The sequence below is a fragment of the Alkalihalobacillus sp. R86527 genome, from assembly GCF_042466185.1.
In the GTDB taxonomy this organism is placed as follows: Bacteria; Bacillota; Bacilli; order Bacillales; family Guptibacillaceae; genus Guptibacillus.
Map to the genome: position 1 here is coordinate 2,014,059 of NZ_JAXHBW010000001.1, position 115,343 is coordinate 2,129,401.

Consider the following 115,343-nt stretch of genomic DNA (forward strand, 5'->3'; position numbering starts at 1 on the left):
GTGGATCACTCTCGCAAGTTAATCGGCGACCGAATTATGAATGACTTACAATCCGTTAAAACAGAAGATTTCTTTGATCGAGTAAAAGAAGTTATCTTAATTAAACAAAGAGTACAATTTGAATATTTAACAGAAACGCAACTTGTCACACATGCTCTTTTACACCCACCTTCTGGCATGGAAGATGAAATGAAAGAGATGCTACAGAAAAATGTTGACCATTATAGCGAACAATACCTTGAAAAGCTTATAGACAGAAGCCTTTTGCAAGAAAATGCTTCTCCAGAAAAGGTAATCAATTTAACCATGACTACATTGGAACAAATCGCTCAAAAAAACTTGCAAGCCTATCAGGAGAAATCAATGAGCTTTTCTGAAATCCTTGAAAAAGTAGAGCCTGAGTTAGATGAGTATATAGACATCATCAAATACGGTGCGCTGAAATGAGGGAAAAGTTATAGAGCAGACAAATATTGCACATCTATGACAGTGCGATCTTTGTCTGCTCTATTTTCTATTCGTGCGTGATTTCTTTCTCATTCGAATCTGTATAAGATAAAACAGCTTTTGCCATCACTTTGGCAGCAATCAACATTGCTTTCTCATCAATATTAAAGCGAGGATGATGGTGTGGATAAACACGATCCGCATCTGGATTTCGTGCACCTGTAAAGAAAAAGGTCCCTGGGACATGTTGCAAATAATAGGAAAAATCCTCTCCACCCATCTGGGCTTCATGTACGCTAACTTCTTTAACCTCAGCTACATTACTAGCGTATTCTCTTAATAATTCTGTTTCGATCTTATGGTTTATTAAAGCTGGATAACCATGTATATAAGTAAGATTGTAATCTACATCTGCAGATAAGCAGGTCCCTCTCACTACACGCTCAAGTTCCTTCTCTATTAATGCTCGCACGTCTTCATTAAAGGTTCTCACCGTTCCTATTAAACGTACCTTATTAGCGATCACATTAAATGCATTTCGTGCATCAAACGAACCTACGGATAAAACTGCAGAGTCCAGTGGATTTACTCTTCTAGATACTAACTGTTGTAAATTCATAACGAGTTGAGAAGCGACTACGATACTATCTTTTGTTAAGTGTGGCTGGGCACCGTGCCCCCCTTGCCCTATAATTTCTAATTCAAAACGGTCGGCTGCTGCCATAAATGGTCCTTCTTTATACATGATTTTCCCAGTTTCTTCGGTCGCCCAAAGATGAGTACCAAATATAACATCCACGCCTTCTAGACAACCGTCCTCAATCATAGCAATCGCACCACCAGGTTGATACTCTTCTGCGTGTTGGTGGATAAAGACGATTGAACCTTCCAGATCGGCACGAATTGAGTTGAATGCTTTGGCTAGGCAAAGTAACGTTGCTGTATGCCCGTCATGACCACATGCATGCATAACGCCTTCGACTTTAGATTTATATGGAACCTGGTTTTCTTCTTGGATAGGGAGAGCATCAAAATCTGCACGTAGGGCTACTGTTCTTCCGGGCTTGCCACCTATTAAAGTAGCTACAACTCCTCTACCCCCAACGTTTTCACGAACATCGTTACCTAATTTACGATGATAGTCAGCAATGTATTTTGGGGTATGTATTTCTTCAAAAGATAGCTCAGGATACTGATGAAAGTACCTTCTTAATTCCACCATTTCACTATAAAGTTCATCAAGCGTATTAAAGATGCTACTCATTACAATCCCCCTTCTAACGATTAGAATGCTATTTTTAGTAATGAGAATCGAATTGATGAATTTTAGTTATTATATACTTGATACAATGAAAAACATTGATCTTTTAATAGATAAAACACCCCTTCGAATCGGAGGTCGAGGGGGGATTTTATCTATTAATTTCCACCTATCGCTGATAATAACTGATCTTTTTCATCATCTGTCACATAAGCACGCTGACCAAAAATATTGTAACCTTTTTTACGGATCGACTGAAGAATTGCGCGATATAGAATAGCAGAGCTTTTGACTGGTAACCTAGCATCCAGTGGGTACTCATCAATAGTAGAAAAAGCTTTATCATAATGATACTCTGCATGAGAAGCTAGCTTCTCCCATAATTCTATAAACTCAGGTGTTACTCTTCGTTTATACAAATCATCAATACTAAGACCACTATCCTTCATTTCTTCATGAGGTAAATAGATTCGATCACGATCAAGATCTTCACAAATATCTCGTAAGATATTTGTGATTTGCATACCGATGCCTAAAGAAATCGCGCTATCTCTTAGTAAATCTACCTTCTTCGGTGCTAATATTGGCAGAAGCATCAATCCAACCGTACTTGCAACGTGATAAGAATAATGCTCAAGTTCGTTCAATGTTTTGTATCGTGACTTATACAAATCCATTTCCTGACCTAAGATCATATCTTGAAAAGGTTGATGGTTCATTGAGAATCTCTGAAACACATCGTGAAGAGCAATCCACATAGGATCATCACCTAGTTTTTCTCCGTTGAGAAATCGTTTGAATTGAGATCGAAATTCAGAAAGCTCTCTTTCCGGTTCTGAACCCTCATCTACGATATCGTCAACTCTCCTACAAAAGCTATACACAGCCCAAACTGCTTTCTTTTTGTTTGAAGGTAGTAAGGAAAAAGCTTTGTAAAATGTTTTAGAATGATGTTTTATCGTAGATTCACAATGTTTATACGCCTGTTCCAGCATTCTCACTCACACCCTTTCTATTTCTTTTACTAACAGATCTGCCCCTTGCATCACGATTGGTATCCCTCCACCCGGATGAATAGAGGCTCCAACAGCATAAAGGTTATTGTATTGGAGGGGTTTGACTTGAGGACGAAATGCACCAGACTGTGATAAGGTTGGTGCAATTCCAAAGCTCCCTCCTTCAAATAAGCCGTCTATTTCTGCATCCACTGGGGTTCGAATTTCCATCCATTGTATTGCTTCTTTTAAGTTAGGGAAGCCTCGTTCTTCTAATAGTTGGATAATGTCTGCGGCCAACTCTTTTTTATTGTTCCAATTCAAATCATTACCAGATGGGACAGGTATTAGGGCATATAGAACGCCTTTTCCTTGAGGAGCTAAACTATCATCAATTTTTGATGGATGAAATGTGTAGATGGCTGGGTCTTTTGAAACTGAACCGTGTTTAAATACATTATTCATATGGGTTCTGAAATCATTAGTCATAAAAAATTGGTGTACATCGACTTCATGATAGATTCGGTCGAGGCCTATATAGAGAAGCAAGCAACCAGAAGAAGGTTTGTATTTAGGTGGTTTTTGTGTCTTAAGCAAGTTGTGAATCATTGGAAAATCGCCGTTAAATATTACCTTATCATAGTAAAATTCACCATCTGTAGATCGAATTCCTTTACAGTCCTTTTGCTTTGTTATTAACTCCTCTACTGAAGATCCATATTTGACTTCTATACCCTCTTTTCGTATATGTTGTTCCAGGATGGAGTTAAGACTTGCATATCCACCTTTGATATACCAGATGCCATGTTCATACTCGCTGAAAGGTACTAAAGAATAAAGAGCTGGAGAGCTAGAAGGATTACCACCAATATATAGAGTTTGGAGTGAAAAGGCATCCTGTAATCTCTTATCCTTAAAATAATGTGAAGCTTGTGATCGGACAGTTTGGTGTGCTTTAAGTTCTAATAGGAGTTTCATGTTTTCAAAAGTAAAAAAATCTTTTTTGTTAATAAATGACTTTTCCAAAAAAGCTTTTTTTCCTTTTGCAAACCTCTTTCGCATATCAGATAGATAATTGATAAACCCCTCTTCTTCCCCAGGAAACATAGCTTTTATTTCATCTAATTGTTTTGAAATATCACTTGTTTTCGTGAAAGTTGAGCCATCAGGATAAATCATCCGATAAAGAGGGTCACAGCGAACCATTTCAAATTCATCTTTTCGAATGCCAGCTTTTTCAAGAAATTCATAGATCATTTCAGGGAGTAAAACGATAGTTGGTCCTTTATCAATCTTATAACCATCTTTCTCCACGAAGGCAAGTCTTCCTCCAAGTGCGTTTGTTCTTTCATGAATAGTTACTTCGTGTCCTTTTCTAGCAAGCATTAGAGCAGACACCATGCCACCGATACCACCGCCAACTATACCTATCTTCATGAGCTGCTCCTCTCTCGTTCACTGTTTTCTTGGTGAAGAAGGTTTGTTGTAATTCTCGCCGACTCCATAATGGTAGGGAGTCCACTTCCTGGATGGGTCCCGCCGCCTACTAGCCAACAATGATCGAATTCCTTAAATTTGTTCGGTGGCCTAAAAAACATCATTTGAGGGAGATTATGAGCCAGGTTAAAAGTCGCCCCTTTGTAAACATTCATATCAACTTCCCAATCTGTTGGGGTGTACATTTCCTCTACCTCAATGTGATCTTCTATATCGTTAAATTGAGTTTTTTCTTTGATTTGGTCTAAAACGAGTCTTCTAAACTCGTGTTTGTGTTTTTCCCAGTCAATTAAACTAAAGTTATTCGGCACTGGTGCCAAGATATAAATAGACGATTTCCCCTCAGGAGCAAGCGTATTATCTGTTACGCTAGCATTTTGAATATAGATCGATGGGTCATTTGAGAGAACTTTTTGCTTAGTAATCTCCTCAACATTTTTCTTATAATCAGAAGAAAAGACAACAGTGTGATGTGATAAATCGTAGGATTTATTAACACCGAGATAGAGCATAAACGCAGAACAAGAATATTTCTTTCGCTCCATTTTTTTCGGGGAGTATCGTTTCCCTTTTCCATCTGGAAAAAGATGATTCACTGCGTGTGCAAAGTCTGCGTTAATAACAACCTCATCTCCATACTTAATACTTCCATCCTCCAGCTCTACACCCTGTACCGTTTTTCCGTCTATTAAAATTCTTTTTACAGGTGTTCCAGTGTGAATCGTTCCCCCTTCTTCTCTAATGACTTTTGCCATCGAATCGCAAATCTGATTCACTCCTCCGATCGGATGAAAAATACCATATTCATGTTCCATGTAAGATAAAATTGTAAATGCACCGGGACACTCCCACGGAGACATACCTAAGTATTTAGCTTGAAATGTGAAAGATAAACGAAGGCGCTCATCGTCAAAGTAAGTTGCAAGTCGATTATATACACTTTCTGTTACAGTCAATTTCGGTAAAGCTTTAAGAAAACGCCATCGTCCATAATCTACTAAAGAATCATGCTTGTTCTGCAATATTGGCATGAGAGCTTCAAACTTTTCCTTTTCTTGCTTCATGAACCTTCTATACCCTTCTCCATTCCCCGGGAATAGACGTTCGATTTGTTCAACCATTTCCTCTCTTTTCCTTGTTGGGAAAAAAGAAAGATCATCGAATTTTAATTCATACATTGGATCGACTTCAACTAAATCGAGGTAGTCATGTACATTTCGACCCGCTTGTTCAAACACTTCTTCTAATATATGGGGCATATTTAGGAAGGTAGGACCTCGATCAAATGTGTAACCATTCCGTTCAAAGGAGGATGTTCGGCCACCTATAAATTGTTGCTTTTCATAAACGGTAACTGAATAGCCTTTGCTTGCTAGCAACATGGCTGCAGTTAATCCGCCTGGACCAGCTCCTATTACGATTACGTTCTTACCTTTACTCATTGATTACTTCCCCTTCCGGATATACCATCTCGTACATTACTTATACAAACATTATACAATTATAGTTAGGTTTGTACAATTATTATGTTTCTTGTCCATTGCGATCGTCGAAAAAAACATGTTCAAGCGAAAAAGGTTTCCCCTCTGATAGAGTCAATTTTCCGAATGAAAATTTTGGCTGTCGTCGTTTATCTGTCGGGGAACCTGGGTTAAAAATAATCTTTCCATCATACTCTTTATGAACAGGTATATGTGAATGACCGAAAATGATAACATCAACATCATCTTTTTCAAACAGATCGACCGCGCGTTTTTCTGTTGTTTTGTTACGGCCATGACCGTGGGTAATTCCAATCTTGAAAGATTCGATCCTTAAGATCGCCTTCAATCCAAACCGTTCTCTTATTTCGAGATTATCAACATTTCCATACACGCCAGAAATAGGAGCATACTGTTTTAATTCTTCATAGACGTCAAGCGTTTGCCAATCTCCAGCATGAATGATGTGATCTGTTTGTTCTAGCTCATTTACGAGTGAAAGAGGAAGATTTTTTCCTTTTCTTGGCATGTGTGTATCAGATATAATGATGATCTTCATTGAATTCGCCCCTTTAACAGCTATTTCTACAGGAGGTTAGATTACTTGAAACATATAGTACATTCAGGTGAAACTCTTTCATCAATTTCAGAAGATTATCGCGTTCCGTTATGGGAAATACTGCAATACAATGCTTTATCAAACCCTAATTTAATCTTTCCTGGTCAAGTCATCGAGATACCCGGTTATCCTGATCCCGCTACGCTGTCGTATTCTATTTATGTATCGTTAACTAACCGCACCCTATCCCTGTTTAAGGATGGTAGCCTTGTTAAGGTATACCCTGTTGGTGTAGGCCGTATGCTTCATGAGACACCTTCTGGTTCATTCATTATTATTAACAAAGCTCCGAATCCTGGAGGACCATTTGGCACAATGTGGATGAGTATATCGAAGAAACACTATGGCATACACGGTACAAACGATCCTTCTTCGATTGGGAAGTATGTATCTAGAGGATGCATACGAATGCAAAATCGAGATGTTGAAGAACTTTCTTACACGATTCCTATCGGTACAAGGGTGCAAATAGGTTCATAAAACAAGAAACACCGTCCAATAGACGGTGTTTCTTGTTAGTTATACTTTTTCGTTGAAGTAATCGTATAGTAACCTGCCTGCGTTCGCGATTGCTTCTCTTCCGTATCGATTTTCAATTAATCCTGCAGTAAGGAAAGCATATATCACTGATCCATGTGGAGTATTCAATATTCCAACATCATGTTCAATTCCATTAAGTTCACCTGTTTTATGTGCAAGCTGACCTGGTGTCAGACGATTAATTTTCGAAGGAAACTTATCTTGAAACTGTTGTTTGGCTAACACTGACCTGGCCCAATCTTTAGAGGGTTTGGATAAGGTATTCCCATTATGAAATTCATTCAATAACGTAACCGTATCACACGCACTCATCAAGTTGTCTCTTCCTAATTTAAGAGAATCATGATCCATCATTTTTCTCATTAGTGTCGAATGGAAACATCCTAAGCTCCTCATCGTAGAATTCACAGATGAAATACCTAGTCGATCAATCAACTGATTAGTTGCAGTATTGTCAGAGCTTACAATCATAAGAGTTATTAGATCAGATATGGTCCAATTATGTAGATCAGATAGATGAGATAGTACTCCTGCACCTTCTACAATATTTTCAGGTTCAATCGTTATCTCATCGTTCAGTTGAATTCTACCCATATCCACTTGTTTTAAAGCTTCGAGCATAATTGGAATCTTTATAATACTTGCTGAAGAAACTGGCTGATCTGATAGTAATGTTATTTCTCCGTCAGGTGTGGTAATAAAGATGGAATGATTACCATCAAGACCAATGAAACAGTCTTTTACTTTGTTTGAAATCATACTGAAATCCAACATCAATTTTCCCAATATCTGCGAATACCACAGAGCTCCTCTTCATACAATGTCCCTTTGAGTGGGGTTATTTCAATAAAACGGCCAGTACAAGGAGAATGAATCATCTTTCCATCGCCGTAATAAATTCCAACATGATGAACGCTTCCTTTTCCTTGCTCGTAAGCAAAAAAAAGTAAATCGCCTTTTCTCCATTCCCCTTCATCAATAACTTTTCCAGATTTCATCTGATCAGTAGCATCCCTAGGGATCGTGCACCCAATCGTGCGCGTCATATTATAACTGAAACCAGAACAATCATATCCGTAAGAAGACATGCCCCCCCATAAATAAAGAAGACCAACAAATTGCTCAGCGTTTCTTACAATGTCTTCCCCATTACCAGTGATCATATCATTCTTTGTGATTTCTCCATCAACCTTCTTAAGGTTGCTTTCTCCATGAGGAGTCCAGACAAGAAATTCTTCACTTCCTTCTTCTAGAAGTGGAAGACGTGTCTGATAGCTAAGTTGATGTACGCTTTCATTACTAAGTGAAGTGAGAATCGCACCATGTTTATTGACAGTAACAGTTAGACACCTTTCTTCGTATACTTCCGTTGATAATTGCTTTGTTGGGATCCAACCGGGATACCCTCTGCTATCTTTTGAAGAAGGTTGAGAAGGAACAATTACATGTGACCAATTATCTTTTTCTTCCAATATTATTACTTCTTCTCCATATAGCACCTGAGATTGTACGAGGTTATTATCACAAAGTTCAAGTCTTGGTGAATAAGGAAGCTGATCTAACCAGCCCTCTAGGTTTACAGGATTATGTAAAGCTTTTTCGTCCAGTGGACGAGCGCTATCTGGATTAGACCATAAGGTTGCTACTGTAACTGATATTGTTTTTCTAGTTAATCCCAATTTCCACTCCTCCTTGTTTGACAGAATGTATACCGAGTCCTGCGTGTGAGTTAAATGTTATCATACTTTTTTGATATGTGATGCCACCTTCAACATTCTCTTCTTTAAACATTAAAGGAGCATCAAAATCAAATCGAGTGATATTTCGTTGACTTGCTGCAAAATGTGCCGCAGCAGATATTCCCACCTTTGATTCGATCATGCTTCCGACCATACAATTAATACCTGCACTCTCTGCAATTGCGTTAATTTTCAACGCTTGATGAATTCCCCCAGCTTTCATGAGTTTAATATTAATCAAATCCGCAGCTCTTAGAGTAATCACTTTTAATGCATCCCGAGGCGAAAACACGCTCTCATCTGCCATTACAGGAGTCTTCACTGAATCTGTTACGTTTTTAAGGCCTTCAATATCATGTGCATGAACGGGTTGTTCAACGAGGTCGAGGTTTATTCCCATATCTTCCATTTGTTTGATCGCATCAATCGCTTCTTTGGCTGTCCACCCCTGGTTGGCATCTAATCTAATAATAGCTTTGTTATTTGTTCGATTTTGCACCATTTTAATCCTTTCGATGTCTCGTTCAATCGTATCTTTTCCTACCTTTACTTTTAAAATGGAGAATCCTTCATTAATATATTGAATTGCATCATCCCCCATTTCTTCTGGGGAATTCACGCTAACCGTATAATCGGTCTCAAGTTTGTTACGATACCCTCCAAGGAATTGATAAAGTGGCATGTCACACTTCTTAGCAATAAGATCATAAATAGCCGTATCTACTGCAGCTTTTGCACTTGTATTACCTACTAGGGCAGCAGAAAGAACCTCAAAGATATAACCATAAGATGACACACGTAATCCAATTAATTTAGGAGCAATGGCGTTCATAATAGCGGCTTTCACACTTTCAACACTTTCTCCTGTTATTGCAAGTGTTGGAGGTGCCTCCCCCCATCCGACTTGATCACCGGCAGTAACTTTCACAATGACCGATTCAGCATTCGTAACAGTTCTAAGTGCGGTTTTGAAAGCTTTCTTTAATGGCGTATTAACTGTAAATGTTTCAATTTCTGTGATTTTCACTGTTCATCTCTCCTTCGGGGTGATCTTCTCTCACAAGAAAGAGCCTGGGTGCATGACACCCGGCTCTTATAGACTATTTAATATCTGTTGTTTTAAGCTCCATATAACCTACAGGGTGTCTAACAATTCCTGTTACATCATCACTCTGTAAGTAAACATGGTTATAGAAGTGAATTGGGAAAATTGGCATTTCTTCGAATAAAATCGTTTCTGCTTCGTGCATCAGTGCAAATCGTTTCTCTTCATCTGTTTCATTTTTTGCTTGTTCGATCAAGCTATCAAACTTGTCATTGCTCCATCCGGTTCTATTCATAGAATGTCCAGTTTGGAAACTTTCTAGGAAGTTAATTGGATCAGCATAGTCTGCAAGAAATGAACTACGAGAAAACTGAAGTTTTAAGGCCTTCTGCTCTGTTGAAAATACGTTCCATTCTTGGTTCGCAAGTTCAACTTCTACTCCAAGCGACTCTTTATACATTTGTTGAAGTGCCTCCGCGATCTTCTTGTGAGAATCACTCGTATTGTACGTAAGTGTTATTGCAGGTAACTTGTCATACCCTTCTTCTTCCATTCCTTTTTCTAGTAGCTCTTTTGCTTTTGCTTCATCAGTTGTTAGTAGATCTCCACCAACTTCTCTGAAGTCTCCGCCAGTAGGATCCTCAAAGCCATAAGCAACAAAACCTTTTGCTGGTTTCTCTTTTCCTTTCGTAACAAACTCTACAATTTGCTGTTGATCTACAGCCATTGCAAAAGCTTTACGAATATTTTCATTCTGAAATGGTTCCATTTCTGTATTAAAGCGATAGAAATACGTACCGGATTGATCTTCTACTTGCGCTTTCCCTTCGTCAAACAACTGCTCACTCAAGTCAGCTGGGACGTCAGAAGTATGAAGATCCCCTGTTTTATACATTTGGTATTCTGTGTTCGTATCATCGACCATCGCCCAATGTACTTCATCAAGTTTCACGCTTTTTGCGTCCCAATATTCTTCGTTTTTCGCAAATACAAATTCTGTGTCATGAGCCCATTTTGATAACTTAAACGGACCATTACTTACATAGCTATCTGCTTCTGTGTGCCACTCTGGATTTTCTTCGACCGTTTCTTTATGAACTGGGAAGAATGCTGGATTAGAAATTAGTGTAGGGAAGAAACCTACAGGGCTACTAAGGTTAACTTCGAAAGTCTTTTCGTCTACAGCTTTAACCATCATATCTTCAGCCTTACCTTCACCTGTGTTATACGCTTCTGCGCCCTCAATAAAGTACGCTAGAAAAGCTGCAGGTGATGCTGTATCTGGGTTAGCAAGACGCTTCCAAGCAAATTCGAAATCCTCTGCTGTTACAGGTTCACCGTTAGACCAATTAGCATCTTCTCTAATATGAAAGGTATATGTTTTACCATCTTCCGATACGTCCCATTCCTTCGCTGTAGCAGGCTGTGGTTCATCGTTTTCATCAAGTCTCGTCATACCTTCCATCAAGTTATTCAGCGCATTCCAAGATACGCTATCAAACCCGATCGGTGGATCAAATGATGTTGGCTCGCTTCCATTGTTAAGCTTAAGTACTTTTGTCCCTTGTTCTTGACTATCGCCATCACTACCATTATTTGAATTAGTTGAACTTTTCTCGGTTGTTGTACACCCGACAATCCCGATTAGCAATAGAAGCGAAAATAACATAATAATGATCTTCTTCACTTTGGTTCCCCCTAAAATATATTATAGAAAAGTCGCTCATCCTGAGAACTCTACTATCCTCTTATTTCCGTAACTTCGGATCTAATGCATCTTGTAATCCATCTCCAAGTACGTTAAAAGCAAACATCGTTAATGAAATAAAGAATGCTGGAAAAAATAATCTCCACCAGTGCCCAGATAAAATAACCGACAACCCATCATTGGCCATGACTCCCCAGCTCGCAATTGGAGCTTGGACTCCCAATCCAAGAAAGCTTAGGAAAGCTTCAGCAAATATAGCTGTAGGAACCGTTAGAGTCATTTGTACAATGATAGGTCCCATTGTATTCGGAAGAAGGTTCTTCCGTATGACACGACCGGCACTAGCTCCGAATGTTCTCGATGCAAGAACATGCTCTGAGTTTTTCAACTGCAATACTTGTCCTCGAACAATTCTTGCCATTCCAACCCAACCTGTAACGGTTAAGGCTACTATAATTGTAAATAGCCCAGGTCCCATAACGACCATTAAAAGAATGACCATCAATAGATATGGAAGACCATAAAGGATTTCGATTATCCTCATCATGAAATTATCAACTCGTCCACCTTTGTAGCCTGAAAACCCACCATAAGCAACACCGATTAAAAAGTCGATAATAGCTGCCATAAATCCTACGAAGAGAGAAATACGAGCTCCATTCCACGTTCTTGTAAACATGTCTCTTCCAAGATTGTCCGTCCCAAACCAATGCTCCCCAGATGGAGCCTGGTTACCATTTGTTAAAACCTGCTGATCGTATGAATATGGTGATATCATCGGACCAAAAATAGCCATTAAAACGAGTAATATCAATACAATTAAACCAGCCATTGAGAGTTTATTCTGACTTAAGCGCATCCAAGCATCTTTCCAATAGGATATCGATGGTTTTGCGATATGATCCGCGTCGTAGGATGAAGTTTCTAGAGGGACAAATAAGTCGTCAGGTGTATATGGTGTTTTTGGGTTTGTTTCCTCTGGTAACGACACGACTAATTCCCCCTCTTGTGAAGCTTAATTCTCGGATCGAGAATGCCGTATGCGATATCCACTATAAATAGCATCATAATTAAGAATGCACTATAAAAAACAGTCGTTCCCATTATGACTGGATAGTCTCGATCGTTTATTCCATTAATAAAATATTTCCCCATCCCTGGGATTGCAAAAATTTTCTCAATAACAAAACTTCCGGTTAATACACCTGCAACAAGTGTTCCTAGAATCGTAATGACAGGTAGAACTGCATTTCTCATCGCATGCTTGATTACAATCTGGTAAGTTGACATTCCTTTTGCTTTTGCTGTTAAAATATAATCTTGATTCAAAACCTCTATCATACTTGAGCGTGTTAACCGAGCAATAATAGCCATCGGTCCAGTAGCTAGAGCAACCGCAGGCAGGACCATATGCAATGGTGATGACCACGTCGCCACAGGGAATACCTCCCAAGTGACAGCGAGCTGTTGGATAAGCAACGTAGCCATAATAAAGTTTGGTACCGAAATCCCTACGACGGCAAACGTCATTGCTATGTAATCAATGATGCCATTATGTTTAAGTGCAGCAAATATTCCTAGAATTACCCCAGAAATGACTGCAATTACTAATGACAACATTCCTAACTCGGCTGAAACAGGAAACCCTCTTCCAATCATTTCATTAACAGATGTTGATGATTGTTTAATAGAGGGACCAAAATCTAACGTTGCAAGAGATTTTAAATAAATAAAATATTGCACGAAGACGGGTTCATTCAAATGATAGTGGGCCTCAAGGTTTTGTTGCACAGCTTCGCTTGTATTACGTTCCTGGTTAAATGGTGATCCAGGAATGGCATGCATTAAGAAGAATGTGATTGTTACTATAATCCAGAGCGTAATGAGCATGGCGAATAATCGATTAGCAATGTATTTCGCCACTAAAACCCCTACTTTCTAACTAAATGTCGTTCTTGATGCTAATTCTGTCATGACAAGCATAGCTTGGTAGGCTTCTAGCATATTTTTTGCTTGAAACTTTACGACCGTGCCTTTTTCAATTTCAGCTCCAGGCATGATACTTGCCCACTCTGCTTGTCCATAATTCGTGAATTCGATGCGAAAGACTGGTTTTTTAGGAGGAACTAATGGATCAACACGATGACGATTTTCAATCGCAGAAGAAGTTTGTTCCCTTAGCAGCTGTCCAGTTTTGCGAGGAGATGGCACAAGTCCAGATGAACGAGAGATGGTTTCCTTAACTGTTATCGTTGTGACACTTGGAATAAGTGTTTCTGCCTCTGCAGTCGCTCTGTCATCCCCAGCTACAAATAGCACGGGGACTCCGTAATAGCCAGCAACAAAAGCATTCATTCCTAATTCACCAACAACTGTATCATCAATGTAAAAGTTCTTTACTGCATGAATCATTGAATGAGACATGATTCCCTTTAACGATGCGCGCGCATGATAGCCTATGAATCCTGCCCCGTCATATGTATGGTCCAATCCTTCCATCATCGAAAACGGTTTCACATCTCCTGAAATAAGTTTTGCTTCATCGTGTAATTTCTCAACTAGGAGATTGTTCATCTTGGAGTGACTGTCATTTACGATCACATCCTCAACCCTACTGCTTAGTGCAGCCTCGATCACATGGTTTGTTTCCTGAGTCATCAACTCTTGACCCCGATAATAGTTTCGTTTCGATGAATCAACAAACGTATCATCTACAATTCCAGAAATACCTTCCATATCTACTGATAAATATAATTTCAACCTTCCTCTCCTTTCCTTCAATTCCTAACTTTCTGAATAATTATACCACGAATTCTCACTATTTTCTAAACATGAAAAAATCCACCTGGTTTACAGGTGGATACACAGTATCGAATAAATCTTAAGGATCATCCGCTATGGTTAAGGGAGGTCAATAACCTCCCACTAACTGCAACCACCTAATTTATACATGGTTTCAGTTTTAATCTACTTTCTCAGAAAGGTCTGACCAGCGTTCGATCTTTTCTTCTAGTTCCATTGTTAAAGCCTGCTCTTCTTTATATAGCTTATCAGCTTTCTCAAAATCGCTACCGCATTTGGTGATGTCATCTTTCACTTTTTCAATTTTCAGTTCGATGTCTTCAATCGTTTGTTGAATCGTTTCCCATTCTTTTTTTTCATTATAAGATAGCTTATTTTTCTTAGGTTTCTCTTTACTAAACTCATCTTTTGGATTAGAAACTTTTTTCTCTTCTGCTTCAAGTTCTTTTTCGCGTTTTCTTACGTCTAGATAATCGGTGTAAGAACCATAATAATGGTCGATTACACCACTTCCTTCGAATACAAAAAGCTGTTCTGCAATTTTATCTAAGAAGTATCGATCGTGTGAAACCGTGATGACCGCCCCTGGAAACTCTGCCAAATAATCCTCTAATACTGCTAGCGTTTGAACATCGAGATCATTTGTAGGTTCATCTAAGAAAAGAACATTCGGTTCTTCCATTAATATTCGAAGCAAATAGAGTCTTCTTTTCTCTCCTCCTGACAATCTCGAAACATACGTCCATTGCAATTCAGGCGAAAAGAGAAAGCGCTCCAACATTTGGGAGGCAGTAATACTTCCCCCCTTTTGAAGGCGTATTTGTTCCCCACCTTCACGGATATATTCGATTACCCGTAATGATTCATCTAGCCCTTCATTTTGTTGGGTATAGAAGCCGATTTTGACGGTGGTACCTATCTCTACTGTCCCACTATCTGGTTGTATTCGACCAGCAAGCATCTTTAAAAGTGTTGTTTTCCCTGAACCGTTGGCACCTATTATTCCAATTCGATCTTGCGGAAGAACAAGATAGCTGAAATTGTCTGTAATAGGCTGTCCATTTATGGCTTTTGAGATATCCTCCGCCTCGATAACCTTCTTTCCAAGTCGACTTGAGCCGATCGCCATTTCCACGTTACCCTCTGTCTTATACTCAGGCGCATCCTTCATCGTCTCAATTCGCTGTTTTCTAGCTTTTTGTTTCGTTGTTCTTGCTTTTGCTCCACGCTTCAACCATTCTAATTCACTTTGTAGTAATCTGTTTTGTTTATGAGCTTCTTTTTGTTCTCTAGTCTCACGAAGTGCTTTTTGTTCGAGGAATGTTTCATAATTACCCCCATATTCAAACAAACGACCTTTATCCAGTTCAAATATACGGTTCGTCACCCGGTTAAGAAAATAACGATCGTGCGTTACGAGTAAAAGAGTTCCTGAATATGTAGAAAGATATTGTTCTAACCACTCAACAGTATCGTGATCGATGTGGTTGGTAGGTTCATCTAAAATCAATAGATCTGCTGGCTGAATAAAAGCTTTTGCTAATGCAACACGTTTTTGCTGACCGCCAGAAAGCGTATTAACCATAGAATCAAACTTCGTTAAACCGAGCTTCGTTAGTATTGTCTTCGCCTTTGTACTAAAGTCCCATGCATCAAGACGGTCCATTGTCTCTTGCGCAACAAGAAGGCGTTCCTGTACTTCAGTATCTTCAGCATCGGCTGTAACATTTTGAAGCGCTTCTTCGTAATTCCTTACCGCATTGAATAATGGTACATCACTATCAAACACCGTTTCGAGAATCGTTTTATCCTCATTAAAGGTCGGATCCTGAGGAAGATATTCAACTTGAAATGAATTAGCGTGAAAAAGCTCTCCACTGTCTGCTGATTCGAGCCCAGCTAAGATTTTAAGTAGCGATGATTTCCCCGTCCCGTTTACGCCAATTAAACCAATTCTTTGTCGTTCTTCCAATGAAAAAGTTATCTCATCGAAAAGAGTTTTATCTCCATAAGATTTGGTAATATTCTCAGCTTGAAGCAAGCTCATGACACTCATCCTTTTCTCTCTTTAGTCTGTGTTCTATTTTACCCTTTTTGAGTTTATAAGGGAACTAATTCACTATTATCGCTTAATGTTACTCAGATTCGTTTAATCAAGCTTTCATTTTAAATGGAATGCCCTTTATTTCCCCGTATAATATGTTTCCCCTCCCAGACGAAGAAGGCTGACGAGTAATTCTCGTCAGCCTTCTTCGTTGTTGATGATCCTTCTAGCTACGCGTTCTTTTTTTGTTTTTTATTCTTCTTATGTTTTTTGTTGTTGTTTTGATTCGCAGATAGTTCACTTGCAAATTCCGATTCATGTTTGTGAGCTTGTTTAGGATTTTTCATTCATCTTCACCTCCACTAATGATAAGGTGTTCAGAATTTAATTTTCTATACTAATTACGGTATGTGAAATTTTAGAAGGATAATCAAACTTGATCGTCTTCTTTCGTTAATTCATGCGCTTGGAGCGCCTCTCGGGAAAAAGACACAGCTTCTTGCGTTTCATGCCAGTATAACTCAACCTCTACCCCGTTAACGAAAGATGGAAAGGATACCACACCACTCTCGATATCGACTATTTTCACACCTATACTTAATATATTACGGATAAACGTCTGAGCTTCTAATTCCATGAATTCCATCCTCGATTCTTTCTTGAACAGGAGGTCCTCATCCACTTTGGTTTTATTACGAAACAGCAATGTTTTTTTATGTTGCTCTAATTGTTCATAATGTTCACTGAAAGCCTGAGTTACCCGCTTTAGGCTTCCAAGCTCTCGTTTTATTTCTGGAATTAACTCATTTGCTTCCTGTTCTGTGAAATATCTTTTCTCCATTTGAATTCTCCTCCATCTGATCATTCAATAGTATGTATTTACCCTTACCTGACATCTTTAAGCATATTTCGACGTATTTTTGCATTTATGCGTAAACCCTATAATTAAACGCTCATTTCGGCTATGATAGAAGGGTATGGGGAACATAATTTCAATAAAGGAGGAATTTCTTTTGGCAAAAGTAACAGTACCAGATTATGGAACATTCGAAGTATCAGAGGGAACAAAACTTACATTAGCTCTCGAAGATAATGACGTTCATATTCTTCATCGATGTGGCGGAAAAGCAAAGTGTACCACGTGCCGTGTAGAAGTTCTTGATGGTGAATTTGGAGAACTAACTGACATTGAAAAAGAAGCTTTTAAACGTAAAGGTGTAGAAGAAAATCTGCGCTTATCTTGTCAGGTTCGAGTTAACGGTGATTGTCAGGTTAAGCCCACAATGACTGTAGAAAGCTCTGGGCTAGATGATCCAGGTCCTAGACCAGAAAAATAATATTAAAAAAGAACTCCGGTCACATGGATTTTCCATGATCCGGAGTTCTTTTTATGCTTTTTCATATACGACAAAATCGTAGTCGTAAGGATTTTTCTCGTCTTTCCTATTCTGTACTCTGGACTTCTCTTCCCAGTCTTCACTTCTTAATTCAGGGAAGGAAGCATCACCTTGAAATTCCTCATGTATTTCTGTGATATATAGACGATTTGCGTAAGGCAGAAGCTGGCGATAAACCTCAGCTCCTCCAATCACAAACCACTCTTTTTCCTTATCTTCTTCTACTAACTCTAAAAATTGATCGATCGAATGCAGAACCGTGACGTCATCGATTGTTAAATCTCTTCTAGTAATCACATAACTCTTTCTTCCTGGAAGAGGCTTGCCAATCGATTCAAACGTCTTCCTACCCATTACAATAGATTTATCCAATGACATTTTCTTGAAATACTTAAGGTCTGCTGGCAAATGCCACGGCAAATCATTATCTTTGCCGATCATTCGATTTTCGTCCATTGCAAGAAGAAAGGAAATCATACGGATACCTCCCCTTTGATGTGAGGATGCGGATCGTATTCAGTTAGCTCAAAATCTTCAAAAGTAAAGTCGAATAAAGAGTTCACATCAGGATTAATCTTCATCTTAGGTAACTTTCTTGGTTCTCGAGTTAACTGTAACTCAACCTGCTCAATATGGTTATTGTAAATGTGAGCGTCACCAAGTGTATGAATAAACTCTCCTGGTTCAAGATCACAAACCTGGGCCATCATCATCGTTAGTAACGCATAAGACGCGATATTAAAAGGTACGCCAAGGAAAACATCAGCAGACCGTTGATACAATTGGCAAGATAGCTTTCCATCAGCGACATAAAATTGGAACAAACAGTGACATGGAGGAAGTGCCATATCATCTACTTGTGATGGATTCCAAGCGGTTACGATCATTCTTCTCGAATTTGGATTCGTTTTAATTTGCTCGATTACTTTTTGAATTTGATCTACGGTTTCTCCATCAGCTCCTGTCCAAGATCGCCATTGATGACCGTAAACAGGGCCTAATTCACCGTTCTCATCAGCCCATTCGTTCCAAATGCGGACCCCATTGTCCTGTAGATACTTAACATTTGTCTCTCCTTTAATAAACCAAAGTAGCTCATGGATGATTGAACGTAAATGAAGTTTCTTGGTAGTCAAAGCAGGAAAACCTTCTTGTAAATCAAACCTCATTTGGTGTCCGAAAACACTTATTGTTCCTGTTCCTGTTCGATCGGATTTTTTTGTTCCGTTATGTAATATTTCTTCGCAAAGCTGTAAATATGTTTTCATGCTTTCCCTCCTATACAAGCGCTATAAATTATTGTACCACTGGAACGTTCTCATTCACACATCATATGTTATATGAGAAATTAAGGAAAGGATGATTTGTGAAATGGGAAAAGGAGACAAACTTCCAAAAATTCTTCAAGATCCAAACCTTCAAAATTGGTTAAATACATTTGATGACTTCTTCAAGGATCCGTTTTCTAACCTACTTCCTCAGCAGGCTTTTCGAGTAGATCTTTATGAAACGAATACGGCTTTTATCGTCGAAGCTGAACTTCCCGGCATCTCTAAAGACCAAATAAAAGTTGAGCCATTAGGTGATGGCCTACGTATCTCAATTGAATCGGATCGTTTCCAAGAAGAACGTAACGATAAGCAGAAGTACTATAAACAGGAAAGAGCATATTCGAGTACTAGCAGAATAATTAAACTGCCATATACCTTTTCAATGGAGAATATGAAAGGTAAATATAAAAATGGTATCCTCGAAATAAAGATACCTAAGAAAGATCGTATAAAAGATACCATAAATTATTTAGACATCCAATAGAAAAACGGAGGGTTCACTCCCTCCGTTTCTTTACTACATACTCCAATCAATAAACGCATTTCCTTCAAGGAATCTTTCACAGTCCATAGCAGCCATACAACCTGTGCCTGCTGCTGTGATGGCCTGCCTATAAGTAAAGTCCTGCACATCTCCACATGCGAAAACTCCCGGTAGATTCGTCCGCGTTGTCCCTGGTTCAACTTTGATATAGCCTTTGTCATCCATATCAATCTTACCTTGTAGAAAGTCAGTATTGGGCTTATGGCCAATCGCTACAAAGATACCATCTGTGTCGATTGTCTCTTCTTTCCCGGAATCACTGTCCTTTACTTTAATACCACTAACTTTACGTCCGTCAGAAACGACTTCAACAGGCGAAGAGTTTAATTTCCATGTAATTTTCTCATTATTTCTTGCTCTCTCCTGCATAATCTTTGAAGCCCTAAGTTCATCCCTTCTATGAAGAACTGTAACTTCTGAAGCAAATTTGGTAAGGAAAGTTGCCTCCTCCATCGCGGAATCGCCGCCACCTATTACAACAATCTTCTTATTTCTGAAAAAGAATCCATCACATGTTGCACAAGTACTAACACCTCTACCCATGTTCTCAGATTCTCCTGGAATCCCTAATAGCTTCGCAGACGCACCAGTTGAAATCAACACAGATTCCGCTTCGACATCACCAAGTGTATCCGTCTTTAATGTATAAGGCTTTTTCGAGAAATCGATATCCTTAACCCAGCCTCTTTCAATTCTTGCTCCGAACCGTAGAGCCTGCTTCTTCATATTCTCCATCAACTCTGGGCCTAGTATTCCATCAGCAAACCCAGGGAAATTCTCAACATCCGTTGTTAATGTTAATTGGCCACCTGGTTCTGGTCCCTCAATTACGAGTGGCTCCATATTCGCTCTTGCTAAATAAATTGCAGCTGTTAAACCTGCTGGTCCAGTTCCTACGATAACTGCTTTATACATAATGACCCTCCTCTTAAAACTTCATTATGTTATTTTTCCTTTTTTATGAGAATTAAACCATATTCTTTACTCATTAGTATATCTTATTTATTAAAAAGTGATTATTATATTGCTCACATGCAAAAGGTTGTTCATTTCCATTCCTTATTGATAAAATGGATACCGTGTAGATATTGCAATTTGTATTGAGGTGATAAGATCATGAATCCAATCGTTGAATTTTGCATGAGCAATCTATCGAGTGGTTCACATAAAGCAATGGAGATTCTCGAAAAAGACGACGATCTCGATGTTTTAGAATATTCTTGTTTAGGACACTGCACGTTATGTAGCCAGGAAATGTATTGTCTCGTGAATGGTGAGCGTGTAACCGCCACATCATCGGATGAGCTTGTTCAAAATGTTTATCAGTTTATTGAAGAGAACCCAATGTTTTAATTTAAGAATGATCAGGGCATAGTAATGAGTGACACTCTTAAAGGAGGTTTACTCGATGAAGAATCGTAATGGCTATGACCCTAAAACAGGTGAACAGGGCATGAAGAACGGTGAAGATGCTCTTCAAATGAATAAAAAAAGAGGCCCGCAGAATGCGCGCCCTAAAAAGAAATAATGTTACGCTGCTCGAATGAGCAGCGTTTTCTTATGCGATTCGGAATCGATATAGAAACCAAAAATCCTCTATTGGTGTTTCACCACTTGCGATAATGTGATGTTCCCCTTCATCATCAACAGTTACCCAATTATCTTGATCGTCTTGATAAGCTGGGTAAAAGTTTCCCTTCCTAAAGAGCTTCCTTCCGTTTTCAGTGCCAGTTAATGGATCTTCTTCAAAAACATCTCTAATACATTGAACGAGTTCCATCTTTTATCTATTCTCCTTCCAATTAAACAGAAACACCCCGCAAGCCTCTCATTAAGAGAGCCATCTAGGCGGAGTGTTTTTATCCCAATAAATTTTACCCACTTCATGATGCTCACTAAAATTATCGTTATCGTCATGATAATGGAAGTTAAACCAGTAGCCTTCTTGAGGCGGATGGTCTCGACGAACATGGAACCTCATCAAATCATTTCCTGTTTGTTCATTGTATACATGTACGATACGTTCACCATAACCGCCCGCCGGATTATCCGTCAAGCGAAGTGAACGAACGGCATCCACATCTAATTTTTCTATTTTAGAAGTAATGACCTCATTTACTTTCGGAACAATTACATTTATGTATTCTGAGCCTACACGATTCGCAATCGTATCGCCAAACTTTTGTATTCCTAACTCTTCCGTTCTGAGTGTTGCGTAGGAAACAAATCCCTCTACTACTTCAGAGGAAGGAGAAAATGAAGCAATGTCTGGCCATTCTATAGGACTAGACTCTATTCCTTCAAATAAATCGGGAGGATCAGCCTCGACAACATGTGACGAAACTTCTTTCTGATAATTTGCTTCAGCTGTTTGTTCGGGTTTTATATCCTGTAAATATTCCGTTGGAATGACGGTTCCTAGTGTGATTACTGCTATGAATGCTACAAATAGCTTTCTTGTCCATAATGGAAAGCTCAATGTCTACACCTGACTTTCTCATGAAAAGGTTTCTTATATTGTCCCATGAAGAAGAATAAAATGCCAGTTGTTTTTCGAATATTCTGTGACATAATTTGAGCGCTTTAATTAAAAAGCGCTCAACGTTTTAACAAGTAAACATTTCAATTCTGTTCAGATCAATTCCTGTATAAACCCATCTCCGTCCCGTCCAGCGAAAGCCAGATACCGACTTTCGTCCAACATAAACAGGCCAAAACCAGAATCTATTTCCACCTTTCATCCAAATATATGTGTAGCGGAATAAACAGCCTTTAATCGCAAATGGATCAACAGCTTGAGCCCCTACTTGCTGTGACTGTGGCATTTGTGGCGCGGTCGATGGCGGACTTGAAGGTGGCTGCATCACCCGCTCCTGTTGTTGCCTAGGATTATGATAGGTATGAATGTGATATTCAATGTGTTCATGCTCTTCACTATACATATGTTCCATCCCTTCTCACTTGATATAGACACTGTATGCCCTATCCGCGTGAGAGGTTCATTTTGAACAACAAAAAAAGCACCTCATTGAGTGTGCTGCCGATAATCAATTATTTATTTTCAAATGAAGCTTCAATGAAAATAGTGACACGTACGGGATTCCGACGCGTTAGCTAGTCCTGCTGAACTATCATCTTGGAGTGACTTCTGCAGGGGAACCCTTGGGTGAGAAGCCTGTAAACTTCTTTGAAAATGGTGACCCGTACGGGATTCGAACCCGTGTTACCGCCGTGAAAGGGCGGTGTCTTAACCGCTTGACCAACGGGCCACAATATTGGAGCGGGTGATGGGGATCGAACCCACGACATCAGCTTGGAAGGCTGAGGTTTTACCACTAAACTACACCCGCAAATGGCGGAGGAAGAGGGATTCGAACCCCCGCGGGCCGTTAAGCCCCTGTCGGTTTTCAAGACCGATCCCTTCAGCCAGACTTGGGTATTCCTCCAATATGGTGGAGCCTAGCGGGATCGAACCGCTGACCTCCTGCGTGCAAGGCAGGCGCTCTCCCAGCTGAGCTAAGGCCCCAAATATGTATGGTGCGCCCGAGAGGAGTCGAACCCCTAACCTTCTGATCCGTAGTCAGACGCTCTATCCAATTGAGCTACGGGCGCATAAATAAAATGTTACTATTCAAATGGTGCGGGTGAAGGGACTCGAACCCCCACGTCGTAAGACACTAGATCCTAAGTCTAGCGCGTCTGCCAATTCCGCCACACCCGCGTGTGGTGCCGGCCAGAGGACTTGAACCCCCAACCTACTGATTACAAGTCAGTTGCTCTACCAATTGAGCTAGACCGGCAAAAACTATGTAATTAAATTCTAATTTGTGCCCTCTCGGGAAAAATAAATGGTGGAGGATGACGGGCTCGAACCGCCGACCCTCTGCTTGTAAGGCAGATGCTCTCCCAGCTGAGCTAATCCTCCAAATAAACAGCGACCTCTATATTGTATAACTACATGGTTACTCTCGTCAACACTTAATTTTATTAAATGTTTGTCGAAAGAAGTTGTTTTATGAGGACAAGATTTATCTTATCAATTATTTTGATGTTATGCAATAGTTTTTTTGAAATAAAAAAGCAGAGGGATTCCCCCCTGCTTAGACTGACGTTTGGACGAGAGTTTTATTTTTCTTTGGAGGCGCACTGCGTTCAGGGTATTTCTTTGCAATCACTTCTACATCTAATTTTCGATACTCACGAATATTAGAGGCTTCCCTTAATAGCTGTTCTTCAACATAGTGACGCTTTCGTTTCAATAAAACCCCTCCTCATACTTAGTAACTCTTAAATACCCCTGTAAGACCTATTTGAAACCAGGTCTTTGTTACCATAATCGAATGGTAATTGTTAAGGTAAGATATAATGTATTCTAGCAAAGCACGTATTATGAAGGATCAATGAAAAATTGAAACTTGTTTATATTTTTACCAGCTTTTTCAACGAACGTTACTTCTCCTGTATTAGAAACCATAATGATTGTCTGGGCACGAGTTCCATAAGTGTTTGATTGAATATATATGGATGACAACATTCTTTCCCATTCTAGTGAAATTCCAGTATCGGGGAGATCTCGATCGAGTGCTACTACTTCATGATCAAGTAATTTCAAAAGCTCCTCAGGAACAGGGTCCTCATTTTGAGAAAGATAAGTTGATAAATTTTCTTTTAGAAGATTAACTTTGGGCCAGCTAGTATTCAAAAGATGATTACTTACTGCGTGGATGCCCTCTTGTATTTTTCTGACTTCATTTTCTCGATTTGAATAATAATATAGTTCATCAAAACGACCTGCAATTAAATTAAAGCCATTATAGTTCGCTTTCAAACTTTGAAGGTTGACCAAATAGTCGTAAGCTTCCACGTTTTGAGTGAGGAAACGAACAGGTAGTTCACCTCTTGATTGTTCTTTATCTGGTTCTGAAGGTTCACGAAAATTTGTTAAGGCTGCAATTTTCCCTTCAACTGATACTCCGAGCCATGTACCGTACGCCTTTAAATCCCTTCCCGCCAAAAGGTTAGGCTGATCTTTCCAAAAATGAGCTCCTTCTGTTGGTCTCTCATAAAATTCATCCCGATTTGCAATCAAGATAAATGGATACTCAGGGTTTTGATCGATCGCAATCGCTATTAGACACATACTTCCCCCCCTTTCCTCTACTATGTAAAAGAAGCACAGTGGCCGACACTGTGCTTCTTCAAAACGTTATTGGTGTGACATTGAAATTTCTTTACAAGATGATGAGCAGTAGCGCTGATGAGAATCTAGACAGTCATCACAAACGATGTGAAGTTTATCACACTGAACGTTTGTACAGTTGATGTACATATCTGCCTCAGTCCCACAGTGATAGCATTTGCCAACAACCGTGGCCTCATCCGTTTGATTCACATCAACAGCCAGGCGGTCATCAAATACAAAGCATTTCCCATCAAAATACTTCCCTTGTACGTCTGGATCTTTTCCATATGTCACGATGCCACCATGTAGCTGTGAAACGTCGTTAAAACCTTTCTTCTTTAAATAGCCTGAAAACTTCTCGCAACGAATTCCACCAGTACAATAAGTAAGTACTTTCTTATCCTTTTGATCGGATAAATTTTCTTCAATCCACTCAGGTAATTCACGAAATGCTTTAATATTTGGTCGGATTGCATTCCTAAAGTGACCGATATCGTATTCATAATCATTACGCGCATCGATCACAATCACATCACCACTTTCAAGGGCATTCATAAATTCTTTCGGTTCTAAATAATTTCCCGTTGTCTCATTTGGATCAATATCGTCATCAAGACGTAGTGATACAATTTCGTTTCGGGCACGTACATGCATCTTTTTAAATGTGTGCGACTCTGCGTCGTCAATTTTAAATTCGATATCAGCAAATCGCGGATCATTCGTTAACTCTTTCATATATTGTTCTGTGCATTCTTTAGGCCCAGAGACAGTACCATTTATCCCTTCTTTTCCTATAAGCACTCTACCTTTTAAATCTATAGATTCACAAAATTTGAGATGCTTTCTAGCGAAGTATTCGGGATCTTCAATTTCTACATACTTATAGAATAACAGCACTTGATATGCTGAAGCTTCTGATTGCAAGTCAAAAACCACCTTTTGCGAGTTCTAAAATCAGTATTAAATCTTACCTGATTTCTGTTGTAATGTAAAGGTGAGGATTAAGAAGTAAAATATTCGTCTTTAAGCTTTTCAAGTTCGATCAAGGATGCTTCTGCCCAGCGCCCACCTTCGTGCTTCAACTCATTGGCTTGAGTCTCCACCGCTTCTTTTAATGATTGGTGATAATCTGGAACTTCCTCATCATAATGGTTGGTTGCTGATACTGGAACAAGCGCTTTTTCAAACTGTGAAAGTGCTTTGCGCTGATGAAATAACGGTACATCAAGCTGTTTAGGATTATGCAAATCTCCTTGAGTCGGATGTTTAATAACGGCAAGTATCTTTATAACTACTTTAGGAGTTTTCACGTCCACAATTTCACCTATATATCTCCCTGTTTTGTAACCAGCTGTGACGAGATCTCCTGTTTCAAAAGACTTTTTATCTGACATGATTCCTTCACTCCTTCACCAAAACTATTGCTTTCTCACCCTGATGATATCACAAAATCCTCCAGAGTCTGGAGGATTTCATCTTGTGAAGACATGTTTTCCAATTGTCTTAATAATATGCCTGCTTCGAATCCAAGTGTCAGTTGCTGTTTTAGGATTATAATAAAACAAAGCTCCAGAGCTTGGATCCTCACCTTGCAACGCTTCATATGCAGCTCGATATGCTTTCTTACCAGGCTTTTTACTGTACTGCCCATCAGAAACGGCTGTATATGCTCCGCTCTGAAAAATCACTTCTTTTATCGAGTTCGGAAATTTTGATGAGCGAACTCTGTTTAACGTCACAGCCGCAACTGCTACTTTTCCTTCGAAGGTTTCCCCTCTTGCTTCACCATTTATTAAGCGAGCAAGCATTTCAATCTCCTGTACAGAATATTTCTTAACAGATAATTGCTCGCCCTTTACTTGTTTAACGTCTTTCATATTGTTTATAGGTAGGTTCATACGTAATGCAACCTGATGCTTTGTATCTGGATCCGGTTTTGTTTGTGAAGGTGTTTTCACATTCCTAGTAGGTAATTTGGATTCCGCCTTAACCAACGTAACCGCCTCAACCTGATGAGATTGGTAGGAAAATAAATTTAAGAAAAGACTCATGATCATGAATAATGATAATTGTTTCCTCACTTAACCCCACCCTTTCTATCTAGCTTTAATGCCACAGTTAGAAAGGTTAGAGCATTTTCATTCTCCTTTCAATAGGAAATCGAAGGCCGTATTTCCAGAAAACCGAACTTCATGAAACTTATTCCATCAAAATCCCCTAATATAATTCACTCTTCGCTAATACTTGAAGAGTTAATTCATCACCCGGTGGGTTATGGAGCCCCGCTCTAACATCCCTATAAAGACGCTCAATCCTGTTTTTCTTCATTATGCTTCGACCACCAATAATTCGCATAGAAAGATCAACAATATCTAATGCTGCATTTACAGCTTGATGCTTCGCAGCAAATAATTGAGATTGCATAGCCATTCTTTGCTCTGGATACTTATCCCACTGATCTGCAACAGAATAAAGGAAATGACGTGCGCTTAGGAGTTTTAACGAAATTTGACCTAATTTATCCTGAATGTGCGGAACTTCTTTTAAAGATGTATCCAAACTATTCGGTTGATACGTATTTACAAAATCGATTGCTTCTTGTTTAGCAGCTTCAGCGATGCCGAGGTAGACGGCAGGTATATGTAACAACCAACCTGGAGGTAACGATTTTGTTTTGCGCTCTTTGTCATACACTTCCAACAACCTTTCTGAAGGGACAAAAACATCATTTAGCACAAGATCGTCACTCCTTGTCCCTCGCATCCCGAGAGCATCCCATGTTTCTTCAACTGATACCCCTTCGTCATTCATCGATAGAAGGAAATCTGCCGGTTCATCAGTGTCTCTTACTGTAGCTTTAACAATGACTTGATCAAGATGAGGACTAAGAGTAGTAAATGTCTTCCTTCCGGTTATTCGATAACCAGTTGCTTCTTTTTCTGCAATCGTTACTGGGAGTCCACCTCTTGTCGGATCTCCAGTCTCTTCTTCTGTTTGTGCACGATTAATGATTGACCCTCCGACAACATCTCTCGCTAACCTGCCGAATGTGAATTCATTCCAGGGACGCCGGTCATTCAAGTCTTTAAGAATTCCTAAGTGCCATCCAATCGAAAGCGCTGTTGCCCCTTCTCCTTTGCCAAGTTCCTCTTGAATCAATACAAGTTCATATAATGAAAGACCTTCACCGCCATATTTGGTAGGGACGGGTAAGGCTGAGTAACCCGTTGATCTGAAACGATCTACGATTGATTCTGGAATCGCTGCTTTCTCATCGATTATGTTCGCAAATTCGCGCAATTCTAAACTGATTCCATGCGCTAAATTATACAACTCTTCTTCACGTTTGTTACGAATAAATTTTTCTATCACAAAAGTCACCTTCCTCCAGTTGACTACTTATCCTGGTTCAATTACGATTAATACAAATTACTATGAAATATTTAACAAATCATCGATGAGCTCTTGTTTGAAACCAATGATTACTTCTCCATTGATCACAATCGTAGGAGTAGATAACGAATCGTAAGTATTGATAAGTTCGTTTCGCGCATCGGCATCTTCTTTAATATTTAACAGCTCATATTCGATTCCATGCATATCAAAATATTGCTTCACAAACTCACATGGCGGACAAGCCGGCTGAGTGTATACTTTCACGTTCTTCAAATTCTTCACTTCCCCATCAAGAATTATTTCCGTTTAAAACATATCACCAGCGTTTCTTACTTGCAACACATCTGTTCTTTAAAAAGTTTGTTTCAGCTCGATGAAGGGAATTAAGATTGCTGACTAGTTCTTGAAACTTTTTGTTCTATCCATCGTATAAGGTATTACGAGAAGCATAACAATTCATTCTTTTGAAGGAGTGACATATATGAACAATCAATCTGAACAAAACGATAAACAACGAGAAAAAGCCGAGGAAATTATCCAAAGCTTTTATAATGAAGATGACTCTGATAAAATCATGCAATCTTTGTCTGGACTCGGCGAAGACGCCCAGAGAAATGCAGGACAATCGTTGGAAGCACTTAAGCGCCCAGTTAAAGGGATGATCGATCAACCTGATAATGACCTTCCCGAGAATCTTCATAAATTAAGAGAGCATGTATCAGAACTTGAACCAACCTACTTAAAGAAAAAAAAGGTCAACAAACTCTTAAACAAAGTACTTGGTAGAAATGAAATCGAACAATATGCCAAAAAGTATAAAACGGTTGAATCACAAGTTGAAGTGATTGTTGAATCACTTCTAACTGGTAGAGATAAGCTACAGGAAGATAACTTAATGTTAAGAGAACTGAAGGGTGTTGCTAGAGAACGTATTGTTGGACTAGAAGACCAGATGGAACTGGGCCAGACGTTAATGACGATGCTTGATGAAGAAGCTGCAAAAGATGAATGGAAAGAAAATCCTTTACCAATACAAAAAGCGCAACAAAAAGTAGTGAGCCGAGTCAAAAATATGTCTCAAGCTGTAATGGTATTAAGGCAATCGATGGCTTCAGTTGATTTAATCATTGAAAATAATGAGAAACTTGAAGAAGCCATCTTCAATGCAGTCACAATGACTAAAAATATCATCACGGTCACCGCTTCTATCCAACTTGCACTTGGCAATCAGCAAAAGGTCATTTCAGCTGTTCAAAATGTAAATGAAGCAACTGAATCGATGTTACTTCGAAATGCCGAGATGCTTAAACAAAACACAGAAGAAACGATAAAAACCCTTGAAAAACCGGCCATTGCTATCGAATCATTCCGTAAGGCTTACAACGATGTATTCGAAGCAATCGATATTACAGAAAAATCAAATGCTCGCATTATCGACAGTGGTAAACTATTCATTACAGAGATGGAGCAGCTAAACAACGAAATGAAGCTTAAGCTTGACGGATCAACAGTAAAGCAAAAGGAGCTTTCTGAAGCAGCTGACCGTCTATAAGAGGGGAGGGAATTAAAGTGAGGCTACTCAATTCTCCTGAATACCAATGGGTGGAGAAATTTTTGCCTCCCAGATTTAAGACCGTTGAATCAACGTTATTGCAAGACGTTGGTTCATATGAATTTCTTAACTTTGCAGAGGAACTTTTAGATGAATTCATTCTAAGGATATCTTCTGGAGCAGATAAACAAGAGAAATGGAAACACACTGAGAAAGGCTTTACTATTTTCTTGAAAATCAAACGAAATATCATTCTTTTTTCTGGGTATGACAGTCAAAAAAACCGCTCTTCTGCGCCTAAGAAGTTTTATATCCAATGGGAACGACAACTAACGTCTTCGAGAGACCATGGTAAATGCAAACAAGGGCTGATTTTAATCAATGATCGTGGGCGAATCATCAAAAGAAGCGTTAAACGTTCGCCTTATTTCTCTGGGATATTCAATCGGATTAACCAGTTAGATCAGGCGTTAATAGGCCCGAAGCACGTTGTGCATGCATCAAAAGTCGACGCTACGTTACAAGAGCATATCCAATTAATCGACCACCTATTAACAGATCCAGCTATTAAAGGTGTCATTCACTCTAGAACGTCTCGACTTGTCAATCTCTTTAAAACGATGTTGCCCGAACTTGACCTTCTCGATATTGAAGAACGCCATACAGTAAAGCGTATGATTACAACAGAACTCCCCGGTTTATTAGAAGGCTATATTAGTCTATCAGAAAATAATAAAGAACGAAGACACGGTGAATTGTTCCAAGCACTATGTAAGATGGAACTTACGTTGCATCACCTATTGGAGAAACTTGAAGAATTACGATTATCGAAAGTGGATCACTTACTTAAAGTAAATAAGATGAGGTACGACAAAAACTAAAAGCTAGCTGTCAGATTGACAGCTAGCTTTTTATTATACTTCTTGTTGAATACTTTCTTTCATGATCGCTTGTATACGCTCATTTACTTCTTCTTCAGATAATCCATGCTCTTCTACGTAGCGATTACGTGGAGATACACGGCACTCATGAGAACAGCCACGCAAGTATTTATGCTCATTCTCTTCAGAGGTAATAATTTGTTTATTACAGTCTGGATTGGCACAATTCACATATCGTTCGCATGGCTCACCAGTGAAGTGATCCTTTCCTACAACCACGTGATCTTTTTGGTTGATTGGCACCGAAATTCTCTCATCGAAAACGTAACATTTACCATCCCAGAACTCACCTTTCGTTTCTTCGTCTTTTCCATATGTGACGATTCCACCATCAAGCTGGTTAACATCCTGAAAGCCTTGGTTGATCATCCAACCAGTAAATTTCTCACAACGGATACCACCTGTGCAGTATGTGAGAATCTTTTTATCTTTTTTGTCAGCTAGGTTTTCCTGTACCCATTCTGGCAAATCACGAAAGTTCTTAATATCTGGATTAATTGCACCTTTGAAATGTCCAAGCTCGTACTCATAGTCGTTCCGAGTATCAAGGATAATGACGTCTTCATCTTGCATCGCTTCGCGCCATTCCTGTGGTTTTAAATGCGTACCGCCGACTTGTGTTGGGTTGTGGTTATCTTCAAGACGGAGTGTTACCAATTCAGGACGTTCGCGAACGTGCATCTTTTTAAATGCATGCTCCTCAGCCTCATCGATTTTAAAGAAAAGGTCTGAAAATCGTTCGTCTGCGTGCATCATATCCATGTACGCTTGAGTTTGTTCAACTGTTCCAGAAACCGTACCGTTGATTCCCTCTTCAGCAATCAAAATTCTACCTTTTAATTCATGTTCATTACAAAACTCTTGGTGTTTCTCTACAAATTCACCTGGGTTATCAATTTGCACATATTTATAATACAATAATACGCGATAGTCTTTATTGCTCATAATCGTATCTCCTTTGTTTCACTGTTTCTATAACAGAATCGTTCACCCGCTCCAAAATATTATTATAATAAATTCTCGCTAGAATGCAAATAGCTGGTTTTGAATTTACATTTGATAGAGCGAATGAATTTCAATAAAGCTATCACATTACTTCAATTGACGGTTCAACAGACACGTTAACATTTCCTTTGATTGCACGAGTGATCATACAACCATCTTCTGCTCGGTCTGCTATCTCCAAGATCCGTTTTCTAAGCGATTCATCAGGTGACTCTTCTAAATAGATGACTGGATAATGATGAATAGACTCAACATGTACTCTTCCTTCTTCACTTACAATTAATTTAGAAGATATCTTAATATCATGAAATGAAATATTCTTTGCTTCAAGATAAAGACCAAGAGTCATGAAATAACAAGCAGCAGAAGAACTTAATAAAAGTTCATCAGGATTCGTACCTTCCTCTAATCCTCCCATTGATGTCGGGATCGTTACATCTGTTGAAAGGTTCTCAGAACGGACCTCACCTTTTCCTTTTCTTCCACCTTTATAGCTTCCTTTTAATTCAAATATATGTTCCATCACGAATACCTCCAAACAATTTTATATAAGAAAACCCCACTCTATAGATAGAGTGGAGCATTAGCTATTAGCAATATTGCTCAAATGCACCTGTAAGGTTATCCACTATGTCTTCTACTTCATGATCTTCTATTTCCTCACGAGGAATGAAATGAAGAACCTGACCACCTTTCATCAACACCATAGATGGTGAAGAAGGCTCGTACCCTTCTAAATACTCTCTCATTTTTGAAGTTGCTTCACGATCCTGACCAGCGAAAACAGTTATGAAGTGGTCGGGTTTCTTTTCATTTTCAATTGCTTCACGAGCTGCTGGTCGTGCTAACCCTGCTGCACAGCCACACACTGAATTGATTACTACGAGAGTTGTGCCTTTTGTTCCGGTTACAAATTCAGCTACCTCTTCAGCAGTTGTAAGTTCTTCAAAGCCTGCTGAAGTTAGTTCATCACGCATCGGCTGAGCCATTTGTTTCATGTATTCTTCATATGGGTTCATCTAAAGAACCTCCCTTTATTTTGATTTACGTGCTTGAGTCATTTGATGCCACACTGAGCCTTTAGCTTCTTCTCCGCCTTTAATACGCTCAAGTGCCATTCTTGCTTGCATTTTCACTTCAAACTCTGGGTCATCGATCGCCATTTCTAGAGCAGGTACTGCGGATTCATCGCCAACTTCATATAAGAACATTGCTGCTCTCCAGCGCACGAGTTTGTTTTTATCTGAAAGTGCTTCCACCATCTCTGGAATAGCTTCAACGTACCCAAGATCTGACATGCAATCTCCAGCAGTACGTCGAACAGTTACTGACTTGTCATTTAATGCTTTATAAAGCAATGGCAGCACTTCTTTTGATTCAATCATACCAAGATAAACTGCAGCTAACCTACGAATGGAAGCTTTTTCATCTTGAAGTGCTTTCTCTAGTAAAGGCAAATCAGTGATTTCAGGATCTAAGCGATCTAACGCAGCATATCTTTCTTTCCACTCTGGGTGATCAAGCATCTCAAGCGTTACATGTTTCTTTTCTTGTTTCTGAGAAGAACGATCTCGGTTTGGATCAAACGCTTCTTTCACAAGTAATTCGAGCCTTTTCTCGTCATAGGTGGCAGCTAGTTCTTCAGAAACCTCCACTCCAACTTCTTCTGGAGATCCATAACGAGGGTTTTGCTCTTTCCATTCTCTCTCCATCACCATATTGTCAGATGCTGATGAAGCATTCATCGCTGCTTCCATGAACCGATCAGGAAGACCAAAGCGATGCTCATCATCTCCATCTAATAATTTCACCTGCATAGGAATGCCTCTAAACATTTGGATAAACACTTTGACTTCTCCAAAATCTTCTTCAAGAGCTGTGGAAGATGTCTGATCCTCGTCACTTTCTTGACCAAAAGCTTCTCTTGCTCCTGGTAATATATCTTCCCACGCATATTTTGCATTTCGTTCCAATGCAATGAAATCCATTACATGGTAAATTTCTTTTACTCCAGGAACCGCCATTAGTTTCTGGATATAATCAGGTGCGTCATCAAGGTTGCTTCCTTGTTTGAATTGCCGTGTATCACCTGCGGCTAGTTCTTCACTTAAGTTAATTTTCATCGAATTCGGACTCGGTGTTGGTTCGATTGATACGATCTTCATGGAACCTCCCCCTTCTTCAAGTGATTTTATCATATGTGTTATCGCTGTACCATTAAGAACCATTACTTGTTGATTTTTACAACGGTAGCATTCGTTTTATATTCGTTATAATACGTTAACACTTCATCTACATAGTCCTCGCTTCGGTTATATGCGTATAAAGCTTTCTGTAATTTTCCTTCACTAGCACCGTTCGCTGATAGATAACTAGCTGCAGTGTAAGCAGCGTCAGTCATGTTATAAGGATCCGCCTTGCCATCTCCGTTCCCATCTTTTCCATAGCCGCCGTATTTCTTGATCAAATCAGGATCCGTTATATCGATTTCATCCCCAGCGTTTAACTTCCCTAGCTCACTCCCCTTATATTGCCAACCAAGCCAAGTTAACGGCATGAATTGAAAATGTCCGATCGCTCCTTTTGGACTTTCGAGAGAAGGCATCGTTGAGAACTTTGTTTCAACACGATGCACAGCAGCGAGCAATTCCCACTGTACGTCATATTGCTCAGCCGCCTCTTGATAAGTATCAACATATTCCTCAGGTATTTGTGATTTTTTTAGTGGAACTCTCATTTTTTCTTTATTTTCTTGTAAGAACAGCGCGATTACGACACTACCAATAATCGTGCCCAGTATCAACAATGCGGGACGTCTCAATGTTGTTAGTCTTCCTTCCTATTTTCGCTCGTTAATATCTAAAAACTCTTCGCTTGGAAGATGGATCCACTTTCCAAGGTATCCATGATCAAATAATGCCTTAATAAGGATCAATAAGATCGGTGAGAGGATTACCCCAGCAATTCCAAACAACGATAGAGAAATAATCATAAATGATAAGATCGTAAATGCAGAAACCCCTAAAGAATCACCAGTGATTTTCGGCTCCATAATCTGTCTAACTAGCATCACGACTCCTAATAACCCTATCAGCCAGAAAGCTAAGGTTGACTGACCGACAATGAATAAATAAATTGCCCAAGGTAAGAAAATAGCCGACACGCCCAACAATGGTAGAACATCAAAAAAGGCAGATAGTAATGCGATTGTAAAAGCGTTATCTACTCGTAGGATCCATAATCCACAAAGTACAAGAACAAATGTGATCATAATTAATTTGAGCTGAGCCTTCACGTATGAACCGATTCCGCTAAGTACATTTTCCTTTAAGAAGTAATAAGCTTTCTTAAACGTGTTAGGTGTTCGTTTGTCAGCGATTCGTTTCCACATTTCAATCTCAACACTCAAGAAATAAGCAAGAACAATACCGATTACGAAATTAATAATTAGGGTTGGAATCGAAGTAACAAAGGCGAAAATGCCATTAAGAAATCCAGTTAAAACAAAAGATGCCTTCTCGACCACAGTAACGGAATACTCTTGAGCTTTATGTAAAATATCTGGTGGCAAGGCGTTCATCTGAAGTTGTGCCCACTCCACATAGTTCAACAATTGCTCTTGGAAGATGTCGACGTAGCCAGGAATCAATGAGATTAAATTCTGCAGTTGTAACACAAAAATGGCACCTGCAAGAAAAACTACACTTAGAACAATCAAAACAAATAGGAGTGTCGATATCGTAGTGGCGACTGTTTTCCCCAACCCTTTCTTATTTAAGAAACGTGCAAAAGGTTCTATTATCAAAAAGATAACATAGCCAACAAAAATTGGTGCTGCGATATCAAATAAAAAACTAAAAACAAACATGATTAGAAAGACGGTCAAGACAATTAGTCCGATATCAAATGCAGTTCTAGCGTATCGCTTGTAAAACGTTAACATTTCTTCACCTCTTGTTACTCTTATGACGTAAGCATATCTTTTTTATGCTTTCTTTTCCATAGTAAAAGGATTATTACGCTTAACTTTATGTATGAAGGCGAGAAAAAGGTTTGTCTGAAGGTTTTCCATAATAATACCCTTGCCCGAACCTAACCCCGATCTCAGCACAAAAATCAGCTTCCTCTTTTTGCTCTATACCTTCTGCTAATAACAAAATCCCTTCTTCTCTTGCTAGTTTTCCTAATTCTATCAATGCGTGTTGTTTTGATCGATCCTTGTGACACTGTTCAATATAACTTCTATCGATTTTTGCATAATCTGGTTTTAAATCTAGAAGTAGCTCCCTCGTAGAATACCCTGTGCCAAGGTCATCAAGCGCTACTTTCATTCCTTCTTTTTTATAGGTGTGAAAGATGTTCTTCAAATGATCGATTCTTTGAATCTTCTCAGTTTCTACTACTTCAAAAACAAGATCACTAGGGTCTACTCCATGCTCTTCAACTGCTCGAAATGTTGTCCTCAAACAATGTGCAGGGTCATAAATAGACGATGGTAGGAAATTAATGAAACGTTTAATCCCCCTAGGGATGAGTTGTGAACTAACCTCGATTGCTTTTTTCCTTGCTGCGCTATCGAGGTAAGATTGTAACCCAGAGTTCCTTGCGACTTCAAATAGGTCAAATGGTTTAAATGGATGCTGCTGGTTGGTTGGTCTTAGAAGAAACTCATATGCTTCAATTCCACCGCTTTGGAGTGATATGATCGGCTGCATGTGGGCGGTGAACATACCTTCTTCCATGATCGCTATATATTCCATATTTTGCAACCTTGTATAAAAATGCGGAAATGAAATAGCAATTTTCTTTTCATCGACAGAGGATAAGGTCGCACAGCTAAATATCGTTGAAGCTTTTCGACTAAACGCTTTATCAATCTTCTCGCATATTGTTGATAGTTCTGAAAAGCTACTATATGAAATGAGAAATGTCTCTCCTGAACGATTGAACATGGAGGTGAGGCTGTCCATTAATATTGGCGAGGGCGTCGTAATTTCGAAGATTCCCTCTGATAAGATTCTCGGAATGAATTGGCATTTATCACAAAACAACGTTATCTGCTCCTTTTCAATGAAAAAAAAACAGGGGAGACTCCCCCCCTGTCAGTTCTTGCTTTCAATCTACTTTACGAGACTCTCGTAAAGACTCGAATATTTCTCTGCTGACTTTTCCCATGAATAATTCAGACGCATCGCTCGCTCCACGAGCTTCCTCCACGTTAGACTATCTTGATGATAGTAATTTAGCGCGAGACGAATCGTATTTAACATATCGTGTGCGTTGTAATCGGCAAAACTAAATCCATGCCCCTCCCCTGTATACTTGTTATACGGAAGGACCGTATCTTTGAGTCCCCCGGTTTCACGAACAATCGGGAGACTTCCATATCTTAGAGCAATAAGCTGACTGATTCCGCATGGTTCGAACTGAGAAGGCATGAGGAAGAGGTCAGATGCTGCATAAAGCTTGCGAGCAAAGCCATCGTCAAAGTAAATATTGGCGGAAAATCTACCTGGATAACGTTGCTCAGCTTCTCTTAGCATGTGCTCGTAATGCTCATCGCCTGTTCCAAGCACAACTACTTGTACTTTTTCTTCCATGATTTCAGGAAGTACTCTGAAAAACAAATCCATCCCTTTTTGCTCTACAAGTCGCGTAATCATGGATAAGACAGGAATGCCTTCACCCTTTTGTAGACCAAGCTGCTCTTGAAGATCGATTTTATTTTTCTCTTTCAATAGGAACGATGCATGGTACGTATACTTCAAGGCAGCATCTGACGCTGGGTCATACAACTCACTATCTATCCCATTAATAATGCCTGTGAAATCAGATTCTCTTTTTCTTAGTATCCCATCAAGGTATTCACCAAAATATGGCTGCTTTATTTCGTCAGCGTAAGATGGACTTACAGTTGTAATATAATCCGAGTAAATAAGTCCACCTTTCATAAAGCTTACATTGCCATGAAATTCGACACCTTCATTTGTGAAGTGAAGTTCACTTAAGTCTAATAGGTCATGAAGAATTCCTTTTGGAAAGATTCCTTGGTAACGAAGGTTATGAATCGTATAAACCACTTTTACTCCGTCATAGTAAGGGTTATTTCGGTAATGTGCTTTTTTTAATACAGGTATCATTCCTGTTTGCCAGTCGTGACAGTGAAGAATATCCGGCTGTTCATCTAAGTAAGGGATCGCTTCTAAAACAGCTCTGCAAAAGAATGAAAATCTTTCTCCATCATCAAAGTATCCATAGCTCCCACTTCTTTTGAAATAATGCTCATTGTCGATGAAATAATACGTAATGCCGTTGTGCCTTAATGTTTCTATACCACAGTATTGATGTCTCCACCCTACGGGTACAGTGATGGCTTCTTTAAGCTCAAGCTGCTCTTTGAACGATTCATTCATATCTTTATACTTTGGCAGAATGACCGAAACGTTGAGCCCCTGCTTTTGTAGTTCCTTTGGTAATGCACCTATGACATCACCAAGGCCCCCTGTTTTAATAAATGGGTGACCTTCTGATGCTGCAAATAATACATTCATGATTCGTTCCCCCTGCTATAAGACTGTTGATTTCGCGATGACCCGTGGTTCATCTTCAGACGTCACTTTTTCATGAGGTGAAACGGATACATCCTTATCTAGAATGACGTTTTCTACAACAGCACCTTCACCAATTTCACACTTTTGCATGATGATACTGTTTCGAATAATTGCCCCTTTACCAACTCTAATGCCCCTAAATAAGATACTATTCTCTACAGTTCCTGATATCGTGCACCCATTTGCAATTAACGAATTAGCAACTGTAGATGATTCATCGTACTTTGCAGGCGCCTCGTGTTTTACTTTTGTATAAATCGGGCCTTTGTTATAGAAAAGTTCCTGAGTAACATTCGGATCAAGTAATTCCATACTATATCGATAGTAGCTCTCAACGTTATCGATAAATGATACATATCCTCCAAAATGGCACCCATGAACATGATAGCGGTCTAAACTAGATGCTACAGCTTCATTGATTGATTTGTACTTACCAGTTTCCATGCTTTCTTCAACAATCGAAATGAGTAACGATGACTTCATAACGAATGTATTTAAATACACATCGTCACCCGGCAATGGCTCCACATTAAGATTCAATCTTTCAACACGATTATCTTCATTTGTATAAAGGACGTTATACGTATTGCCACTCACATAAGGATCATCACATGGTTTATAGACTAGCGTGATATCTGCTCCGACTTCTTCATGCTCTTCAATAACTTGATTAAAGTCAACATTCCAAACCAACTTTCCATTCGTAACAACAACATAATTGGAAAGGCTACGTTTAAAGAATGACAAATTCTCATGAAATGAACGGATATCTCCATTCGTTACTCTTTCCTCACTCGCTGGCGGTTGGAAGAACAAACCACCCTGGTGGCGATCAAGATCCCACTCTTTTCCCGAACCTAAATGGTCTAATAAAGAGCGGTATTTTTCTTTTGTGAAAACAGCGACCGTGTTAATCCCCGCATTCGTCATGCTCGACAGTGAAAAATCAATCAATCGATATCGCCCTGCAAATGGAACAGAGGCGAAGCTCCGATGGCTTGTCAATTCGCTAAGTTCGTTCTTCTCATCTACTAAATTAATGACACCTACTACTTTTTTCATCGATTCATCCTCCTGTTCTATTTAGGTACTGAAACAATTTCCCCGTCAGCGATCAAAGAAATAGAACCATCTTTATTTCCAAGCTCCATGCCATCTTCAATAACTGTACCACTCTCAATAATTGCATTCTCTATTTTCACGTTCGAACCAATTTTCACATCAGGCATAATGATTGAATTCTTAATCGTAGTTCCTAATCCAACATGCACCCCGTAAAATAACACCGAACGATACACATCACCATAAACAACACAGCCTTCATTAACGAGTGAACGGCTAACATTAGCTTGTGGCGCAATGTACTGAGGAGGTTGGTTCGGGTTGACTGAATATATTCTCCATGAAGGATCGTTAAGAATTAAATCCGGATCATCGTCTAACAAATCCATATTTGCTTCCCATAGGCTTTGAAGTGTACCGACATCCTTCCAATAACCGCTGAACGAATACGCACAAAGTTTCTTTTGGTCTTCGATCATCGCTGGAATGATATCTTTACCGAAGTCGTTTGAGGAATGAGGATTTGCTTCATCCTCTGTTAAATACTTTTCAAGAGCTTTCCAACTGAAAATATATACGCCCATTGAAGCAAGGTTCGTCTTAGGTTCTTCAGGCTTTTCCTGAAACTCAACGATTCGATTCTCTTCATCCGTATTCATGATTCCAAAGCGACTTGCTTCGTTCCAAGGTACTTCAAGAACTGCGATCGTAGCATCGGCACCTTGCTCTTCATGGTAATCGAGCATCTCTGAATAATCCATACGATAAATGTGGTCGCCGGAAATAACAAGTACATATTCAGGATCATATTGACGAAGGTAATACATGTTTTGATAGATCGCATTCGCTGTACCTTTGTACCATTCTCCACCTTTTTGCCCTAGGAAAGGTGGAAGTACTGATACGCCTCCATTCTTTCTATCAAGATCCCATGCACTGCCTATACCAATATAAGAATTGAGTATGTAAGGCTGATACTGAGTTAATACGCCAACAGTATCAATATTTGAGTTACTGCAATTACTTAACGTGAAATCAATGATTCTATATTTACCACCAAAAGGCACTGCTGGTTTTGCAAGACGAGTCGTTAGCTTTCCAAGTCTAGTCCCCTGCCCTCCAGCTAACAGCATTGCGACACAACGTTTCTTAGACATATCGATTTCTCCTTTCAAGGTTGCTTTTATTTTTTTTGCCGAGAACCACGATACCTAGTGGAGGGATTTTGAGCTGAAGACTGTATGGCTGATTGTGATAAGGGTGTTTTTCACTAAGCAACTTGTCTGCATTTAACTGCCCAGAACCTCCGTATTTCTTCTGATCACTATTGAACATTTCTACATAATGTCCTGATGATGGCACTCCAATTCTGTAATCATAGTACACATTAGCTGAGAAATTGCAGATCACAATATCACAATCACCTTTCGCCTTGCCTTTTCTCATGAAAGAAAGAACAGACTGCGATTGGTCATTCGCATCGATCCACTCAAAGCCTTCTGGCTTATGGTCAATACGCCAGAGAGCTCTAGAATCAAGATAAAACTGGTTTAATTCTTTCACGTAATCATTTATCTTCTTGTGAAGGTCATAATCGAACAACATCCAATCAAGTTCACTTAAATCTTTCCATTCATCGTACTGACCAAATTCTCCCCCCATAAACAAAAGCTTTTTACCTGGATGCGTCATCATGAACCCGTAAAGAGTTCGAAGATTAGCAAACTTTTGCCAATAATCTCCCGGCATTTTATTTAAGAGTGATTTCTTTCCATGAACCACTTCATCATGTGAAAGTGGCAGGAGGTAATTTTCAGAAAAAGCATAGAAGAATGAAAATGTTAACAGATTATGATGATGTTTTCGTTCATCCATGTGGAGTTCCATGTATTTCAACGTATCATTCATCCAGCCCATATTCCATTTGTAGTTAAACCCTAGTCCACCTTCATGAACAGGAGCACTTACTAACGGATAGTCTGTCGATTCCTCAGCCATCATCAACGCATTTGGAAAGTGCTCAAATATTGTTTTGTTTAACTTTTGGAGGAATTCTTTTGCTGCCATATTTTCTCCTTCTCCGCCTGATCCTTCATGGTGATAAAGAATCATCTGAGAAACAGCATCTATTCTTAATCCATCAATATGGTATAAATCAAACCAGAAAAATGCATTAGATATTAAAAAGCTTACGATTTCTGGTTTACTATAATCAAAATTATACGTTCCCCAATTTCTTCTCTCAGCAAGCTCTGGATCTGCTGGCTCAAACACCGGACCACCATCAAACTGACCTAATCCATGAGCATCTTTACAAAAATGAGCTGGCACCCAGTCAAGAATCACACCGACGTCTTCCTGATGGCAGCGATCAATAAACCGTTTCAAGTCATTAGGTTCACCAAAGCGGCTCGTTACAGAATAATAGCCAGTAATTTGATATCCCCACGACCGATCGAATGGGTGCTCCATAACGGGCATGAGTTCAATGTGCGTATACCCATGTTCTTTAACGTAAGGAATTAATTCATTCGTTAAATCTTCGTACGAATAATATGAACCGTCTTGCTTCCTACGCCAGGAACCTGGATGGACCTCATAAATCGAAATTGGAGTTTCATACGGTGTCGATTTCTTTCTCCGATTCATCCACTTACTATCTTGCCAGTCGAACTCATCTACTTTTTTTACAATCGATGCAGTTTTAGGTTTCAGTTCTGAATAAAATGCATAAGGGTCGGATTTCATTAGCACCGAACCATCCTGTGAAGTAACTGCAAATTTGTACAATTCATCTTCACCTAAACCTGCAATATACAATGACCATAATCCTGACGCTTCTATTTTGTTCATGTGATTTCTAGTGGCATCCCACTCGTTAAAATTCCCTGCAACAGCTACTGCTTTTGCGTGGGGAGCCCAGACGGTAAAACGTACCCCGCTTGTACCTTCTTCTTCTGCTAAATGAGCTCCCATCGACCGGTAAGCTTGAAATAAGTTCCCTTGATGAAATAAATACCGATCGTAATCTGTCGGCATCGAAACTGTCATTGCGACACCTCTCTTCCTTGCTAATTGTAGGGATTTACTAATTTAATCCGCTACTGTTTTATCATTCGACAGCGAATTTCCAATTCCTTTTCAATATTTGTAATTTCATGAAAAAAAAGTTGAAATTACAAATGATTAGTCGAAATGTTTTTTCAATGTGAAGAAAAAATAAAGAAGCTGTGGAGTTTTCCACAGCTTCTTTACAATTACGATACGTTTTCGACTGATTGAGCTACTCGTTCTAGAAGTTGGTATGTCATAGAAACTGACCAAGCAAGTGGGGTGTTTTTGTTTGGTATATCCGTTCCGCCAATAAATAGCTCAGGGATTTCACCATTTTCAGGTGTAATGCTCATTGTTTTCTCCCAATACTCATTCATTTTATCTACTTGACCAATTTGACCATAACAGAGACCTAACCACGGTAACCCAAAGCACCACTCTGCTTCACTGCCATCATTATAATATTGATCTCCTTCGTACCGAAGAATTCCGCGTTCTCTTTCAAGTCGATCTGTTACACGGTCCAAAATTTTGATAGCAGTCGATCTTGATACGACTCTAAGAGGATAAATTAAAGATAGAAGGGATAGATCGACTTCCTTCGTAGCACTTTCAGAAGGTAGTAAACGGTCAAGCGTTCTTTCCCCCTTATGAATTAACTGTTGAGGGACATCTACAAGAGTTTTCACTGCTTTTAATCCGGCTACACATGCTCCCACACTAGAAGCATGTATTTCTACATTTTCTTCCCACATACCGTTATCTGGGTTCTTCCAATACTCCAAACATTCTAGATAATCAACCAGCTTTTGGACGATGCGATAATCAACTTTATCACGTAAGATAGGTTTCCCTACCTGAATTCCTTGTCCTATACCGAAAAGCAATATGCCGATTGCGTCGTTTTGAGCATGACCCCATTCGACAGGAATTTCTTCAAGATTTTTTGAATACCTTGAATGAATATACTCATGAAGATAAACGGGTTTTTGCTTTGTATGAATATCCAGTTTCCATTCATACTTTCTTAATAAAGTGAGGAGTGAATGATAGGCCTTCTCATACCTTGAGCATTTCGACGTTAAGTAAGGCATAACTGTATAACAAACGTCTCTAATCCATACATAGTTATAATCATCAGATGTACTTGCCACGTATGCTCCATTAGGTAATCTCATGCTTTCGAGTACATCATGCAATTGATATTGATTCATCCCACTCACCTGCTCTTTAATTTTTACTATAATTGTTACCCTATTCGACATTTTTTTAATCACAAAAAGACTGACCTAATGAATTAGGTCAGTCTAATGTACTAGTTATCGCAGTAATTTCGTCCTTATCAGGCTCCATACGATAAACATAATCAATGTATGTGAGCAAGTTATCACGTGCATCTTTCACTTTCATGAATTCTGTTTCACGTATAAATGCATGAACAAACTTTTCAATTCTTTTTGCAAGGATATCGTCATCTGTTTTCATCATCAATACGCTTAGGTCTATACAAGCGCAATGGTGTGTGTAATAAAGAGCTTTGTCATAGTCCGTAATATCCAATGACTTGCCCCCTTTCTAGGAGCTTACCTATAGTATTTGCAGGCGAAGTCCTCTTACACGAAGAAAAAGATAACAATGATTTATGAGATAATAAAGGTATAACCGTCTTTTTGTTCTACTTTCTTTTCTTTTAGGAGCTTTCCCATCGCACGTTTGAAAGCAGCCTTGCTAATATTAAATTCATTCTTGATTGTTTCAGGGTCACTTTTATCTGTGAAAGGCATTTTTCCACCGTGTTCATTCATATAATTCAACAACTTATCGGCATCTTCAAGCCTTGCCTCTTTCACTAGAGGACGCGTCGAGACGTTAATTCTTCCGTCTTCTCTTACAAACGTAACCCTCACGTTTACCCTTTCACCAAGACGTACGCTTTGTTTCATTTCATCATTATGAAGAAATGCGAGGTAACCTTCTTCTGTTAAGATTGAAGCACCTTCTTCTCCAAAACGATAAACCACGCCTTCTGTTTCTTTATTCTTAAGATCCCCGCTCGCCTCTGTCGAAAGTTCCTTAATTTCTTCAAAATTGCTAAGATCTGCAAACAGTCTATCCTTCTTATCAAGCTTTAAACCGCAGTAAAGTTCATCACCGTTCTCTGGCCACCTCGTACGGTCTTCAGGCAAGTCATCTTTAGAAAGAAGCATATCTTTTTGAATGCCTATATCAACAAATACACCTAGTCGAGGCTGCACCCCTACCACTTTTAGAATTGAAAACGAATCCAGTGTTACTATAGGCATGGTTTCCGTAGCAGAAAGCCTGCCTTCATGATCATGGTATAGAAATACTTCAACGTCTTCATCCTCACCATGCTCCTGTAACGCTTCGTTTTTGTGAAGCAAAACATCCTCATTTCCATTTGTTAAAAAGTATCCGTAATCTTGTTTACGTGCTACTTTTAATTTTGTAATTTCTCCAGCATATAATTGTGTTGCCAAATCTTTTCACAGCCTTTCATAATCCTCTACTTAGTATATCACTACACGATTATGTATTCTTTATTTATCATAAAACTTTTCATCCTGTAAATACTAACATAGACTTCACTCTAAGGAGAGATGCACGATGTCAACTTACCGCAAACTTGAAGAGATCCTTAAGAATGCTGACGAGCTTGTTGAATATGCAGATGAGCAACTACAAAAAGCCACTCAGATAGCACCAGGAATCACAGACAAAGAATACACAGAAACCCAACAATTACTTGAACAGATGGCGATGAATATTGATAAAATGATCCATAGTGCTACACCTGAACAACGGGATGCTCTTACAAGAGCGAGGCAACAAGTCCAAGATCGTCAAAATGACTTCATTCTTGGGTTTGATACGTAAAGGTCTGCATTTCTGCAGACCTTTTATTTATCTTATTATCCAAAGGATCCAAACTCGCTCGCTAATTTCTCCGAATGTTTACGTCTAGCTTTTCTTGCTTTCATTCTCTCTTCTCCACCATCATAAACGAATTTCTCTTCTTTGGTTTCTGGTAAAGCTTCAGGCACCTTAGTTGGTTTTCCCTCTTCGTTTAATGCTACGAATGTTAAAAACGATGTCGCACAAACTTTTTTTACGCCAGTTATGACATTTTCAGCAAAGATTTTGACCAACACCTCCATTGAGGTATTATGCGTCCAGCTTACATACGATTCAAGACTCACCACTTCTCCTTCTCGAATTGGCTGGAGAAAATCAATTGAATCAGCAGAAGCCGTCACAACTGCTGATCGCGCATGTTTCGAAGCTGAAATCGCTGCGATATCATCGATATAAGACATCAACCTTCCTCCAAAAAGAGTACCATGTGTATTTGTGTCTGACGGCAGTACGAAACTTGATTTCGTCGTTCTTGAAACACGTATTAGTTTTTTTGTTAATTGTATATCTGACATAACAACATTCACCTTTTCTAAAACAGACCGACTGCTTGACCGTCTTCTGTTACATCCATACTTAGTGCCGCGGGTTTTTTTGGAAGCCCTGGCATGGTCATTACATTTCCCGTTAACGCTACGATGAAGCAAGCACCGATTGATGGTCTAAACTCTCTCACTGTAATAGAGAATCCTATTGGACGCCCCAACAATGCTGCATTATCAGACAGAGAATACTGGGTTTTCGCCATACAAACAGGTAGATGCGACCATCCGTTAGCCTCAAATTCTTTTAATTGCTTTAGAGCTTTTGGACCGAACTGAACGCTATCAGCACCATAAATTTCTCTAGCGATCGTAGTGACTTTCTCATCTATTGGTGCATCCAAACTATACAATGGTGCGAAGTTATTTTCTGTTTGATCAATTTCATGTAGCACGGCTTTAGCAAGTTCCTCTCCGCCTTTTCCACCTTTAGCCCAAACATCCGTTAGAGCAACTGGAACACCATTTTCCTTACACCAATCAAGCAATGCGTTTACTTCTAAATCCGTGTCAGTAATAAAACGATTAATCGCAACCACAAATGGAACACCGAATTTTCTTATAGAAGAAATGTGTTGATGAAGATTTGCTAGTCCTTCTTGTAATGCAGATATGTTCTCCTTCTTAAGCTGATCTTTCGCAACGCCACCATGCATTTTCAAAGCCCTTATTGTAGCAACGATGACCGTTGCTGCAGGATCGATCCCACCTGCTCTTGTTTTAATATCGAAGAACTTCTCAGCACCAAGATCCGCACCAAACCCTGCTTCAGTCACAACATAGTCAGAAAGCTTTTGAGCCATTTTTGTTGCAGCTACACTGTTACAGCCATGTGCAATATTTGCAAATGGCCCACCGTGAATAAGTGCAGGAGTATTTTCTAATGTTTGCACGAGATTGGGGTTCATTGCGTTCTTCAATAATAGCGTAAGTGCTCCTTGTACACCAAGGTCAGCTACTGTAATAGGTAATTTCAAACGATTGTATCCGATTACGATTCTTCCGATTCGTTGCTTTAAGTCAGTTAAATCTGATGCTAAGCAAAGAATTGCCATCAGTTCAGAAGCTACTGTTATGTCAAAGCCATCTTCTCTTGGAACACCTTGTGTTGGACCACCGAGTCCAACCGTCACCTGTCTTAATGCTCGATCATTCAGGTCAAGTACTCTTTTCCACGTAATACGTCTTGTATCAATATCAAGCTCATTACCTTGATGGATATGATTATCAATTAACGCTGATAATGCATTATGAGCCGAAGTGATCGCATGAAGGTCTCCAGTAAAGTGAAGGTTGATGTCTTCCATCGGCATAACTTGAGAATATCCTCCACCAGCTGCACCGCCTTTAATCCCCATGCTCGGACCTAAAGACGGCTCTCTCATGGCAACGATTGCTTTTTCACCTATACGATTTAGCGCCTGTGCCAAACCAACAGTAACAGTGCTTTTTCCTTCACCAGCAGGTGTAGGATTAATTGAAGTAACTAGAATCACTTTTCCTGATGGTTTTTGGTTCAGCCTTTTCATACTTGTTAGGGAGATTTTCGCCTTAAAGTGACCATGTGGCTCCCATTCATCTTCAGATAAGCCTAGTTCATTTGCTATTTCCTTTATTCGTTTCATTTTAGCTTCCTGTGCTATTTCGATATCACTTTTCACTTTAAGTTCTGACTTCATCAAACCCCTCCATGCCCTTTTCTATTTCCATGTACATCTTAACTAAGTTTATTAATTACGTTAAGAATAATCAACTGAAGTCTTTGAATGCTTGACAGTTCTCTTAAAATACAGTATATTTAAATTAACCGTTTATATTGCTGTTTATTAATTGGATTTAGTAAGACTTTCTCGATTGTGCTTTACGTACATACAGATTGTTTCTTGATTCGAAATACAATATAAATGGGGAAAATTAAGTTGCACGAAGAACGTGCTAAGTTTTTAGGAGGAACAAACATGCAAAACGGAAAAGTAAAATGGTTTAACGCTGAAAAAGGTTTTGGATTTATTGAAGTTGAAGGTGCTGACGATGTATTCGTACACTTCTCCGCTATCGAAGGCGAAGGCTTCAAAACTCTAGAAGAAGGTCAAGAAGTTTCTTTTGAAATTGTTGAAGGAAACCGCGGACCTCAAGCTGCTAACGTAAACAAACTTTAATTTATATACGTTTGGAAGGGACTGATGATTTCATCAGTCCCTTTTTATTATGCGCTGATTATCGGTTATCTTTTTTGGTCATACTATTCTTTAACAATTCATAAAGGTGGGATAGTATGTCAGAACCGTACTCTGATCTTCAACAGATTGAAATGTCGATCAAATCAGCTCAGCACCTTGTCGGGCAAGCGACTAAAAGCATGAATGACAATCAGCTTAAAGCTGCACAAGATGCTTTAAATCAAGCCAAACAACAATTCCAACAGGCAGTTGCTCATAAAACTGGCGTAAACGAGAACTTCTTTGAGTTCTCAAGCGAACTTATTGAGAAATGTGATACACAATTAAAAGAAGCACAAGAATAAAAGCAGCCGCTCGGCTGCTTTTTTCATCCTTTATTCATCGAGTTCAATCACACTTTCAATCTCTGTCCCTTTTAAGGCTTGAACGGCAAGTCTATGTGCTTCTTTGTTGTCATTTCTCGAAATGAACTCGTAAATCGGCTGCAGTCTTAATTCTTTCAACGTATCTTCAATACGATCCATCCACCTCGTAAATAAAGGTTCGTACACCGCCCATTCTCCTGAAAGCTGACTGATTACAACTTTAGAATCACCTTTAATAACAATTTCTGTATCGTCTACCTTGATTTCTTTTAATTCTTGAAGACCTGTCCAAAGTGCTGCATATTCTGCTTCATTATTATTTTCAAGATAACTTAGGGCTTTGTTAACCCGAATTCTTTTCTTTTTTCTACCTTCGGCAAAGTAAATGACAGCTCCACATCCGGCCTCTCCGGTTTCTTTATCATAACTTCCATCAAAAATGATTTCTACTGATGAAGGACTTTCTTCCTTTTTCGAGGTGAATTTTTCGAACTCTTTTAAGGACCATTTCATTCCCCGATCATCTAAAAAATAAAGGTCTAGAGAGCGTCCAGTTTTCTCAATATCTTTTGCCATTAACATCGCCATGTGAGCTGGCAGTTCGTCTGATGTCATCCACGCTTGTATACCTCGAGGCGTTTTGTATTTCCACTTAAGAATTACATTCATATATCATACCCCTTAATCAAGTAAGGTGTTTTCCAAGTTGCTTCAATTCGTCTCCAACAGTACATTCTGTGATACAGAAACGCTGCGCATGGCATTTGCCGTAATCATGTTGATTCACACGTTTTAACAAACATCCATCGCAATATGTATCTAGAATTAATCCAACTTCCATCATAACCTCTTTTTTCTTCATTTCTTTCACTCCTACACTCGTCCCCTTCTATTTCAAGTTTCTCCATTTACCTTAAATGTATGTCTTCCGGGAGCGTTCATGTATATGATAGAATACAACAAGACTAGCTCAGGGAGGAAACACAAGTGATTGAAGTTTATATAGATGGAGCAAGCGCAGGGAATCCTGGACCATCTGGTGCAGGGATTTTCATAAAAGGGGACGGAGAAGTCATTCGTTCTTCCATTCCACTAGGAACACTCTCAAATCACGAAGCGGAGTTCCAGGCATTGATTGAAGCGCTACGCATTTGCATCGATAAGAAGCATCGAATCATCTCTTTGCGTACGGACTCTCAACTAGTGAGTGATGCGATTGATCGAAGATATACAAAAAAACGTACGTATGAAACATACCTCTCCATCGCCCTTGCTTTAGTAGATGAATTTGACCTGTTTTTCATCAAATGGATACCAAGCTCCAAGAACAAAGTAGCAGATGAGCTTGCTAGAAAAGCTATCCAGCTGAATACAGCTGGATAGTCATAATTTATAGCCTTATTCTCAATCCTAATTCATTAAACTCCGATTGTAATTTATCATAATCAAGAGAAAGCTTAAGATCATCAAATGAATGTTCAGCAAGTTCAGGAATTTGCTTCTCGATTGTCACGAGCTGAAGACTTAATTTGGCTGATTCTTCTCCTTCTATAAGCTTTTTTCGATACCTGTTATACTTTGCATCTAAGGTCTCTAAGCTTGTATACACACCATCTACAGAACCATATTGCTGAACAAGCGGTAACGCAGCTTTATCCCCTACTCCAGCTACTCCAGGTATATTATCACTTTTATCTCCAAGCAATGCCTTCACATCGATCCATTGATCAGGCGTAATGCCATATTCCGTTTTGAAATGCTCTTCGGTGTAGACTTTGTCTCCTTCTTTACGAATCGCTATAATTTGAGAAACCTTTTCATTTAATAGCTGCAACAGATCCCGATCATTACTGTAAATAAAACAGTCACCCATTTTGTCGTTAGTCCAGCGGTGTGAAAGAGTCCCCATTACATCGTCTGCTTCAAATCCTTCTACAGTTAATTGCGGAATTCCTGTCGCTTCGAACAATTTTACTGCAGTTTGATATTGCTGAATTAACGGTTGAGGGAGTTCTCCGCGTGTCCCTTTATATTCTTTAAACAGCTCTCGACGTTTCGATTCATCTCGTTTCACATCCCAAGTGACAGCAAAATGAGTAGGGTTATATTCATTGATCAAAGACATGATCTTCTGTATTTTGACTCTTAGCGCATTTGTATAGACCCCTTCTGGTGTTTGCGTAAGTTGATCCTCTGATTTTCCATAAGCGGTTGCAAAATAACCTCTACTGAGTAAATTAAAGCCATCTATTAATATAAGTCGGTTCATGATTGTGGTCATCCTTTCCTTAAATACCTGTCATAATGGTAACATAAACCGCCTTATTCTACTTTTTGAATTCATAAAATAAAACATCTCCAAAACGAAATAGGCTGCCGAGAATTCTCGACAGCCTTAGTTTTGTTATCTTAACCTTGCGGGTTTTTCAGTTTTTGAGCTTCTATTTCTGCAAATGACGGCATTTGTTTATCTTGCATCTTCTTCTCATTATTATTTCTCTGTGTATTTGTATTACCTTTCTTCTGACGACTCATACTGACACTCCCTTATCGATTCGTTACGAGTAGTTTGTGTCATCGTCGCCTTGTTCTATTCAAGAATTAATGAAGCGCCTGCTTGTAGGAACGAAGAAATGTGACATATTCTGCTGATGCTTCCTGAAAGGCTTTCTCGTCTCGACGATCAAGTGCTAAATTGATTGTGTCCTGATAACGGTTTTTTTGGAAGGTAAAGACGGCTTCATCAAGGATTAATTGGGCGTACAATTCCAACTCGAAGGTTTCTTGATCTTTCTTCTTTTTCATCGCTTTTTCTTTCATGTTGTCTCTATACGATTTGTGATGGTTGTTCATGTTGCTCTCCCCCCTTAGAAGCTCTTTTTATTATTATACGAGGGAACCGTCAAAATATCAATATTTTTCAGAATATTCCGATATAATTTTTAGGTAACCTTATCTTCATAGGACAGGAAGAGCTAGAGTATCAGTTCCACCTATTTAAGTGGGTAACGATCGATGTCAAAATAGTTCTTTTTTAAGAGCCTTGGTTGATCCATTAATTCTTTAAATGTAAAGGATGGCGAGAGTTTTGATGTATCGATCAACATCAGCTGTTCTTCAACATCACCTACTAATTCGTCTGTTTGGTAGCACATCCCGCAATCGATGCACTGAATAGAAGGTAATTCTTTAATTTCGATTGCTCGTGATCCATCAGGAAGTTCCCAGTATCCAGTGTCGAGGGTTTCAAAAGCTCCTTCTTTATCACACCACTTACAATTCATGAACTTCCCTCCTCCACATCGTCTTTCTTATCGTATTTTGCTTGTTCTGCATTGTACTTCTTTTCTTTCATAACATCTCGTTTCTCTCTTTGATCTTTAAGTGAAGAATGACTAGGATCTTCTCCGTATTTACTTCTGCGATTCAACCTTTGGAGGTTTTCTGGTACAAGGTTAAAACGCTCATCTGTCATGAGTGAACTTATTCCAATCGCTGGTTTTTTCTCAAGTTGGTAGATGCTGTTGAAATACGTATCAGCAGTTCCAGGAGTATAATTCTCAGGTTCAGGATACGAAGTGATAACGCCTTCGAAATTTCTCAAAATGACTTTATCTGCGCTTTGTGAAATCATGTAGTTCGGTTGGAGCGAAATTTTCCCTCCTCCACCTGGTGCATCCACAACAAACGTTGGTACAGCATATCCAGACGTGTGACCTCTTAATCCCTCCATAATTTCAAGTCCTTTCGCAACAGGGGCGCGGAAATGACCAATTCCTTCTGACAGATCACATTGATAAATATAGTATGGTCGTACTCTTATTTTCACAAGGTCATGCATCAACTTCTTCATAATTGCTACGCTATCATTAATTCCTGCAAGAATTACTGCTTGATTTCCAACTGGTACACCTGCATTGACAAGCATTTCACACGCCTTCTTCGATTCTTCTGTTATTTCAATGCTTGTATTAAAGTGAGTATTCAACCATACAGGATGGTATTTCTTTAAAATGTTGCATAGGTCTTCCGTAATGCGTTGAGGGAATACAACCGGCGCTCTAGTGCCGATCCGAATGATTTCAACGTGTGGAATTGCGCGTAGGTTTTTTAAGATATACTCAAGGATTTTATCGTTAATTAATAAGCCGTCTCCGCCTGAAATAAGAACATCTCTTACTTCAGGTGTTTGAGAAATATAATTGATCGCTGCATCTAACTGCTTCTTTGGAACACCCATCCCGATTTGTCCGGAAAATCGTCTTCTTGTACAATACCTGCAATACATCGAGCATTGATTCGTAACAAGAAAAAGAACGCGATCAGGATAACGATGTGTAAGACCAGGGACAGGGGAATCTTCGTCTTCATGAAGCGGATCTTCTAAATCGTACTTCGTTTTGTGCATTTCTTTCGAAATAGGAATCGACTGCATTCGAACTGGGCATCTTGGGTCATCTGGATTCATCAGAGATGCATAATAAGGTGTTATATTCAAAGGAATTGTTTTCGTGGCGATCCTTACCCCTTCCTCTTCATCGGGAGTAAGGTTAACTACTTTTCGAAGATCGTCGAGAGTTCGAATTGTATTCGTAAGTTGCCAGATCCAATCGTTCCACTGGTCCTCTGTAACATTCTTCCAAAGTTCGATATCTTTCCAATGACGTGCCGGCTTATAAAGTTGCATAAGCATCATACATTCCCCCTTTTTGGAATCTACTGATATACTATGCAAGTTTAATGCCAGCTCCATTATTTCTTTCAAAACCTTATCTGTTACCGTTTCTATTTAGTTGTAATGGCGATTGATCAATTACATGCTCATTTTTCGGCACCTTCATATTTTGATAGCTTATACTGCAAGGTTTGTCTTGGGATTTGTAGTTGTTTTGCTGCTTTTTGAATATTTCCTCCAGCACTTTTCATCGCTCTTTCGATTAATCTCCACTCTGTATGTTGAAGCACTTCACGAAGTGACTCTGAAGATGATGTAGAGGCGTGTATGGCTTTAATATAAGGAAAGTCCCCTGCTAACAAGGCGTCATGCTCTGCGAAATTCATGGCAGATTGAATGACGTGCTCGAGTTCTCGTACATTTCCTTGCCATCTTCGGTTACAAAGAACTTCTAATGCCTCCCTTTCAATATTGGTGATGCTCTTGTTGAATTTATAATTGTATTTCGTAATGAAATGCTCGATGAGTGAAGGTATATCGCCTCGCCTCTCTCGAAGTGGGGGTATTCGTAAGTACACAACGTTCAGCCTGTAAAATAAATCTTCCCTCATCCTTTTTTCCTTAAGAGCTATTTCTGGCTCTTCATTAATCGCTGCAATGATTCTCACGTCTACTCGACGCGTTTTTACTGCCCCTACTCTTCGAATCACGCCATCTTCCAATACACGTAGTAATTTCGCTTGAATTTCAGTCGGCATCGAATTGATTTCATCTAAGAACAAAGTTCCTTTGTCTGCTAGCTCAAAAAGCCCCGGCCGTTCTTCAGCACCTGTAAACGAACCTTTAGAAGTTCCAAATAAAATCGATTCAAGAATACTAGAAGGTAATGCCGCGCAATTTTGAGCGATAAACGCCCCGTCCCTTCCTGAGGCATTATGAATCGCTTGGATAAGGAGTTCTTTACCTGTACCAGTTTCCCCGTATACAAGGACAGGTGAAAAATGTTGCGCTGCTTTTCGCGCCCATTTCTTCACTTTTAAGAAAGCATCATCCGACGTGATGATATCTCTAAATGTATAAGAAGTTCCATTATCAAATTCTTTGGCCGTATTCGTAGTTAACTTTGCTTGAAGTTCCATTACTTTATCTGATAGTTTCTTAATTCTACTGATATCACGAGCGATTTCCACTGCTCCTACAAGAATTTCATCAACAATAATCGGAAGCGTCGTATTGATAGTAGAAACAAAGCTCCCTTTCACATTGCGGTACGTTTGATCTTTGTTATAAATCGGTTTCTTCGTTGAAAGTACATATGATAGGGTACTCGTTTCCTTAGAAAGTGAGGGAAATGCTTCAAGGTAGTGTTTACCTAGTACGTCTTCCACATTCAATCCATCATGCTTTGCGGCTATTTCATTGTAATATATCGTTATCCCCTTATGATCAACAGCATGTATTCCTTCATCGATGCTTTCTAAGATCGCGCGAAACATTCCATTAGTGATGGAAGTGTTTTGTTTGAACATAAGCCCCTCCTTCGCCCAAATTTCATCAATAGATGCCGATTATTCGGCACTACTCACAAGTCGTTTACTCCATAGATTCATATTTTCCCAATCATCATAGATCTTCACATTGTTAATGAGCCTTCCACCATACTCATATCCAAGCTGAAAGAAGACAGCATTCATTCCGAATGATAAGCTCCTCGCAATGGAATAAGCATAATAAATTTCTTCTTCTAACAATTTCGATTCAAGTGCTAGAATCAGATGTCTCATTACGCCGCTTTTTCTAAACTCTGGTAACGTAGCACAGTCAGTGATCTCAGCATTTTGAAACTTGTGATTAACCTCCGCTGAAGCTGCACTTGATATGATGGACCCCTCATCAACTACATAAAAAATAGTGTCTTCTTTCATGACTTTACGAATATAATCCGCTTGATCCATAGGTGTGGGATAGACTTCAAAGACGCTTTTATACAAGGTTGCAAGTTTTTCTGCATCCTTTTCAGACGCCCTTCTCATCACTGGCTTTTCAGCTAACGGAGAAGGCACCTTTGTTAATACCCCTTCAAGAATTTGTTCTTCATCCATCCAACGGCTAGCGTTCCGCCTCCAACCTTCGTTAAATTTGGTCATGATATGCATATCAATGCCTGAAAAGTAGTTATTTATCGTACCCTCATACGTGAAGCCATAAGTTCTGAACGTTGATACGTCATTATCTTTGACTTTAACAATGCATTTGGAATAGTCAGTAGTAAACAAGCTCTGTACTTGTGCAATCACATGTTCTGGATTACCTGAATAGTGTTCTATTCGTATCCGTTCATTAAAAAGGTCATGATTACACAATAAGGAATAGTCACTCCCTTTATATGTTTGTTCAACTGCTAATTGTCTTTCTTCTGCCATACTGAACCCATCCTTTATAATCTTTTTGGTTTTCTTCGCTCCTTTATTTCGAAATCCTTTATATAACAAGCTGTTTTCATAAACATTGTTGTGAAAAGAGTACAGCTCCAAGATGCTCTCTTTCCGCGGGGTACAAAAAAATTGCCTGTAGAGTCTTTCACATCTCTTGGTATCCCAACCGTAGTCGAGCATCTTCCGCTTAAATCATCTAAGTGTGGTTCTTAATACAAGAATTCTTTCAAAAGCAACAACCGGTTAGAAAAGAGCCATATAAAAAGAATAAGAACGGTCTCCCGTTCTTATCCCTTACCACACCACTCGATGATTGTATGAACATAGACTTCTGCTGCAAGCATCATCTGATTGATGTCGATATATTCATTTGAAAAGTGAGCAAGGGCAGTTTCACCAGGGCCAAAGACGAGTGAAGGCGTTTCTGCTATTTGGGTAAGGAGACCTCCATCCGTTCCCCATGGGGATGCTTCTACTTTTAGCTCTTGACCAGAGCTTTCCTCGTAATTTTGTTGAAGAATGGCAAGTAAAGGATGCTCCACACTTACTTCACCCGGAAGCCATCTAGCTCCAAACCATTCCAGATCGACAGGGTGTTGTTTTATCCATTCATCATCAATAGAAGAAAGAGCATTGGCCATAGCTTGCTTGGCATCTTGGAGCGCTTCACCCGGAATAACGCCCATCCTTCCTTCAATCATAACCTGATCTGGAACTGAAGAAGGCCAATCTCCACCTTTTATTGTTCCAAGGTTGATTGGAACTGGTATCGAGATATGCTTATATAGTGGATCTGTAATCTTTTCATTTCGAGTTCTTTCTAAAGTTTGAATAGCTTCTATAACATGTACACTCTTTTCAAGAGCTGACACTCCTTCATACCTTGTCCCTCCATGCGCCGATTGACCATTAATTTTCAATCGAAACCACATTGACCCCTGTTGTTTCGGAAAGACTTTCATGTTGGTCGGTTCTGGTATAAGAGCTGCATCCGCTTTATATCCTCTTTGAATTGTTGCAAGAGTTCCCGTCCCACCACTTTCTTCCTCAACAACACTCTCGAAAATAATATCTCCTTTTAGACTGATTCCTAGGTCTTTCAAACATTTGAGGGCAAGAAGCATCGAGGTGTTCCCACCTTTCATGTCTGTAGAACCTCTTCCATAGAGCTTTCCATCTCGTACTTCACCACTGTATGGATCTGCACGCCAATCTTCTTTGTTCCCAGGGGGGACGACATCCACATGGCCGTTTAGAATTAACGATCTCCCTCCACCAGTTCCTTTCTTAACGCCTACTACATTAGGACTGTTAGAAAAATCAGTGCGGTTTGCGCAAAATGAAGGATGTGAAATGGTTTCTTCCCCGGGTACAAACCGGTCTACCTCAAGTTCTAATCGCCGCAGTTCGGTCTCTACGATTTCTTGAACACGTGCTTCATTCCCCTGTACGCTGTCGCATCTAACGAGACTTTGTAATAATTCAGTCCCATATTCCTTGTTGTTCTCCATCCATTTGCTTACCATCTCATCCATCATCAATGCCTCCTGACAAGGTCGATTTCTAACTGTGCTTCAGTTGAATTTAGTACATCTTCCACCGTATAGCCTGGCATTATCTCAATCAGCTTCAGGCTGTGGCTCTCTATTTTCATAACTGCTCGTTCAGTAATAATGATATTCGCCCCCTCTTTAACCGTAAGAGGAAGGGAACAATCTGTAAGTATTTTGGGTTTGCCTTCTTTGGTTGTGTGACTCATCAACACGATCACCTTTTTCGCTTTTTGCGCAAGATCGATCGCGCCTCCCATACCTGGTACCCGCTTTCCTGGTACGATCCAATTGGCAATATCGCCTCTCCCGCTTACTTCTAAAGCTCCTAAAATTGTTATATCGAGGTAACCTCTTCGTACCATTCCAAATGCTTCAGCACTATCAAAAAAAGATGCACCAGGGATAATAGATACTGGGTATCCCCCTGCATTTGAGAGGTTTCCGTCTTCCTCTCCAACCTCAGGGCTTCCTCCCATACCTAATATGCCGTTTTCAGTATGCAGCATGACGCCGAGTGAACGGGGAAGATAATCTGCTACAAGAGTAGGGATGCCTATCCCGAGGTTCACCATCATCCCTGCCTCAATCTCTTCTGAAGCACGCTTAGCGATTAACTTTCTCGTTTCAGCTCCCATACCCATTTCCAATCAACCCCCTTACTTTGAACAACATGATCGATAAAGACGCCTTGAGTAATGATTTCTTCTGGGTTTAATTCTCCAATATTCACGACTTCATCCGCTTCAGCTATAGTAATGTTTCCAGCTGATGCTACTAAAGGATTCGTATTTCTAGCACTCTGATCATAGGTGAGGTTTCCATACCCATCAGCTTTCTTACATGAAACGATTGCTAAATCCGCCTGTAATGCTGGTTCGATCATGTATTCTTTTCCGTTCACAATTGTCTTCTCTTTTCCTTCTTCTATCGAAGTTCCAAGACCCACATCGACCAATATTCCTCCCAACCCCATCCCACCTGCTCGTATCTTTTCTGCAAGCGTACCTTGTGGGTAGAATGTGACCTCCAAGTCTCCACTGTGCATCTGCTTACCTGCTTCCGGGTTCGATCCAATATGAGAAGCGATTAATCGCTTTACACGTTTCTCTGAAACGAGTTTCCCCGGTCCGATCCATGGAAAGCCTGCATCGTTGCAAATCAATGTGATATTTTCTATACCAGAATCCAATATCCACTCTATTAGGGTTGGTGGTGAACCAACCCCACCAAACCCTCCACACATGATCGTCATGCCATCTTTCAAAAGACCAAGGTCTGTTAATCTACAGAGTTTACTCGTTCTCATTTCCACCCTCCCCCTTATTAACTGATCGACCTCGCTTCATACAACCCTTGCTCCATTAGTTCGGTTGTTAAACTCGCGAATCCTTTATGAAGTTTATCAAGTAAAAGCTCAACTTCTTTTTCGTTAATAATGAGAGGTGGTGCAACTAGAATTGCGTCACCTGCCACACCATTAAGACCGCCAGCGGCAGTATAGACGAGTAAGCCTGCTTCATAACAGTGACGAATCAACCTATTCGTGATTTGGTGTTCAAGAAGGAACGGCTCTTTTGTGATCGTATCCTTCACAAGTTCAATGCCTGTGAGAAGACCTTTCCCTCTAACATCTCCGATAATTGGGAATCGTGATTTAAGGTGCTCGAGTCCTTTCATAAGAAGCTGTCCTTGGTTATCTACGTTTGTGATGACATCATGTTTCTCTACATAATCGAAGACAGCGAGGCAAACTGCTGAAGATAAAGGGTTAGCGCTAAACGTATGACCGCTTAAAACAATTTTGGATCCATTGTTAATCGTCTCGATAATTCGGTCAGATACAAGCGTTCCAGCCATCGGTGTAAATCCAGCGCTCATTCCTTTTCCTAATGCAAGGATGTCAGGTTGTACGCCCCAATGTTCCATCGCATACATCTTCCCCGTGCGTCCGAGGCCTGTCATAACCTCATCAGCAATAAACAATATTTCATAACGATCACACACTTTTTTCATCGCTTTAAAATAGTGATCTGGTGGAACGACAGCTCCTCCCGCTGCACCGATTACAGGCTCACAAACAAATGCTGCAATCGTATCTGCTCCAAGTCTCTGAATCGTTTGCTCGAATTCGAGTGCATATAATTCTGAGCACTGCGGACATTTCCCTTCAAATGCACATCGATAACAATATGGAGGAGAAAGCGCTGGATAATGCTCGAGCATAGAAGTGAAGCGACTTCTACGAATAACATGCCCTGACATTGATAAGGCGCCCATTGTAATACCGTGGTAACTCATCCACCTTGATATTATCCTTTTCTTCGTAGGTCTACCTTCCTCCTGCCAATATTGAACAGCAATTTTCAGCGCTGTTTCCATTGCTTCAGAGCCGCTATTCACAAAGAAGACCCAGTTAAGATCCCCAGGTGCAGAATGACATAACCGTTCGGCAAGTTCTTCTGCAGGTCTACTCGTAAACTGAGAACGATAGACAAACGAGACTTGGGTGGCTTGCTTCAACATAGCTTCAGATATTTCAGCAACTTCATGCCCTAAATTCGCAGTAATTGCACCTGAAGACCCATCAATAAACGTGTTACCATCTTCATCAAAAAGGTAAATCCCTTTTCCATGAGAGATGACAGCATAGTCCATTCCGAGAAGTGGTTTGATTAAATGAGTCTTATTCATAGAAACCCTTCCCCCCGCTTTTTCTGTTTACTATTAGCCTATGATAGAAAGTCAGAAATTTCTATCTACTTTTTATACAAAAAATTCTGACTTTATAGTACGATTTGGATAAGAGGACGGGAGGACACCTATGGGGATCACAGTACATGAAGCTCTTCAATTACCGGAGATGAAAGAAATTAAATTAATCGCAGGAAAAAAAGGACTTCATCAAGAGATCAAATGGATTACGATTGTAGAGGTAATGGAGGATGTATCACGTTTACACGAGGGTGAATTTTTGATCACAACTGCCTACGGTTGGAATGAAAAATCAGAGTTTTATACCCAATTAATTGATACATTAGCAAGCAGAAAACTCTCTGCCCTGGCAATTCACACTGGGTTTTATCTCGATGTTATTCCAATTGGTATTATAGAAGCTGCCAATCGTACAGGTTTACCTTTACTCGAAATTCCTAGAACGATGAACTTCTCTAACGTGACAAGGACTATACTCGAACAGCTAGTAAACAAGCAGCTGTCTATGCTAGCTTATACACAACGCATTCAGAAAGACCTCACCTCTTTAGTGCTTAAAAATGTGGGTCTTTCTGTGATATCTGAAACATTATCAAAACTGATCAGGGGCAATGTGTCCTTATATGATAAGAATAATAATCTTCTTGCCAGCTCATCGCTCGTTCATAGAAAGACACATAGTGAAGAAAATATCCCGATTATAGAAGACGATCGCATTATTGGAAGAATGGTCATTCAGAAGGAGAAGGGGTTCACTTCATTGGATCAGCTTGCTTTAGAGCAGGCAGCTACCATATTTGCTCTCGAATTTCTAAAGCTTCAGATCATCGAAGATACTAGGGTCCATATTCAAGCTGACTTTTTGGATACGCTCTTGTCCAAGAACTATGAAAACGAGAAAACCATTCTAAAGAAAAGCACTGAACTAGGGTTTGATTTTACTGGTAAGAATCACGTTCTTATCCTTACTTCTGAAAATCCCGAACGTCTTGAGCAATATGTACATGAACACCTACTATCCCCTAACTCAAAAGGGATTTCCAAAAGGAAGATCGATCATACCATCCTCTTATTAACTGGTGAATTGTGTAAGCTTAATGAAGCACATTATAAAAGCTTCCGTATAGGCGTCAGTTCAACCGTCACTGGTATTCAGGACCTAGATCTTGCGCTCAAAGAAGCCTATACCTCTCACTTATTTGCTCGCCACAAAGAAAAACCTCTTGTTAAGTATGATGAGCTAGGAGTTTATAAAATGTTTATACAGCTTATGGAGAATGGGGTAGATCTCAAAACCTATTATGAACCTCTACTCCTACCAATCATTCATTATGACGAAAAGCATCACGCCCAACTGCTGAAGACGCTTGAAACATTTCTCGAAAATAATTTAGTCATCAATCGAACGGCAGAAAAACTTTATATCCATCGCCACACATTAAACTATCGAATCAAACAGCTAGAAAATTTAACTGGCATCAATATCTATTCATATGAACTTCGCATTCACATTCAATTAGCATTTCTCGCTTATGTAACTGACCAGGTTCTATCAAGTTAAGTCCCCACTAATCGTGGGGACTTTTTTTATGTCCTTAAGGTTCATTTCATTATTAAAAAGTCAGAAAATTTGTTATCCACAGAATTCTGTGGGTAATTATTCACTACCTACCATACCCCCTCATTTTCGAAAAATACCTGTATGGGGTATAGGGTTTCTCCTGTTGATAAGTCCTAAAAAGCCTATATTACCAATGATTGCCGAAGTTATCAACAATTGAAATATTGAGGAAAAGCGGAATAGTTGATGTCTTTTCTTGATTTCGACGATAACGTTAAAACTATGCTACAATGATGTTTATATTGTGCTGCGAAAGGAAGTCATGACTATGGAACACCTTCTCAACCCAAAAGTAAAATCAATTGAAATTTCGGGTATAAGACAATTTTTTAATATGGTTGCAGATTATCAAGACATGATCTCACTCACGATTGGCCAACCAGATTTTCATACTCCAGATCACATCAAAGAGGCTGCTAAAGCTGCGATTGATCAAAACCAAACTACTTACACACATAATGCAGGTTTACTTGAGTTACGAAAAGCAGCTGGACACTTTGTCCATTCGAAGTACGGGTTAACTTATAATCCACAAAATGAAATTATTACAACTGCAGGAGCAAGTCAGGCGATCGACATTACATTACGTACAATCCTTACAGAAGACTCTGAAGTGATATTGCCAGGTCCAGTGTATCCAGGCTATGAACCGATCATTACACTTTGTGGTGCAAAACCAGTTCATGTTGATACAAGAAGTAATGACTTTAAGCTCACTCGTGACTTAATCGAAAAAGCAGTAACGAAACATACGAAATGTATCATCCTCCCATCGCCTTCTAATCCGACGGGAGTTGCACTTTCTGAGCAAGAACTCGCAGATATTGCTGATTTTCTAAATGATAAAGAGATTTTTGTATTATCAGATGAAATTTATTCTGAACTTGCATTCTCTGGTACACATACATCGATTGCGCAATTCGAAAGCATGCGAAAGAAAACCATCGTCATCAACGGATTATCTAAATCCCATTCGATGACAGGATGGCGAATCGGATTTCTCTTCGCTCCTGAAGCCATTGCAAAACATCTATTGAAAGTTCATCAATATAACGTCTCATGCGCATCTTCGATCTCACAACATGCGGCATTAGAGGCACTCGAAAATGGATTGACAGACTCTGAACCAATGAGAACTGAATATGAAAAAAGAATGAATTACGTTTATAACAGACTCGTAGAAATGGGCCTCTCCCCTGTTAAGCCTGATGGAGCTTTTTATATTCTTCCATCAATCGAAAAATTCGGGATGTCTTCTTTCGACTTTGCTATGAAGCTCGCAAAAGAAGGGAGTTTAGCAGTCGTGCCTGGAAGCGCATTTTCAACATATGGTGAAGGGTATGTAAGAATTTCATTTGCTTATGACATGGAAATCTTAAAAGAAGGTATGAATCGACTCGAGTCCTTCCTCTCTTCTCTTTAAAAAACATCTAAAAAGCCAGTTCTGATTGTCATATCAGAACTGGCTTTTCTTATGGTTCAATAGGGTTGTCCTCATAACTAATCCAATCACTAAAACTACCCGGGTAAAGCTTTGCCTCTATTCCTGCATCATGAAAAGCAAGTAAGTTTACGCACGCTGTTACCCCAGAGCCGCAGTAGATTATTGGAGGTTTCTCCCCTTTTACTACCCCTCCCCTACTCTCTTTATCTTTCCAAGTATGATCTTGATTCATATGATCTTTCCAGAAAAGATTCCTAGCTGTAGGAATATGACCAGCTTTGTTATCAATAGGTTCGCTTTCTCCTAAGTATCTCTCTCTCGCCCTAGAATCAATAATCATCTTTCCTTGAAGTATGGCATCCTTTACTTCTTCCATAGAAACAACCATTGATTGATCAAGTGATATTGGATAATAGGATCGTTTCACTTCTGTTGCATTTACTTCAAGGCTAAGCCCTGCATCTTCCCATGCTTTGATACCACCATCGAGAACCGCTCTTTGTTTGTGCCCTGCATATTTAAGTAGCCACCATAACCTTGATGCCATTGCACCCATCTGTCTGTCATATGCAATGACTTTAGAGTGTTCCTTAATTCCAAGTTTTTCAATTACACTCTGAAGCTTAGAGCTAGAGGGAAGGGGGTGTCTACCTCCGTGTTTATTCACAGGACCTGACAAATCTTTTTCTAGATCAGCATATCGAGCATTCGGAATGTGTCCTTGTAAATATGCTTTGTAGCCACTCTCTTTATCAACTAAGTCATACTGGCAGTCTACAACAACGATATCGTCATCATAAATATGTTTACTTAACCATTCAACAGAAACGATGGTATCCATTATTTATCCCCCCTTACATGATTCAATAAATTTTGTAGCTTCTCTACTTTGCATGAAAGCTCTTCTTTAGTAATAGAACTTGTCTTCATTTCGATTTGGTCTATTACGAACTGCTCAACATCCTTCAAAACATCAGTCTTTAGCAGTCTAAACTGTTTTCCATAGTACTTCAGCGCTCTTTCTTCCAACCTTCCTTTGATCTCATTCACATACTTTTTCACAGGTGGCTCAAGAAGAGAAGAAAGCTTCTTCTGCAGGTTCGCACTACCATTTTGTTCAAAGAATTGTTTTGAATTTCTGTATTCTGATTTCGCCGTTTTATCAACGTCTTCAGGTGCAATTAAATCTGATAATGACTTTTCGAAATCAGGTGTTTCCATATCTTTCATTTTCTCCATCTCACTTTGGAAATCAGGGATTTCCCTATTGATTACGAGATGGAATTCACGGTGGTTCGTTTTCAATGTATTCTGGATAAAGTAATCCATTCTTAAAGAAGATGCTCTCATCTCTTGCATCAAGTCTTTCTCAAGGTCTCCCAAAAGGTTAGATGATGCCGAAGCTAACCCCTCTTTTCGATTAAGGGTAGTCGGATTGAACGCTTCTTTATAAAAATCACCAAATCGATAAAAAAGTCGCTGAGGAATATAATGAACGAGCTCTTCTATTTCTTGTTTAATTTTACTTTCTGTTGAATTTACGGAGTAATCATTCACTTTTTGAATTGCCCTCGTTTTCCCTTCTTTTAACCTGTCAATATCCGTTTCTTTTTCAACGCTATCTAAATCAAAGTTATTCAACCAGTCGTGCAGCATCTCCGTTACTCTCTTTAGCTCATTCCAATTCGATTGAATCGCCATTTTCGAAAGATCAGACTCAATAAAGGTGTAGAAGCGATCTTCAAAACGGTTAACGCCACCCTTGTCTTTTAGTCGATCTGGTAGATGTAATAATGAATTCTCCTCTTCCTTTGTTCCATTTATTAGGGTCATGGCTGCTAAACTGGACACTGGGAAAAGCGCCGGTTTTCTTATTCCATATTGGCCAAGCTGATTTTCTACATGCTCTTCTACAACCTCTAGTTCTTCTTCATCTTTTGCTAGATCTGCAGCGTTTAACAAGAAAAACATTTTATCCATTTCAAAGACGTCTTTTACTCTACCGAGCTGAATCAAAAATTCCCTGTCGGCCTTTGAAAATGCATGATTATAATACGTTACATAGAGAATCGCATCCGCTTCTTTAATATATTGAAATGCAACTCCTGTATGTCTTGCATTTATTGAATCAGCTCCCGGTGTATCTACTAGTGTGATGCCTTTTCTTGTAAGCGGATTGTCATGATACAAAGAGATCGAAGCAATAAAACAAGCTTTCGATTCATTGACCACAAGGTCTTGGTAGTCATTCATGGATACGTTTCGACTTTTCCCTAGATAGTCAAGCTGAGGTTTTCCGTCTAATACAGCTTTCAAAAACAACGCGTGTGGCTTTGTATCCGATGATTCTTTAGCAAATATTTTACCTTTTTCGATGATACGTAAGCTGTCTTCAATTGAAAATGCCTTTTCACCAAAAAATGAAAGAGAATGTTGTATATCCTTTAGGAGTTCATCCTCGGTTTTGTAGAAAATATCTGCTGTCTCATGAACACGATCGTGACGAACAGGGCAAATTCTGTTGAGCGTAGCCGTTGTAGGATTTGGAGAAGATGGAAGAATGGCTTCACCAATGAGCGCGTTAGCAAAAGAAGATTTACCAGCGCTAAATGCACCAAATAGAGCAACTGTATAAGATTTGTTCTCCAATTTATCTGCTCTTGCTCGTAAACGAGTTTGACCTAGTCCGGGTAAATCTTCGATTGTGTCAGCAACTTTGTGCAGTGCATGTATTGTTTTGTCTCGAGTTGGTAGACCGTCTGATTCATCCAGTCGATCTTTAGTCTCTTTTGTTCTCGCAGTTCGTTGTTTAGTTTTCGTAACAGGCGTATCTTCAGGCTCAATATACACGATTTCCTTATCGGCTTGCTCGAACAAACCATCAATTCCTCTTGCTTTTGCATCATACGCACCTGTCAATATTTTATCAAACCGCTTCCTTACTTCTGTTGCATCTTCAACTAACTCAAAGTATTCCTGTGCTTTATCTTCACCAATTGCTTTGGCGAATTTTTTCTTTTCATCATCTTGGAGTTTAATGAACCCTTCCTCTAACTCCCTTAGAAGCGCGTCCTTCTTTTGTTCTGATTGCACTTTAACCTGAGATTTCAATCGGCTGGCAATAGTTTCGGTGTAATGCAAAACGGCTTCACCTGTAGCGCCAGTTCCTCTTTCTGCTTCCTGCTTCAAAATCGAGAATTCGATAAAAACAGCATAGTCTTTCAGTTCATTGGAATCTTTCATTCCTGCTTCTTCTTCGAGATGTAGCAACAATTGTTGAAAATGCCACTCCAATTGCGTTTTCACTTGAGATTGTAACTTTTCTACAAATGAATTGTAACGCAGCTCTCTTTCTTGCTCGGTTTTTTTATCACGGAAAATCAGTCCTACTTTGAAACCAGGTTGAAGTGATTCAAGGTATGCTCTTCCAGCCTCTCTTACTTCATATGGCATCAGCATAGCACCTTTTGTAATCTTAGAAGCTTCTTCCTGGAATTCCTCTTCAATCTGATTCATTTTTTCTTTATAGGATGAAAGTGCTTTCATCATCTTTGAATGAGCTTTTCTCACTTCTTCATCTTCAGACTGAACTGCTGTTACATCGTTCACCAACGATTGAGCAGAATCATAAACGCTCGCAACTTTTTCTTCCTCTGTCTTCTTTGCAAGTCCCTCGATGTACACTTTCAATTGCTCGAATTGGTTATTAGGATGCGAACGATCTCGTAATGAAATGAAAAAGAATGATTCTAACGTCATCCCCCACGCATGAAAAGATGAAGCGACAGATTGCTTAAATGATTGGAATGATAGTTCTGATTCCTTATGCTTGTCAATTTGGTTTACGATCAGGATGATTTTCTTATTCTGACGATGAAGCTCACGGATAAACTGATAATTCACTTCTGATTGAACATGATTATAATCCATTACATAGAAAACAACGTCTGCCACATACATGGAATTCTCAGTAGCTAATCGGTGAGCTTCGTCAGTTGAGTCGATCCCTGGTGTATCAATTAAGACAACATCTTCATCAAGAAATGGAGAAGGAGCACTTAATTCAACTTGAGCCACATCATCTCCGTTCAAACAATATTCTTTTACTGTTTCAATATTATATGGCGCCTTGAATACCATTCTTTTTCCGTCAAAAAACTCTACCTCTGCCCCTGGTTCCCCACTTCTCACTCTTACCGTATTTGCACTTGCAGGTATTGGGCTAGATGGTAATAAGTCCGTATCAAATAATGCGTTAATCATCGTGGACTTCCCAGCTGAAAAGTGACCGGAAAATAAAAAGTGTTGCTCTCCACTTTTGAGCTTCATCATAAGTTGTTTCATTTTTGATGCTTCTTTTGAATCTAACTCATTTTCGATAAGAGCTAAACGCTTTATTAATAATTCTGTATTTTGTAAGTTTAGTGTCTGCTGACTATTCATATATCGCTTCGCTGCCTTTCAATGTAGTGTCTCTATAAGGATAACGTTTTCAAAGTCTTTTTCACAGTATTTATATATGAAAAAAAGCCGGGAGAGGCCCCGGCTTTCTAATTTATGAATTTTTGTTTTTGTCGTTAAACTTACGGCGCTTTGCTCCAGCACTACGGTCTTGACGGTAGTTACCTTTACTACGTCCACCGCGGTCGTTAGAGCGGTTACGACGATCGCGTCCGCCGCCACTGCCTCCACGGTTCGGGCCTTTTTTCGCACGTAGTGGTGCGATGTCAGTGATTTTAACAGGAGTTGTATCTGGTTCTCTTGTAAGAAGCTTAAGAGCTGCAGATACAAGCGTTACAGGATCGTGATCATCTAAAAGCTGTTCAGCTGATGAACGATAACCACTGTGTCCCTGCTCTTCAATCGTACTTTGAAGCTGTTGGATAGTAGACTGTTGCTGCCCTTCCATTGCTTCAGCAAAGCTTGGGATTGTACGCTTTTGCATTGTACGCTTCGTGATTTTCTCAATCGTTTTCAGGTGATCATACTCACGATGAGTGATAAATGTAGAAGCTAGACCTGATTTACCAGCACGTCCAGTTCGACCGATACGGTGAACATAACTTTCTGGGTCCTGAGGAATATCAAAGTTATAAACGTGAGTAACACCGCTGATATCAAGACCACGTGCAGCTACGTCCGTTGCTACCATGATATCAATCGTACCGTCTTTAAACTGTTTGATTACCTGGTCACGCTTGCCCTGAGGAAGGTCACCATGAATTCCTTCTGCCATGTATCCACGCTTCTTAAGTCCTTCAGCAACTTCATCAACGCGTTTCTTTGTTCTACCGAAAACGATAGCAAGTTCAGGCGCTTGAATATCAAGAAGACGACAAAGAAGGTCGAATTTCTTTGGTTCACGAACATCATAGTAATGCTGATCGATTTGAGGAACAGTCATTTCTTTTGATTTCGTTCTTACCGTTTCAGGATTGCTCATAAACTTCTCTGCAAGGATTGCAATACGCTTAGGCATAGTTGCTGAGAATAGAAGCGTTTGACGCTGATCAGGAACACCTTTAAGAATTTTCTCGATATCTTCAATGAAGCCCATGTTGAGCATTTCATCTGCTTCGTCTAGTACTACGAATGAAACTTCTTGAAGACGAATCGTCTTACGTTCCATGTGGTCAATTAGACGTCCAGGTGTTGCTACAACTAATTGAGGGCGTTTCTTAAGTGCTTTAATCTGATGACCGATACTTTGGCCACCGTAGATAGGAAGAGCACGTACACCCTTTGCCTGTCCAATACGGTTTAGTTCCTCTGCTACCTGTACAGCAAGCTCACGAGTAGGAGCAAGTACGATTCCCTGTACATGTGTAAGTGACGTATCGATCTTTTCGATCATCGGGATACCAAACGCTGCAGTTTTACCAGTACCTGTTTGAGCTTGGCCGATTACATCCTTATTTTGTAGAGCTAGAGGGATAGTACCAGCTTGAATTGGTGTTGTTTCTTCAAAGCCCATCTGGTTTACGGCTTCGAGTATTGTATTACTTAATCCAAGGTCTTGAAATTTTTTCAACGTATAAAAACTCCTTTTTACATTTAAATGCTATAAAATGGAGAATGCTCTCCACATCATTTTTAAAAAGAGCATTTTCCTTATGATGGAAAATGCTCGAAACAAGCAATTCTTCATTCACATATAGCGCTAATTAACAGTACCATTATCGCATCAAAAATTCAACTGCGAGAAAAATATTTTTTGTTATTATTGCTCACTATTAGGAATTCGCTTCTTGAATGCCTTTTGAAGGATAGCGGTTACATCCCCCATTCTACCAGTTCCAATGGTGTTGCCACTTACCTCGATAATAGGTCGAACTTCCTGAGTTGTGCTGGAAATAAAAACTTCATCACTTTCAAGTAATTGTGTTTTAGTAAACGGATTTTCCTTGATTGGAATACCAGCATCCTTTGCAACATCTAAAATTGCTCTCCTTGTAATTCCATCAAGAATATAATGATTCGCAGGATGCGTATAGAGCGTTTGGTCTTTCACTATGAAGACATTTGTAGAACTTCCCTCAGTTACAGTTTCGCCTCTATGGAAAATAGCTTCATCATATCCTTGTTTTTTGGATTCTTCCTTAGCAAGAACATTTCCGAGTAAGTTTAAGCTTTTAATATCACAGCGTAACCATCTTATATCCTCTGTGAACATCGCTCTACCTGGTGCAGGTGTTTCGTTTGTAGCGTATTCAGTTGTATAGCCGACGACAACAGGTTCGGACTTTGCTGGAAATGGATGGTTTCGCGGAGCGACCCCTCGTGAAACTTGCATATATAAATGTCCATTCTCTACGTGATTGACTGAACGGAGCTCGTTTACTTTTGTATGGAATGTAGTACGGTCGAAAGGTAGTTCAATATGGATTTCACTAGCACTTCTTTTCAAACGATCAAAATGACCATCTAATTCAAAGAAACTTCCATTGTAAATTCGTATAACCTCATAGACACCGTCTCCAAATTGATACCCTCTATCTTCTATATTAATAGAAGCGTTTTCTTTTGATATAATTTCGCCATTTAATAGAATCACGTTTATGCACTCCCGTCTAACTTGTATACCCTTTCACCTTAACATATTCTTTTTATTGAAAGTAGCAACTAGATTTTTTAATTTTAATACAATTTAACTATTTACAAATTGTGGCTATTAGACTAGTATTTGTATCTGTAAAGAATATACAAATATATCAGGAGGTTACACGGTATGAAAAAGGTTTTATCTTTAACTATGCTTTTGGTCTTAGTTTTTGCAGCAGCTTGTAGCAACGGAAACGGCGCTAATGAAAATGCTTCGGAAAATAACAGCCAGAACAATGAACAAGCTAGCTCAGAAGAAAATGGAAATCAAGAAACTGATGTAAAAGGAGCTTTGCTTGATTTCCAAATGAACCTTACAAGCTTGATCAACGAAAAAGATTCACCAATCTACGCATTTGAAGCTGCTAAAGCTAAAGAAGAAGAAAAACCTTCTGCTGAAGAGCTTGCAACAATGAAAGAAGAAGCAAAAACCGCTGCTAATACTGTTGCCGAAGATATTCGTGGAATGGAAATTCCAGCTGAACTTGACGCTCATAAGAGTGAGCTTGAAGCAGCTCTAGAAGATCTTGCGAAGTCTTATGAAACAAGAGCAGCAAACCTTTCAGATGAAGCTGGTTATGTTTATGAAGAATCAGATAGCCTGTTCACATCAGCTGAAGAAAAAATAGCATCTGTTTACGAAGATGCTGGTCTAACAGCTCCAAGTATTTCAACAGAAGTAGCAGAATAAAGAAGAAACCGTTACACTGTAACGGTTTCCCGGCTGTCGAGATGATTCGACAGCTTTTTTGATGTGTTTATAGTTATTGAAGTTTCCTATGTATCGTTTTGTTCTTTATTATTAAAATCCGTAGATCGTCATCCCTCCATCAACGAACAATGTTTGTCCAGTCATATAGTCCGAAGCTTCTGAAGAAAGAAACACCGCTGCTCCAACGAGATCTTTCATCTCCCCTACTCGATTCATTGGCGTTCTTGAAAGAATATCCTGTAGATACTCTTTGTTTTCTAGTAATTGATCCGTTAATGGTGTCCTGAAGTACCAGGGACCGATCGCATTAACGGAAATATGATCTTCTGCCCATTCTAGGGCTAGATTCTTAGTCATCTGAATCATACCTGCTTTCGTGGCAGCGTAAACAACTCCTGTTCTAAGAGCCACATGCCCAGCAACTGAGGAAACGTTAATTATCTTCCCCCCTCCATTTTCTTTCATGATTGCAGCACATGCTTGCGACATAAAAAACGCACCTTGAAGGTTCGTCTGAAAGATCTTATTCCATTCATTCTCGGTCACATCCGAAGCTTTTGAACGGATGTTCATACCTGCGTTATTTATCAAGATATTGATTTTACCCGCTTCTTTGTACACCATAGATACGGCTTCTTCAATTTCTTGTTTACTTGTTATATCGGTTTGAATCGGATAAGCCTTTCTGCCCTTATCTCTGACCAAACCTGCTGTTTCGTTAATATCAGAAGACGTTCTAGCCAGGATTGCAACGTCCGCACCGGCTTCAGCAGCTCCGATTGCAATCGCTCGTCCTATTCCTTTCCCTCCTCCTGTTACAACTACCACTTGATCTGTTAATTCAAATGAAGGTAAATAATTCACTAACGTTCACCCCTTTAAAAATGTGTCACATTAATTCCTTCTATAAACAAGGTGAACTTCCTCTAATTATTTAGGTTACATAATATTATTATGGTTTGTTTTATTTGGGAATAGGTATATGGATAATGTTTCCACGTGATATAATGTTTGTAAAAGGGGGATAGCAGATGCGACAGGATACACTCGGAACTTCCCTACGTGAACTTCGAATGTACCTTGGGCTCTCCCAGTCTGATCTGGCGAATGGTATCTGTACTCAAGCGTTGATTAGTCAAATCGAAAACAATGCTGTATCACCTTCTGCAGAACTACTCTATCATCTTGCATCGAGACTTGGTGTGGACATTAATTATTTTTTTCACATGATTGAAACACCCCGCCTAGATTATGTGAAGGAGGTTTGTCGTCAGATAAGGAGACATATTAAGAACCGTGAGTACCACACTGTCGCTGAAATCCTGGCAGATGAAGAGAATAATCCTCTCTTCTCTACGATTAAGAATCGTCAGTTCGTGTTGTGGCATAAAGCAATTTGCCAATACTACATCGAGCATGATGCCCACAGTTCATTCCAATCACTTAACAAAGCGTTATTATTAACTGCAACCACCTCAAAAAATTATTCCGAACGAGAAATAGAAATCCTGATTAGCACGGCAATTCTTTATAGTGAAGAAAAGAACTGGCACAACGCACTGTCGTTATTTAAAAAAGCTTTTTATCATGTTCGGTTTTATCCAATCATCAATGATGAAACAATCGAAATAAGATTATACTACAATTATTCTAAGGCATTATCTTCATGTGGTGATTACGAAAAATCATTATCCATCGCGAAAGAAGGCGTTCAAATTTGTCGAGAAAAACAAAGATTCTACTTATTTGGAGAGCTAACCTTTCAATGTGGAAAGCTAAATCACTTACTTGGAAATATGGACCTCGCAAAAACGTACTTATCAACCGCATCTACCATCTTTCAATTAGATGATAACGCGCCCTACAAAAATCATGTTGATACCTTCGCAAGGAAAGTAGAAAGCTGAGACTACTTATGCTTTGTTTTTTCGATTAAGATGACGATGAAGTTAAACAGTGAAACAAAGAACAAGCCTGCTGTGATGAACAACATGAGTTCTTCCATGTCGAGCCCTCCTTTCAAATAAGGCTATGGGCTATTCATTTTTCTGCGATCATATTTCATTTTTAAAAGCACGCGAAAGACCCCTTTTCGTTAATTAGTGACAATATGGAAGATCTTCGTCAAGTTGGACTAGGGAGGCTTGGACGATTTCATGCGATTCTACTGGCGCCATAGCATAGCCACCGAATAAAACGACCGATACGAGCAGCATGAGAGACCATTTCTTCATCACTTCACCTCCCTTGTTACACTTATATTACAACTTTGGGAAAAATTATGCGTTTGCTCTATTCTATGCTCTTGCATATAGAAAAAGCCTTATCCTGGGTGGATAAGGCTTTTTCCTTCGTTTTAATAAACTTACTTATACTTTATGACGTTTTTAAAGCTTCGATTACATTTGAAACGGGCTCTTGATACCGCTCTCTACTCCAAGAGTTGTAAGACGGATGAGGCACATCCTCGATAATGGTCCATTTCTCACTTGAGATATCCGCAAGTCGGAAGAATTTCTGTGCAAATCTTCCACATGGCACAAACGTAGCTTTAGTGTCTGTTAGCTTATTGAGTCTCTCTCTAAACTTACTAAGAATCAACGATTGAACTGTATTCAACTCTTCATCTTTAAACGAATCTTTGTGATTGTATTTACGGATCACTTCAAACCTGTCCAATAAGGCCGATGCGTTTTCTATATCTTCTTGTTTGTATGGACGTTTCTGCATCGGGATGTTACAAACATTTAATAACCCTATTGCATCAAGTGATGGGCGATTTTTCTCGTCTTCATCATGTTTTTTTAATAACAAACCAAGAGGTTTATTATATTCTTGTCCGAAAAGCTTCTTCGCCATCGTTGCACCAGAAGAACCTGCCACTGGGACACCGTACTTCACCTCAGCGATATGTGGTGATTCTAAAATGAAAATTAATCTTGAAGCTGGCGAAATGAACGTATCAACACAATAACGTTCAGCTAACTCATTGTATTCTTCTTCATAGTTCTTTTCCATGTTTACCACTGCCTTTGTTAATTACTTATTAACATTACATCATTTTTTGAGTTATTCAACTTGGATGTCATCGATAATATCATCTTGATTCAAGTGATATTGAATCTGACGTGCCATTAATTCATACCCATCATCATTCGGATGAAATTGATCTTCAAAAAATAAATTTTCATCTACTGAATTGAACAGTTCATAAACAGGAACGAATGTTGTGTTTTCATCTTTTTCTACAGTAGATTGGTTTATTCCATTCCACCGCTGAACAATTTGATCAATTTCTGTTATCGATTGAAAACTCTCTAATAACGGATTATAAAGACCTATAAAAATAATTGGTGCGTCGCTATTTAAAGAACGAATTCTTTTCATGATTTTATCAAGACGGTCGACATAGTCAGACTGCTCTCTTTGAAAATCAGCCATCTGTAAGTCTAAGAAATGTTCTTTAACCACTTTCATTAAATCATTTCCACCGATACTCATCAAAATCACATCAGCTTCACTTACTGATTTTTCTACATCATCTTCAAAAAGTATTTTATATAATTTCGGTGTTCTTCTACCATGAACCGCATAATTTTGAACGGAAACACTAGAACCGGTATCTTGTTCAATGTTTGTTGAAAGTCGTCCTATATAGCCTTTTCCTGTTGAATCACCGCTCCCTTTCGTGAGTGAGTCTCCTAGTCCAACCATCTTGATATCAGCTTCCTCAGTTGACGTGTTCTCTTTCTTAGAACCTTCGTCTACTTTTTCCTCAGCGTTCTCATCCAGATCTTCCTTTATATCGTTCTTTTCAGCAATTGAAGAAATGACGGTTTCGTTTGGTACTTCGTTCACAACCATCATCGAAGCTGCTTGTTTTAATTCATTCAAACGCTGGCTCCTATGGTCCATAATTGGCTTAATGCTCAGTAGGATTACGCCTGCAAAGGCGAGGAAAACAATCAGCCATATATTTTTCTTACTCAAGTTAAAGCCCTCCTCGACTCAATACCCTTTATACCCTTATTATATCTCCTTGTAACTACAAATTCTAACAGTTATAACCCTATTGTTTTGCAAGAACACTTTACATCTTTATAATAGAGATGTAACGTCGTGCCAGGGAGGAATATTTAATGATTATATCAATTACTCAACCAGCTTTAAACTGGTTTAAACGTGAAATGGCATTAGAAAAAGGGGATTCACTTCGCTTCTTTGTTCGAGTTGGCGGATGCAGTACCGTTCAAGATGGCTTTTCGCTAGGCATGACCGTTGAAACTCCAACAGAACCAGCTCTGTCCACTGAAGAAGACGGAATCACATTTTTTGTTGAAGAAAAAGACATCTGGTTTTTTGAAGAGCTCGATTTCACTGTGAAATACAGCAGAAAAAAAGACGAAATTGTGTTTCAACATGGGGACCAGTAATAAAAAGACGCGAAAGCTTCGTTGCTTTCGCGTCTTTTTATTACCTTTCTGTTAAATGGAATCTTTCAATATGACTGGTGAGTCCTTCGTTTCTAAGAACTCTCACCTGCTCATTTCCGAGTAGATCAAAGTGTGGAAACCCTTCTCGATCGTGAATCCACTCACCCTTAAAGTTGTATTTCTCCCCCCACTTAATTAACTTTGCTACATCCCTGCATCCCGCTTTCGTTACGGTTTTGTATTGTGGAAACAGTGGATCGTACCAAAAATGGGTTAGAAAAGCAACTTCGCCACTTGCAACAGTATGTTTCCATTCTTGTAATTCTTTTTTTGATAATCCAAATGCCATTCGATTACAATCCTTTACTTATCCGTTTTTTTTTCACCTTCTCATACTCTTTGTGCCATTCAGGAAACCTTTTCCGAATCGAAATAGGTCGGAACGTTTCTTTCTTTACACATGTATGTACTGATTTACCAGTTACACAGACGGTGTCATCTTCCTTCATTACTTCATATCCATATACGACCCGCAGGCCATCATAGTGTTCCACCCAAGTATTCACTCTCACTTCATCCCCATAACGAACAGGGCGTTTGTAACTTGCCTCTATATCAACGACTGGAGATAATATTCCTTCTTTCTCCATGTCAGCGTAGTGAAACCCAAGGTCATTTATTAATGTCGTTCTTCCTAGCTCAAACCAAATGAGATAGTTGGCATGATAGACAACTCCCATTTGGTCAGTTTCAGCATATCGTACATTGATTGGGGTAGTTGAAATGAACACTGAATATCCTCCTCTTACTTCTTGCTAATCATATATAGTTTATCATAAGTGGTGATTGATTCCCTATTGAAGAAAAAGCCGAATGGAAATTCCCATTCAGCTTAGTAATCAAATGCATTATTAACTTGAACCATCTGTTATAACTTTTAAGCGTTTCCTTGATGATTATACCGTTTAATCCTCATATGATGCCCTCTATTCATTCTTGCACCTCTTAGTTGCTCTTCATGTATGTATGTGAAGAGCAGTTTATATTCTTAGATCTATTAGTTTTGCAAGCTTTTGGGAAGGGTGTCATATAGTGAATTTTCGTAAGAAAGCATTGCTTTTCGTGTTTCTGCACTACACCCATTAGAAAGCAAAATATTTTCTGCTGCTTCGAATACTTGCCTCAGCATTCTCATCGCCATTCTATAGTCGACAACAACATTTTGTTTAATATTCTTTTCTTGTTGTGAAAGCTCCAACATCAAATGATACGTACATTCTAAAAGTCGCATAGGGGCATCATTCAACGTTCGAGCACTTCCGTTATCAAGAAACTCTTCAAACTGCACATCATCTTCATCACAGAGTAAGAAGTACGTTCTCGGCACATCACCTAAATTGTGGTCAATCCCTGAAATCGTTAATGTCATAATTGCGAGTCTTGAAGCAAAACCGCCAGTCAATGCAGCTGTACCACAACCATACGGAGGTCCTGAACCTTCAAACATTTTGTAGATTTCACTGCCTAATAAATCTTTTCTTTCCATGATCATCACCCACCTTATGGACCCTTTACCCTATTTTCATTTCAAGAAATCGTCTAAACGGCTTCTTCAAAAATAATAGGACTCATAAAATCAATGCTTTTCTGAGTAATGTCAATGAAGTTTCGCCAATATTCCTTCACGTTCTCATCGTATTTCCCTTGATCAAAGCTAATTTGTAACCATGAAAGTTCTTCAAGAAGTCTTATCGATGAACCTACCCAAATCTTCTGACCCTCAATTTGTAATGTAAATGGTTCATCGAATCGAAAAGGGAGATAAATCCCCTCATGGTTGGGGTGAAGAATAAGATTTTGAAAAATGGTTCCTTTAAAGAGCTTCGCATAAGTAAGTAATACACGATCGTTCTTTGCAGCTGCTTTTTTTAGATGATGCAAGGTTTTACTTTCACCTAGTTCTAGACTAGCGATGGCTTTCTCCCAGTTTAACTCTTCACGATAAGGAACAAGATACCCCATTTGTTGCATCTTTATTTCTAACTCTTTTATTAAGAGTCCAGTTTCTGGCGCTTCTTCTGTATTCAAACTCGAAATTGGTTCAATTCTAGCTGTAATTGTCATAAAGATCCCCCCGAAAAAACTTATCTATTGTAATCATTCGCTTTTCTTATTACCTTTAAGACGTTTTTACAAACTTTGAAAGAAATTGTTATAAATGAAATAAACCAGAAAGATTTCTCCTTCTGGTTTCATACTCATTATTTCCCTTTAGGGGGAGCATAGTCAGGCTTTTGATTCCCTTTTGTTTGCATCTGTTTTCCTTTGTTTCCTTCTGCTTCTGGGTGAAGGGAAGATAAGTGATTGGGTGCAAAAGATTTCGGAAATCGTTTTGGGTTACTCATTAAGATCTCCTCCTTTACCTTATATGCTGTGCAATCGGAGAAGAATTATCATGCTTCGTATTAATTTTTGGCGTGTTTTTTTTCAAACTTATCTTCAATGCGTTCAATCGCTTCTTTGTCGTTCATTAATTCTTGCTTATACTGCGAAACTAACTCTTTGAAAGTTATCTTTTGAGATTTTCTCATCTTTTTCTCCTTTCGTAACGATTATCTTTAATGCAAGTATTCCCGAATTCAGAATATTTAATACATAAAATCAGTTTTTTTGTAAATTCCCCGCAGATTTATGAGATTTATGCATAAAAAAAGACTGCCGAGATTCACTCGGCAGTCTGAAAAAGTTCACCTGAACTTCTTACTATTATTTAGTTTCTAACTTGTCACGAAGAACCATTTGCAGAATTCCTCCGTGGCGATAGTAGTCAATTTCAACTTCACTGTCGAAACGAGCTAGTACATCAAACGTCTTGACTTCGCCTTCTGGTGAAGTCGCCGTTACTTTGATTTCTTCACGTGGTTTAACATTTTCAGTAATATCTACTGCAAATGTTTCTTTACCAGAAAGACCTAGTGACTCAGCAGAATCACCCTCTTTGAATTGAAGTGGTAATACGCCCATCAATACAAGGTTACTTCTGTGGATTCTTTCATAGCTCTCAGCGATAACCGTTTTAATTCCTAGAAGATTCGTTCCTTTTGCAGCCCAGTCACGAGAGCTTCCCATACCGTAATCTTTACCAGCAAGTACGATAAGGTCAGTTCCGTCTTCCTTGTACTTCATTGCAGCATCGTAAATTGGCATAACATCGTCTGTTTTCCAATACATAGTCCAGCCACCTTCAGTATCTGGTGCAATTTCGTTACGGATACGAATGTTTCCAAAAGTACCTCGCATCATTACTTCGTGGTTACCACGACGTGATCCATAGGAGTTAAAGTCGATCGGTCGAACGCCTTTGTCCTGTAGATATTGTCCTGCTGGCATTTCTTTCGCGATTGCTCCAGCTGGGGAAATATGGTCAGTCGTTACAGAATCACCAAACTTCGCGATTGCTCTCATATCCTTAAGCTGGTGAATTGCTTCAGGCTCTTTAGAAAGGTTTTCGAAGAATGGAGGGTTTTGGATGTATGTTGATTCTTCATCCCAGTTGTACAAGTCGCCTTCACTCGTGCTCAACTGATTCCAACGCTCGTTTTCTTCAAAAACTGTTTTGTATTGACGCTTAAACATTTCTGGAGTAACCGTTTCAGCTACCGCTTCTTTTATTTCCTCAGGAGATGGCCAGAGGTCTTTCAAGTAAACGTCATTTCCATCTTTATCTTTACCAAACGATTCTGAGTGAAGATCAAAGTTCACGGTACCTGCAAGTGCATAAGCAACAACTAGCGGTGGAGATGCAAGATAGTTTGCTTTCACTAGTGGGTGTATACGTCCCTCAAAGTTACGGTTACCAGATAGTACTGACGTTACTGTCAGGTCACTCTTCGCAATCGCATCTTCAATCTCTTCTTTAAGTGGTCCAGAGTTACCGATACACGTCGTACAACCATAGCCTACAAGATGGAATCCTAGGTCCTTAAGGTAAGGCATAAGTCCTGATTTCTCAAGATAGTCAGTAACAACTTTCGACCCTGGAGCAAGACTTGTTTTAACGTATTCAGGAACTTGAAGTCCTTTTTCAACTGCTTTCTTCGCAAGAAGAGCAGCACCAAGCATGACTGATGGATTGGAAGTATTTGTACAGCTTGTAATCGCAGCGATTGCAACCGCACCTGTCTTCATATCAACTTCTTTTCCATCGTTGAATTTCACAGTTGTTTCTTTCTTGATCTCATTCTTATCCATTCCGAGTCCTTGGTTACCCTGCGGAGATACAAGCGCCTTATTGAACTCTTCTTTCATACTAGATAGAGGGATAAGGTCTTGAGGACGCTTAGGACCAGCTAGACTTGGTTCTACTGTTGAAAGGTCAAGTTCTACAACACTAGAGTATTCAGGATCTTCAGATTCTGGAGTGTAGTACAAGCCGTTAGCTTGACAGTATTCACGTACAAGATTGATATGCTCTTCTGTACGTCCAGTTAAGCGCATGTACTCAAGCGCCTCTTCATCTACAGGGAAGAAGCTACAAGTTGACCCTTGCTCAGGTGCCATGTTTGAGATCGTCGCGCGGTCTGCAAGTGGCATGCTAGAAAGACCAGGACCGAAGAATTCAACAAACTTTCCAACAACTTTCTTTTCACGTAGAAGTTGAGTCACTTTAAGTGCAAGATCCGTTGCAGTGGTTCCACTAGCAAGTTCACCTGTAAGCTTCACACCAATTACTTCTGGAACAGGGAAATAAGAAGGCTGCCCAAGCATTCCTGCCTCAGCTTCAATTCCACCTACACCCCAACCAAGAACGCCTAGACCGTTAATCATAGTTGTGTGAGAATCAGTTCCGAAAAGTGTATCAGGGTAAGCAATATTTTCACCATCAAAGTTGTTTTCTTGAACGACGTTTGCTACGTACTCCAAATTAACTTGGTGAACGATTCCTGTAGCTGGTGGTACAGCACGATAGTTATCGAAGGAATCTTGAGCCCATTTAAGAAACTTATAACGCTCAAGGTTACGTTCAAATTCTTTGTTCATGTTAAATTCGAGTGCATCTTCAGAAGCATATTTATCAACTTGAACTGAATGGTCAATAACAAGATCAACTGGAATTTCAGGATTGATTTTGTCTGGATCTCCACCCATATCAGCCATTGCCTTACGAAGTGACGCAAGGTCAACTACTGCTGGTACACCCGTAAAATCCTGTAGGATAACACGTGATGGTTTAAATGGTACATCGATATCAGTCTTTTGCTCGCTAGTTCCCCATTTAGCGAGATTCTCAATGTGCTCTTCTTTAATAACCTTACCGTCATACTGACGAAGTATGGACTCAAGCAAGATCTTAATCGTATAAGGGAGCTTGCTAACTTTTGCGATGCCTGCTTCTTCTAACGCATTTATGCGATAGAACGAATATGATTTACCATTAGCATCGAACGTTGACTTAGAATTATAAAGTTCATGTTTTGCCATATGTAGTTCCCTCCTTCAAATTGCATAACAAAGCGGTAGTTGCAAAAACGCTTTCAACTTCCCTTTATCCATATTAGTAAATTTTCAAACATAAGTAAATAACAAGATTGTTATTATACTCCATAAGATTAACTTATCACCCACAATTGATAGCTAGTGGGAAAGCATAAAGCGAATGGAATTCACCTTGGAATGGATGATGCAGATGCTCATGGTCACGGAGCAAGCAAAAGCTGATAATGATTATGTTCACGAACATCTTTCTTGAGAACAGCGTGCGTTTAATACAGACTGTTTTCTCAATGATTGTTGCTTTTGAAACATTTTTTGTATAAAGAACCGACCTGAGTTGATTGGAAGGGACTAGCGGGACAGGTGAGATCCTACAGGTACATGAAGGCTCAGCTTATAGCAACAATGGTTACGAAAAACGCTCAAAAGACAAAGAAACTTCAATAGATGAAACAAAAAACCCGTCATCAGGAATGACGGGGGTTCAACCTTTTACACGTCTTTATCCATTTCTGCTTGAATCGATTGAAGGTCCTGTTGAAACTGAAGTAGCTGTTCACGTTGATGCTCAGAAGCATTGACAAGAGCTCCCTCAATTTGTGACATCGCCTCTCCTACTTCCTGTTGTAAATGTTCAAGGTCTTTTCCGTACTCGCTACTTGTAACGACGACTTCGTTACTCGCGTCGATCGCCTGATCATATCCTTGCTGAGCAGCTTGAAATGCCTGCTGTTTGTCTTTATTGTACGGCATCGTTTGCCCTCCTTATCAATGGTTTCACGATAGTTTATCCAAAATAAGGCTTGCTATACGGCTCGTATAAGATGAAAAGACGTGCAAATACTATTACTAAAGGAGGGATTGAACATGACAGAAAGCAACACGTTTAAAGACATGCGAAAAAATGCCCCCAAAGGTCGTACTGGCCAACAAGAGCCGATGAAAGGCTCACACAAAGTAAAAAAACGTAATCAGACAAGACAGAAAAATGGTGAAGGTTTCTAATTTCCCCTAAATAAAAAAAGGCGACCATTCAGTCGCCTTTTTATTGTGAGATAGCAATTAAAGCATTTATTATCTGACTCTCCTCTTCCTCTGTAACCGTCCTGAGATCTAGCACGACTCGGTCTTCCTTTATCCTCGTTATTATCGGGATCGAAGCTTCTCGTAATTTAAGTTCCAACTCATTGCACGTGTATACGTCAGAAGACAATGCGACTACATAGGTAGCTAGCGAGACGTCTGGCATCGTTCCACCACCGACTTGAGAAACATCTTCCATTATTTCAGTTTCAAAAAACGCTGTTTTTGCTAGGAGGACCTTATTAAATAGGATACCTCGATCATACATTTCCTCTTTCGTCACTAAGATGTCCCTCACAACCGGTATATCTTTTTCTTCATTCATCAAATGCTGTTGTAATGTTGCTTCTAGTGCGGATAGTGTGAATTTATCGACCCGTAATACACGAGCTAACTGATTTTTCTTAAGCTTATCGATAAGCGACTTCTTTCCTGCAATAATACCAGCCTGCGGTCCACCTAGTAGCTTATCTCCACTGAAAGAAACGATGTCCGCTCCTTCCCTCAAAACTGTTTCCACTGTAGGCTCATCACCGATACCATGCTCGGTATAATCGAATACTGCTCCGCTCCCTAAATCTTCGTAATAAATAACATGATTACTCTTTGCAAAACGTGATAACTTTTTTCGGTCTACTTCTGAAGTAAATCCTACAATAGAGAAATTACTACGATGAACTTTCATGATCATCGAAGTGTCTTCAGTTAGAGCATCTTCATAATCGTACAGGTGAGTTTTATTTGTCGTTCCTACTTCCCTGAGTTGTGCACCACTTTCTGACATAATTGAAGAAACGCGAAATGAGCCTCCAATTTCAACAAGCTCTCCTCTTGATACGATCACTTCACATTCATTTGCAAACGCTCGTAATACTAAATAAACCGCTGCAGCATTGTTATTGACTACCATAGCAGCTTCAGCTCCAGTAGCCTCACGAATCAAGCTTTCAGCTATATCATGTCTAGATCCGCGCTTTCCAGAAGAAAGCTCATACTCCAATGTAGAATAACTGCGCGCTACTTTTATTAGTCCTTCTAGCGCTCTTTCACTCAACCGAGCACGGCCCAGGTTCGTATGTAACACGACTCCTGTTGCATTGATAACAGGACGAAGGTTTGGTGTGAGTGTGGCTAAAGCTCTCTGTTCCAATTTTTCAATAATATCACGATGAAATTCTTCTCTTGTTCTAGAATTTCCAGAATATGTTTCGTTCAGTAACTTAGTACGAAGATCGTCGACCTCATCCTGGATAAAGTGAGTCAACCTTTCTTCCGAATAAGCTCTTGACAGGTCGTTTTGTCTAAAATCATATTGTAATTGATGGATGGGAGGAAGTTCTCTAACTAGTGATTTCAACTTATTCATCTCCTAATGACGTAAGGAAAGACACCCTTCCCCGGGTGTCTACCTATTCCTTCATCTGTTCCATTTCTTTAATAAAGGTTTCCACTTCAGGATACTCTCCTGTTTTGTGTTTCGAATGGATCTTACTACCATTTACCGTTACCTCGAATGCTCCTTTGAATCCTGGGGTCAGTTCGAGATTAGTGATGTCATGGCGAAAATGGTTAAAAAGTGCTTCCGCGAAACTCGCGGCTTTTGGTGCGTAGTTTCATTGCATGCAGAATTCGATCGAAACAGTGTACTTCACGTGAATTCCTCCCTCTATTATTATGTTGTTCATACTATATCATTTCAAAAATCGAAACAAAAGAATTATACTTATATAAGGAGGTGGTACTATGTCGAGTCAAGAGAAAATACGACTTACGTCTCTCTCAACTAAAGGTGGTTGAGGATGCAAACTCGGTCCAGAGGACCTGGCGCAAGTTTTGCGTCATCTACCTGATAAGAACAAAGATCCAAACTTACTAGTTGGAGTAGAAACCTCCGATGATGCTGGTGTGTATCGGTTAACTGATGACATCGCCATGATTCAAACAGTCGACTTCTTTACTCCAATCGTGGATGATCCCTATATGTTTGGACAAATTGCAGCTGCGAACTCATTAAGTGACGTATATGCGATGGGCGGCGTCCCGAAAACAGTACTGAACATTGTCGGTTTTCCAATTAAAAAACTAGCACCTGAAATTTTGTCTTCTATCCTTAAAGGAGCTGCAGATAAAGTCGAAGAAGCAGGTGCAGTTATTGCTGGAGGTCATTCAATCGATGATCAGGAACCTAAATTCGGTCTGTCTGTAACAGGAATTGTTCATCCTGATCGCTACTATACAAATGTAGGAGCTAAACCTGGTGACGCTGTCGTTTTAACAAAGCCAATCGGGGTAGGTATTCATACAACTGCCATCAAACCAGAAAAGCTTTCTAGCGAGAGGCTTAAAATTGTTTCTGAAACAATGGCTGAACTAAATAAGCTCGCTGCTGAAGAGCTTACCCATTTTGCACCTAATGCTGTGACGGATGTAACAGGATTCGGCTTACTCGGACACTGTTATGAAATGGCGACAGGTAGCAATGTTAGTCTTCAAATTGACTTCCATAAAGTCCCGGTACTTGAGGGCACTTATGAACTAGCGGAACAAGGATTTGTGCCTGGTGGATCAAAAGCAAATCATCGTTGGATTTCTAATTCTGTTGAATATCATAACCTGAATGAACTTCAACAGCTCATTTTGTGTGACGCTGTTACCTCAGGAGGCCTACTGATAAGCCTACCTGAGGAAGAGGCTTCCGCGTATGTAGAACGTATGAAAGAAAAAGGTAAAACAGCGACAGTTATTGGTACTGTCACAGAGAAACAATCATCATCAATCATTGCATCAGGTACACAAAAACCGTAGGGAGTCCCCTACGGTTTTTGTTCAATATTCCCACTATCATATAGATAGCATTTAAAGGAAAATATATCTCCCCATGTAACTAATTAGAGATTCATCGTTCATAAAGATCGTCTTCTAGCTGCTCAGTAAATTTTTCTGGTACATCATCGAAAACTACACGACCACCTTTAAGAGCAACAATCCTTGTAGCATAACGTATGGCAAGCTTTACGCTATGAACATTTATAATCGTTAACAACCCTTGCTCTTCATGAATCTTCTTAATTAATTGAAAAATACGATCAGCCGTGCCAGGATCCAAGCTTGCGACGGGCTCATCACCTAAAAAAACATCTGGTGACTGGATTAATGCTCTTGCAATTCCAACTCTCTGTTTTTGTCCTCCGCTCAAGTCATCCACCCGCTGGTATTGCACCGGCAACAGCTCTACCTGTTCCAATATTTTCTTTGCTTTAGACTTTTCCTCGTCTGTAACTAACCCAAGTACATTTTGGAATGTCGAGTGAAAGCCAAACAAACCTGTATAAACATTTTGCAGAACAGTCAAACGCGGAATCAATTGGTGTTGTTGGAAGATCATCCCCATGCTTCTTCTGACCTTTCTTAATTCTTCAGCCTTGAGATGACGATATGACTGTTTTTGATAAGAAACAGTTCCTTCTGAAAGTGCCTGTAACCCATTCAACGTACGGATCAGTGTAGATTTTCCGGCACCCGTTTTTCCTAACACACAAACGAATTCTCCTCTTGAGAAAGTCAGGTTCACATCGTTAATCGCAAAGTTATCTGACCGCCCATATGTAACAGAACCATGTGTAATACTTAGAAGCTCATTTTTACATAACATCTTGTCTCACCCGGCTTCCTAAGAAATCAACAGCAATCACAATCAACATGATGATGAGAACATCTACCGCTACAGTCGAGTATTGAAACGTTTTAAAATGAATAAATAACTGTTGCCCGATGCCTCCTCCACCTACAAGGCCAAGTATTAATGAGGTTCGAACTGCAACTTCAAACCGATAAAAGTAATGCGAAAGCACATTCGGCCAAATTTGTGGAAAAATCCCAAACAATGCTCTTGTAATTGCTGGAGCGCCAACGGCTTTCATCGCTTCTTGCGGTCCCTCATCAGCCGCTTCAATCAATTCACCGATCAACTTTCCTAAGACGCTCGAATTATGAACGATGATTGCTAGCGTAGCTGCAAACGGTCCTGGTCCGACTACGGTAAGAAACATTAATCCTAAGACGATTTCCGGAATCGAACGAAGAAAGCTCAAGAGGATTCGACTTCCTCTATAGAATCGTCCTCCCGTGTTTCTGGCGGCAAGAAGACTTAGCGGGAGTGCAATAATTAGCCCTAGAAAACTACCTAGAAAAGCCATTCCAAGCGTCACTAAGCTGGCTTCTACCATTCGTGGGACAACCTCTAAATTGAGAGGGAACCAGTTTGAAAGAAAATCGACCATGTTCGTCAAAGCATTCAGTTTGGCTAAATCAAAACCCGTAACGTGTATACTCCATACCGATGCTACGACGATCAATAGTAAGCTCACTACATGCTTCCAATTAATCCAGGCCATAACTAGTCCTTGATTAAGCCCTGTTTTACAGCGGCATCTCTGATACTTTTGTAGTTTTCGTTACTAGCTTCCGTAAAACCAGAAGCACCAAAAGCATTCAAAATCGTCTCGTTTTCTATGGATAGGAAGATCTCTTGCAATCGCTTTTTCGTTTCTTTATCAGTGCCCTTCGCTACAGCCCATGGATATTGAAATAACTTGTCTGATTTCCAAATAACCTTTAGTTTATCTTCGTTTATTTTCCCTGATTCCAATAATTGATTATAAATGGCACTGTCGATTGCACCTGCATCCACCTGGTTATTTTGAACCGCTAGCGCAGTGGCATCATGTGAGCCAGTGTACATAATCGATTGAAATGAATGATTATCCTGATCAATGAATACATCTCTGTCTTTTAGCTCGATGGATGGAATTAACGAGCCAGACGTCGAGTTAGGATCTCCAAATGCAAAACTGTGCTCGTTACTATTTTCTATGAAAGCTTCAAGAGACGTCCAGCTATTTTCACTGTTTGTAATAACGTAAGAGTGATAGAATGGCTCGCCATCAATTAGCTGGGTCACAATCGCTTCTGCACCGCTCTTCTCATGCGCGATGACATATGTAAGCGGACCAAAAAACGCCATATCGATTTGCTCGTAATTCATCGCTTCTACGACACCGTTATAATCAGGGAATGTTGTAATTTCCACACTTCGATCTAGTTCATCAGCGAGCACATCTTGTAACTCTACCATCGCTTGATCGATTTCCCCCTCCGTTTGAGCTGGGATTACACCAATTGTAAATGTTTCTGAGTCGCTACTTTCTTTATTGTTGTCTTGTTCGCCATTTGAAGTGGAACAACCAGCCACAACCCCAATAAGGAATATCATAAACATTAACCGTCTCATCCTAGCATCACTCCAAGTATTCTAGTTATCGATCCATCTTCTTTCTTGTCCATCTCTTACGGTATAACCTTTTTCATCAAGACTCTCAAGGAAAGGAACAAGAAACTTCCTGCTTACGCCTAGCGCTTCCTTTGCAGCTTGTAGTGAAAAAGAGGTCGCTGTATCATTTCTTAACACATCACGCGATCTCTCCCATGTTGAGCGGTGAACCATCAAATCTTTTGTTAGTTCGACCGCTTCCCCTTCCTCCAGCAAAAATTGCTTCAACTCACCTTTTAGTACAGATGGGATGCTCTCACTATCGATCAGCACATCAATTGGTGATACTTTCATTCCCTGCTCTTTGAGAGACCTCACAACGTTCTCCATTCTCGTTTTCCAAGCTTTAGGAAAATACGGGGAAAAGGTTTCTTCACAAATGTATGGCCCTCTTTGTTTCACATTCTCTTGACCAACTAGCGTTCGTTCAATTAGTTTTTCAGGATACTTCTTCTTAAGTTCTTGTATCAACTCTGCCTTTGGTAAACCAGGTCTCAAAGGATAAGCTTCATGATAATCTTTCAACAGTTCAACGAGATCAGAACGTACTTGATTTCGAATAGCGTTCGTAGTGATGTACCTTCCATCACTTATAACGTGCGGATTTCTTTCCAATTCAAGAAAGACGTTATCTTCCATACCAAGAGTTTGCTTAACCTCTTCTTTTGACAACAAAAGCTCTTTCTCTACCAGCTGCTGAAGCTGCTCGAATGGTGTTCCAACACTCATTCTTTTCAACATCTCAACAGTCTCGCTTCCAAATTTATATTTCTTCCCTGTAACATTAACAATGGACCCTCCGCCTATTGTCTCAACTGGTGATGGTCGTCTAATGATTACGCGATCACCTTTCTTAGCTAGAATGGGTTGGGCTAGCCTTAGTTGACAGAAGATTTCTTGCATTTCTTTCATCTCTAATACATTCCGATCGAAGAAGACAATCGTTCCTCTTACTTCTGCAGTTCCAATATGAACCGTAACAGGTGATCGTTGCTTTAATTCATGCGACATTGTTTTCGCCACCCTCATGTTTAAATCAACTGTTGAAGTGACTTTGTAGAAATCGCTCGTAACAACAACCTGTCCTCTCACAATATCTTCACGATCCACACCCGCGAGATTAATCGCAACTCTCTGCCCAGCATACGCCTTATTCACTTTTTCATTATGAGATTGTACTTGCCTCACTCTAGCTTCAATTCCCTTCGGAACGATCGTTACCTTTTCTCCATCTTGTAACTCCCCATCAAATATAGTCCCTCTTACAATCGTTCCGTGCCCCTGTAGCGTAAACACTTGGTCAATCGGTAACCGAAACGGTCCAACTTTACTTCGAGACGGAACATCCAAAAGATAGGTTTCTATACTTTCTTTTAACTCCTCGATGCCTTTTCCAGACTTACTATCAACGACGTGTATGGTTACTCCTTCAAACCCAGTTCCTGTTATATATTCACTAATGTCATCCTTAACGAGTTCCAGCATCTCTTCGTCAACTGCATCTGCCTTTGTAATGACGATGATTGATCGCTCAATGCCAAGGAGAGATAAAATTTCGAGATGTTCTCTTGTTTGAGGCATAACACCCTCATCAGCTGCAACAACTGGAATAACAAGATCTATCCCTGCAACTCCTGCAATCATTTGTCTCACAAAACGTTCATGACCTGGAACATCAATAATCGACACATTCATATCATGTGAAAGTTCGAATGGAGCAAACCCTGGCTCGATCGAAACATTTCGCTCTTTCTCTTCCTTTAGTCGGTCGGTATCTACTCCAGTTAGTGCTCCTGTCAACGTTGTTTTACCGTGATCGATATGACCTGCAAGACCGATCGTGTAATACTTCATTCTTTTCACCTGCCATTGATTGAGTCATCCTCTATTAACATTAATGAAATAATGTTCCCTACGCAACTGTAAACCCTTAAACATACTCTATCCATTTGTATTCACCTTTGTATTTTTATTCAACAATGTATAAACTAAAAGTTATGCACAATTGTCCACACCACCATCTGTTACACCATCTAAGCCGCCCTGTACTAGTCTCGCAACTGTTATAGTTCACTATTAAGAACTGTACCATTACTCCTTTGTGTCGAATGTTGTCATCGCACAAATGCAATCGAGCTTTGTCGAATTCTATGAACAACGAGTAAATTTGAAGATTGTTCGTCTGCCTTCTACCTTTATCGACATCTTTCACGTTATGCACCTACATTCACTCTGATCAAATTGGTTGAATAGTTGTAACAGATGCTTTATTATTCTAAGAGCATGATAATTGTGGGGCTGGTTGTACGTCTGGTGAGTGCCACGGTCTTCAAAACCGCTTGTGACCTGCGTGCCAGGTCAGCTGGGTTCGATTCCCAGACGGTCCCGCCAAATAATTAATAAAATATAGTATGTAATTAAATTCCCTTAAACCTCCAATATGTTTCATTTTGGAGGTTATTTATATAGAGAGCTTCTTTACTCCTATTTTCCTCTCGATAAATTACCCTTTCAGCGGTTATCCGCTCCCCTACTCTACTTGATTTATCAGCATTTTGGGCGTATAATGTGACCGAGTTCAAAAGCATGAGAGGTGAATGCGATGGCAGGTTGGTTTCAGTATTTTATCGTTGGTTGGACAGTCGTGTTGATCTCACTAATGGCAATCGGTGGTTTCTTCATGTTCCGGAAATTCTTAAAACGCCTTCCAAAAGAAGATGGGAAATCGATTTTGGATTGGGAAGATTATTATATTGAGCAAACGAAGCATTTTTGGAATGAAGATCAAAAACAATTACTAGAAGAGTTGGTTTCTCCTGTCCCTGAACTATTTCGAGATATTGCTAGAAATAAAATCGCAGGGAAAATCGGTGAACTCGCGCTGAAAGAAAACAGCAAGGAAATGACCCAGGACCTTATTATTAGAGGCTACATTATTGCCACTCCAAAAAGAGATCACAAATGGCTGATCAAGAAACTTCACGATAAGCGAATTGATGTAGCACCCTATCAGCATTTGTTTCATTAAAAAACTCGTTTAGCATCATGCTAAACGAGTTTTTTTATAATGTGCTTTGATGTAATTTAAGATTATGGCTTCGTTCTGTTTTTCGAAATTGGTAGTACATCGCAACTCGCCAAGGCACAATCATACCGAAAGCGAGCACAAAAAATAACGAGCTTGTTTGAAGAACTGGTATCGATTGACCGATGATAGTTTTGAAGACGATTCTCACTACTAGAAGACCAATCAAAATAAAAACGAATGCTTTTGAGCGTGTTAAGTAAATCTTATCGTCTTTGATTTCAAATTTAGAAGTACGGATTAATAACAATGAAAAAGCCGCGCCTACTAGTAATGCTTCGATCGCTTCGTATAACGGCACTCGTGCTTCTGGAAGAACAAACATAAAAAAGCCTGTCGCCATAAAAAAAGGCGGTAGGATAATTTTTCTTATCGTTGCAGGTTTTTTCGAAGCCCTTAACCTGATCATAATTACACCTAGAGCCATCAGCGCTCCAACTATCGTACTGAAAATCAGCATATCTTCATCCCTCACCTATCAGGTTACTGCTTATCATTTCCATTGTATGTGCAAGACCAGAAAAAAACAAGCACACATAAAAGAACAGGGCATGCGCCCTGCTCTTTTTCGTTACGTATTTTGTTTGGAAAGCTCCTCTTCCCCTTCATCAGCTGCGATATTCAAGATGATTGTCATCGTGACGCCAACTACTGTAAAATATACGCCTAAATCAAACAGAATGGCTGTAGCTAGGTGAGTATGTCCAAGAATCGGAAGCTCAAAATATGCATCAGTATGACTTAAAAATGGCTGACCAAAGAAAAATGATCCGATACCTGTCAATACGGCAATTAACAATCCTATCGGAATAAAATTCTTGAAATCAAATCGAATGACTCGCTCCATCGTTTTAAAACCGTATGAAATATAGAGAAGCACAAGTGCACCTGATGTCATTAATCCACCGATAAACCCTCCACCTGGTGCATTATGACCAGCGAAGAATAAGTAAATTGAGAATCCCAATATGATAAATACAATGATTGTCGTTGTTGTTTTTAAAATAAGATCGTTGCTACGTTGCATCCATTCGCACCCTTTCTAGTTAGAATCCTTGAAATCCATTAAAGAGATTATTCACAAGAAATGAAGTAAACATCGTCATGAAGTTAAAGTATAACAAAACTCCCATTACAATCATTAAATATCCGCCAGCTTTCATAATCAATCGGCTATTCTTCTTGATCCACTGTAATTTTCCAATAAAGAATGATAACAGGAAGAATGGAATTGAAAAGCCTAATGTATATGCGATCATATAGAATAGGCCTGCACCAGGATTAGAAACTCCAAGAGCGATAACCGCAGCTAGAATTGGTCCAGTACAAGGCGTCCATCCTGCGGCAAATCCCATCCCAATTAACACGGAACCGATGAAGCCTGATGGGCGGTTTCGAATCGTTAATCGTCGATCTTTCAATAGAAACGAAGGTTTCCAAAAACCAACGACAACAAGTCCAAATACTACAATTAAGATAGCACCTACTTGTCTCAACAAGTCTTTATATTGAACAAAAAGGTTTCCTACTAGTGATGCAGACATACCAAGCACGAGAAAAATAATCGAAAAGCCTAATAAAAAGAACACTGTATGTAGGATGGCTCTTCGTTGCATCATTCCTCGTTCTTCTTTTAAGTCATCAACTGATACCCCTGTAATGTATGAGATAAACGCCGGATAAAGCGGCAGTACACAAGGGGAAATAAAAGAAAGAAAACCAGCTCCAAAAGCTAAGAAAATATTTAAATCCGCCATAAACTAACTCTCCGTTCTAAACATGCAATTAGCATGCGCATTCTGTAATCGTTTCAACCTCATTGTACCGGTTTTCACACGAAATTGTGTGAACATTACGTAACGATTTACTTTGCGAAAAATTCTTCAAGAGTTATTCCAGCTTCATGAATTTCTTTTGAAGCTTCTTTGCCAACATAACGAACATGCCATGGCTCGTATTGATAACCTGTAATATCTTCTTTCCCTTTAAGGTATCTTACTACAAATCCATACTTATGCGCATTTTCAGCTACCCATTCACCTTCTGGCGTACTTCCGAACTTCTCACTCAATGACCCACCTAGAGATGGGGCGCTTATATCCATTGTAAGACCAGTCTGGTGCTCACTTTGGCCAGCATGCGCACTTACTCGGTTCGCTTTCTCCGCACCATACCTATCTGCATTATAAGCAAAAATCGCTTCTTGTCTTTCATACGAACGGTAACCGGATACTGCTTTAAGTTGCATTCCATCTTTCGAAGCAGCAGCAAACATTATTTCAAGTGCCTTCGCCGCTTCTTCTACCATCAACCTCTTCGGATCACCATCGTTCGCATAGAACGGAACGTTCGGTTCCACAAGGTTTTCAGGCACAAAATCAGAAGGTAAATTCCGCTTTTTATTTGCTACAACATAGATACTATTAGGATTGGTTACAATTTGTTTACCATTCTCTTCTGCTACCGTTTCTCCCATAGCAGGGTATGCATGTTGATTGTCAGAACCTCCCTGGCTATTCGTATCCTCATCTGAAGAGGCGTTGTCTTCATTCGGTTGATCTGAATCATTATTTGTTGATTCTTTATCAGTGCTGTTCTGTTCCTTGCTTTCATCAGGCTGCTCTGTTGTCTTGTCAGCCTGGTTTTGATCATTTGAACTTTGTTCATTTGAGGAACACCCAGCTACAAGAGCTAGAGATAGCCCCGTCACTAAAACTAGATTTCTCACCGTCATCTCAACACTTCCCAATATATAAATATAGTCTAACCTATCATATCATCATTAGGATTAATGTCGTCAACCAAAATCTCTCCATATAAAAAGCACTCTGCTCCCAGAGTGCTAGTACATTATTTGTTATTATCCATCTGACTATTCATAGCCTTCATCATCTGATTAATCTTCTTCTGAGAAGGTTTTTGCCCCATTTGCATCATCATTACACGAAGCATATTTTCATTAATAGGGGGATTTTTCTTTAGATAATCCATCATATATTTGCGGGCAATAAAAAAGCCAAGCGCAGCCCCAGCAATTAATGCTAGAACGCCCACAAGCGTATACATCCACCACATGCTGTATTTCCTCCTTATTCTTTCTCTTCCATTAGTGTACTACAACCCTTCCTGATTATACAATAATGTCTATTAAAATAGTAGGGGTTGTTTAAACTAGCTTTTGTTTTTTGAGTGGATTTAGCCATCCATATTTGTTTGATTGATGATCAATGGCGAAAAATGTAGGAGAAAGCTTTCTAAGCACCTCAAAAAAGATTGTTTCCGCTTCATATGTACCATTTGAATAAATATTGATCTTATTTTGATTTACGAAAAGCGATCCATCACTCTTCGATTGTAATATCGTTAAACAATGACCCCCATTACGATATTCATAATTACGAAAACCACCGAACTCCGTCACAAGGTATCTATTCACATCAATAACGGGTATGGACTCTGTAATGAAATCAATTTGTTTATCTAATAGTTCTTTTGTTTCTTTTTGTACAGTGAGCTTTCTTTCATTGAATAATTGAAATAACAGGAGTTCTTTGCCACCATATTGAACAGCAACTTCTTGTTTGATCAAGTGCATTTCATAGTGCCTCATACCAATTCCTCCTGTCTACCTTGTGTTTTAAACAATAGTATACAGTAACCTTCATAAGATGATTGTCTATACCTGTAGTACAGCTTTCACTAGTTTTGTCGAAATCAAAAAACCTGTACTATAACAAATTTGTTATAGTACAGGTTTACTTTACGCCATGCTCGGTAAGTCGCAAAGCACGCCACCGCACTTCGCATCATAATCTAATTTCATTCGATCAACAAACCATTGATCGCCAGGCTTTACGAAATAAGTGATTCCTCCAACTTCTTTCTTAAAGTCGTCTGTTGCTGGCCTATCAGACATTACACCTAGTGAAAAGCCACCGCTATCTCCACTCCCAGCGTATCTTACAAACAGTCTCAAACAATCACCTTGATTAAGCTCCATTTCACTCTTATAAAATTCAGCCGCTGAATCAGTTACTACAAACATCCTATCCATCCTCTCTCTTTGTTATATAATAACTTGTTATAGTACAGTATAACGAATATTCGAAAAATTGCAACCAAAAAAATAGCCTAATTTTGCGAAATGCAAAATTAGGCTATTTTTACTGTATCGGACCTCTATTTTTCTTACTTTCTTTTAACTTATCAGGTGTAACATCCTCGCCTGTCTCATCAACTACTTTGACGGAATGCAATTGATTTTCAAAAGATGATCGCAGGCTTTGTAAATATTCCTGACGAAGATCTTGTTGTTCCTTTTTCTCTTGTTCTGTAAGTTGAGACTCTTTTGATTTTCTAGATAACTCGTTAATTCGTTTTATTTTATCCTGTGATAACATACAGAAATAACTCCTTTATAACATCTAATTATCTTCATCCTAACGTAAGTCGTAACCACAGACAAGTTTATAGCTTCTGTTCTTGTTCGTCAACATGCTCCTTATAGCGCCTATGAACCGTTGCTTTAGAAGCTTCGTAGCCAAATCCTTTTAAAGTCGCAGCAATTTCATGGAAAGTTAATCCTCTATTTCTGAGATTAACAATTTCTTCAATAGGAACACTTTTGCGTTCCCTCCCACCATAATGTTGGTCCTTTAAGTTTCGTTCTGGTTTATACCCTTCTCTTACTGCCTTTTCCATTCCTCGTTTAATTTTGAGGTTATGTAGCTTTCTTTGGAACTCCTCAACGATACTAACAATCTCAAGAACCATCGAATCAGCTTCTGAAAGCTGTAGCTCACCATTCTGGTTAACTGTATAAATTGTTCCTCCATATTTATGGATAGCATGAAGCAGAGCGATTTTTGCATTTCCACGCCCTAGTCTCGTCTCATCTTGAATAAGAAGCACTTCTGCTACTCCTTCTTTTAACATATCTAAAACTTCAAGAATCCCATTTCGATCAATATCATATCCACTATGTTTCTCTTCGATCATTTTGTGGATCGTAAAACCTGATTGAGCTGCAAATTTCTGCAATTCTTCTTTTTGCCTGGCAAGAGATGACTCCTGCGTTTCTTTCTTGGTGCTTACCCGGCAATAAATAATAGCATTCATTCTTTTTCCTTTACCCCCAGCGCTGTTGCATTTGCCTCAACAGGAATAATGAGTGTATCTCCTGCTGTAATCCAATTTGCATCTATATTGTTCGCTTCTTCTACCCAGCTGATAAATTTACGGTCGGACATATCGTGTGCTTCACGATATTCCTCTGCGATTTCAAGAACAGTATCTCCGTGCTCTAACTCAACCTTAGTATACCGATCATACCCTTCAGCAGCTGCTGCTCTCAATGATACAAACACGATTATTAAAACGGCCACAAAAGATATAATGACAAGAAAATCAACTCCAGACAAGCCTCTAGCCTGTTTTCTCATCCCAATCACCCCGAATACGAATATTTGTTCTGGTTTTAGTATAAACAGAACCCCTGTTCGTGTCAACTGTATTTTCGAACTTATGTTTGTATGCGAACAAAAATTCTGGTATACTACTAACAAATAGATAGATTGGAACGAGGTGCCAGATATATGAAACTATCAAAGCGTCAGCAGGACATTCTGGACTTTATCAAAGTCGAAGTGAAACAAAAGGGTTATCCACCCTCCGTTAGAGAAATCGGTGAAGCCGTTGGACTAGCTTCTAGCTCCACTGTTCACGGACACCTGGCAAGACTTGAAAAAAAAGGTTATATTCGAAGAGACCCAACGAAACCGCGTGCTATCGAAGTACTCGGACTAGAGGAAACGATCGATATTCCTCGTCCTGAAACGGTGAACATTCCTGTCATCGGTAAAGTAACCGCTGGTCAACCGATTACGGCGATTGAGAATGTTGAAGAGTACTTTCCTCTTCCTGAACATTTTGTTCAAGATGACGAGCACACGTTCATGCTGATCATCGAAGGTGACAGTATGATTGAAGCTGGTATTTATAATGGAGACATGGTTATAGTCAAACAACAGCCTACCGCGAACAACGGTGATATCGTCGTTGCTATGACAGAAGATAGCGAAGCAACAGTAAAGCGTTTCTTCAAAGAAAGCAACTACTTCCGTCTCCAGCCAGAAAATTCATCTATGGAACCAATCATTCTTGATTCAGTTTCCATTTTAGGTAAAGTTGTAGGAGTGTTCCGTTCGATTCACTAGAAGCGCAGAAAACTGCGTTTCTTTTTTTTGTTCAAAAACATTAGTATCTATTAAAAAGATGAATCCTTTCTTTGTTTCTTTTCGTATAATCAGGAAAACAGGTATCGAAGAAAGGATTGAGAAACATGCTTAAGAAATTTCTAGCAAGTGTTGGAATAGGTGCTGCGAAAGTTGATACGCAGCTAGAAAAAGACTATTTTGTACCCGGGGAAAACGTTCATGGAAAAGTAGTCTTAACAGGGGGAGATGTCGAACAATCGATTGATTCCATTCATATTTTTCTCATGACGGAAGCAATCCGCGAAGTTGACGATAAGAAGGTAAGAGAAAAAGTAGCTTTAGAAAAATATCAAATACCCACTCAAGAAACGATAAAGGAAAGAGAAATAAAAGAAATTCCTTTTTCCATTCAGCTTCCTTATCATACACCCGCTTCATTTGGAAGACTTCCAGTGTGGTTTGAAACTGGTCTAGACATTCCGATGGCACTGGATCCAAAAGATCGAGATCTCATCCAAGTGTCTCCACATCCATCTATCAAAAAAGTGATCGAAGCATTGGAAAGTTACCTTGGCTTTCATGTTAAGAAAGTTGAAATGGAACAATCAAAACGCTATGGCTATGTTCAAGAATTTGAATTTACGCCTAGTGGTGAGTATCGTGCTTACTTAGATGAACTTGAAGCGATTTTCTTTTTAGATGATAACTATTTAGATGTTTTGCTTGAAGTTGATCGCCGTGCGCGTGGATTAGGCGGACTCTTTGCTGAAGCTCTAGAAATGGACGAAAGCGTTGCGAAAGTGAGACTATCGAACGAAGAGCTCAACGGTCCTTTAGACGTTATTGCTCAGAAGCTACAGCAAAAAATTGATCAGTACAAAAATAATTAGAACGCAAATACCTAACACAAAACAGCCTAGGACATCGACCTAAGCTGTTTTATTTATTATAGTGAGTTTATATGAGAGACCTAATCATTTAAAGTAGGCTCTTCCCCTACTCACATTCACAAAGCATTCGCACTCTCTTTATGTTCTATTATCAAATCAAAATATTGCAGTGCGAGATCTGAAAGTTCGAACTGATCTTTCTCCCATGTCTTTTCGAGAAATATCTTTGCAACCGCTCGTTTTCTTGCTCCTCCTAACTCAGCGTCTTGTAACGCAATCACACTTTCATAAATAGCTGTCATCAAATTCGCTATTCGCTTACAGTGCAGCGTTTGCCGAGCTTCATCCATTTTCATTAGCTGAGTAATTTTCTCATCAAGTTGCTTCATTCCTTCATGGACAAGTGCTTTCTCTCCTACCTCACCTGGAAGCATTTCTAAGTCATGGGTTACCTTTTTGATAAATAATTTGTGAACGTTGTACTTTGCAATTAACCTTAATACTTCTAAACCTAAGATATTCGCCGTTCCTTCCCACACTGTTAACACTTGAGCATCTCTTAGTAATCTCGGGGTGACAAAGTCTTCGATGTAGCCGTTACCGCCGTGTATTTCAATTGCTTCATGCGCAAATTGAACCGCTTGTTCCGCTGATTCTTTTTTCACAAGAGCAATGAGTAATCGATTTAAAGCTTTATCTTCTTTTGTTATGTGTTCGCTTTTATCCATAACTCGATCAAAAAGCTTAATTGCAGAAAAAACACTGCTGAGTTCTACTTCTTGTTTCACTTTCATATTTACTAAACTCTCTTTAATCATGGGAAAATCTTTTAACTGCTTTCGAAAGGCTTCTCTTTTGTACGCATACTGTTTCGCTTCAAGAAACGAACGCTGCATGATACCAACTGAAGCAATCGCATTGCACAAACGAGACAAGTTTAGCGCTTCGATCATGTAATAAAACCCTCTGCTCGGATCCCCTACTAGATAGCCTTTCGATCCATCAAACACAACTTCTGCTGAAGGAACTGCTCTCACTCCAAGCTTATCTTTTAACCTCCTTATACTTAGTTCGTTTACATTTCCGTGATCTTTTCTCCATGGTACTAGAAATAGACTTAACCCCTTCGTCCCTATTGGTGCACCTTCACATCTTGCAAGTACCATCGCAACTCCACACGTACCGGCATTACTCGCAAAATACTTCTCTCCGTAGAGTGTATAGTGATCTCCTTCTTTAATCGCTTTCGTTTCATTCGCTCCAACATCCGACCCACCTTGTCGCTCTGTTAAAAACGTAGCTCCTTCATAAAGCTCGGTTTCACCAGTCGACAGAACGTGAGGCAGAAACTTCTTCTTTAACTCTTCCTCTCCGTAATGATCAAGAAGATAGGCCGTAGCCATCGTTAACGTTACGGGACAATAAAACCCTGGTTCTGACTGCGATATTAAATATCCTTGCGCATAAGAATAAAGATAGTTTCCTCTTCGCCCTAGTTCCGGAATTTCTTTATGTACATACGCTACGATTCCACGGTTATAGGTCTCTTCCACCGTTTTTTTGTATCCTTCATTCACCCAGACTTCAGAAATATCGTTACCCATCTTATCGTACTTAATGAGTTTTGGCTGCCCTTCCCTGTCCGTATGCACCGCTCTTTCATCAATTACGGTCCCACACCGTTCACCGAAATCTGCAAGCTCTTTTTCTGCCCACTTATAAAAATCCTGATCTAGATAGCGCTTTAATAAAAATGATAGGTTTGGATCTTCTTGATAAAAATTCATCTCAAATATGCTCCTCACGCTATTTTATTTAAATTTTCTGATATTTTAAGTTTACCTCATCTCATTTACTTGGTCCATTACATGTTCGTAATAAGAAAACACAGAACTCTTTTGAAGAGTCCTGTGCTATATTTACTTCACCTCATAATGAAGCTGAGCGAACTGGCCATATTGTTTGACGTCTTTCAGGAAGAGGTCTAACTCTATTTCTGATTCTTTAAACAACGGAATGCCTTTTCCAATTAATGAAGGCGCGATCGAGATAATAAACTCATCAACTAGTTTTTCACGCATAAGCGTATAGATGATCTCACTGCCTCCAACAAGCCAGATCGTCTTTCCATCTTGTTGTTTCAGTTCACGAGTGAATGTTGCAATGTCTTCATTGATGAACGTCACGTGATCGGTATTTTCTACTGGTGTCTTTGTAAATACGTAACTTTCGATTCCCTTATAGGGATAATTTTCTTTTTCCTGTTCCATCACCCAATCGTACGTCCTTCGACCGATCAGAACAGTATCCACGGATTCGTAGAAATCTGTATACCCAGCGTCCCCTTCAATTTCTCCTCGAAACAACCAGTCTAATGAATCCTCGGTAGTCGCGATATAACCATCGAGGCTAGTTGCTATGTACACGCTCAGTTTTCTGTTGTTCACTATGTTAACCTCCTTACAGCATCTTTTCCACATACTAGTTTAACCAATCTTCCTAATCGAAACCAGCTAAACAACTAGATTTTTAATTCCAAAAAAACTCCTAAACACCATTGGTGTTTAGGAGCTTTAGAAAAATACTTAATAAGTCGTCATATATTGTTCGCGTTCCCAAGGGTGTACTTGTGTACGGAACATATCCCACTCGATTTCTTTCGCTTCGATAAAGTGCTCTGATGCGTGCTCACCGAGAGCGTTCATCATGACTTCATCCTTCTTAAGCAATTCAAGTGCGTCGTATAATGTTGCTGGAAGGTCAGTGATGCCTTCTGCTACACGCTCATCTTTGTCCATCACGTAGATGTTACGCTCTGTTGGAGCTTGAGGAGTCATTTTGTTCTTGATACCGTCAAGTCCAGCTGCAAGAAGAGCTGCCATCGCTAAGTATGGGTTCGCAGATGGATCTACGCTACGTACTTCGATACGTGTGCTGATTCCGCGAGAAGCCGGAACACGGATAAGCGGGCTACGGTTACGAAGAGACCATGCTACGTAACAAGGTGCTTCGTATCCTGGTACAAGACGCTTATAAGAGTTCACTGTTGGATTCGTGATCGCCGTGAACGCTTCAGCATGCTTCATTGTACCTGCGATAAATTGACGTGCTGTTTCACTAAGTCCAATTTCGTCGTTTGGATTATAGAACGCATTCTTACCGTCTTTAAACAGAGACATGTTCGCATGCATTCCAGAACCGTTTACACCGAATAGTGGCTTAGGCATGAACGTTGCGTGTAGACCATGTTGACGTGCGATTGTTTTTACAGCCAATTTAAACGTTTGAATGTTATCACAAGTCGTAATCGCATCTGCATATTTGAAATCAATTTCATGCTGACCTGGTGCAACTTCGTGGTGAGACGCTTCGATTTCAAAGCCCATGTCTTCAAGCTCAAGCACGATATCACGACGGCAGTTTTCGCCAAGATCCGTTGGTGCTAGGTCAAAATAGCCACCTTTATCGTTGAGCTCAAGCGTTGGTTCACCGTTCGCATCCATTTTGAAAAGGAAGAATTCAGGTTCAGGTCCAATATTGAAATCAGAGAATCCAAGCTCTTCCATTTCTTTAAGTACACGTTTGAGCACAGAACGCGGATCGCCGTCGAATGGAGTTCCATCCGGGCTGTAGATATCACAGATCAAACGAGCAACTCTGCCTTTTTCTGAAGACCATGGGAATACAACCCATGTATCTAAATCAGGGTATAGGTACATGTCTGATTCTTCAATACGTACAAATCCTTCGATTGAAGAACCATCGAACATCATTTTATTATCAAGAGCTTTTTCAAGCTGATCAACCGGGATTTCAACATTCTTGATAATTCCTAGTAGATCCGTAAATTGCAAGCGTATAAATTTAACATTTTCCTCATTTGCCAAACGTTTAATGTCATCTGCTGTGTAACTAGCCATGTAAAATAAATCCTCCTTAGAAATGAAAAATTTAGAATGGGAATGAACGGAAGAGCGCTTTTTATGGCAATGAGAATGTAATATTCCGAATTGATAGAACATTCCTAATTGCCGTTCCCTTCTTCACTTATAATATACTATACACCAGTACGTTTGTCGTCGTGATAGAGTATGTTAGATAATCTAACGAACTTTTAATCAAACAAAAAAGCAGGGATTTCTCCCTGCTTTCACCTATATATTTGAAACCAATCCTTTTGTTAAAAGGTCGTCTACTGCTCTTAAAACACTGATCTTCACATGTTCATACGTCAGGCCACCTTGAACGTATGCCACAAATGGAGGTCTGAGTGGTCCATCTGCTGAAAGTTCAAGACTCGCGCCTTGAATGAATGTACCCGCTGCCATAATCACGTCATCCTCATAACCTGGCATATAAGCAGGCTCAGGTCGTACATGCGCATTTACGGGTGAAGCCGCTTGAATCGCTTGACAGAATGATACCATCCGCTCGCGGTCATCAAATTGAACAGATTGAATCAAATCCGTTCGCTTACTGTTCCAACTTGGAGTCGTATTGAATCCAGCTGATTCTAATAAAGCCGAACTGTAAACAGCACCTTTTACAGCTTGTCCAACCGTATGGGGCGCAAGAAAAAGTCCTTGATACATTTCTTGAAGTGAGTATAAGGACGCTCCCACTTCTCTTCCGATACCAGGAGACGTGAGGCGATATCCGCAAAGTTCGATCAGGTCTTCTCTTCCAACGATGTAACCGCCGGTTTTCACAATTCCAGCACCTGGATTTTTAATAAGTGAACCTGCGATCAAGTCAGCTCCAACGTGGCATGGCTCGCGTTCTTCAACGAATTCCCCGTAACAATTATCTACGAATACGATAAGATCTTCTTTGATCGATTTAACAAATGAAATCATCTCGCTGATTTCATCGATCGTAAATGAAGGACGGTTCGCATATCCTTTTGATCGCTGAATACCGATCATCTTTGTTTTATCTGTAATCGCGTTTTTAACAGCTTCATAGTCGATACGATCATTCGATAATGGTACGGCCTGGTAGCCAATGTGGAAGTCTTTCAATGATCCATGTCCTTCTCCGCGGGTCCCAACAATTTCTTCAAGCGTGTCATACGGCGCTCCAGTAATATAGAGAAGTTCATCTTGAGGGCGTAAGACTCCGAATAAGGCTGTTGAAATTGCATGAGTACCAGAGACGATCTGCGGTCTCACAAGCCCAGCTTCTCCTCCAAACACTTCAGCATATAGCTTTTCAAGCGTATCTCTACCATCATCGTCATAGCCATAGCCGGTTGAAGGTGTGAAATGGTAGTCGCTGATTTTGTTGTGATGAAATGCTTCTAATACGCGGTATTGATTACTTTCAACACGTTGATCAATTTCTTTCATCATCGGTTGAATTCGATCTTCTGCTTCGTTTGATAACTTCTTTAGTTGCTCGTGATGTGTAAAGTGATTAAACATAGTTTCTTCTCCTAATCATTGTTCCATTCTGTCGCGATCCGTTTATAGAGATGTGTCGGCGCATAGCCTTTACAACGGTACTGTTTTTTGTCTTCGTCCCACTTTCGTTCAACCAAAATCGTATTCCTTTGAAGGAAAGCGAGTTTGTCGCCCTGGTCAGGATTAACTGAAATCGAATAATACTCCATTTGCTTTACTACCTGACTCTGAAGGGTATCGTTAAGTTTGGATAAGTCTTCTTGATTACGAGCGGATATGTGCACTTGCTCGTTCAAGCTGCTTCTAACTCCTGGCTCTGCTTGGTCCATCTTATTGAAAACAGTCAGTACTGGGATATGTGAAGCATTAAGCTCTTTCAATAGGTTTAGTACGATTTCTTCATGACGCTCTCGATCTGGGTGAGATGCGTCGATAACATGTAGGATAAGATCTGCCTCTTTTGCTTCTTCAAGCGTAGATTTGAAAGAAGCTACAAGCGTTGTAGGAAGATCTTGAATAAATCCTACCGTATCCGTAAGGAGAACATTGTAGCCATTCGGGAGCTTTAACTGCCTCGTCATAGGATCTAGTGTCGCAAAAAGCTTGTCTTCTTCGTACGAGTCAGCTTGTGTTAATCCGTTAAAAATAGTCGATTTCCCAGCGTTCGTGTACCCTACGAGTGCAACTTGAAGCGTTTCGTTACGCTTTCTTCTTAGTCGGTACTGTTCTCGATGCTTTACGGTATGTTCAAGCTGTTTCTTAAGATCCGTGATTCGATTTCGAATGTAACGGCGATCGGTTTCTAACTTCGTTTCACCAGGACCTCTAGTCCCGATTCCTCCCCCAAGTCTAGAAAGCGATGTACCCTGCCCAGCAAGACGTGGTAGCATATATTGCATTTGGGCAAGCTCAACTTGTAGCATCCCTTCTCTCGACCTAGCTCTCTGAGCAAAAATATCGAGAATAAGCTGAGTTCGATCGATGACTTTAGCCTCAAGCTGTTCAGAAAGGTTACGAAGCTGACTTGGTGAAAGTTCACTATTAAAGATAATCACGCCAGCTTCGTGTTCTTCTATCATCAGAGAGAGTTCTTCTACTTTTCCTTTACCAATATACGTAGCAGGATGGATGCGTTCTCTCTTTTGTGAGAGGGTTTCCACCACTACCCCACCAGCTGTTTCTGTTAATGCAGCAAGTTCATCTAACGAATATGCAAACTGCTCATCGGTTTGATCTGAAAGCTGACAGCCAATTAATATTGCCGGCTCAGCTATTTCAATTCGGTCTTTTTTCAACAGTACGTTCCCTGCCTTTACTAATCAGTCTGCTCTCATCATACCAGATGCCAATTTAATCTTCTATAGGGATGTCTTCTGGCAAAATCAACTCGAGCGCTGTCCGGTCGATTACATCAGCCCCAAGTAGCCGAACAGCCTGTTTGCGGATCGCTTTTTCGATGATATTACGAACGAGCCTCCCATTACTGAACGCGCCTGTTTCATCGATTCTTTTCATGATGAAGGATTTCTTTAGTTTCCATTCTGCTTCTTTAGAAAAGCGGTACTGTCGCTCAGTGATCATTTTCCTAGCGATCTCTAACAATTCGGCATTCGAATAGTCTGGGAAATCGATCATGAGGGGGAAACGCGATGGAAGTCCTGGGTTCAAGGAAAGAAAGTTATCCATTTCTTCTGAATATCCCGCAAGAATTAAAATAAAGTCCTCGTGATTATCTTCCATGGCCTTCACTAACGTATCGATCGCTTCTTTGCCAAAGTCTTTTTCTCCTCCTCGTGCAAGAGAATAGGCTTCATCAATAAAAAGGATGCCACCCTTGGCCTTCTTAACCAGCTCTCTCGTTTTCTGAGCGGTATGACCAATATATTCACCAACAAGATCCGCTCTTTCCACTTCAATCAAGTGCCCCTTCGATAAGACATTCATTTCTAAGAATAGTGTTCCTAACAGCCTTGCAACCGTGGTTTTCCCTGTTCCCGGGTTGCCTTTGAACATCATATGGAGTGCTTGCGAATTTTGTTTCAAACCATTTTCCTGCCTACACTGATTTACAAATAGCCAGGCATATACTTCTTTTAACAGATGCTTGACTTCCTGTAGTCCGATCAGCTGTTCCATTTCCTTCTGAATCCGTTCAAGAGGAATGTGCTTTCTCACTGCTTCAGCAAGCGCAGAGTCAACTGCCTCCAATTTCTCTTCAGCATGATTTAATACAATATTAATCTGACTTTTTCGCTGAGTTACGGAATGCTGCAAGATGCTCACCTCGTTTTATTCTGACACGATAGTATACGCACCCGCCCAAAAAGCGTGACAAATGCCCAAAAAGAAAAACACTCCTATTCGAGTGTTTTCCCTTGAATCAACGTATCAACAAGCTTTTCTGGAATCGTTACTTTTTGTTCAGCTGAGTTTTTCTCAAACGAACGATAGTGATGAAGATAGCGATCATCCTCAGTTATGTCTAACTCCAACACATCCCCATCGTCATGTTCAAGCTGACTAACGAATACATCATCATCCTTATATGTGTACCTCCGAAAACCGATACCAAGATATGAAAATTCTTCAGCCTTCACGCCAGAAATATCTTTAAATACGGTGCAAAACCGTTCTTGGGGAATAACGTGCTTCCCTTTCCCCTCCGCTTTTGTAATACTGAGTGCTTTATCAACTAGCTTTTCGATTAATTTGTTCATCACATTGCCTCCGTTTACTTGATTTCAGGGAGGTTACGTATTTCACTAGCCATTTCACCGCCACATAGTGGACACGATGGTGTGTCAGAGAAAGAATAATTTGCTCTCATCCAACCAGAACAATCTCCACTCGAACACGACCACACGTCAGTGTCAACTTCAGGAATTGGTTCTTGCTGTTGTTTTGAAAAGAAGGCCATTGCAACCGCTCCTTTATTGTTTAGTATTGTTAGCATTCCCAAAAAAACCAAAATCATGTAATTCAATTCACGTTGTTTGTTATAATGGAAAAAAGAAAGGGGTAACGCAATGGAACTATTTGAGCAACCGCTACCTGATTTTCTAGAGGAGTACTTGACTTCCCTTGAAAGAAAGGGGCGCCGGGCTTCAACTATCCGGCGTTATCGGTATGATCTGGTCGACTTTACAACATGGCTCAAAACATTTCATCGAAAAGTGGATTTCCAAAACTTTAATGAGCTAACAACAGAACAGATACAATCATACATTCGTTACTTACATTTAGAGCGTCATTATTCTGAACGGACACTCAAAAGAATCATGACAGTATTGAATCAAGTATACCGTTATTATATGTCGTTAAATCGGTCAAAGAACAATCCTATGAATGATGTTGTCCTCCCCACTAATGAAGTAAGTGGATTTAAAGAGGAAGACTTTATGAGGGAAAGCGAAAGTGAACGCTTGTTAGAAACCATCGTTTCTCTCAATGATCTCACAGAGAATCAGTTGAAAGCTCGAGAGTTCCTGATTGATCGAAACCTTATCATCGCACGCTTATTTCTTAACTACGGCCTTAGCTTGCAAGAGGTTTGCAAGTTATCTATGAGGGATGTATCTTTCGAACAGAATGAATTAGAGGTTAATTCTGCCTCAGGCAAAAGAACGATTAAGCTAGATCCAGAACACAAGAAAATATTATTCGATTACTATCACACCATACCTGCACCTGTGCGTCCTAGACTTAAAAGTGATGATCCGCTCTTCGTAGCATTTGATTTTCAACGCCAAACATATCGATGGAGTTATGAAGTAGATCGACCAAAACGACTTACTGAAATCGCAGTACAGAAGATGATTCGCTTAGAAATTCAGCGAGCAGGTATCAGAAAAGGTGTATCCGCACAGCATATGCGAAGAACATGTGTAATCAAAGCGATCGAACAAGATGCTTCTGTTGAACATCTTCGAAGCACGTTTGGTTTGAAGTCTGAGTTAACACTTAAACGATATTTCGATTACCTTGAAGCACTGGAAACGTCCTAATACTTATTAAAAAGTCCCTCGTCCTACCCAGAACGAGGGACCGGTATTACTTTTCAGAATCAAAATTTATTTCAACTGTACGCTGTGGAGCGAAAGTAGAAATGGCGTGTTTATAAATCAACTGCTGTTTGCCATCAGACTCAAGAATGATCGTAAAGTTATCAAACCCTTTGATCGTCCCCTTTAGCTGAAAGCCATTCAATAGGTACACTGTTACAAATACATTATCTTTACGCAGCTGGTTTAGAAATTGATCCTGGATGTTAATCTGTTGCTTCATGTTCAGTCCTCCTCTTTTTCTCTAAAGGCATTCAATATGTACATTTCTAGTTATCTGCTAACTTTCCTGCAACAGAGTGTAATATTTTTCGGATTTTTTCTTCTCTATTCTCCGTCATATCAAACCAATCGATATCCATCTGATGTCGAAACCACGTTAATTGACGCTTCGCATACCGCCTAGAGTTCTGTTTCAGTTCCTCAACAGCATCTTCATACGTTACCTTTCCTTCAATGAAACGATAGATTTCCTTATAGCCGATCGCTTGAATCGACTGACAGTCTTTTACACCGTGCTCATAGAGTATTCGCGCTTCATTCAATAATCCTTCGCTCAACATGAGGTCTACTCGCTGATTGATTCTGTTATAAAGCGTTTCTCTGTCCATCGTCAATCCTACATTAACAAGCTGATAAGGAGAATTCTCAGGCTGAGAATCCTTCGATGCTGAAACTGGCTCCCCCGTCACATGGTACACCTCAAGCGCTCGGATCACGCGACGAATATTGTTCGGATGGATCGATTCATAGCTAATCGGATCAATCTCTTTTAACCTCGCATGGAATACAACTGGCCCTTCTTCATCTGCTATTTTCTCTAACTGCTTTCGATAACCTTCATCTTCTTTCACTTCAGAAAACGAATATTGATGAGTGACAGCTTTTACATAAAGACCTGTTCCACCCGCGATAATCGGGACTTTACCTCGTTCATTGATGTCATGAACGAGGTTGGTCGCGAGCTTCTGGAACTCTGCTGCGGAGAAACTTTCCGTAGGATCTTTTATATCAATAAGATGGTGAGGAATCCCTTCCATTTCAGACTCGGTTACTTTCGCTGTTCCGATGTCCATTCCTCTGTATATTTGCATCGAATCTCCGCTTATTACTTCACCGTTCAAAGCTTTCGCTAACTCGATGCTCGTTTTTGTTTTTCCAACCGCTGTTGGACCTAATACAGTCACTAGTTTTTGTTTTGCCATGTCTCTATTCACGTTCTTTCCCCAGAGTTTGTTCTCATTTTGGACCTTACATGACCCTCTTAAACATCTTTTCCATCTCGTAAGTGGAATAATGAATGATGATTGGTCTTCCGTGAGGACATGTATACGGGTCTATCGCTTTTCGTAACGTTTCAAGAAGTGTGAACACTTCATCGTCTCGTAAATGTCGATTCGCTTTGATCGACTTCTTGCATGACATCATAATCGCAGCTTCTTCACGGAGTTTCTTCACGTCGATCGAACGATTATCGATCACTTCTTGAACAAGTTCCTCGATCGTCTCTTGTTCAGATCCATTCGGAAACCAAACTGGATGGGAACTCACAAGATAACTGTTTCGACCGAACGATTCCAAGAAAACCCCTACAGTCGCAAGGTCGACAATTCGGTCGTCAATAATCGCGGATTCTGATGTCGTATATTCAAGCGTGATCGGTACAAGAAGTTCTTGCACCTCAGGATCAATCTCCCCGACTTTTTCACGGAAAAATTCATATTTAATCCGCTCTTGCGCAGCATGCTGGTCGATGATATACAGTCCATTCTCATTTTGTGCCAAGATGTATGTTCCGTGCATTTGTCCAATTGGATAGAGAGGCGGAATCCGAGTATCCGACTCGTTTTTTTCTTTCACAAAGTCGATGGCAAGCTCTAATTCATCGGTTCTTTTTGATTCTAGATTCTTATCGATCGAGTGATAATCAGACGATAACGTTAGCTCTTCTTTAACGCTGAATGGCGCAACAGAAGAGTCATTGAAGCGCTTAGGTTCTTCGGTCGAGAGGTGTTTATTTTGAAGCGGACTTTCTGGAACATGATTCGCTTCTTCTTCTTCGGACTGCCTCTCTGACCGATCCTGCTTCTGCTCATGTTGAAAATGAAATGACGACTGTTCACTTTCCCGCTCTTTCTTTTTGAAGGTAGGCTGTTCTGGAATCAGTTCCGTTTTCTTAAAAATTCCTGTAATTGCATCTTCAATCGCTTTAGCGAGCTCTTGCTCTTTACTAATTCGTGCTTCTAACTTTGATGGATGAACGTTCACATCGATCAAAGTAGGGTTCATTTTGATATGAAGCACAACGATCGGATACCTTCCGATTGGAAGAAGTGTGTGATACCCCTGTTGAATCCCCTTCGAAATCGGGTAATTCTTTATATATCTCCCGTTTATCACTAACGAGATGTATTGACGAGACGCGCGCGTTAACTCAGGCTTTGCAACATAGCCAGTTACATTGAAATCAATTGTTTCCGTTCGTAGAGGAAGCATTTTCCTTGCCGTATTGTAACCGTAAATCGCTGCGATCACTTGCAAGAGATCGCCATTCCCGTTCGTCGACAGCAGCTTTTTGCCATTATGGAAGAAACGAAAGGCTATTTCTGGGTGAGCCATCGCCTGTCTGTTCACTACATCTGCAACATTTGCAAGTTCAGTGTGGACCGTCTTCATATGCTTTAACCGAGCTGGCGTATTGTAGAAGAGTCCTGAAATCGTTAGTTCTGTGCCTTTTCTACTGTCTGTCGCCGTGAATTGAGCAACTTCACCTGCTTCAATCCTCACATACGTTCCAGCACTTTCTCCTGTCGATGTTTTCAACTCGAGATGAGAAACGGCTGCAATACTTGGAAGAGCTTCTCCCCTAAACCCTAACGTTTCGATATGAAACAAATCCCGTTCATTTCTGATTTTACTCGTGGCATGCCTGAAGAAAGCTAACTTACAATCCTCTTCATCCATACCCGTTCCGTTATCTACGATTCGGATCTTGGAAAGACCGCCTTCTTCTATTTCAACCCTGATTTCACTGCTTTCCGCATCAATTGCGTTCTCAACAAGCTCCTTCACAACGGAAGCTGGTCTTTCTACGACTTCACCCGCGGCTATTTTGTTTGAAAGCTGATCATCAAGCTGAACGATCTTTCCCATATTCCTCACCTTTCTTTCTCTACTACTTTAACTTCTTTTTCAATTCATACAATGTATTGATCGCGTCCATCGGCGTCATTTCCATAATATCAACAGATTTCAATTTCTTCAGAATCGCTTCCTCACCGGATGTTTTAGAACGAACCTTCTTCTCTTCAGCTTCATCAAAGAATGCAAGTTGTGCGTCGTCATCAGTCTTGGTTTTAGACTCATGTTTGTTCTTCGTACTTGCTTCTGTCGCTTCTGGACTAGATTCGAACTCTGAAAGAATCGTTTGAGCTCGCTTAATGAGTTGCTCTGGAAGATTAGCAAGTTGCGCTACATGAATTCCATAGCTCTTATCAGCTGAACCATCATGAACGCGGTGCAAGAAAACGACGCGTCCTTGTTCTTCGACTGCCTTTACATGCACGTTCTTCACACGATCAAGTTCGCCTTCGAGTGTTGTAAGCTCATGATAATGAGTTGAGAAAAGTGTTTTTGCACGAACATGATCATGAAGATATTCGATGATCGATTGAGCGAGTGCCATCCCATCGTAAGTCGATGTACCCCGACCAATTTCGTCTAACAAAATCAAGCTATCTTCTGTTGCTTTTGTAATCGCATAGTTTGCTTCAAGCATTTCAACCATGAACGTACTTTGACCTGCCGCAAGATCATCTGCTGCACCGATACGTGTGAAAATCTGGTCAAAGATCGGTAGAACTGCGGATTCTGCAGGTACAAAACAACCGATTTGGCCAAGGAGCGAAATGAGAGCTAACTGCCTCATGTACGTACTCTTACCGCTCATGTTTGGTCCTGTGATCAAAAGAACTTCTCGATCTTCATTCATCATCACATCGTTCGCAACGTACTCTCTTCCTTTTAGCATCTTCTCTACAACCGGATGACGTCCACCTTCGATCGCGACTTCCCTTTTTTCTGTGAAGGAAGGTTTTGAGAACCGGTTTTCTTCACTTACAACTGCAAATGCTTGCAATACATCAAGCTCACTTATTTTCTTTGCTAGTTTTTGAAGCTGTGGAATATACTGCTTCACTTGCTCCCTTAGATTCGTGAACAAGTCATATTCCAAATCAACGATCTTCTCTTCCGCTTCAAGGATAAGAGATTCTTTTTCTTTCAGTTCGGGCGTGATAAAACGCTCGGCATTCGATAGCGTCTGTTTCCGCTCATATCTGCCTTCAGGAAGATGCTGAAGGTTCGACCTTGTTACTTCAATATAATAACCAAAGACTTTATTGTAGCCGATTTTCAGGGATCTGATGCCTGTTCGTTCGCGCTCCTGCATTTGAAGGGAAGCGATCCAGTCTTTCCCATTCCTGCTCGCATCCCGGTAACGATCGAGATCGCTATTGTACCCGTCACGAATCATTTGCCCTTCTTTCACTGAAAGTGGTGGGTTTTCTTCAATCGCTTCATTCAATAGCTCTGTAAGCTCGTCACACGTTAAAATCTCATCTCCAAGCTCATTTGCATAAACATTATCAAGCTCAGTGACAGCTTGTTTGATGCCAGGGATCTTTTCTAACGATTTGCGAAGCTGCACAAGATCTCTCGCATTCAGATTTCCAAATGCAACCTTACCAGCTAACCGCTCTAAGTCATATACACCCTGTAATTGTTCACGAATGGTCTCACGCTCAAAAAATTGTTTCATCATCGTTTCCACAAGTTCTTGTCGCTTAATGATTTCCCTACGGTTCAACAACGGACGCTCCACCCATTGTTTCAGCAACCGCCCACCCATTGCGGTAACGGTACTATCTAAGAACCAAACGAGAGAGCCTGTCCTTTTCTTATCCCTAATGGTTTCAACTAGTTCAAGATTTCGTTTTGAATTCACATCGAGCTTCATATACTGTGAAACATGATAATGACGAAGCGGTTGAAGATGATCCATTGATCTTTTTTGTGTTCGTATCAAATAATGTAAAAGTCGTCCAAATGAACTCAGGAGTTTACTTTGATCAATATGCTCGGAAAGCTCCTGAAACTGCTCTGGAATTGAAACATCGTCCTCGATCGAAACTGTAAGAGACATCCTTTCGTGAATGGCTGTTGCCAACTGATCATCATCACTTCCGAGAATAACCTCTTTCGGTGACAGATTCGACAGTTCACCAAGCACCTCATGATGGTCCCCCGTCAAGATCGTGGCCATGTTTTCACCCGTCGTTAAATCGTTCGCTGCAAGCGCATAAGTTTGATCTTCAAACTCTGATATCGCTACTATGTAGTTGTTTTCTTTTTCTTTAATTAGTCGATCAGACATAACCGTCCCTGGTGTGATGAGTTGAACGACTTCTCGCTTAACAACACCTTTTGCATGCTTAGGGTTTTCCGTTTGTTCACATATTGCGATTTTAAAACCTTTTTCTACTAACTGCGAAATATAGTTTTCTGCAGAATGATACGGGACACCGCACATTGGTATACGACCCTCGCCGCCTCCATCTCTGCTTGTTAAAGTTATTTCAAGCTCTTTTGATGCGCGCATCGCATCTTCAAAGAACATCTCATAAAAGTCACCTAATCTAAAAAATAAAAAGGCATCCTGATACTCTGCCTTAATCCTTAAATATTGTTCGATCATAGGGGTATATCGAGCCATATTTCTTCTCCACCAATCTACATTTCTATTCAGCTAACAGTATATCACATCATTCTTCGTAGCTTCTATGATAAAGAAGGTGGCGTCTGAACCAAAAAAATAAAACCAGGAAGAAGAACACCTTCTCCCTGGTACTGCTATTCTTCAAGATCACCAATTAAAAAGTTCGGATCTAAATCTTCAAACTCTTCATCTTCTACTTCATATTCCCAATCGTCATCATCGTCTTCACAGCCATCGGGATTTACGTAAACGCAAATTTTCGTTTCTCCAATTACTTCTACGAGAAACTCCCTTTCGACTTGAACGATAATTTTGTTGCCGTTCGGTGCAATGGTAGCTTCAAGACAGTTAGGCTCTTGAATCGCTTTTGCAACCACTTCGTCAGTTTTGCAATCTTTATCCTTGTAGCGAAGAGGGATTTCTTCACGATATTTAACGTTTTCTGTGACGACTTCTGTTTTTGTGTTATGACTGTATGAGTACCAGATATTAATGTCATAAGAGCCTTCAACAATGACGCAATCATGGTGCTTTTTCGCCTTGAATTTGTTGTTAATGATCCAGCATCCAAGAATACTTGAAGGTTTGTGCTCTGGTGTAACTGTGTTTGTATCCTGAGTAAATTTACGCCCTTTTCCGCAAACAGCTTTGGCGAATATCTCTCTGTAATTATAATCCTCTGACATCGATCATACCTCCTCTTCCAATCTTCATTCTCATCCTATGCATGACAAATGACTAGTGTGCCTTTTTTTTATTAAGGCTGTTCCACTATCAGTCTATGACCCTTATGTACAATGCTTTACAACCTTTTGTAAAATTTCTAAAAAAAATACGGTGAATGAAATTTATTTATAAAAGATGAAGAATGAAATAAACCGCCTGAAAGCTTGATACGATATGTCTGAGAGATGTTTTGAGCAAAGAAAACAACATAAAAAAAGCCGGGATAAACTCCCGACTTTTCTTCATTACTTACATCCTGGTCCAGATTGAGCAGATCCAGTCGTTCCTTCTAGAACGTTTCCACCTGTAGATTCGATAATCTCATCTGTAACAGTGTTTGAGATTGTATTCGCAATAAGCTGAAGAAGATCGTTCACATCTGATTGAGAACGTTTGAACTCTTGTACTACTGGAATCTCATCAAGCTGTTCCATAAGTTTGTCGATGCGCTCGTCTTTCTCTTTCAACGCTTCATGCTTACCATAATGTTGAAGGTTAACCGCTTCTTTTTGTTCGAGCTTAACACGTGCAATTAAACTTTGAACCTTTTTGTTCGCATTGATTTTCTCCTCTGCACGCTTAAAGAAATCAACTTCTTCTGTTTCTGAAACGAGCTTAGCCAGTTCCTTTGCTTTTCCGATAACTTCTTGTCTTGTAATCATTATGCATTCACCTCAGCAGTATTTTCGATATATTCACCGTCTAGCGACCATGTTTTTGCTTTTGTAACTTTCACTTGTACGAGTTCTCCGATAAGAGACTTCGGAGCTCTGAAGTTTACGACTTTATTTTTACTTGTATATCCCGATAGAACATCAGGATTCTTTTTACTCTCACCTTCAACGAGTACTTCAACGATCTTACCTTCAAAGGCTGCATTTTTCTTTGCTGCCGTGTCGTTCACGAGTGTATTCAAACGTTGTAGGCGTTCTTTCTTAACTTCCATCGGCACATTATCTTTCATTTTGGCAGCTGGCGTGCCATCACGCTGAGAATAAATGAACGTATATGCGCTATCGTACTCTACTTCTCTTACAAGTGACATTGTATCTTCGAATTGTTCGTCAGTTTCATTTGGAAATCCGACGATAATATCGGTTGTGAACGTAGCTTCCGGCATAACTGCCTTAATCTTCTTCACTAATTCAAGATACGTTTCTCTTGTATATCGGCGATTCATCAACTTAAGCACATCATTACTACCGCTTTGAACAGGAAGGTGGATGTGATCTAGGAGATTGCCCCCTTGACCAAGAACTTCGATTAAGCGATCATCAAAATCTCTCGGATGGCTCGTTGTAAAACGCACTCTTGGGATGTCGATCTTATGAATCTCGTTCATCAGATCACCAAGACCATATTCGATATCTTCTAGGTCTTTTCCGTATGCGTTAACATTCTGTCCTAGAAGCGTTACTTCTTTATACCCTTTTGCTGCGAGATGCCTTACTTCCTGAATGATATCTTCAGGCCTACGGCTTCGCTCCTTGCCTCGCGTATATGGCACGATGCAATATGTACAGAATTTATCACAGCCATACATGATGTTGACCCATGCTTTGATCTCGCCTTTGCGTGTCCTTGGCAAGTTCTCAATAATATCGCCTTCTTTGGACCACACTTCCATAACCATCTCTTTACCAAATACAGCCTGCTCCATTAGCTGAGGTAAACGGTGAATGTTATGAGTTCCAAAGATCAAATCAACAAACTGATGCTTCTGCATGATTCGATTTACAACAGACTCTTCTTGGGACATACATCCACATACTCCAATGATCAAGTTCGGGTTCTCCATCTTCAAAGGCTTAAGGTGACCCAATTCTCCAAACACTTTGTTTTCTGCATTCTCTCGAATCGCACATGTATTCAGCAAGATCACGTCAGCTTCTTCGACAACAGTGGTTGCTTCAAAGCCCATCCCCTCATAGATACCTGCCATGATTTCAGTATCGTGCTCATTCATCTGACAGCCATACGTACGGATTAGATATTTTTTATCTTGTCCGAGGTTTTTTATATTCTCAGGAATTTCGAAGTCGTAATGTACATTAACGTTTTCTTTACCACGTTTTTTAGCATCCTTCAAAGAAGGTGGTTGATAGGTGGTTTGAAAGTACTTCGCGAAATCCTCAGTGGTTTTCTCTGTTTTCTTTGGCGATTGAATTTGCGACGCAAGCCGCTGTTCTTCGTTCATATGTGACGTCTCCTTTCCAGTCAAAGGATAACTCTGCTATGAAAAGAAGCATACTGCTCCTAAACTTAGAAAAAACCGGCCCGTCCACTTAATGGTGATAGCCTTTGTTCTTTATGTTTGATC

Annotated in this window: 125 protein-coding genes, 9 tRNA genes and 1 pseudogene (1 of these 135 only partly in view); 23 read left to right on the forward strand and 112 right to left on the reverse strand. The window is 39.8% G+C overall.

Annotated elements, in window-relative coordinates:
• On the forward strand, positions 1-447 hold the 3' portion of the coding sequence (locus tag SJY16_RS10230; RefSeq protein WP_377889055.1) for a TetR/AcrR family transcriptional regulator. It extends 186 nt beyond the left edge of the window; only the last 447 of its 633 coding nucleotides appear in the window; its start codon lies off the left edge, out of view; it ends in the stop codon at positions 445-447.
• 67 nt (positions 448-514) lie between these two features.
• Here SJY16_RS10230 and SJY16_RS10235 read toward each other — a convergent pair whose 3' ends face one another.
• The 5 genes from SJY16_RS10235 to SJY16_RS10255 all read right to left on the reverse strand — a co-directional run bounded on the left by SJY16_RS10235 (position 515) and on the right by SJY16_RS10255 (position 6,240).
• Positions 515-1,711, reverse strand: coding sequence for a M20 family metallopeptidase (locus SJY16_RS10235; protein WP_377889056.1), 1,197 nt, complete (start codon positions 1,709-1,711; stop codon positions 515-517).
• Between the two features lie 155 nt (positions 1,712-1,866).
• Positions 1,867-2,703, reverse strand: coding sequence for a phytoene/squalene synthase family protein (locus SJY16_RS10240; RefSeq protein WP_377889057.1), 837 nt, complete (start codon positions 2,701-2,703; stop codon positions 1,867-1,869).
• 6 nt (positions 2,704-2,709) lie between these two features.
• The gene (locus SJY16_RS10245) at positions 2,710-4,140 is read right to left on the reverse strand and encodes a phytoene desaturase family protein (protein WP_377889058.1); all 1,431 of its coding nucleotides are present in this window, start codon (positions 4,138-4,140) and stop codon (positions 2,710-2,712) included.
• Positions 4,137-5,642 (reverse strand): phytoene desaturase family protein, encoded by a 1,506-nt coding sequence (locus SJY16_RS10250; protein ID WP_377889059.1) that lies wholly within the window; start codon positions 5,640-5,642, stop codon positions 4,137-4,139. Before SJY16_RS10250 ends, SJY16_RS10245 begins: the two co-directional genes overlap by 4 nt.
• Positions 5,643-5,724: 82 nt before the next feature.
• Positions 5,725-6,240, reverse strand: coding sequence for a metallophosphoesterase family protein (locus SJY16_RS10255; protein WP_377889060.1), 516 nt, complete (start codon positions 6,238-6,240; stop codon positions 5,725-5,727).
• Positions 6,241-6,285: 45 nt separating this feature from the next.
• Between SJY16_RS10255 and SJY16_RS10260 the strand changes: the two genes are divergently transcribed.
• Positions 6,286-6,780, forward strand: a complete 495-nt coding sequence (locus tag SJY16_RS10260) for a L,D-transpeptidase family protein (RefSeq protein ID WP_377889061.1) — start codon at positions 6,286-6,288, stop codon at positions 6,778-6,780.
• Between the two features lie 39 nt (positions 6,781-6,819).
• Here SJY16_RS10260 and SJY16_RS10265 read toward each other — a convergent pair whose 3' ends face one another.
• From SJY16_RS10265 to SJY16_RS10305, 9 genes are all read right to left on the reverse strand, one after another.
• On the reverse strand, positions 6,820-7,614 hold the full coding sequence (locus SJY16_RS10265; protein ID WP_377889062.1) for a serine hydrolase: 795 nt from the start codon (positions 7,612-7,614) through the stop codon (positions 6,820-6,822).
• Positions 7,614-8,519, reverse strand: a complete 906-nt coding sequence (locus SJY16_RS10270) for a C40 family peptidase (protein WP_377889063.1) — start codon at positions 8,517-8,519, stop codon at positions 7,614-7,616. The genes SJY16_RS10265 and SJY16_RS10270 overlap by 1 nt, the downstream gene beginning before the upstream one ends.
• Positions 8,506-9,606 (reverse strand): dipeptide epimerase, encoded by a 1,101-nt coding sequence (locus SJY16_RS10275; RefSeq protein ID WP_377889064.1) that lies wholly within the window; start codon positions 9,604-9,606, stop codon positions 8,506-8,508. Before SJY16_RS10275 ends, SJY16_RS10270 begins: the two co-directional genes overlap by 14 nt.
• Positions 9,607-9,679: 73 nt before the next feature.
• On the reverse strand, positions 9,680-11,311 hold the full coding sequence (locus SJY16_RS10280) for a peptide ABC transporter substrate-binding protein (RefSeq protein WP_377889065.1): 1,632 nt from the start codon (positions 11,309-11,311) through the stop codon (positions 9,680-9,682).
• Between the two features lie 61 nt (positions 11,312-11,372).
• Complete coding sequence (locus SJY16_RS10285; protein ID WP_377889066.1) at positions 11,373-12,323, reverse strand: ABC transporter permease; 951 nt, start codon at positions 12,321-12,323, stop codon at positions 11,373-11,375.
• Between the two features lie 2 nt (positions 12,324-12,325).
• Complete coding sequence (locus SJY16_RS10290; protein WP_377889067.1) at positions 12,326-13,255, reverse strand: ABC transporter permease; 930 nt, start codon at positions 13,253-13,255, stop codon at positions 12,326-12,328.
• Positions 13,256-13,270: 15 nt separating this feature from the next.
• Positions 13,271-14,092, reverse strand: coding sequence for a M55 family metallopeptidase (locus SJY16_RS10295; protein ID WP_377889068.1), 822 nt, complete (start codon positions 14,090-14,092; stop codon positions 13,271-13,273).
• A gap of 202 nt (positions 14,093-14,294) precedes the next feature.
• Positions 14,295-16,181 (reverse strand): ABC-F family ATP-binding cassette domain-containing protein, encoded by a 1,887-nt coding sequence (locus tag SJY16_RS10300; protein WP_377889069.1) that lies wholly within the window; start codon positions 16,179-16,181, stop codon positions 14,295-14,297.
• 427 nt (positions 16,182-16,608) lie between these two features.
• The gene (locus SJY16_RS10305) at positions 16,609-17,019 is read right to left on the reverse strand and encodes a DUF2203 domain-containing protein (protein WP_377889070.1); all 411 of its coding nucleotides are present in this window, start codon (positions 17,017-17,019) and stop codon (positions 16,609-16,611) included.
• A 172-nt stretch (positions 17,020-17,191) separates the two neighbouring features.
• Between SJY16_RS10305 and SJY16_RS10310 the strand changes: the two genes are divergently transcribed.
• Entirely contained in the window at positions 17,192-17,515 is a 324-nt protein-coding gene (locus SJY16_RS10310) for a 2Fe-2S iron-sulfur cluster-binding protein (RefSeq protein WP_377889071.1), read from the forward strand.
• A gap of 51 nt (positions 17,516-17,566) precedes the next feature.
• Here the strand turns inward: SJY16_RS10310 and SJY16_RS10315 are convergent, their stop codons facing one another.
• Both SJY16_RS10315 and SJY16_RS10320 read right to left on the reverse strand, forming a co-directional pair.
• Complete coding sequence (locus SJY16_RS10315) at positions 17,567-18,052, reverse strand: dihydrofolate reductase (protein ID WP_377889072.1); 486 nt, start codon at positions 18,050-18,052, stop codon at positions 17,567-17,569.
• Positions 18,049-18,843: a thymidylate synthase gene (locus SJY16_RS10320; RefSeq protein ID WP_377889073.1), complete on the reverse strand. Its 795-nt coding sequence runs from the start codon at positions 18,841-18,843 to the stop codon at positions 18,049-18,051. The genes SJY16_RS10315 and SJY16_RS10320 overlap by 4 nt, the downstream gene beginning before the upstream one ends.
• A gap of 103 nt (positions 18,844-18,946) precedes the next feature.
• Between SJY16_RS10320 and SJY16_RS10325 the strand changes: the two genes are divergently transcribed.
• Positions 18,947-19,390 (forward strand): Hsp20/alpha crystallin family protein, encoded by a 444-nt coding sequence (locus SJY16_RS10325; RefSeq protein WP_377889074.1) that lies wholly within the window; start codon positions 18,947-18,949, stop codon positions 19,388-19,390.
• A gap of 33 nt (positions 19,391-19,423) precedes the next feature.
• Here SJY16_RS10325 and trxB read toward each other — a convergent pair whose 3' ends face one another.
• Positions 19,424-20,365, reverse strand: coding sequence for a thioredoxin-disulfide reductase (trxB, locus tag SJY16_RS10330; RefSeq protein WP_377889075.1), 942 nt, complete (start codon positions 20,363-20,365; stop codon positions 19,424-19,426).
• Between the two features lie 198 nt (positions 20,366-20,563).
• Here trxB and SJY16_RS10335 point away from each other — a divergent pair, with 198 nt between their 5' ends.
• The gene (locus tag SJY16_RS10335) at positions 20,564-20,803 is read left to right on the forward strand and encodes a YuzB family protein (RefSeq protein WP_377892169.1); all 240 of its coding nucleotides are present in this window, start codon (positions 20,564-20,566) and stop codon (positions 20,801-20,803) included.
• 205 nt (positions 20,804-21,008) lie between these two features.
• On the opposite strand, the gene SJY16_RS10340 is transcribed toward SJY16_RS10335, so the two are convergent.
• The 18 genes from SJY16_RS10340 to SJY16_RS10425 form a co-directional block, all read right to left on the reverse strand.
• Positions 21,009-21,230 carry a hypothetical protein gene (locus SJY16_RS10340; RefSeq protein ID WP_377889076.1) on the reverse strand — a complete coding sequence of 74 codons (222 nt, stop codon included), beginning with the start codon at positions 21,228-21,230 and terminating at the stop codon, positions 21,009-21,011.
• Positions 21,231-21,281: 51 nt separating this feature from the next.
• Positions 21,282-21,929 carry a YpjP family protein gene (locus SJY16_RS10345; RefSeq protein WP_377889077.1) on the reverse strand — a complete coding sequence of 216 codons (648 nt, stop codon included), beginning with the start codon at positions 21,927-21,929 and terminating at the stop codon, positions 21,282-21,284.
• A gap of 127 nt (positions 21,930-22,056) precedes the next feature.
• Positions 22,057-22,401, reverse strand: coding sequence for a transporter (locus SJY16_RS10350; protein WP_377889078.1), 345 nt, complete (start codon positions 22,399-22,401; stop codon positions 22,057-22,059).
• A gap of 243 nt (positions 22,402-22,644) precedes the next feature.
• Positions 22,645-22,719 (reverse strand) — tRNA-Glu (locus SJY16_RS10355).
• A gap of 7 nt (positions 22,720-22,726) precedes the next feature.
• A tRNA-Gly gene (locus SJY16_RS10360) sits at positions 22,727-22,800 on the reverse strand.
• 3 nt (positions 22,801-22,803) lie between these two features.
• A tRNA-Ser gene (locus SJY16_RS10365) sits at positions 22,804-22,896 on the reverse strand.
• A gap of 4 nt (positions 22,897-22,900) precedes the next feature.
• A tRNA-Ala gene (locus SJY16_RS10370) sits at positions 22,901-22,976 on the reverse strand.
• Positions 22,977-22,985: 9 nt separating this feature from the next.
• Positions 22,986-23,062 (reverse strand) — tRNA-Arg (locus SJY16_RS10375).
• Between the two features lie 24 nt (positions 23,063-23,086).
• Positions 23,087-23,171: transfer RNA gene (locus SJY16_RS10380), tRNA-Leu, on the reverse strand.
• 3 nt (positions 23,172-23,174) lie between these two features.
• Positions 23,175-23,250, reverse strand: a tRNA-Thr gene (locus SJY16_RS10385).
• 49 nt (positions 23,251-23,299) lie between these two features.
• Positions 23,300-23,375 (reverse strand) — tRNA-Val (locus tag SJY16_RS10390).
• A 175-nt stretch (positions 23,376-23,550) separates the two neighbouring features.
• Positions 23,551-23,709 (reverse strand): hypothetical protein, encoded by a 159-nt coding sequence (locus tag SJY16_RS10395; protein ID WP_377889079.1) that lies wholly within the window; start codon positions 23,707-23,709, stop codon positions 23,551-23,553.
• Between the two features lie 128 nt (positions 23,710-23,837).
• On the reverse strand, positions 23,838-24,590 hold the full coding sequence (locus SJY16_RS10400; RefSeq protein ID WP_377889080.1) for an NRDE family protein: 753 nt from the start codon (positions 24,588-24,590) through the stop codon (positions 23,838-23,840).
• A gap of 66 nt (positions 24,591-24,656) precedes the next feature.
• Entirely contained in the window at positions 24,657-25,556 is a 900-nt protein-coding gene (trhO, locus tag SJY16_RS10405) for an oxygen-dependent tRNA uridine(34) hydroxylase TrhO (protein ID WP_377889081.1), read from the reverse strand.
• Positions 25,557-25,633: 77 nt separating this feature from the next.
• Entirely contained in the window at positions 25,634-26,026 is a 393-nt protein-coding gene (gene kapB / locus SJY16_RS10410; protein ID WP_377889082.1) for a kinase-associated lipoprotein KapB, read from the reverse strand.
• Between the two features lie 78 nt (positions 26,027-26,104).
• Positions 26,105-26,713: a cell wall hydrolase gene (locus tag SJY16_RS10415; RefSeq protein ID WP_377889083.1), complete on the reverse strand. Its 609-nt coding sequence runs from the start codon at positions 26,711-26,713 to the stop codon at positions 26,105-26,107.
• A 136-nt stretch (positions 26,714-26,849) separates the two neighbouring features.
• A complete protein-coding gene (locus tag SJY16_RS10420) occupies positions 26,850-28,004 on the reverse strand; it encodes an acyl-CoA dehydrogenase family protein (protein ID WP_377889084.1) in 1,155 nt (384 codons plus the stop codon).
• 60 nt (positions 28,005-28,064) lie between these two features.
• Positions 28,065-28,301: a glutaredoxin domain-containing protein gene (locus SJY16_RS10425; RefSeq protein WP_377889085.1), complete on the reverse strand. Its 237-nt coding sequence runs from the start codon at positions 28,299-28,301 to the stop codon at positions 28,065-28,067.
• A 208-nt stretch (positions 28,302-28,509) separates the two neighbouring features.
• Here SJY16_RS10425 and SJY16_RS10430 point away from each other — a divergent pair, with 208 nt between their 5' ends.
• Positions 28,510-29,580 (forward strand): toxic anion resistance protein, encoded by a 1,071-nt coding sequence (locus tag SJY16_RS10430; protein ID WP_377889086.1) that lies wholly within the window; start codon positions 28,510-28,512, stop codon positions 29,578-29,580.
• A 17-nt stretch (positions 29,581-29,597) separates the two neighbouring features.
• Positions 29,598-30,461 (forward strand): hypothetical protein, encoded by an 864-nt coding sequence (locus SJY16_RS10435; RefSeq protein ID WP_377889087.1) that lies wholly within the window; start codon positions 29,598-29,600, stop codon positions 30,459-30,461.
• A 33-nt stretch (positions 30,462-30,494) separates the two neighbouring features.
• On the opposite strand, the gene trhO (SJY16_RS10440) is transcribed toward SJY16_RS10435, so the two are convergent.
• The 14 genes from trhO (SJY16_RS10440) to SJY16_RS10505 form a co-directional block, all read right to left on the reverse strand.
• Positions 30,495-31,466, reverse strand: coding sequence for an oxygen-dependent tRNA uridine(34) hydroxylase TrhO (gene trhO / locus SJY16_RS10440; protein WP_377889088.1), 972 nt, complete (start codon positions 31,464-31,466; stop codon positions 30,495-30,497).
• Between the two features lie 142 nt (positions 31,467-31,608).
• Entirely contained in the window at positions 31,609-32,049 is a 441-nt protein-coding gene (locus tag SJY16_RS10445; RefSeq protein ID WP_377889089.1) for an OsmC family protein, read from the reverse strand.
• A gap of 67 nt (positions 32,050-32,116) precedes the next feature.
• Positions 32,117-32,545, reverse strand: a complete 429-nt coding sequence (locus SJY16_RS10450; protein WP_377889090.1) for a BrxA/BrxB family bacilliredoxin — start codon at positions 32,543-32,545, stop codon at positions 32,117-32,119.
• Between the two features lie 15 nt (positions 32,546-32,560).
• Positions 32,561-33,691, reverse strand: coding sequence for a conserved virulence factor C family protein (locus tag SJY16_RS10455; protein ID WP_377889091.1), 1,131 nt, complete (start codon positions 33,689-33,691; stop codon positions 32,561-32,563).
• Positions 33,692-33,753: 62 nt separating this feature from the next.
• The gene (locus tag SJY16_RS10460; protein WP_377889092.1) at positions 33,754-34,347 is read right to left on the reverse strand and encodes a lytic transglycosylase domain-containing protein; all 594 of its coding nucleotides are present in this window, start codon (positions 34,345-34,347) and stop codon (positions 33,754-33,756) included.
• An 18-nt stretch (positions 34,348-34,365) separates the two neighbouring features.
• The gene (ytvI, locus tag SJY16_RS10465; RefSeq protein WP_377889093.1) at positions 34,366-35,469 is read right to left on the reverse strand and encodes a sporulation integral membrane protein YtvI; all 1,104 of its coding nucleotides are present in this window, start codon (positions 35,467-35,469) and stop codon (positions 34,366-34,368) included.
• Between the two features lie 85 nt (positions 35,470-35,554).
• On the reverse strand, positions 35,555-36,577 hold the full coding sequence (locus SJY16_RS10470) for an EAL domain-containing protein (RefSeq protein WP_377889094.1): 1,023 nt from the start codon (positions 36,575-36,577) through the stop codon (positions 35,555-35,557).
• 69 nt (positions 36,578-36,646) lie between these two features.
• Entirely contained in the window at positions 36,647-38,077 is a 1,431-nt protein-coding gene (glgA, locus tag SJY16_RS10475) for a glycogen synthase GlgA (RefSeq protein ID WP_377889095.1), read from the reverse strand.
• A gap of 15 nt (positions 38,078-38,092) precedes the next feature.
• Positions 38,093-39,199: a glucose-1-phosphate adenylyltransferase subunit GlgD gene (gene glgD / locus SJY16_RS10480; RefSeq protein ID WP_377889096.1), complete on the reverse strand. Its 1,107-nt coding sequence runs from the start codon at positions 39,197-39,199 to the stop codon at positions 38,093-38,095.
• A 17-nt stretch (positions 39,200-39,216) separates the two neighbouring features.
• Complete coding sequence (locus SJY16_RS10485; protein ID WP_377889097.1) at positions 39,217-40,356, reverse strand: glucose-1-phosphate adenylyltransferase; 1,140 nt, start codon at positions 40,354-40,356, stop codon at positions 39,217-39,219.
• The gene (glgB, locus tag SJY16_RS10490; protein ID WP_377889098.1) at positions 40,349-42,250 is read right to left on the reverse strand and encodes a 1,4-alpha-glucan branching protein GlgB; all 1,902 of its coding nucleotides are present in this window, start codon (positions 42,248-42,250) and stop codon (positions 40,349-40,351) included. Before glgB ends, SJY16_RS10485 begins: the two co-directional genes overlap by 8 nt.
• Before the next feature lie 206 nt (positions 42,251-42,456).
• Positions 42,457-43,467 carry a glycoside hydrolase family 15 protein gene (locus tag SJY16_RS10495; RefSeq protein WP_377889099.1) on the reverse strand — a complete coding sequence of 337 codons (1,011 nt, stop codon included), beginning with the start codon at positions 43,465-43,467 and terminating at the stop codon, positions 42,457-42,459.
• An 88-nt stretch (positions 43,468-43,555) separates the two neighbouring features.
• Positions 43,556-43,813, reverse strand: a complete 258-nt coding sequence (locus tag SJY16_RS10500) for a YhdB family protein (RefSeq protein ID WP_377889100.1) — start codon at positions 43,811-43,813, stop codon at positions 43,556-43,558.
• Positions 43,814-43,893: 80 nt separating this feature from the next.
• Positions 43,894-44,754 (reverse strand): CvfB family protein, encoded by an 861-nt coding sequence (locus SJY16_RS10505; protein WP_377889101.1) that lies wholly within the window; start codon positions 44,752-44,754, stop codon positions 43,894-43,896.
• A 127-nt stretch (positions 44,755-44,881) separates the two neighbouring features.
• Between SJY16_RS10505 and SJY16_RS10510 the strand changes: the two genes are divergently transcribed.
• A complete protein-coding gene (locus tag SJY16_RS10510; protein WP_377889102.1) occupies positions 44,882-45,151 on the forward strand; it encodes a DUF2524 family protein in 270 nt (89 codons plus the stop codon).
• 35 nt (positions 45,152-45,186) lie between these two features.
• On the opposite strand, the gene SJY16_RS10515 is transcribed toward SJY16_RS10510, so the two are convergent.
• Both SJY16_RS10515 and SJY16_RS10520 read right to left on the reverse strand, forming a co-directional pair.
• On the reverse strand, positions 45,187-45,705 hold the full coding sequence (locus SJY16_RS10515; RefSeq protein WP_377889103.1) for an acyl-CoA thioesterase: 519 nt from the start codon (positions 45,703-45,705) through the stop codon (positions 45,187-45,189).
• A gap of 17 nt (positions 45,706-45,722) precedes the next feature.
• Positions 45,723-47,411, reverse strand: a complete 1,689-nt coding sequence (locus tag SJY16_RS10520) for a formate--tetrahydrofolate ligase (RefSeq protein WP_377889104.1) — start codon at positions 47,409-47,411, stop codon at positions 45,723-45,725.
• A 279-nt stretch (positions 47,412-47,690) separates the two neighbouring features.
• Between SJY16_RS10520 and cspD the strand changes: the two genes are divergently transcribed.
• Positions 47,691-47,891, forward strand: a complete 201-nt coding sequence (gene cspD, locus SJY16_RS10525) for a cold-shock protein CspD (RefSeq protein ID WP_224882404.1) — start codon at positions 47,691-47,693, stop codon at positions 47,889-47,891.
• A gap of 116 nt (positions 47,892-48,007) precedes the next feature.
• Positions 48,008-48,256, forward strand: coding sequence for a DUF2564 family protein (locus SJY16_RS10530; protein ID WP_377889105.1), 249 nt, complete (start codon positions 48,008-48,010; stop codon positions 48,254-48,256).
• Between the two features lie 30 nt (positions 48,257-48,286).
• Here SJY16_RS10530 and SJY16_RS10535 read toward each other — a convergent pair whose 3' ends face one another.
• The gene (locus SJY16_RS10535) at positions 48,287-48,946 is read right to left on the reverse strand and encodes a reverse transcriptase-like protein (RefSeq protein WP_377889106.1); all 660 of its coding nucleotides are present in this window, start codon (positions 48,944-48,946) and stop codon (positions 48,287-48,289) included.
• Positions 48,947-48,962: 16 nt separating this feature from the next.
• Entirely contained in the window at positions 48,963-49,139 is a 177-nt protein-coding gene (locus SJY16_RS10540) for a zinc-finger domain-containing protein (RefSeq protein WP_377889107.1), read from the reverse strand.
• Between the two features lie 125 nt (positions 49,140-49,264).
• On the opposite strand from SJY16_RS10540, the gene SJY16_RS10545 reads away from it, so the two are divergent.
• Positions 49,265-49,660, forward strand: a complete 396-nt coding sequence (locus tag SJY16_RS10545) for a reverse transcriptase-like protein (RefSeq protein ID WP_377889108.1) — start codon at positions 49,265-49,267, stop codon at positions 49,658-49,660.
• A gap of 7 nt (positions 49,661-49,667) precedes the next feature.
• Here SJY16_RS10545 and SJY16_RS10550 read toward each other — a convergent pair whose 3' ends face one another.
• The 11 genes from SJY16_RS10550 to SJY16_RS10600 all read right to left on the reverse strand — a co-directional run bounded on the left by SJY16_RS10550 (position 49,668) and on the right by SJY16_RS10600 (position 59,631).
• A complete protein-coding gene (locus SJY16_RS10550) occupies positions 49,668-50,546 on the reverse strand; it encodes a 5'-3' exonuclease (protein WP_377889109.1) in 879 nt (292 codons plus the stop codon).
• 140 nt (positions 50,547-50,686) lie between these two features.
• Complete coding sequence (locus SJY16_RS10555; RefSeq protein ID WP_377889110.1) at positions 50,687-50,812, reverse strand: hypothetical protein; 126 nt, start codon at positions 50,810-50,812, stop codon at positions 50,687-50,689.
• Positions 50,813-50,878: 66 nt separating this feature from the next.
• Entirely contained in the window at positions 50,879-51,130 is a 252-nt protein-coding gene (locus tag SJY16_RS10560; RefSeq protein ID WP_377889111.1) for an IDEAL domain-containing protein, read from the reverse strand.
• 140 nt (positions 51,131-51,270) lie between these two features.
• Positions 51,271-51,561: a YokU family protein gene (locus SJY16_RS10565; protein WP_377889112.1), complete on the reverse strand. Its 291-nt coding sequence runs from the start codon at positions 51,559-51,561 to the stop codon at positions 51,271-51,273.
• Entirely contained in the window at positions 51,558-52,970 is a 1,413-nt protein-coding gene (kamA, locus tag SJY16_RS10570) for a lysine 2,3-aminomutase (RefSeq protein ID WP_377892172.1), read from the reverse strand. Before kamA ends, SJY16_RS10565 begins: the two co-directional genes overlap by 4 nt.
• Before the next feature lie 128 nt (positions 52,971-53,098).
• Positions 53,099-54,481, reverse strand: coding sequence for a sigma-54 interaction domain-containing protein (locus SJY16_RS10575; protein WP_377889113.1), 1,383 nt, complete (start codon positions 54,479-54,481; stop codon positions 53,099-53,101).
• 39 nt (positions 54,482-54,520) lie between these two features.
• The gene (gene ablB, locus SJY16_RS10580; RefSeq protein WP_377889114.1) at positions 54,521-55,375 is read right to left on the reverse strand and encodes a putative beta-lysine N-acetyltransferase; all 855 of its coding nucleotides are present in this window, start codon (positions 55,373-55,375) and stop codon (positions 54,521-54,523) included.
• 299 nt (positions 55,376-55,674) lie between these two features.
• On the reverse strand, positions 55,675-56,922 hold the full coding sequence (locus SJY16_RS10585; protein WP_377892174.1) for a peptidase: 1,248 nt from the start codon (positions 56,920-56,922) through the stop codon (positions 55,675-55,677).
• A 2-nt stretch (positions 56,923-56,924) separates the two neighbouring features.
• Positions 56,925-57,581, reverse strand: a complete 657-nt coding sequence (locus tag SJY16_RS10590) for a 3-oxoacid CoA-transferase subunit B (protein WP_377892176.1) — start codon at positions 57,579-57,581, stop codon at positions 56,925-56,927.
• Entirely contained in the window at positions 57,551-58,246 is a 696-nt protein-coding gene (locus tag SJY16_RS10595) for a CoA transferase subunit A (RefSeq protein ID WP_377889115.1), read from the reverse strand. The genes SJY16_RS10590 and SJY16_RS10595 overlap by 31 nt, the downstream gene beginning before the upstream one ends.
• Positions 58,247-58,263: 17 nt before the next feature.
• Positions 58,264-59,631 carry an aspartate aminotransferase family protein gene (locus tag SJY16_RS10600; protein ID WP_377889116.1) on the reverse strand — a complete coding sequence of 456 codons (1,368 nt, stop codon included), beginning with the start codon at positions 59,629-59,631 and terminating at the stop codon, positions 58,264-58,266.
• Positions 59,632-59,761: 130 nt separating this feature from the next.
• On the opposite strand from SJY16_RS10600, the gene SJY16_RS10605 reads away from it, so the two are divergent.
• Both SJY16_RS10605 and SJY16_RS10610 read left to right on the forward strand, forming a co-directional pair.
• Positions 59,762-61,213, forward strand: a complete 1,452-nt coding sequence (locus SJY16_RS10605) for a PucR family transcriptional regulator (RefSeq protein ID WP_377889117.1) — start codon at positions 59,762-59,764, stop codon at positions 61,211-61,213.
• 328 nt (positions 61,214-61,541) lie between these two features.
• Entirely contained in the window at positions 61,542-62,696 is a 1,155-nt protein-coding gene (locus SJY16_RS10610; protein WP_377889118.1) for an aminotransferase A, read from the forward strand.
• Positions 62,697-62,745: 49 nt separating this feature from the next.
• On the opposite strand, the gene SJY16_RS10615 is transcribed toward SJY16_RS10610, so the two are convergent.
• The 4 genes from SJY16_RS10615 to dat form a co-directional block, all read right to left on the reverse strand.
• The gene (locus SJY16_RS10615) at positions 62,746-63,558 is read right to left on the reverse strand and encodes a sulfurtransferase (protein WP_377889119.1); all 813 of its coding nucleotides are present in this window, start codon (positions 63,556-63,558) and stop codon (positions 62,746-62,748) included.
• On the reverse strand, positions 63,558-67,160 hold the full coding sequence (locus tag SJY16_RS10620) for a dynamin family protein (RefSeq protein WP_377889120.1): 3,603 nt from the start codon (positions 67,158-67,160) through the stop codon (positions 63,558-63,560). The genes SJY16_RS10615 and SJY16_RS10620 overlap by 1 nt, the downstream gene beginning before the upstream one ends.
• Positions 67,161-67,272: 112 nt before the next feature.
• A complete protein-coding gene (cshA, locus tag SJY16_RS10625; protein WP_483860830.1) occupies positions 67,273-68,748 on the reverse strand; it encodes a degradosome RNA helicase CshA in 1,476 nt (491 codons plus the stop codon).
• Between the two features lie 189 nt (positions 68,749-68,937).
• The gene (gene dat, locus SJY16_RS10630) at positions 68,938-69,771 is read right to left on the reverse strand and encodes a D-amino-acid transaminase (RefSeq protein WP_377889121.1); all 834 of its coding nucleotides are present in this window, start codon (positions 69,769-69,771) and stop codon (positions 68,938-68,940) included.
• A gap of 174 nt (positions 69,772-69,945) precedes the next feature.
• Here dat and SJY16_RS10635 point away from each other — a divergent pair, with 174 nt between their 5' ends.
• The gene (locus SJY16_RS10635) at positions 69,946-70,509 is read left to right on the forward strand and encodes a hypothetical protein (protein WP_377889122.1); all 564 of its coding nucleotides are present in this window, start codon (positions 69,946-69,948) and stop codon (positions 70,507-70,509) included.
• Positions 70,510-70,620: 111 nt separating this feature from the next.
• Here the strand turns inward: SJY16_RS10635 and SJY16_RS10640 are convergent, their stop codons facing one another.
• Positions 70,621-71,394 carry a glucose 1-dehydrogenase gene (locus SJY16_RS10640; RefSeq protein ID WP_377889123.1) on the reverse strand — a complete coding sequence of 258 codons (774 nt, stop codon included), beginning with the start codon at positions 71,392-71,394 and terminating at the stop codon, positions 70,621-70,623.
• 167 nt (positions 71,395-71,561) lie between these two features.
• Here SJY16_RS10640 and SJY16_RS10645 point away from each other — a divergent pair, with 167 nt between their 5' ends.
• On the forward strand, positions 71,562-72,437 hold the full coding sequence (locus SJY16_RS10645; RefSeq protein ID WP_377889124.1) for a helix-turn-helix domain-containing protein: 876 nt from the start codon (positions 71,562-71,564) through the stop codon (positions 72,435-72,437).
• Between the two features lie 2 nt (positions 72,438-72,439).
• Here SJY16_RS10645 and SJY16_RS20050 read toward each other — a convergent pair whose 3' ends face one another.
• From SJY16_RS20050 to SJY16_RS10660, 4 genes are all read right to left on the reverse strand, one after another.
• Complete coding sequence (locus SJY16_RS20050; RefSeq protein ID WP_425545208.1) at positions 72,440-72,535, reverse strand: putative holin-like toxin; 96 nt, start codon at positions 72,533-72,535, stop codon at positions 72,440-72,442.
• Positions 72,536-72,629: 94 nt separating this feature from the next.
• A complete protein-coding gene (locus SJY16_RS10650) occupies positions 72,630-72,764 on the reverse strand; it encodes a hypothetical protein (protein ID WP_377889125.1) in 135 nt (44 codons plus the stop codon).
• Positions 72,765-72,906: 142 nt separating this feature from the next.
• Entirely contained in the window at positions 72,907-73,548 is a 642-nt protein-coding gene (locus SJY16_RS10655) for a uracil-DNA glycosylase family protein (RefSeq protein ID WP_377889126.1), read from the reverse strand.
• A 51-nt stretch (positions 73,549-73,599) separates the two neighbouring features.
• A complete protein-coding gene (locus SJY16_RS10660) occupies positions 73,600-74,520 on the reverse strand; it encodes an SGNH/GDSL hydrolase family protein (RefSeq protein WP_377889127.1) in 921 nt (306 codons plus the stop codon).
• Positions 74,521-74,669: 149 nt separating this feature from the next.
• On the opposite strand from SJY16_RS10660, the gene SJY16_RS10665 reads away from it, so the two are divergent.
• A complete protein-coding gene (locus tag SJY16_RS10665) occupies positions 74,670-74,963 on the forward strand; it encodes a HesB/YadR/YfhF family protein (RefSeq protein ID WP_377889128.1) in 294 nt (97 codons plus the stop codon).
• Between the two features lie 40 nt (positions 74,964-75,003).
• Here the strand turns inward: SJY16_RS10665 and SJY16_RS10670 are convergent, their stop codons facing one another.
• From SJY16_RS10670 to SJY16_RS10705, 8 genes are all read right to left on the reverse strand, one after another.
• The gene (locus SJY16_RS10670) at positions 75,004-75,312 is read right to left on the reverse strand and encodes a hypothetical protein (protein WP_377889129.1); all 309 of its coding nucleotides are present in this window, start codon (positions 75,310-75,312) and stop codon (positions 75,004-75,006) included.
• A 4-nt stretch (positions 75,313-75,316) separates the two neighbouring features.
• Positions 75,317-75,754, reverse strand: coding sequence for an acyl-CoA thioesterase (locus SJY16_RS10675; protein ID WP_377889130.1), 438 nt, complete (start codon positions 75,752-75,754; stop codon positions 75,317-75,319).
• A 266-nt stretch (positions 75,755-76,020) separates the two neighbouring features.
• Positions 76,021-76,509, reverse strand: coding sequence for a hypothetical protein (locus tag SJY16_RS10680; protein ID WP_377889131.1), 489 nt, complete (start codon positions 76,507-76,509; stop codon positions 76,021-76,023).
• Positions 76,510-76,562: 53 nt separating this feature from the next.
• The gene (locus SJY16_RS10685) at positions 76,563-77,087 is read right to left on the reverse strand and encodes a hypothetical protein (protein WP_377889132.1); all 525 of its coding nucleotides are present in this window, start codon (positions 77,085-77,087) and stop codon (positions 76,563-76,565) included.
• A gap of 137 nt (positions 77,088-77,224) precedes the next feature.
• Positions 77,225-77,368: a small acid-soluble spore protein N gene (gene sspN, locus SJY16_RS10690; protein ID WP_377889133.1), complete on the reverse strand. Its 144-nt coding sequence runs from the start codon at positions 77,366-77,368 to the stop codon at positions 77,225-77,227.
• Between the two features lie 60 nt (positions 77,369-77,428).
• The gene (locus SJY16_RS10695) at positions 77,429-77,554 is read right to left on the reverse strand and encodes an FbpB family small basic protein (RefSeq protein WP_224882350.1); all 126 of its coding nucleotides are present in this window, start codon (positions 77,552-77,554) and stop codon (positions 77,429-77,431) included.
• Between the two features lie 175 nt (positions 77,555-77,729).
• On the reverse strand, positions 77,730-80,444 hold the full coding sequence (gene acnA / locus SJY16_RS10700; protein WP_377889134.1) for an aconitate hydratase AcnA: 2,715 nt from the start codon (positions 80,442-80,444) through the stop codon (positions 77,730-77,732).
• A 504-nt stretch (positions 80,445-80,948) separates the two neighbouring features.
• Positions 80,949-81,209, reverse strand: coding sequence for a hypothetical protein (locus SJY16_RS10705; RefSeq protein ID WP_377889135.1), 261 nt, complete (start codon positions 81,207-81,209; stop codon positions 80,949-80,951).
• 114 nt (positions 81,210-81,323) lie between these two features.
• On the opposite strand from SJY16_RS10705, the gene SJY16_RS10710 reads away from it, so the two are divergent.
• Entirely contained in the window at positions 81,324-81,461 is a 138-nt protein-coding gene (locus tag SJY16_RS10710; protein WP_377889136.1) for a small acid-soluble spore protein P, read from the forward strand.
• Between the two features lie 40 nt (positions 81,462-81,501).
• Here SJY16_RS10710 and selA read toward each other — a convergent pair whose 3' ends face one another.
• On the reverse strand, positions 81,502-82,905 hold the full coding sequence (gene selA, locus SJY16_RS10715; RefSeq protein WP_377889137.1) for an L-seryl-tRNA(Sec) selenium transferase: 1,404 nt from the start codon (positions 82,903-82,905) through the stop codon (positions 81,502-81,504).
• A 43-nt stretch (positions 82,906-82,948) separates the two neighbouring features.
• Positions 82,949-83,140, reverse strand: a pseudogene (locus tag SJY16_RS10720) (Rdx family protein); the annotation flags it as partial.
• A gap of 142 nt (positions 83,141-83,282) precedes the next feature.
• Here SJY16_RS10720 and selD point away from each other — a divergent pair.
• Positions 83,283-84,344, forward strand: a complete 1,062-nt coding sequence (gene selD, locus SJY16_RS10725) for a selenide, water dikinase SelD (protein ID WP_377889138.1) — start codon at positions 83,283-83,285, stop codon at positions 84,342-84,344.
• A 91-nt stretch (positions 84,345-84,435) separates the two neighbouring features.
• Here the strand turns inward: selD and phnC are convergent, their stop codons facing one another.
• The 4 genes from phnC to selB are packed head-to-tail and all read right to left on the reverse strand — an operon-like array spanning position 84,436 to position 88,722.
• A complete protein-coding gene (gene phnC, locus SJY16_RS10730; RefSeq protein WP_377889139.1) occupies positions 84,436-85,191 on the reverse strand; it encodes a phosphonate ABC transporter ATP-binding protein in 756 nt (251 codons plus the stop codon).
• A complete protein-coding gene (phnE, locus tag SJY16_RS10735) occupies positions 85,181-85,906 on the reverse strand; it encodes a phosphonate ABC transporter, permease protein PhnE (protein ID WP_377889140.1) in 726 nt (241 codons plus the stop codon). The genes phnC and phnE overlap by 11 nt, the downstream gene beginning before the upstream one ends.
• A 29-nt stretch (positions 85,907-85,935) precedes the next feature.
• Positions 85,936-86,829: a phosphate/phosphite/phosphonate ABC transporter substrate-binding protein gene (gene phnD, locus SJY16_RS10740; protein ID WP_483860831.1), complete on the reverse strand. Its 894-nt coding sequence runs from the start codon at positions 86,827-86,829 to the stop codon at positions 85,936-85,938.
• Positions 86,830-86,850: 21 nt separating this feature from the next.
• Positions 86,851-88,722: a selenocysteine-specific translation elongation factor gene (gene selB, locus SJY16_RS10745; RefSeq protein ID WP_377889142.1), complete on the reverse strand. Its 1,872-nt coding sequence runs from the start codon at positions 88,720-88,722 to the stop codon at positions 86,851-86,853.
• A 440-nt stretch (positions 88,723-89,162) separates the two neighbouring features.
• On the opposite strand from selB, the gene SJY16_RS10750 reads away from it, so the two are divergent.
• Positions 89,163-89,259: transfer RNA gene (locus SJY16_RS10750), tRNA-Sec, on the forward strand.
• Positions 89,260-89,470: 211 nt separating this feature from the next.
• Positions 89,471-89,896 (forward strand): DUF2621 domain-containing protein, encoded by a 426-nt coding sequence (locus SJY16_RS10755; RefSeq protein ID WP_377889143.1) that lies wholly within the window; start codon positions 89,471-89,473, stop codon positions 89,894-89,896.
• Positions 89,897-89,930: 34 nt separating this feature from the next.
• Here SJY16_RS10755 and SJY16_RS10760 read toward each other — a convergent pair whose 3' ends face one another.
• The 10 genes from SJY16_RS10760 to yneA all read right to left on the reverse strand — a co-directional run bounded on the left by SJY16_RS10760 (position 89,931) and on the right by yneA (position 95,394).
• Positions 89,931-90,413 carry a CcdC family protein gene (locus tag SJY16_RS10760; RefSeq protein WP_377889144.1) on the reverse strand — a complete coding sequence of 161 codons (483 nt, stop codon included), beginning with the start codon at positions 90,411-90,413 and terminating at the stop codon, positions 89,931-89,933.
• A 111-nt stretch (positions 90,414-90,524) separates the two neighbouring features.
• Positions 90,525-90,980, reverse strand: a complete 456-nt coding sequence (locus SJY16_RS10765; protein WP_377889145.1) for a Na(+)/H(+) antiporter subunit B — start codon at positions 90,978-90,980, stop codon at positions 90,525-90,527.
• Positions 90,981-90,999: 19 nt separating this feature from the next.
• Complete coding sequence (locus SJY16_RS10770; protein WP_377889146.1) at positions 91,000-91,710, reverse strand: cytochrome c biogenesis protein CcdA; 711 nt, start codon at positions 91,708-91,710, stop codon at positions 91,000-91,002.
• Positions 91,711-91,817: 107 nt separating this feature from the next.
• Positions 91,818-92,687, reverse strand: a complete 870-nt coding sequence (locus SJY16_RS10775) for a M15 family metallopeptidase (RefSeq protein ID WP_377889147.1) — start codon at positions 92,685-92,687, stop codon at positions 91,818-91,820.
• A 116-nt stretch (positions 92,688-92,803) separates the two neighbouring features.
• Positions 92,804-93,028: a YneF family protein gene (locus SJY16_RS10780; protein ID WP_224882311.1), complete on the reverse strand. Its 225-nt coding sequence runs from the start codon at positions 93,026-93,028 to the stop codon at positions 92,804-92,806.
• A gap of 91 nt (positions 93,029-93,119) precedes the next feature.
• Complete coding sequence (sirA, locus tag SJY16_RS10785) at positions 93,120-93,563, reverse strand: sporulation inhibitor of replication protein SirA (RefSeq protein ID WP_377889148.1); 444 nt, start codon at positions 93,561-93,563, stop codon at positions 93,120-93,122.
• 150 nt (positions 93,564-93,713) lie between these two features.
• Entirely contained in the window at positions 93,714-93,998 is a 285-nt protein-coding gene (locus tag SJY16_RS10790; protein ID WP_377889149.1) for a HesB/YadR/YfhF family protein, read from the reverse strand.
• 118 nt (positions 93,999-94,116) lie between these two features.
• Positions 94,117-94,353: a DUF896 domain-containing protein gene (locus SJY16_RS10795; protein ID WP_377889150.1), complete on the reverse strand. Its 237-nt coding sequence runs from the start codon at positions 94,351-94,353 to the stop codon at positions 94,117-94,119.
• A 67-nt stretch (positions 94,354-94,420) separates the two neighbouring features.
• Positions 94,421-95,071 carry a YneB family resolvase-like protein gene (locus SJY16_RS10800; protein ID WP_377889151.1) on the reverse strand — a complete coding sequence of 217 codons (651 nt, stop codon included), beginning with the start codon at positions 95,069-95,071 and terminating at the stop codon, positions 94,421-94,423.
• Positions 95,068-95,394, reverse strand: a complete 327-nt coding sequence (gene yneA / locus SJY16_RS10805) for a cell division suppressor protein YneA (RefSeq protein ID WP_377889152.1) — start codon at positions 95,392-95,394, stop codon at positions 95,068-95,070. Before yneA ends, SJY16_RS10800 begins: the two co-directional genes overlap by 4 nt.
• Before the next feature lie 153 nt (positions 95,395-95,547).
• Between yneA and lexA the strand changes: the two genes are divergently transcribed.
• The gene (gene lexA / locus SJY16_RS10810; RefSeq protein WP_377889153.1) at positions 95,548-96,168 is read left to right on the forward strand and encodes a transcriptional repressor LexA; all 621 of its coding nucleotides are present in this window, start codon (positions 95,548-95,550) and stop codon (positions 96,166-96,168) included.
• 125 nt (positions 96,169-96,293) lie between these two features.
• Entirely contained in the window at positions 96,294-97,058 is a 765-nt protein-coding gene (locus tag SJY16_RS10815) for a sporulation protein (RefSeq protein ID WP_377889154.1), read from the forward strand.
• A gap of 116 nt (positions 97,059-97,174) precedes the next feature.
• Here the strand turns inward: SJY16_RS10815 and SJY16_RS10820 are convergent, their stop codons facing one another.
• From SJY16_RS10820 to SJY16_RS10855, 8 genes are all read right to left on the reverse strand, one after another.
• A complete protein-coding gene (locus tag SJY16_RS10820) occupies positions 97,175-98,863 on the reverse strand; it encodes an acyl-CoA dehydrogenase family protein (protein ID WP_377889155.1) in 1,689 nt (562 codons plus the stop codon).
• A 114-nt stretch (positions 98,864-98,977) separates the two neighbouring features.
• Entirely contained in the window at positions 98,978-99,505 is a 528-nt protein-coding gene (locus SJY16_RS10825) for a dihydrofolate reductase family protein (RefSeq protein WP_377889156.1), read from the reverse strand.
• A gap of 138 nt (positions 99,506-99,643) precedes the next feature.
• Positions 99,644-100,978 (reverse strand): type I glutamate--ammonia ligase, encoded by a 1,335-nt coding sequence (gene glnA, locus SJY16_RS10830; protein ID WP_377889157.1) that lies wholly within the window; start codon positions 100,976-100,978, stop codon positions 99,644-99,646.
• A 234-nt stretch (positions 100,979-101,212) separates the two neighbouring features.
• Entirely contained in the window at positions 101,213-102,481 is a 1,269-nt protein-coding gene (locus SJY16_RS10835) for a methionine gamma-lyase family protein (protein ID WP_377889158.1), read from the reverse strand.
• Positions 102,482-102,492: 11 nt separating this feature from the next.
• On the reverse strand, positions 102,493-103,755 hold the full coding sequence (hflX, locus tag SJY16_RS10840; RefSeq protein WP_377889159.1) for a GTPase HflX: 1,263 nt from the start codon (positions 103,753-103,755) through the stop codon (positions 102,493-102,495).
• 55 nt (positions 103,756-103,810) lie between these two features.
• A complete protein-coding gene (spoVK, locus tag SJY16_RS10845; protein ID WP_377892181.1) occupies positions 103,811-104,737 on the reverse strand; it encodes a stage V sporulation protein K in 927 nt (308 codons plus the stop codon).
• An 80-nt stretch (positions 104,738-104,817) separates the two neighbouring features.
• The gene (locus SJY16_RS10850) at positions 104,818-105,177 is read right to left on the reverse strand and encodes a hypothetical protein (protein ID WP_377889160.1); all 360 of its coding nucleotides are present in this window, start codon (positions 105,175-105,177) and stop codon (positions 104,818-104,820) included.
• A gap of 14 nt (positions 105,178-105,191) precedes the next feature.
• The gene (locus SJY16_RS10855) at positions 105,192-105,413 is read right to left on the reverse strand and encodes a cold-shock protein (RefSeq protein WP_377889161.1); all 222 of its coding nucleotides are present in this window, start codon (positions 105,411-105,413) and stop codon (positions 105,192-105,194) included.
• A gap of 73 nt (positions 105,414-105,486) precedes the next feature.
• On the opposite strand from SJY16_RS10855, the gene SJY16_RS10860 reads away from it, so the two are divergent.
• Positions 105,487-106,464, forward strand: a complete 978-nt coding sequence (locus SJY16_RS10860) for a tyrosine-type recombinase/integrase (RefSeq protein ID WP_377889162.1) — start codon at positions 105,487-105,489, stop codon at positions 106,462-106,464.
• 46 nt (positions 106,465-106,510) lie between these two features.
• Here SJY16_RS10860 and hfq read toward each other — a convergent pair whose 3' ends face one another.
• From hfq to miaB, 7 genes are all read right to left on the reverse strand, one after another.
• Positions 106,511-106,744, reverse strand: a complete 234-nt coding sequence (hfq, locus tag SJY16_RS10865) for an RNA chaperone Hfq (RefSeq protein ID WP_224882269.1) — start codon at positions 106,742-106,744, stop codon at positions 106,511-106,513.
• A gap of 46 nt (positions 106,745-106,790) precedes the next feature.
• Entirely contained in the window at positions 106,791-107,726 is a 936-nt protein-coding gene (miaA, locus tag SJY16_RS10870) for a tRNA (adenosine(37)-N6)-dimethylallyltransferase MiaA (RefSeq protein ID WP_377892184.1), read from the reverse strand.
• Between the two features lie 46 nt (positions 107,727-107,772).
• Positions 107,773-109,674: a DNA mismatch repair endonuclease MutL gene (gene mutL, locus SJY16_RS10875; protein WP_377889163.1), complete on the reverse strand. Its 1,902-nt coding sequence runs from the start codon at positions 109,672-109,674 to the stop codon at positions 107,773-107,775.
• A 22-nt stretch (positions 109,675-109,696) separates the two neighbouring features.
• Positions 109,697-112,294, reverse strand: a complete 2,598-nt coding sequence (gene mutS / locus SJY16_RS10880; RefSeq protein WP_377889164.1) for a DNA mismatch repair protein MutS — start codon at positions 112,292-112,294, stop codon at positions 109,697-109,699.
• Positions 112,295-112,431: 137 nt separating this feature from the next.
• Complete coding sequence (cotE, locus tag SJY16_RS10885) at positions 112,432-112,983, reverse strand: outer spore coat protein CotE (RefSeq protein ID WP_224882245.1); 552 nt, start codon at positions 112,981-112,983, stop codon at positions 112,432-112,434.
• A gap of 285 nt (positions 112,984-113,268) precedes the next feature.
• Positions 113,269-113,685, reverse strand: a complete 417-nt coding sequence (locus tag SJY16_RS10890) for a YlbF/YmcA family competence regulator (protein ID WP_377889165.1) — start codon at positions 113,683-113,685, stop codon at positions 113,269-113,271.
• A complete protein-coding gene (gene miaB, locus SJY16_RS10895) occupies positions 113,685-115,220 on the reverse strand; it encodes a tRNA (N6-isopentenyl adenosine(37)-C2)-methylthiotransferase MiaB (protein ID WP_377889166.1) in 1,536 nt (511 codons plus the stop codon). The genes SJY16_RS10890 and miaB overlap by 1 nt, the downstream gene beginning before the upstream one ends.
• Positions 115,221-115,343 lie beyond the last annotated feature (123 nt).

What these genes read in the sequence shown, in the direction of transcription:
- SJY16_RS10235 (WP_377889056.1), bottom strand. Translation starts at nt 1,711, where the DNA reads ATGAGTAGCATCTTTAATACGCTTGATGAACTTTATAGTGAAATGGTG.
- SJY16_RS10240 (WP_377889057.1), bottom strand. Translation starts at nt 2,703, where the DNA reads ATGCTGGAACAGGCGTATAAACATTGTGAATCTACGATAAAACATCAT.
- SJY16_RS10245 (WP_377889058.1), bottom strand. Translation starts at nt 4,140, where the DNA reads ATGAAGATAGGTATAGTTGGCGGTGGTATCGGTGGCATGGTGTCTGCT.
- SJY16_RS10250 (WP_377889059.1), bottom strand. Translation starts at nt 5,642, where the DNA reads ATGAGTAAAGGTAAGAACGTAATCGTAATAGGAGCTGGTCCAGGCGGA.
- SJY16_RS10255 (WP_377889060.1), bottom strand. Translation starts at nt 6,240, where the DNA reads ATGAAGATCATCATTATATCTGATACACACATGCCAAGAAAAGGAAAA.
- SJY16_RS10265 (WP_377889062.1), bottom strand. Translation starts at nt 7,614, where the DNA reads ATGTTGGATTTCAGTATGATTTCAAACAAAGTAAAAGACTGTTTCATT.
- SJY16_RS10300 (WP_377889069.1), bottom strand. Translation starts at nt 16,181, where the DNA reads ATGAGCTTGCTTCAAGCTGAGAATATTACCAAATCTTATGGAGATAAA.
- SJY16_RS10305 (WP_377889070.1), bottom strand. Translation starts at nt 17,019, where the DNA reads ATGGAGAAAAGATATTTCACAGAACAGGAAGCAAATGAGTTAATTCCA.
- SJY16_RS10315 (WP_377889072.1), bottom strand. Translation starts at nt 18,052, where the DNA reads ATGATTTCCTTTCTTCTTGCAATGGACGAAAATCGAATGATCGGCAAA.
- SJY16_RS10320 (WP_377889073.1), bottom strand. Translation starts at nt 18,843, where the DNA reads ATGAAAACATATTTACAGCTTTGCGAAGAAATATTACATAACGGAACA.
- SJY16_RS10325 (WP_377889074.1), top strand. Translation starts at nt 18,947, where the DNA reads ATGGGAAAAGGAGACAAACTTCCAAAAATTCTTCAAGATCCAAACCTT.
- trxB (WP_377889075.1), bottom strand. Translation starts at nt 20,365, where the DNA reads ATGTATAAAGCAGTTATCGTAGGAACTGGACCAGCAGGTTTAACAGCT.
- SJY16_RS10340 (WP_377889076.1), bottom strand. Translation starts at nt 21,230, where the DNA reads ATGGAACTCGTTCAATGTATTAGAGATGTTTTTGAAGAAGATCCATTA.
- SJY16_RS10350 (WP_377889078.1), bottom strand. Translation starts at nt 22,401, where the DNA reads ATGGAACATATGTATAGTGAAGAGCATGAACACATTGAATATCACATT.
- SJY16_RS10400 (WP_377889080.1), bottom strand. Translation starts at nt 24,590, where the DNA reads ATGTGTCTAATAGCGATTGCGATCGATCAAAACCCTGAGTATCCATTT.
- kapB (WP_377889082.1), bottom strand. Translation starts at nt 26,026, where the DNA reads ATGTCAGATAAAAAGTCTTTTGAAACAGGAGATCTCGTCACAGCTGGT.
- SJY16_RS10430 (WP_377889086.1), top strand. Translation starts at nt 28,510, where the DNA reads ATGAACAATCAATCTGAACAAAACGATAAACAACGAGAAAAAGCCGAG.
- trhO (WP_377889088.1), bottom strand. Translation starts at nt 31,466, where the DNA reads ATGAGCAATAAAGACTATCGCGTATTATTGTATTATAAATATGTGCAA.
- SJY16_RS10445 (WP_377889089.1), bottom strand. Translation starts at nt 32,049, where the DNA reads ATGGAACATATATTTGAATTAAAAGGAAGCTATAAAGGTGGAAGAAAA.
- SJY16_RS10450 (WP_377889090.1), bottom strand. Translation starts at nt 32,545, where the DNA reads ATGAACCCATATGAAGAATACATGAAACAAATGGCTCAGCCGATGCGT.
- SJY16_RS10455 (WP_377889091.1), bottom strand. Translation starts at nt 33,691, where the DNA reads ATGAAGATCGTATCAATCGAACCAACACCGAGTCCGAATTCGATGAAA.
- ytvI (WP_377889093.1), bottom strand. Translation starts at nt 35,469, where the DNA reads ATGTTAACGTTTTACAAGCGATACGCTAGAACTGCATTTGATATCGGA.
- glgA (WP_377889095.1), bottom strand. Translation starts at nt 38,077, where the DNA reads ATGAATGTATTATTTGCAGCATCAGAAGGTCACCCATTTATTAAAACA.
- glgD (WP_377889096.1), bottom strand. Translation starts at nt 39,199, where the DNA reads ATGAAAAAAGTAGTAGGTGTCATTAATTTAGTAGATGAGAAGAACGAA.
- SJY16_RS10485 (WP_377889097.1), bottom strand. Translation starts at nt 40,356, where the DNA reads ATGTCTAAGAAACGTTGTGTCGCAATGCTGTTAGCTGGAGGGCAGGGG.
- glgB (WP_377889098.1), bottom strand. Translation starts at nt 42,250, where the DNA reads ATGACAGTTTCGATGCCGACAGATTACGATCGGTATTTATTTCATCAA.
- SJY16_RS10495 (WP_377889099.1), bottom strand. Translation starts at nt 43,467, where the DNA reads ATGAATCAATATCAATTGCATGATGTACTCGAAAGCATGAGATTACCT.
- SJY16_RS10510 (WP_377889102.1), top strand. Translation starts at nt 44,882, where the DNA reads ATGTCAACTTACCGCAAACTTGAAGAGATCCTTAAGAATGCTGACGAG.
- SJY16_RS10515 (WP_377889103.1), bottom strand. Translation starts at nt 45,705, where the DNA reads ATGTCAGATATACAATTAACAAAAAAACTAATACGTGTTTCAAGAACG.
- SJY16_RS10520 (WP_377889104.1), bottom strand. Translation starts at nt 47,411, where the DNA reads ATGAAGTCAGAACTTAAAGTGAAAAGTGATATCGAAATAGCACAGGAA.
- cspD (WP_224882404.1), top strand. Translation starts at nt 47,691, where the DNA reads ATGCAAAACGGAAAAGTAAAATGGTTTAACGCTGAAAAAGGTTTTGGA.
- SJY16_RS10530 (WP_377889105.1), top strand. Translation starts at nt 48,008, where the DNA reads ATGTCAGAACCGTACTCTGATCTTCAACAGATTGAAATGTCGATCAAA.
- SJY16_RS10535 (WP_377889106.1), bottom strand. Translation starts at nt 48,946, where the DNA reads ATGAATGTAATTCTTAAGTGGAAATACAAAACGCCTCGAGGTATACAA.
- SJY16_RS10540 (WP_377889107.1), bottom strand. Translation starts at nt 49,139, where the DNA reads ATGAAGAAAAAAGAGGTTATGATGGAAGTTGGATTAATTCTAGATACA.
- SJY16_RS10550 (WP_377889109.1), bottom strand. Translation starts at nt 50,546, where the DNA reads ATGAACCGACTTATATTAATAGATGGCTTTAATTTACTCAGTAGAGGT.
- SJY16_RS10555 (WP_377889110.1), bottom strand. Translation starts at nt 50,812, where the DNA reads ATGAGTCGTCAGAAGAAAGGTAATACAAATACACAGAGAAATAATAAT.
- SJY16_RS10560 (WP_377889111.1), bottom strand. Translation starts at nt 51,130, where the DNA reads ATGAACAACCATCACAAATCGTATAGAGACAACATGAAAGAAAAAGCG.
- SJY16_RS10565 (WP_377889112.1), bottom strand. Translation starts at nt 51,561, where the DNA reads ATGAATTGTAAGTGGTGTGATAAAGAAGGAGCTTTTGAAACCCTCGAC.
- kamA (WP_377892172.1), bottom strand. Translation starts at nt 52,970, where the DNA reads ATGCTTATGCAACTTTATAAGCCGGCACGTCATTGGAAAGATATCGAA.
- SJY16_RS10575 (WP_377889113.1), bottom strand. Translation starts at nt 54,481, where the DNA reads ATGTTCAAACAAAACACTTCCATCACTAATGGAATGTTTCGCGCGATC.
- ablB (WP_377889114.1), bottom strand. Translation starts at nt 55,375, where the DNA reads ATGGCAGAAGAAAGACAATTAGCAGTTGAACAAACATATAAAGGGAGT.
- SJY16_RS10585 (WP_377892174.1), bottom strand. Translation starts at nt 56,922, where the DNA reads ATGGATGAGATGGTAAGCAAATGGATGGAGAACAACAAGGAATATGGG.
- SJY16_RS10590 (WP_377892176.1), bottom strand. Translation starts at nt 57,581, where the DNA reads ATGGGTATGGGAGCTGAAACGAGAAAGTTAATCGCTAAGCGTGCTTCA.
- SJY16_RS10595 (WP_377889115.1), bottom strand. Translation starts at nt 58,246, where the DNA reads ATGAGAACGAGTAAACTCTGTAGATTAACAGACCTTGGTCTTTTGAAA.
- SJY16_RS10600 (WP_377889116.1), bottom strand. Translation starts at nt 59,631, where the DNA reads ATGAATAAGACTCATTTAATCAAACCACTTCTCGGAATGGACTATGCT.
- SJY16_RS10605 (WP_377889117.1), top strand. Translation starts at nt 59,762, where the DNA reads ATGGGGATCACAGTACATGAAGCTCTTCAATTACCGGAGATGAAAGAA.
- SJY16_RS10610 (WP_377889118.1), top strand. Translation starts at nt 61,542, where the DNA reads ATGGAACACCTTCTCAACCCAAAAGTAAAATCAATTGAAATTTCGGGT.
- SJY16_RS10615 (WP_377889119.1), bottom strand. Translation starts at nt 63,558, where the DNA reads ATGGATACCATCGTTTCTGTTGAATGGTTAAGTAAACATATTTATGAT.
- SJY16_RS10620 (WP_377889120.1), bottom strand. Translation starts at nt 67,160, where the DNA reads ATGAATAGTCAGCAGACACTAAACTTACAAAATACAGAATTATTAATA.
- SJY16_RS10635 (WP_377889122.1), top strand. Translation starts at nt 69,946, where the DNA reads ATGAAAAAGGTTTTATCTTTAACTATGCTTTTGGTCTTAGTTTTTGCA.
- SJY16_RS10645 (WP_377889124.1), top strand. Translation starts at nt 71,562, where the DNA reads ATGCGACAGGATACACTCGGAACTTCCCTACGTGAACTTCGAATGTAC.
- SJY16_RS20050 (WP_425545208.1), bottom strand. Translation starts at nt 72,535, where the DNA reads ATGGAAGAACTCATGTTGTTCATCACAGCAGGCTTGTTCTTTGTTTCA.
- SJY16_RS10650 (WP_377889125.1), bottom strand. Translation starts at nt 72,764, where the DNA reads ATGAAGAAATGGTCTCTCATGCTGCTCGTATCGGTCGTTTTATTCGGT.
- SJY16_RS10655 (WP_377889126.1), bottom strand. Translation starts at nt 73,548, where the DNA reads ATGGAAAAGAACTATGAAGAAGAATACAATGAGTTAGCTGAACGTTAT.
- SJY16_RS10665 (WP_377889128.1), top strand. Translation starts at nt 74,670, where the DNA reads ATGATTATATCAATTACTCAACCAGCTTTAAACTGGTTTAAACGTGAA.
- SJY16_RS10670 (WP_377889129.1), bottom strand. Translation starts at nt 75,312, where the DNA reads ATGGCATTTGGATTATCAAAAAAAGAATTACAAGAATGGAAACATACT.
- SJY16_RS10680 (WP_377889131.1), bottom strand. Translation starts at nt 76,509, where the DNA reads ATGGAAAGAAAAGATTTATTAGGCAGTGAAATCTACAAAATGTTTGAA.
- SJY16_RS10685 (WP_377889132.1), bottom strand. Translation starts at nt 77,087, where the DNA reads ATGACAATTACAGCTAGAATTGAACCAATTTCGAGTTTGAATACAGAA.
- sspN (WP_377889133.1), bottom strand. Translation starts at nt 77,368, where the DNA reads ATGAGTAACCCAAAACGATTTCCGAAATCTTTTGCACCCAATCACTTA.
- SJY16_RS10695 (WP_224882350.1), bottom strand. Translation starts at nt 77,554, where the DNA reads ATGAGAAAATCTCAAAAGATAACTTTCAAAGAGTTAGTTTCGCAGTAT.
- acnA (WP_377889134.1), bottom strand. Translation starts at nt 80,444, where the DNA reads ATGGCAAAACATGAACTTTATAATTCTAAGTCAACGTTCGATGCTAAT.
- SJY16_RS10705 (WP_377889135.1), bottom strand. Translation starts at nt 81,209, where the DNA reads ATGCCGTACAATAAAGACAAACAGCAGGCATTTCAAGCTGCTCAGCAA.
- SJY16_RS10710 (WP_377889136.1), top strand. Translation starts at nt 81,324, where the DNA reads ATGACAGAAAGCAACACGTTTAAAGACATGCGAAAAAATGCCCCCAAA.
- selA (WP_377889137.1), bottom strand. Translation starts at nt 82,905, where the DNA reads ATGAATAAGTTGAAATCACTAGTTAGAGAACTTCCTCCCATCCATCAA.
- phnC (WP_377889139.1), bottom strand. Translation starts at nt 85,191, where the DNA reads ATGTTATGTAAAAATGAGCTTCTAAGTATTACACATGGTTCTGTTACA.
- phnD (WP_483860831.1), bottom strand. Translation starts at nt 86,829, where the DNA reads ATGAGACGGTTAATGTTTATGATATTCCTTATTGGGGTTGTGGCTGGT.
- selB (WP_377889142.1), bottom strand. Translation starts at nt 88,722, where the DNA reads ATGAAGTATTACACGATCGGTCTTGCAGGTCATATCGATCACGGTAAA.
- SJY16_RS10755 (WP_377889143.1), top strand. Translation starts at nt 89,471, where the DNA reads ATGGCAGGTTGGTTTCAGTATTTTATCGTTGGTTGGACAGTCGTGTTG.
- SJY16_RS10760 (WP_377889144.1), bottom strand. Translation starts at nt 90,413, where the DNA reads ATGCTGATTTTCAGTACGATAGTTGGAGCGCTGATGGCTCTAGGTGTA.
- SJY16_RS10765 (WP_377889145.1), bottom strand. Translation starts at nt 90,980, where the DNA reads ATGCAACGTAGCAACGATCTTATTTTAAAAACAACAACGACAATCATT.
- SJY16_RS10770 (WP_377889146.1), bottom strand. Translation starts at nt 91,710, where the DNA reads ATGGCGGATTTAAATATTTTCTTAGCTTTTGGAGCTGGTTTTCTTTCT.
- SJY16_RS10775 (WP_377889147.1), bottom strand. Translation starts at nt 92,687, where the DNA reads ATGACGGTGAGAAATCTAGTTTTAGTGACGGGGCTATCTCTAGCTCTT.
- SJY16_RS10780 (WP_224882311.1), bottom strand. Translation starts at nt 93,028, where the DNA reads ATGTGGTGGATGTATACGCTTGTGGGCGTTCTAGCATTAATTGCTGGG.
- sirA (WP_377889148.1), bottom strand. Translation starts at nt 93,563, where the DNA reads ATGAGGCACTATGAAATGCACTTGATCAAACAAGAAGTTGCTGTTCAA.
- SJY16_RS10790 (WP_377889149.1), bottom strand. Translation starts at nt 93,998, where the DNA reads ATGTTTGTAGTAACTGATTCAGCGGCTGAATTTTATAAGAGTGAAATG.
- SJY16_RS10795 (WP_377889150.1), bottom strand. Translation starts at nt 94,353, where the DNA reads ATGTTATCACAGGATAAAATAAAACGAATTAACGAGTTATCTAGAAAA.
- SJY16_RS10800 (WP_377889151.1), bottom strand. Translation starts at nt 95,071, where the DNA reads ATGAATGCTATTATTTATTGCCGGGTAAGCACCAAGAAAGAAACGCAG.
- yneA (WP_377889152.1), bottom strand. Translation starts at nt 95,394, where the DNA reads ATGAGAAAACAGGCTAGAGGCTTGTCTGGAGTTGATTTTCTTGTCATT.
- lexA (WP_377889153.1), top strand. Translation starts at nt 95,548, where the DNA reads ATGAAACTATCAAAGCGTCAGCAGGACATTCTGGACTTTATCAAAGTC.
- SJY16_RS10815 (WP_377889154.1), top strand. Translation starts at nt 96,294, where the DNA reads ATGCTTAAGAAATTTCTAGCAAGTGTTGGAATAGGTGCTGCGAAAGTT.
- glnA (WP_377889157.1), bottom strand. Translation starts at nt 100,978, where the DNA reads ATGGCTAGTTACACAGCAGATGACATTAAACGTTTGGCAAATGAGGAA.
- SJY16_RS10835 (WP_377889158.1), bottom strand. Translation starts at nt 102,481, where the DNA reads ATGTTTAATCACTTTACACATCACGAGCAACTAAAGAAGTTATCAAAC.
- SJY16_RS10850 (WP_377889160.1), bottom strand. Translation starts at nt 105,177, where the DNA reads ATGAACAAATTAATCGAAAAGCTAGTTGATAAAGCACTCAGTATTACA.
- SJY16_RS10855 (WP_377889161.1), bottom strand. Translation starts at nt 105,413, where the DNA reads ATGCTAACAATACTAAACAATAAAGGAGCGGTTGCAATGGCCTTCTTT.
- SJY16_RS10860 (WP_377889162.1), top strand. Translation starts at nt 105,487, where the DNA reads ATGGAACTATTTGAGCAACCGCTACCTGATTTTCTAGAGGAGTACTTG.
- hfq (WP_224882269.1), bottom strand. Translation starts at nt 106,744, where the DNA reads ATGAAGCAACAGATTAACATCCAGGATCAATTTCTAAACCAGCTGCGT.
- miaA (WP_377892184.1), bottom strand. Translation starts at nt 107,726, where the DNA reads ATGGCAAAACAAAAACTAGTGACTGTATTAGGTCCAACAGCGGTTGGA.
- mutL (WP_377889163.1), bottom strand. Translation starts at nt 109,674, where the DNA reads ATGGGAAAGATCGTTCAGCTTGATGATCAGCTTTCAAACAAAATAGCC.
- mutS (WP_377889164.1), bottom strand. Translation starts at nt 112,294, where the DNA reads ATGGCTCGATATACCCCTATGATCGAACAATATTTAAGGATTAAGGCA.
- cotE (WP_224882245.1), bottom strand. Translation starts at nt 112,983, where the DNA reads ATGTCAGAGGATTATAATTACAGAGAGATATTCGCCAAAGCTGTTTGC.
- SJY16_RS10890 (WP_377889165.1), bottom strand. Translation starts at nt 113,685, where the DNA reads ATGATTACAAGACAAGAAGTTATCGGAAAAGCAAAGGAACTGGCTAAG.
- miaB (WP_377889166.1), bottom strand. Translation starts at nt 115,220, where the DNA reads ATGAACGAAGAACAGCGGCTTGCGTCGCAAATTCAATCGCCAAAGAAA.